Source organism: Actinoplanes sp. NPDC004185, from assembly GCF_053603475.1.
Window position 1 is genome coordinate 54,865 of record NZ_JBSGFR010000012.1, and the last position, 110,342, is coordinate 165,206.

The 110,342-nt window shown below is 70.5% G+C and carries 118 protein-coding genes and 4 tRNA genes (2 of these 122 only partly in view); 22 read left to right on the plus strand and 100 right to left on the minus strand.

Going from position 1 to position 110,342, the window contains the following annotated elements:
- From map to ACWEOZ_RS14740, 47 genes are all read right to left on the minus strand, one after another.
- Positions 1-376, minus strand: the 5' end (the start) of a protein-coding gene (gene map / locus ACWEOZ_RS14510) for a type I methionyl aminopeptidase (protein WP_451911173.1). 479 nt of this gene lie to the left of the window's left edge; only the first 376 of its 855 coding nucleotides appear in the window; the start codon lies at positions 374-376; its stop codon lies beyond the left edge, outside the window.
- 2 nt (positions 377-378) lie between these two features.
- A complete protein-coding gene (locus ACWEOZ_RS14515; protein WP_125804098.1) occupies positions 379-1,032 on the minus strand; it encodes an adenylate kinase in 654 nt (217 codons plus the stop codon).
- 74 nt (positions 1,033-1,106) lie between these two features.
- Positions 1,107-2,453: a preprotein translocase subunit SecY gene (gene secY / locus ACWEOZ_RS14520; RefSeq protein ID WP_451911174.1), complete on the minus strand. Its 1,347-nt coding sequence runs from the start codon at positions 2,451-2,453 to the stop codon at positions 1,107-1,109.
- A gap of 275 nt (positions 2,454-2,728) precedes the next feature.
- Positions 2,729-3,178, minus strand: coding sequence for a 50S ribosomal protein L15 (gene rplO, locus ACWEOZ_RS14525; protein WP_451911175.1), 450 nt, complete (start codon positions 3,176-3,178; stop codon positions 2,729-2,731).
- Positions 3,178-3,360 (minus strand): 50S ribosomal protein L30, encoded by a 183-nt coding sequence (gene rpmD, locus ACWEOZ_RS14530; RefSeq protein WP_203776584.1) that lies wholly within the window; start codon positions 3,358-3,360, stop codon positions 3,178-3,180. Before rpmD ends, rplO begins: the two co-directional genes overlap by 1 nt.
- Positions 3,360-3,983 (minus strand): 30S ribosomal protein S5, encoded by a 624-nt coding sequence (rpsE, locus tag ACWEOZ_RS14535; RefSeq protein WP_203776585.1) that lies wholly within the window; start codon positions 3,981-3,983, stop codon positions 3,360-3,362. Before rpsE ends, rpmD begins: the two co-directional genes overlap by 1 nt.
- A gap of 12 nt (positions 3,984-3,995) precedes the next feature.
- A complete protein-coding gene (gene rplR, locus ACWEOZ_RS14540; protein ID WP_451911176.1) occupies positions 3,996-4,391 on the minus strand; it encodes a 50S ribosomal protein L18 in 396 nt (131 codons plus the stop codon).
- Positions 4,388-4,930, minus strand: coding sequence for a 50S ribosomal protein L6 (gene rplF / locus ACWEOZ_RS14545; RefSeq protein ID WP_212987321.1), 543 nt, complete (start codon positions 4,928-4,930; stop codon positions 4,388-4,390). Before rplF ends, rplR begins: the two co-directional genes overlap by 4 nt.
- Before the next feature lie 13 nt (positions 4,931-4,943).
- The gene (rpsH, locus tag ACWEOZ_RS14550; RefSeq protein ID WP_203776587.1) at positions 4,944-5,351 is read right to left on the minus strand and encodes a 30S ribosomal protein S8; all 408 of its coding nucleotides are present in this window, start codon (positions 5,349-5,351) and stop codon (positions 4,944-4,946) included.
- A 73-nt stretch (positions 5,352-5,424) separates the two neighbouring features.
- Complete coding sequence (locus ACWEOZ_RS14555; protein ID WP_014440734.1) at positions 5,425-5,610, minus strand: type Z 30S ribosomal protein S14; 186 nt, start codon at positions 5,608-5,610, stop codon at positions 5,425-5,427.
- A 2-nt stretch (positions 5,611-5,612) separates the two neighbouring features.
- Positions 5,613-6,182 carry a 50S ribosomal protein L5 gene (gene rplE, locus ACWEOZ_RS14560; RefSeq protein ID WP_451911177.1) on the minus strand — a complete coding sequence of 190 codons (570 nt, stop codon included), beginning with the start codon at positions 6,180-6,182 and terminating at the stop codon, positions 5,613-5,615.
- Positions 6,182-6,502: a 50S ribosomal protein L24 gene (gene rplX, locus ACWEOZ_RS14565; protein ID WP_451911292.1), complete on the minus strand. Its 321-nt coding sequence runs from the start codon at positions 6,500-6,502 to the stop codon at positions 6,182-6,184. Before rplX ends, rplE begins: the two co-directional genes overlap by 1 nt.
- Positions 6,499-6,867, minus strand: coding sequence for a 50S ribosomal protein L14 (gene rplN / locus ACWEOZ_RS14570; protein WP_360551818.1), 369 nt, complete (start codon positions 6,865-6,867; stop codon positions 6,499-6,501). The genes rplX and rplN overlap by 4 nt, the downstream gene beginning before the upstream one ends.
- Before the next feature lie 100 nt (positions 6,868-6,967).
- Positions 6,968-7,243, minus strand: coding sequence for a 30S ribosomal protein S17 (rpsQ, locus tag ACWEOZ_RS14575; RefSeq protein WP_212987324.1), 276 nt, complete (start codon positions 7,241-7,243; stop codon positions 6,968-6,970).
- Positions 7,240-7,476: a 50S ribosomal protein L29 gene (gene rpmC, locus ACWEOZ_RS14580; protein WP_212987325.1), complete on the minus strand. Its 237-nt coding sequence runs from the start codon at positions 7,474-7,476 to the stop codon at positions 7,240-7,242. Before rpmC ends, rpsQ begins: the two co-directional genes overlap by 4 nt.
- On the minus strand, positions 7,476-7,901 hold the full coding sequence (gene rplP, locus ACWEOZ_RS14585; protein ID WP_360551813.1) for a 50S ribosomal protein L16: 426 nt from the start codon (positions 7,899-7,901) through the stop codon (positions 7,476-7,478). The genes rpmC and rplP overlap by 1 nt, the downstream gene beginning before the upstream one ends.
- A gap of 3 nt (positions 7,902-7,904) precedes the next feature.
- Entirely contained in the window at positions 7,905-8,759 is an 855-nt protein-coding gene (gene rpsC / locus ACWEOZ_RS14590) for a 30S ribosomal protein S3 (RefSeq protein WP_360813686.1), read from the minus strand.
- Complete coding sequence (gene rplV, locus ACWEOZ_RS14595) at positions 8,759-9,232, minus strand: 50S ribosomal protein L22 (RefSeq protein ID WP_451911178.1); 474 nt, start codon at positions 9,230-9,232, stop codon at positions 8,759-8,761. Before rplV ends, rpsC begins: the two co-directional genes overlap by 1 nt.
- Positions 9,233-9,263: 31 nt before the next feature.
- Positions 9,264-9,545: a 30S ribosomal protein S19 gene (rpsS, locus tag ACWEOZ_RS14600; RefSeq protein ID WP_020513590.1), complete on the minus strand. Its 282-nt coding sequence runs from the start codon at positions 9,543-9,545 to the stop codon at positions 9,264-9,266.
- Between the two features lie 13 nt (positions 9,546-9,558).
- Positions 9,559-10,398, minus strand: a complete 840-nt coding sequence (gene rplB, locus ACWEOZ_RS14605; RefSeq protein ID WP_212987329.1) for a 50S ribosomal protein L2 — start codon at positions 10,396-10,398, stop codon at positions 9,559-9,561.
- A 14-nt stretch (positions 10,399-10,412) separates the two neighbouring features.
- Positions 10,413-10,715 carry a 50S ribosomal protein L23 gene (gene rplW / locus ACWEOZ_RS14610; protein WP_203776595.1) on the minus strand — a complete coding sequence of 101 codons (303 nt, stop codon included), beginning with the start codon at positions 10,713-10,715 and terminating at the stop codon, positions 10,413-10,415.
- Positions 10,712-11,362 (minus strand): 50S ribosomal protein L4, encoded by a 651-nt coding sequence (rplD, locus tag ACWEOZ_RS14615; RefSeq protein WP_360813682.1) that lies wholly within the window; start codon positions 11,360-11,362, stop codon positions 10,712-10,714. Before rplD ends, rplW begins: the two co-directional genes overlap by 4 nt.
- Positions 11,359-12,012, minus strand: a complete 654-nt coding sequence (gene rplC, locus ACWEOZ_RS14620) for a 50S ribosomal protein L3 (RefSeq protein ID WP_360551803.1) — start codon at positions 12,010-12,012, stop codon at positions 11,359-11,361. The genes rplD and rplC overlap by 4 nt, the downstream gene beginning before the upstream one ends.
- An 11-nt stretch (positions 12,013-12,023) precedes the next feature.
- Positions 12,024-12,332, minus strand: a complete 309-nt coding sequence (gene rpsJ, locus ACWEOZ_RS14625; RefSeq protein WP_097322778.1) for a 30S ribosomal protein S10 — start codon at positions 12,330-12,332, stop codon at positions 12,024-12,026.
- A 385-nt stretch (positions 12,333-12,717) separates the two neighbouring features.
- Positions 12,718-13,911, minus strand: coding sequence for an elongation factor Tu (gene tuf, locus ACWEOZ_RS14630; protein ID WP_212987332.1), 1,194 nt, complete (start codon positions 13,909-13,911; stop codon positions 12,718-12,720).
- Between the two features lie 126 nt (positions 13,912-14,037).
- Positions 14,038-16,134: an elongation factor G gene (gene fusA / locus ACWEOZ_RS14635; protein WP_451911179.1), complete on the minus strand. Its 2,097-nt coding sequence runs from the start codon at positions 16,132-16,134 to the stop codon at positions 14,038-14,040.
- A 90-nt stretch (positions 16,135-16,224) separates the two neighbouring features.
- Entirely contained in the window at positions 16,225-16,695 is a 471-nt protein-coding gene (gene rpsG, locus ACWEOZ_RS14640; RefSeq protein WP_125812313.1) for a 30S ribosomal protein S7, read from the minus strand.
- 1 nt (position 16,696) lies between these two features.
- Positions 16,697-17,071 carry a 30S ribosomal protein S12 gene (gene rpsL, locus ACWEOZ_RS14645; RefSeq protein WP_014440718.1) on the minus strand — a complete coding sequence of 125 codons (375 nt, stop codon included), beginning with the start codon at positions 17,069-17,071 and terminating at the stop codon, positions 16,697-16,699.
- 403 nt (positions 17,072-17,474) lie between these two features.
- A complete protein-coding gene (locus ACWEOZ_RS14650) occupies positions 17,475-17,969 on the minus strand; it encodes a hypothetical protein (RefSeq protein ID WP_451911180.1) in 495 nt (164 codons plus the stop codon).
- Positions 17,970-18,058: 89 nt separating this feature from the next.
- Complete coding sequence (locus ACWEOZ_RS14655) at positions 18,059-18,373, minus strand: hypothetical protein (RefSeq protein WP_451911293.1); 315 nt, start codon at positions 18,371-18,373, stop codon at positions 18,059-18,061.
- Positions 18,374-18,486: 113 nt separating this feature from the next.
- Entirely contained in the window at positions 18,487-22,377 is a 3,891-nt protein-coding gene (locus tag ACWEOZ_RS14660; protein WP_451911181.1) for a DNA-directed RNA polymerase subunit beta', read from the minus strand.
- Between the two features lie 108 nt (positions 22,378-22,485).
- The gene (gene rpoB / locus ACWEOZ_RS14665) at positions 22,486-25,926 is read right to left on the minus strand and encodes a DNA-directed RNA polymerase subunit beta (protein WP_451911182.1); all 3,441 of its coding nucleotides are present in this window, start codon (positions 25,924-25,926) and stop codon (positions 22,486-22,488) included.
- Between the two features lie 612 nt (positions 25,927-26,538).
- Positions 26,539-26,922 (minus strand): 50S ribosomal protein L7/L12, encoded by a 384-nt coding sequence (gene rplL, locus ACWEOZ_RS14670; protein WP_203776602.1) that lies wholly within the window; start codon positions 26,920-26,922, stop codon positions 26,539-26,541.
- 57 nt (positions 26,923-26,979) lie between these two features.
- Complete coding sequence (gene rplJ / locus ACWEOZ_RS14675) at positions 26,980-27,525, minus strand: 50S ribosomal protein L10 (protein ID WP_360551791.1); 546 nt, start codon at positions 27,523-27,525, stop codon at positions 26,980-26,982.
- A 272-nt stretch (positions 27,526-27,797) separates the two neighbouring features.
- Positions 27,798-28,499 (minus strand): hypothetical protein, encoded by a 702-nt coding sequence (locus ACWEOZ_RS14680; RefSeq protein WP_451911183.1) that lies wholly within the window; start codon positions 28,497-28,499, stop codon positions 27,798-27,800.
- On the minus strand, positions 28,496-29,377 hold the full coding sequence (locus ACWEOZ_RS14685) for an ATP-binding cassette domain-containing protein (protein WP_451911184.1): 882 nt from the start codon (positions 29,375-29,377) through the stop codon (positions 28,496-28,498). The genes ACWEOZ_RS14680 and ACWEOZ_RS14685 overlap by 4 nt, the downstream gene beginning before the upstream one ends.
- Before the next feature lie 62 nt (positions 29,378-29,439).
- On the minus strand, positions 29,440-30,156 hold the full coding sequence (rplA, locus tag ACWEOZ_RS14690; RefSeq protein WP_451911185.1) for a 50S ribosomal protein L1: 717 nt from the start codon (positions 30,154-30,156) through the stop codon (positions 29,440-29,442).
- Positions 30,157-30,226: 70 nt separating this feature from the next.
- Positions 30,227-30,955: a transcription termination/antitermination protein NusG gene (gene nusG / locus ACWEOZ_RS14695; RefSeq protein WP_451911186.1), complete on the minus strand. Its 729-nt coding sequence runs from the start codon at positions 30,953-30,955 to the stop codon at positions 30,227-30,229.
- A gap of 27 nt (positions 30,956-30,982) precedes the next feature.
- Positions 30,983-31,345, minus strand: coding sequence for a preprotein translocase subunit SecE (gene secE, locus ACWEOZ_RS14700; RefSeq protein WP_451911187.1), 363 nt, complete (start codon positions 31,343-31,345; stop codon positions 30,983-30,985).
- Positions 31,346-31,471: 126 nt separating this feature from the next.
- Positions 31,472-31,544 (minus strand) — tRNA-Trp (locus ACWEOZ_RS14705).
- Between the two features lie 97 nt (positions 31,545-31,641).
- Positions 31,642-32,037 (minus strand): MaoC family dehydratase, encoded by a 396-nt coding sequence (locus ACWEOZ_RS14710; protein ID WP_451911188.1) that lies wholly within the window; start codon positions 32,035-32,037, stop codon positions 31,642-31,644.
- A 2-nt stretch (positions 32,038-32,039) separates the two neighbouring features.
- The gene (locus ACWEOZ_RS14715) at positions 32,040-32,486 is read right to left on the minus strand and encodes an FAS1-like dehydratase domain-containing protein (RefSeq protein ID WP_451911189.1); all 447 of its coding nucleotides are present in this window, start codon (positions 32,484-32,486) and stop codon (positions 32,040-32,042) included.
- 88 nt (positions 32,487-32,574) lie between these two features.
- On the minus strand, positions 32,575-32,742 hold the full coding sequence (gene rpmG / locus ACWEOZ_RS14720; protein ID WP_067495822.1) for a 50S ribosomal protein L33: 168 nt from the start codon (positions 32,740-32,742) through the stop codon (positions 32,575-32,577).
- 128 nt (positions 32,743-32,870) lie between these two features.
- Positions 32,871-32,943 (minus strand) — tRNA-Met (locus ACWEOZ_RS14725).
- A gap of 61 nt (positions 32,944-33,004) precedes the next feature.
- Positions 33,005-33,080: transfer RNA gene (locus ACWEOZ_RS14730), tRNA-Thr, on the minus strand.
- Between the two features lie 102 nt (positions 33,081-33,182).
- Positions 33,183-35,711, minus strand: a complete 2,529-nt coding sequence (locus tag ACWEOZ_RS14735) for an EAL domain-containing protein (protein WP_451911190.1) — start codon at positions 35,709-35,711, stop codon at positions 33,183-33,185.
- Positions 35,712-35,776: 65 nt separating this feature from the next.
- Positions 35,777-35,947 (minus strand): hypothetical protein, encoded by a 171-nt coding sequence (locus ACWEOZ_RS14740; RefSeq protein WP_451911191.1) that lies wholly within the window; start codon positions 35,945-35,947, stop codon positions 35,777-35,779.
- 259 nt (positions 35,948-36,206) lie between these two features.
- Here ACWEOZ_RS14740 and ACWEOZ_RS14745 point away from each other — a divergent pair, with 259 nt between their 5' ends.
- Entirely contained in the window at positions 36,207-36,602 is a 396-nt protein-coding gene (locus tag ACWEOZ_RS14745) for a hypothetical protein (protein ID WP_451911192.1), read from the plus strand.
- On the opposite strand, the gene ACWEOZ_RS14750 is transcribed toward ACWEOZ_RS14745, so the two are convergent.
- The 4 genes from ACWEOZ_RS14750 to ACWEOZ_RS14765 all read right to left on the minus strand — a co-directional run bounded on the left by ACWEOZ_RS14750 (position 36,599) and on the right by ACWEOZ_RS14765 (position 39,327).
- A complete protein-coding gene (locus tag ACWEOZ_RS14750; RefSeq protein WP_451911193.1) occupies positions 36,599-37,513 on the minus strand; it encodes an IS5 family transposase in 915 nt (304 codons plus the stop codon). The two genes, ACWEOZ_RS14745 and ACWEOZ_RS14750, sit on opposite strands and share 4 nt — an antisense overlap.
- A gap of 120 nt (positions 37,514-37,633) precedes the next feature.
- Entirely contained in the window at positions 37,634-38,449 is an 816-nt protein-coding gene (locus ACWEOZ_RS14755) for a sulfurtransferase (RefSeq protein ID WP_451911194.1), read from the minus strand.
- Positions 38,450-38,493: 44 nt separating this feature from the next.
- Positions 38,494-38,802 (minus strand): hypothetical protein, encoded by a 309-nt coding sequence (locus ACWEOZ_RS14760; RefSeq protein WP_451911195.1) that lies wholly within the window; start codon positions 38,800-38,802, stop codon positions 38,494-38,496.
- Between the two features lie 30 nt (positions 38,803-38,832).
- Positions 38,833-39,327 (minus strand): YajQ family cyclic di-GMP-binding protein, encoded by a 495-nt coding sequence (locus ACWEOZ_RS14765; protein WP_451911196.1) that lies wholly within the window; start codon positions 39,325-39,327, stop codon positions 38,833-38,835.
- 150 nt (positions 39,328-39,477) lie between these two features.
- On the opposite strand from ACWEOZ_RS14765, the gene ACWEOZ_RS14770 reads away from it, so the two are divergent.
- A tRNA-Tyr gene (locus ACWEOZ_RS14770) sits at positions 39,478-39,561 on the plus strand.
- Between the two features lie 569 nt (positions 39,562-40,130).
- Positions 40,131-41,282, plus strand: a complete 1,152-nt coding sequence (locus ACWEOZ_RS14775) for an outer membrane protein assembly factor BamB family protein (RefSeq protein WP_451911197.1) — start codon at positions 40,131-40,133, stop codon at positions 41,280-41,282.
- 106 nt (positions 41,283-41,388) lie between these two features.
- Here the strand turns inward: ACWEOZ_RS14775 and ACWEOZ_RS14780 are convergent, their stop codons facing one another.
- The gene (locus tag ACWEOZ_RS14780) at positions 41,389-42,969 is read right to left on the minus strand and encodes a hypothetical protein (RefSeq protein ID WP_451911198.1); all 1,581 of its coding nucleotides are present in this window, start codon (positions 42,967-42,969) and stop codon (positions 41,389-41,391) included.
- 235 nt (positions 42,970-43,204) lie between these two features.
- Here ACWEOZ_RS14780 and ACWEOZ_RS14785 point away from each other — a divergent pair, with 235 nt between their 5' ends.
- The 3 genes from ACWEOZ_RS14785 (at position 43,205) to ACWEOZ_RS14795 (ending at position 45,414) form a co-directional block, all read left to right on the plus strand.
- Positions 43,205-43,966, plus strand: coding sequence for a rhamnogalacturonan acetylesterase (locus ACWEOZ_RS14785; protein WP_451911199.1), 762 nt, complete (start codon positions 43,205-43,207; stop codon positions 43,964-43,966).
- Between the two features lie 96 nt (positions 43,967-44,062).
- Positions 44,063-44,857 carry an ATP-binding protein gene (locus ACWEOZ_RS14790; RefSeq protein WP_451911200.1) on the plus strand — a complete coding sequence of 265 codons (795 nt, stop codon included), beginning with the start codon at positions 44,063-44,065 and terminating at the stop codon, positions 44,855-44,857.
- A gap of 74 nt (positions 44,858-44,931) precedes the next feature.
- Positions 44,932-45,414, plus strand: a complete 483-nt coding sequence (locus ACWEOZ_RS14795) for an STAS domain-containing protein (RefSeq protein WP_451911201.1) — start codon at positions 44,932-44,934, stop codon at positions 45,412-45,414.
- A gap of 7 nt (positions 45,415-45,421) precedes the next feature.
- Here the strand turns inward: ACWEOZ_RS14795 and ACWEOZ_RS14800 are convergent, their stop codons facing one another.
- Entirely contained in the window at positions 45,422-45,757 is a 336-nt protein-coding gene (locus tag ACWEOZ_RS14800; RefSeq protein ID WP_451911202.1) for a cupin domain-containing protein, read from the minus strand.
- A gap of 79 nt (positions 45,758-45,836) precedes the next feature.
- Between ACWEOZ_RS14800 and ACWEOZ_RS14805 the strand changes: the two genes are divergently transcribed.
- On the plus strand, positions 45,837-46,187 hold the full coding sequence (locus tag ACWEOZ_RS14805; RefSeq protein WP_451911203.1) for a YciI family protein: 351 nt from the start codon (positions 45,837-45,839) through the stop codon (positions 46,185-46,187).
- On the opposite strand, the gene ACWEOZ_RS14810 is transcribed toward ACWEOZ_RS14805, so the two are convergent.
- The 18 genes from ACWEOZ_RS14810 to ACWEOZ_RS14895 all read right to left on the minus strand — a co-directional run bounded on the left by ACWEOZ_RS14810 (position 46,141) and on the right by ACWEOZ_RS14895 (position 64,769).
- Positions 46,141-47,334, minus strand: coding sequence for an RNA polymerase sigma factor (locus tag ACWEOZ_RS14810; protein WP_451911294.1), 1,194 nt, complete (start codon positions 47,332-47,334; stop codon positions 46,141-46,143). The genes ACWEOZ_RS14805 and ACWEOZ_RS14810 overlap by 47 nt on opposite strands.
- Before the next feature lie 139 nt (positions 47,335-47,473).
- Positions 47,474-48,136 carry an MOSC domain-containing protein gene (locus ACWEOZ_RS14815; RefSeq protein ID WP_451911204.1) on the minus strand — a complete coding sequence of 221 codons (663 nt, stop codon included), beginning with the start codon at positions 48,134-48,136 and terminating at the stop codon, positions 47,474-47,476.
- Complete coding sequence (locus ACWEOZ_RS14820; protein WP_451911205.1) at positions 48,133-48,957, minus strand: GNAT family N-acetyltransferase; 825 nt, start codon at positions 48,955-48,957, stop codon at positions 48,133-48,135. Before ACWEOZ_RS14820 ends, ACWEOZ_RS14815 begins: the two co-directional genes overlap by 4 nt.
- 37 nt (positions 48,958-48,994) lie before the next feature.
- Positions 48,995-50,011, minus strand: coding sequence for an LLM class flavin-dependent oxidoreductase (locus tag ACWEOZ_RS14825; protein WP_451911206.1), 1,017 nt, complete (start codon positions 50,009-50,011; stop codon positions 48,995-48,997).
- Positions 50,008-50,598: a TetR family transcriptional regulator gene (locus ACWEOZ_RS14830; protein WP_451911207.1), complete on the minus strand. Its 591-nt coding sequence runs from the start codon at positions 50,596-50,598 to the stop codon at positions 50,008-50,010. Before ACWEOZ_RS14830 ends, ACWEOZ_RS14825 begins: the two co-directional genes overlap by 4 nt.
- A 72-nt stretch (positions 50,599-50,670) precedes the next feature.
- Positions 50,671-51,135 carry a DUF1707 SHOCT-like domain-containing protein gene (locus ACWEOZ_RS14835; RefSeq protein WP_451911208.1) on the minus strand — a complete coding sequence of 155 codons (465 nt, stop codon included), beginning with the start codon at positions 51,133-51,135 and terminating at the stop codon, positions 50,671-50,673.
- Between the two features lie 60 nt (positions 51,136-51,195).
- Complete coding sequence (locus ACWEOZ_RS14840) at positions 51,196-52,515, minus strand: MFS transporter (protein ID WP_451911209.1); 1,320 nt, start codon at positions 52,513-52,515, stop codon at positions 51,196-51,198.
- A 78-nt stretch (positions 52,516-52,593) separates the two neighbouring features.
- Positions 52,594-53,859: an MFS transporter gene (locus ACWEOZ_RS14845; protein ID WP_451911210.1), complete on the minus strand. Its 1,266-nt coding sequence runs from the start codon at positions 53,857-53,859 to the stop codon at positions 52,594-52,596.
- Positions 53,860-54,005: 146 nt separating this feature from the next.
- On the minus strand, positions 54,006-54,944 hold the full coding sequence (gene htpX, locus ACWEOZ_RS14850; protein WP_451911211.1) for a zinc metalloprotease HtpX: 939 nt from the start codon (positions 54,942-54,944) through the stop codon (positions 54,006-54,008).
- A 68-nt stretch (positions 54,945-55,012) separates the two neighbouring features.
- Positions 55,013-56,521, minus strand: coding sequence for an NADH-quinone oxidoreductase subunit N (locus tag ACWEOZ_RS14855; RefSeq protein ID WP_451911212.1), 1,509 nt, complete (start codon positions 56,519-56,521; stop codon positions 55,013-55,015).
- Positions 56,518-58,065, minus strand: coding sequence for a complex I subunit 4 family protein (locus ACWEOZ_RS14860; RefSeq protein WP_451911213.1), 1,548 nt, complete (start codon positions 58,063-58,065; stop codon positions 56,518-56,520). The genes ACWEOZ_RS14855 and ACWEOZ_RS14860 overlap by 4 nt, the downstream gene beginning before the upstream one ends.
- Positions 58,062-59,978: an NADH-quinone oxidoreductase subunit 5 family protein gene (locus tag ACWEOZ_RS14865; protein ID WP_451911214.1), complete on the minus strand. Its 1,917-nt coding sequence runs from the start codon at positions 59,976-59,978 to the stop codon at positions 58,062-58,064. The genes ACWEOZ_RS14860 and ACWEOZ_RS14865 overlap by 4 nt, the downstream gene beginning before the upstream one ends.
- Entirely contained in the window at positions 59,975-60,346 is a 372-nt protein-coding gene (gene nuoK / locus ACWEOZ_RS14870) for an NADH-quinone oxidoreductase subunit NuoK (RefSeq protein WP_451911215.1), read from the minus strand. The genes ACWEOZ_RS14865 and nuoK overlap by 4 nt, the downstream gene beginning before the upstream one ends.
- Complete coding sequence (locus tag ACWEOZ_RS14875) at positions 60,346-60,861, minus strand: NADH-quinone oxidoreductase subunit J family protein (protein WP_451911216.1); 516 nt, start codon at positions 60,859-60,861, stop codon at positions 60,346-60,348. Before ACWEOZ_RS14875 ends, nuoK begins: the two co-directional genes overlap by 1 nt.
- Complete coding sequence (locus tag ACWEOZ_RS14880; protein WP_451911217.1) at positions 60,858-61,442, minus strand: NuoI/complex I 23 kDa subunit family protein; 585 nt, start codon at positions 61,440-61,442, stop codon at positions 60,858-60,860. The genes ACWEOZ_RS14875 and ACWEOZ_RS14880 overlap by 4 nt, the downstream gene beginning before the upstream one ends.
- A 108-nt stretch (positions 61,443-61,550) precedes the next feature.
- A complete protein-coding gene (locus ACWEOZ_RS14885; RefSeq protein WP_451911218.1) occupies positions 61,551-62,669 on the minus strand; it encodes a serine hydrolase domain-containing protein in 1,119 nt (372 codons plus the stop codon).
- Positions 62,670-62,778: 109 nt separating this feature from the next.
- A complete protein-coding gene (gene nuoH, locus ACWEOZ_RS14890) occupies positions 62,779-63,738 on the minus strand; it encodes an NADH-quinone oxidoreductase subunit NuoH (protein ID WP_451911219.1) in 960 nt (319 codons plus the stop codon).
- On the minus strand, positions 63,738-64,769 hold the full coding sequence (locus ACWEOZ_RS14895) for an NADH-quinone oxidoreductase subunit C (protein ID WP_451911220.1): 1,032 nt from the start codon (positions 64,767-64,769) through the stop codon (positions 63,738-63,740). The genes nuoH and ACWEOZ_RS14895 overlap by 1 nt, the downstream gene beginning before the upstream one ends.
- A 193-nt stretch (positions 64,770-64,962) precedes the next feature.
- Here ACWEOZ_RS14895 and ACWEOZ_RS14900 point away from each other — a divergent pair, with 193 nt between their 5' ends.
- Positions 64,963-65,505, plus strand: coding sequence for an RNA polymerase sigma factor (locus ACWEOZ_RS14900; RefSeq protein WP_451911295.1), 543 nt, complete (start codon positions 64,963-64,965; stop codon positions 65,503-65,505).
- Positions 65,498-66,490, plus strand: a complete 993-nt coding sequence (locus ACWEOZ_RS14905; RefSeq protein ID WP_451911221.1) for a hypothetical protein — start codon at positions 65,498-65,500, stop codon at positions 66,488-66,490. The genes ACWEOZ_RS14900 and ACWEOZ_RS14905 overlap by 8 nt, the downstream gene beginning before the upstream one ends.
- Before the next feature lies 1 nt (position 66,491).
- Here ACWEOZ_RS14905 and ACWEOZ_RS14910 read toward each other — a convergent pair whose 3' ends face one another.
- The 4 genes from ACWEOZ_RS14910 to ACWEOZ_RS14925 are packed head-to-tail and all read right to left on the minus strand — an operon-like array spanning position 66,492 to position 71,171.
- Complete coding sequence (locus ACWEOZ_RS14910) at positions 66,492-67,793, minus strand: DUF2252 domain-containing protein (protein WP_451911222.1); 1,302 nt, start codon at positions 67,791-67,793, stop codon at positions 66,492-66,494.
- Positions 67,794-67,820: 27 nt separating this feature from the next.
- On the minus strand, positions 67,821-68,384 hold the full coding sequence (locus ACWEOZ_RS14915) for an NADH-quinone oxidoreductase subunit B (RefSeq protein ID WP_451911223.1): 564 nt from the start codon (positions 68,382-68,384) through the stop codon (positions 67,821-67,823).
- A gap of 17 nt (positions 68,385-68,401) precedes the next feature.
- On the minus strand, positions 68,402-69,853 hold the full coding sequence (locus ACWEOZ_RS14920; RefSeq protein ID WP_451911224.1) for a pyridoxal phosphate-dependent decarboxylase family protein: 1,452 nt from the start codon (positions 69,851-69,853) through the stop codon (positions 68,402-68,404).
- Between the two features lie 10 nt (positions 69,854-69,863).
- On the minus strand, positions 69,864-71,171 hold the full coding sequence (locus ACWEOZ_RS14925; RefSeq protein WP_451911225.1) for an MFS transporter: 1,308 nt from the start codon (positions 71,169-71,171) through the stop codon (positions 69,864-69,866).
- 49 nt (positions 71,172-71,220) lie between these two features.
- Between ACWEOZ_RS14925 and ACWEOZ_RS14930 the strand changes: the two genes are divergently transcribed.
- Positions 71,221-72,639, plus strand: a complete 1,419-nt coding sequence (locus ACWEOZ_RS14930) for a gamma-glutamyltransferase (protein ID WP_451911226.1) — start codon at positions 71,221-71,223, stop codon at positions 72,637-72,639.
- A gap of 6 nt (positions 72,640-72,645) precedes the next feature.
- Here the strand turns inward: ACWEOZ_RS14930 and ACWEOZ_RS14935 are convergent, their stop codons facing one another.
- Positions 72,646-73,575, minus strand: a complete 930-nt coding sequence (locus ACWEOZ_RS14935; protein ID WP_451911227.1) for an NAD-dependent epimerase/dehydratase family protein — start codon at positions 73,573-73,575, stop codon at positions 72,646-72,648.
- 102 nt (positions 73,576-73,677) lie between these two features.
- On the opposite strand from ACWEOZ_RS14935, the gene ACWEOZ_RS14940 reads away from it, so the two are divergent.
- Entirely contained in the window at positions 73,678-74,355 is a 678-nt protein-coding gene (locus ACWEOZ_RS14940; protein ID WP_451911228.1) for a TetR/AcrR family transcriptional regulator, read from the plus strand.
- Here the strand turns inward: ACWEOZ_RS14940 and ACWEOZ_RS14945 are convergent.
- A complete protein-coding gene (locus ACWEOZ_RS14945) occupies positions 74,352-75,155 on the minus strand; it encodes a class I SAM-dependent methyltransferase (RefSeq protein WP_451911229.1) in 804 nt (267 codons plus the stop codon). The two genes, ACWEOZ_RS14940 and ACWEOZ_RS14945, sit on opposite strands and share 4 nt — an antisense overlap.
- Positions 75,155-75,457 carry an MGMT family protein gene (locus ACWEOZ_RS14950; protein WP_360829927.1) on the minus strand — a complete coding sequence of 101 codons (303 nt, stop codon included), beginning with the start codon at positions 75,455-75,457 and terminating at the stop codon, positions 75,155-75,157. The genes ACWEOZ_RS14945 and ACWEOZ_RS14950 overlap by 1 nt, the downstream gene beginning before the upstream one ends.
- Before the next feature lie 60 nt (positions 75,458-75,517).
- On the opposite strand from ACWEOZ_RS14950, the gene proB reads away from it, so the two are divergent.
- Together proB and ACWEOZ_RS14960 are read left to right on the plus strand one after the other, a co-directional pair.
- Entirely contained in the window at positions 75,518-76,630 is a 1,113-nt protein-coding gene (gene proB / locus ACWEOZ_RS14955; RefSeq protein ID WP_451911230.1) for a glutamate 5-kinase, read from the plus strand.
- 82 nt (positions 76,631-76,712) lie between these two features.
- Positions 76,713-77,951 (plus strand): glutamate-5-semialdehyde dehydrogenase, encoded by a 1,239-nt coding sequence (locus ACWEOZ_RS14960; RefSeq protein WP_451911231.1) that lies wholly within the window; start codon positions 76,713-76,715, stop codon positions 77,949-77,951.
- A gap of 6 nt (positions 77,952-77,957) precedes the next feature.
- On the opposite strand, the gene ACWEOZ_RS14965 is transcribed toward ACWEOZ_RS14960, so the two are convergent.
- From ACWEOZ_RS14965 to ACWEOZ_RS14990, 6 genes are all read right to left on the minus strand, one after another.
- Positions 77,958-78,785, minus strand: a complete 828-nt coding sequence (locus ACWEOZ_RS14965) for a prenyltransferase/squalene oxidase repeat-containing protein (RefSeq protein WP_451911232.1) — start codon at positions 78,783-78,785, stop codon at positions 77,958-77,960.
- Between the two features lie 215 nt (positions 78,786-79,000).
- Entirely contained in the window at positions 79,001-80,218 is a 1,218-nt protein-coding gene (gene moeZ / locus ACWEOZ_RS14970; protein ID WP_451911233.1) for an adenylyltransferase/sulfurtransferase MoeZ, read from the minus strand.
- A gap of 73 nt (positions 80,219-80,291) precedes the next feature.
- Entirely contained in the window at positions 80,292-81,122 is an 831-nt protein-coding gene (locus ACWEOZ_RS14975; RefSeq protein WP_451911234.1) for a DUF3152 domain-containing protein, read from the minus strand.
- 56 nt (positions 81,123-81,178) lie between these two features.
- Positions 81,179-82,021 carry a DUF3152 domain-containing protein gene (locus tag ACWEOZ_RS14980; protein WP_451911235.1) on the minus strand — a complete coding sequence of 281 codons (843 nt, stop codon included), beginning with the start codon at positions 82,019-82,021 and terminating at the stop codon, positions 81,179-81,181.
- 64 nt (positions 82,022-82,085) lie between these two features.
- Positions 82,086-83,078 (minus strand): alpha/beta fold hydrolase, encoded by a 993-nt coding sequence (locus tag ACWEOZ_RS14985; RefSeq protein WP_451911236.1) that lies wholly within the window; start codon positions 83,076-83,078, stop codon positions 82,086-82,088.
- Complete coding sequence (locus ACWEOZ_RS14990) at positions 83,078-85,573, minus strand: Daple (RefSeq protein ID WP_451911237.1); 2,496 nt, start codon at positions 85,571-85,573, stop codon at positions 83,078-83,080. The genes ACWEOZ_RS14985 and ACWEOZ_RS14990 overlap by 1 nt, the downstream gene beginning before the upstream one ends.
- Positions 85,574-85,725: 152 nt before the next feature.
- Between ACWEOZ_RS14990 and ACWEOZ_RS14995 the strand changes: the two genes are divergently transcribed.
- The 3 genes from ACWEOZ_RS14995 to ACWEOZ_RS15005 all read left to right on the plus strand — a co-directional run bounded on the left by ACWEOZ_RS14995 (position 85,726) and on the right by ACWEOZ_RS15005 (position 88,807).
- Positions 85,726-86,388: a TetR/AcrR family transcriptional regulator gene (locus ACWEOZ_RS14995; RefSeq protein WP_360551660.1), complete on the plus strand. Its 663-nt coding sequence runs from the start codon at positions 85,726-85,728 to the stop codon at positions 86,386-86,388.
- A 36-nt stretch (positions 86,389-86,424) separates the two neighbouring features.
- Positions 86,425-86,649 (plus strand): DUF3107 domain-containing protein, encoded by a 225-nt coding sequence (locus ACWEOZ_RS15000; protein WP_184997738.1) that lies wholly within the window; start codon positions 86,425-86,427, stop codon positions 86,647-86,649.
- Between the two features lie 262 nt (positions 86,650-86,911).
- Complete coding sequence (locus ACWEOZ_RS15005) at positions 86,912-88,807, plus strand: DEAD/DEAH box helicase (protein WP_451911238.1); 1,896 nt, start codon at positions 86,912-86,914, stop codon at positions 88,805-88,807.
- A gap of 297 nt (positions 88,808-89,104) precedes the next feature.
- Here ACWEOZ_RS15005 and ACWEOZ_RS15010 read toward each other — a convergent pair whose 3' ends face one another.
- Together ACWEOZ_RS15010 and ACWEOZ_RS15015 are read right to left on the minus strand one after the other, a co-directional pair.
- Entirely contained in the window at positions 89,105-89,398 is a 294-nt protein-coding gene (locus tag ACWEOZ_RS15010; RefSeq protein ID WP_451911239.1) for a DUF2470 domain-containing protein, read from the minus strand.
- Positions 89,395-90,039: a biliverdin-producing heme oxygenase gene (locus ACWEOZ_RS15015; RefSeq protein ID WP_451911240.1), complete on the minus strand. Its 645-nt coding sequence runs from the start codon at positions 90,037-90,039 to the stop codon at positions 89,395-89,397. The genes ACWEOZ_RS15010 and ACWEOZ_RS15015 overlap by 4 nt, the downstream gene beginning before the upstream one ends.
- Positions 90,040-90,124: 85 nt before the next feature.
- On the opposite strand from ACWEOZ_RS15015, the gene ACWEOZ_RS15020 reads away from it, so the two are divergent.
- Positions 90,125-91,261, plus strand: coding sequence for a class I SAM-dependent methyltransferase (locus ACWEOZ_RS15020; RefSeq protein WP_451911241.1), 1,137 nt, complete (start codon positions 90,125-90,127; stop codon positions 91,259-91,261).
- Here the strand turns inward: ACWEOZ_RS15020 and ACWEOZ_RS15025 are convergent.
- The 4 genes from ACWEOZ_RS15025 to ACWEOZ_RS15040 all read right to left on the minus strand — a co-directional run bounded on the left by ACWEOZ_RS15025 (position 91,254) and on the right by ACWEOZ_RS15040 (position 95,435).
- Positions 91,254-92,297: a hypothetical protein gene (locus ACWEOZ_RS15025; RefSeq protein WP_451911242.1), complete on the minus strand. Its 1,044-nt coding sequence runs from the start codon at positions 92,295-92,297 to the stop codon at positions 91,254-91,256. The two genes, ACWEOZ_RS15020 and ACWEOZ_RS15025, sit on opposite strands and share 8 nt — an antisense overlap.
- Positions 92,290-92,502: a heavy-metal-associated domain-containing protein gene (locus ACWEOZ_RS15030; protein ID WP_451911243.1), complete on the minus strand. Its 213-nt coding sequence runs from the start codon at positions 92,500-92,502 to the stop codon at positions 92,290-92,292. Before ACWEOZ_RS15030 ends, ACWEOZ_RS15025 begins: the two co-directional genes overlap by 8 nt.
- Positions 92,503-92,586: 84 nt before the next feature.
- Positions 92,587-92,892: a metal-sensitive transcriptional regulator gene (locus ACWEOZ_RS15035; protein ID WP_360551644.1), complete on the minus strand. Its 306-nt coding sequence runs from the start codon at positions 92,890-92,892 to the stop codon at positions 92,587-92,589.
- Between the two features lie 386 nt (positions 92,893-93,278).
- On the minus strand, positions 93,279-95,435 hold the full coding sequence (locus tag ACWEOZ_RS15040; RefSeq protein WP_451911296.1) for a RecQ family ATP-dependent DNA helicase: 2,157 nt from the start codon (positions 95,433-95,435) through the stop codon (positions 93,279-93,281).
- Between the two features lie 137 nt (positions 95,436-95,572).
- On the opposite strand from ACWEOZ_RS15040, the gene ACWEOZ_RS15045 reads away from it, so the two are divergent.
- From ACWEOZ_RS15045 to ACWEOZ_RS15055, 3 genes are read left to right on the plus strand one after another with little or no spacing between them, the layout of a single operon-like run.
- Positions 95,573-95,920 (plus strand): integrase, encoded by a 348-nt coding sequence (locus ACWEOZ_RS15045; RefSeq protein WP_451911244.1) that lies wholly within the window; start codon positions 95,573-95,575, stop codon positions 95,918-95,920.
- A gap of 46 nt (positions 95,921-95,966) precedes the next feature.
- Positions 95,967-96,368: a hypothetical protein gene (locus tag ACWEOZ_RS15050; RefSeq protein WP_451911245.1), complete on the plus strand. Its 402-nt coding sequence runs from the start codon at positions 95,967-95,969 to the stop codon at positions 96,366-96,368.
- 38 nt (positions 96,369-96,406) lie between these two features.
- A complete protein-coding gene (locus ACWEOZ_RS15055; RefSeq protein WP_451911246.1) occupies positions 96,407-96,742 on the plus strand; it encodes a nuclear transport factor 2 family protein in 336 nt (111 codons plus the stop codon).
- 2 nt (positions 96,743-96,744) lie between these two features.
- Here the strand turns inward: ACWEOZ_RS15055 and ACWEOZ_RS15060 are convergent, their stop codons facing one another.
- Entirely contained in the window at positions 96,745-97,470 is a 726-nt protein-coding gene (locus ACWEOZ_RS15060) for an SDR family NAD(P)-dependent oxidoreductase (RefSeq protein ID WP_451911247.1), read from the minus strand.
- 136 nt (positions 97,471-97,606) lie between these two features.
- Positions 97,607-98,836, minus strand: coding sequence for an MFS transporter (locus ACWEOZ_RS15065; RefSeq protein WP_451911248.1), 1,230 nt, complete (start codon positions 98,834-98,836; stop codon positions 97,607-97,609).
- Between the two features lie 262 nt (positions 98,837-99,098).
- Between ACWEOZ_RS15065 and ACWEOZ_RS15070 the strand changes: the two genes are divergently transcribed.
- Together ACWEOZ_RS15070 and ACWEOZ_RS15075 are read left to right on the plus strand one after the other, a co-directional pair.
- Positions 99,099-100,355 (plus strand): TrkH family potassium uptake protein, encoded by a 1,257-nt coding sequence (locus ACWEOZ_RS15070; protein ID WP_451911297.1) that lies wholly within the window; start codon positions 99,099-99,101, stop codon positions 100,353-100,355.
- Positions 100,348-101,022, plus strand: a complete 675-nt coding sequence (locus ACWEOZ_RS15075; RefSeq protein ID WP_451911249.1) for a potassium channel family protein — start codon at positions 100,348-100,350, stop codon at positions 101,020-101,022. Before ACWEOZ_RS15070 ends, ACWEOZ_RS15075 begins: the two co-directional genes overlap by 8 nt.
- Positions 101,023-101,059: 37 nt before the next feature.
- Here ACWEOZ_RS15075 and ACWEOZ_RS15080 read toward each other — a convergent pair whose 3' ends face one another.
- From ACWEOZ_RS15080 to ACWEOZ_RS15115, 8 genes are all read right to left on the minus strand, one after another.
- Positions 101,060-102,793 (minus strand): serine/threonine-protein kinase, encoded by a 1,734-nt coding sequence (locus ACWEOZ_RS15080; RefSeq protein ID WP_451911250.1) that lies wholly within the window; start codon positions 102,791-102,793, stop codon positions 101,060-101,062.
- A gap of 231 nt (positions 102,794-103,024) precedes the next feature.
- Positions 103,025-104,536, minus strand: a complete 1,512-nt coding sequence (locus ACWEOZ_RS15085) for a fused MFS/spermidine synthase (RefSeq protein WP_451911251.1) — start codon at positions 104,534-104,536, stop codon at positions 103,025-103,027.
- 27 nt (positions 104,537-104,563) lie between these two features.
- Positions 104,564-105,580, minus strand: a complete 1,017-nt coding sequence (locus ACWEOZ_RS15090; RefSeq protein ID WP_451911252.1) for a coiled-coil domain-containing protein — start codon at positions 105,578-105,580, stop codon at positions 104,564-104,566.
- Positions 105,581-105,644: 64 nt separating this feature from the next.
- Positions 105,645-106,418, minus strand: coding sequence for an SDR family NAD(P)-dependent oxidoreductase (locus tag ACWEOZ_RS15095; protein ID WP_451911253.1), 774 nt, complete (start codon positions 106,416-106,418; stop codon positions 105,645-105,647).
- Between the two features lie 29 nt (positions 106,419-106,447).
- Entirely contained in the window at positions 106,448-107,254 is an 807-nt protein-coding gene (locus ACWEOZ_RS15100; RefSeq protein WP_451911254.1) for an inositol monophosphatase family protein, read from the minus strand.
- Positions 107,247-107,702 (minus strand): response regulator, encoded by a 456-nt coding sequence (locus tag ACWEOZ_RS15105; protein ID WP_451911255.1) that lies wholly within the window; start codon positions 107,700-107,702, stop codon positions 107,247-107,249. Before ACWEOZ_RS15105 ends, ACWEOZ_RS15100 begins: the two co-directional genes overlap by 8 nt.
- A 28-nt stretch (positions 107,703-107,730) precedes the next feature.
- Positions 107,731-109,326 carry a sensor histidine kinase gene (locus ACWEOZ_RS15110; protein ID WP_451911256.1) on the minus strand — a complete coding sequence of 532 codons (1,596 nt, stop codon included), beginning with the start codon at positions 109,324-109,326 and terminating at the stop codon, positions 107,731-107,733.
- Positions 109,323-110,342 carry the 3' portion of a PP2C family protein-serine/threonine phosphatase gene (locus tag ACWEOZ_RS15115; RefSeq protein WP_451911257.1) on the minus strand. 177 nt of this gene lie beyond the right edge of the window, so only the last 1,020 of its 1,197 coding nucleotides appear in the window; the start codon falls outside the window, past its right edge; it ends in the stop codon at positions 109,323-109,325. Before ACWEOZ_RS15115 ends, ACWEOZ_RS15110 begins: the two co-directional genes overlap by 4 nt.

Consider the following 110,342-nt stretch of genomic DNA (forward strand, 5'->3'; position numbering starts at 1 on the left):
GGGCCGGGTCGGTCTCACCGACGCCGACGGTGATCGCCGAGTCGCCGTGCCAGCCGTGCAGGATGGCGCCACAGTCGAGGGAGAGCAGGTCGCCTTCCTTGAGCACCTGCTCGGCGGCCGGGATGCCGTGCACGACCTGCTCGTTGACCGAGGCGCAGATCGAGGCGGGGAAGCCGTGGTAGCCCTTGAACGACGGGACCGCGCCGGCGTCCCGGATGACCTTCTCGGCGATCGCGTCCAGATCGGCGGTGGAGACGCCCGGGGCGACCGCTTCGCGCATCGCCGCCAGGGCGGCGGCGACGACGAGGCCGGCACCGCGCATCAGCTCGATCTGCTCCGGGGTCTTCAGCTGAATGTCCAGCTGCGGACGGCGCATCGTTATCCCCCGTACGACCGCAGGGCGTCGATGGCGCGCACCGTGACGTCCTCGACCGGTCCGGTGGCGTCGATGCCCACCAGCTTGCCCTGGGCGCCGTAGAAATCGACCAGCGGCGCGGTCTTGTCCGCGTACTCGACGAGGCGGTTGGCGATCGTCTCCGCCTTGTCGTCGTCACGCTGGAACAGCTCGGAGCCACACCGGTCGCAGATGTTCTCCTTGCTGGTCGGGTCGAACTCGACGTGCCAGATCTTGCCGCAACCACGGCAGGTCCGGCGGCCCGAGAGCCGCCGGATCACCTCGTCGTCGTCGACGACCAGTTCCATCACCAGATCGAGCGCGATGCCGAGGTCGGCGAGCAGCTTGTCGAGCGCCGACGCCTGCGGGACGGTCCTCGGGAAACCGTCCAGCAGGAAGCCGTCGCCGGCGTCGGGCTCGGCGAGCCGGTCGCGGACCATGTTGATGGTCACCTCGTCGGGGACGAGATTGCCCGCGTCCATGTATCGCTTCGCCTCGACGCCGAGCGGTGTCCCCTGCGAGACGTTGGCCCGGAAGATGTCACCGGTCGAGATCTTCGGTACGGCGAGATGGGCAGCGATGAACTCAGCCTGGGTCCCCTTGCCGGCCCCCGGAGGGCCCACCAGTACCAGCCGCACCTACATCGCCTCGCTTCGGTGAGAACGAGCCTCGCAAACCACAGACGCAAGAGCCCCCCGGCTCCGCGCCCCCACTACCGGAGGAACCCTTCGTAGTTGCGCTGCATCAGCTGGCTCTCGATCTGCTTGACCGTCTCCAGGCCCACACCCACCATGATCAGCACCGCCGTACCACCGAACGGGAAGTTCTGGTACTGCGCGCTGTTCAGCCAGATGAAGAAGAAGTTCGGCAGGACCGAGATCAGGCCGAGGTAGAGCGCACCCGGCAGGGTGATCCGGCTGAGGATGAAGTCCAGGTAGTCGGCGGTCGGCTTACCGGGCCGGATGCCCGGGACGAAACCACCGTACTTCTTCATGTTCTCCGCGACCTCGGTCGGGTTGAACGTGATCGAGACGTAGAAGTACGTGAAGAAGATGATCAGCAGGAAGTACGTGGTGATGTAGATCCAGTGGCTCGGGTTGGCCAGGTTGTTCTGGATCCACTGCTGATAACCCTTGAGGTTGTTCTGGTCGAAGAACTGCAGGTACAGCTGCGGCAGGTAGAGCAGCGAGGACGCGAAGATCACCGGGACGACACCGGCCTGGTTGACCTTCAGCGGGATGTACGTCGAGGTGCCGCCGTACATGCGCCGGCCGATCATGCGCTTGGCGTACTGCACGGGGATGCGGCGCTGGGCCTGCTCGATGAAGACGACCGCACAGATGACGATCAGCACGAGCGCGATCACCAGGAGGAACTTGGCGACGCCGCTGCTCTCCTTGATCGTCCAGCCCTCGCCGGGAAGGCGGGCGGCGATCGAGGTGAAGATCAGGACGGACATGCCGTTGCCGACGCCGCGGTCGGTGATGAGCTCGCCGAGCCACATGACCACGCCCGTGCCGGCCGTCATCGTGACGACGAGCATGACGAGGGTCAGCCAGACCGGGATGCCGGTGTTCTCCGGCACGATCTGGAAGTTGGCCTGGTCCTGCGGGCACGCGTTGGCGAAGAGCTGGCCGGAGCGGGCCAGCGCGACGAACGCCGAGGACTGCAGGACCGCGAGGCCCAGGGTGAGGTAACGGGTGTACTGGGTGATCTTGGCCTGGCCGGACTGGCCTTCCTTGCGGAGCTGCTCGAGGCGGGGAATCACCACGGTCAGCAGCTGCAGGATGATCGATGCCGTGATGTACGGCATGATGCCCAGCGCGAAGACGGACAGCTGGAGCAGCGCGCCACCGGAGAAGAGGTTCAGCAGGTTCAACACCCCGCCGCCGGCGTTGGTGCTGTTCACCACGTCCAGACAGTTACGGACGTTGGTGTAGGACACGCCTGGGCTGGGCAGAGTGGCGCCGAGCCGATAGACCGCGATGATCGCTACTGTGAACAGCAACTTCTTGCGCAGGTCAGGCGTCCGGAACGCACTGGAAAAGGCGGAGAGCAACTTCTTCCTCCTGCGCGAGGTGACCGCCAAGTATCCGGCGGATGGGGGGAGGCATCGGTCCGGACGACCGATATCCCTAGCTGGGAACGGACTTTAACAGTCTGACGTGCCTGTTGTGAGGCACGGTCGCCCTATGTGCAACACCCTGGGACGAAGGGCAACCGGACGACCTGGGGAGCGGCGGCCCCCGGCCCGGCGAAAGGCCAGGTCAGACGCCACAACGGGGATGCCGCCCGAGCATCTCGCGATGCCCGGGCCAGCATCCCCGGAAAACCTCACAGCTCGGTGACGGAACCACCGGCGGCTGCGATCTTCTCTTTGGCGGACTCGCTGAAGGCGTGCGCCGAGACCTGCAGCGCCACGCTACCCAGCTCACCCGAGCCGAGAACCTTCACCGGCTGGCCACGACGGACCGCGCCGGCGTCGGCCAGCTCCAGCGGACCGATCTCGCCACCGTTCGGGAACAGCTCGGCGAGCCGGTCCAGGTTGACGACCTGGAAGACGACCTTGTTGCGCGGACGGTTACCCAGGCCCTTGATCTTCGGCAGACGCATGTGGAGGGGCATCTGCCCGCCCTCGAACGCCGCCGAGACCTGGTACCGGGCGCTGGTGCCCTTGGTACCGCGGCCCGCGGTCTTGCCCTTGGAGCCTTCACCACGACCCACGCGGGTCTTGGCCTTCTTGGCGCCGGGCGCCGGGCGAAGGTGGTGGACCTTGATCGCCATTATTCGACCTCCTCGACACTGACGAGGTGGCTCACGGCGAAGATCATGCCCCGAATCTCGGGGCGGTCCTCCTTGACCACCACATCGTTGATCCGCTTCAGCCCGAGCGACCGCAGGGAGTCCCGCTGGTTCTGCTTACGGCCGATGCCGGACCGGAGCTGGGTGACCTTCAAGCGTGCCATCAGTGCACCGCCGCTTCCGCACGCGCCGCCAGCATGGCCGCAGGCGCGACGTCCTCGACCGGGAGACCACGGCGGGCCGCGACGGCCTCCGGAGACTCCAGGCCCTTCAGGGCCGCCACCGTCGCGTGCACGATGTTGATCGGGTTCGACGAGCCGAGGCTCTTCGAGAGCACGTCGTGGATGCCGGCGCACTCCAGGACGGCACGCACCGGGCCACCGGCGATGACGCCGGTACCGGCGGAAGCCGGCTTGAGGAGCACGACACCGGCGGCGGCCTCACCCAGGATCGGGTGAGGGATCGTCGCGGCGATACGCGGCACCTTGAAGAAGTGCTTCTTGGCCTCTTCGACGCCCTTGGCGATGGCCGCGGGCACCTCCTTGGCCTTTCCGTAGCCGATACCGACGGTGCCGTCGCCGTCGCCCACGATCACCAGGGCGGTGAAGCTGAAGCGACGACCACCCTTGACGACCTTGGCGACACGGTTGATCGCGACGACCCGCTCGAGATGCGGGGTCTTCTCGACGGGCGCGTTGCGGCCGCCTTCACGACGGTTGTCGCGGCGTCCACCTTCGTTGTTACCGCCGGAGCCGGAGCCGCCGCCACGGCGCTGTTGACCAGGCATTGGTATTCCTTCCTAGAACTCGAGTCCGGCTTCGCGGGCAGCAGCGGCGAGCGCGGCGATCCGCCCCGCGTACCGGTTGCCACCGCGGTCGAAGACGACCTTGGATACGCCTGCGGCCTTGGCCCGCTCGGCGAGGAGAGTGCCGACCTTGGTGGCCAGGGCACTCTTGTCACCCTCGGTGCCACGCAGGGTGGCGTCGAGCGTGGAGGCCGAAGCGAGCGTGTGACCCTTGAGGTCGTCGACGATCTGCGCGGTGATGTTCCGCGTGGACCGGGTGACGACCAGACGGGGACGCTCGGCGGTGCCGCGGACGTTCTTGCGGACCCGGAAGTGCCGACGAGCCTTGCCGACGGCGCGCTTGTACGACGCACCGCCGCCATTGCGGCGCTTGAGCAGCGTGGCGGTCACTTCTTACCTGCCTTTCCAGCCTTGCGGCGGATGACCTCGCCCTGGTACTTGACGCCCTTGCCCTTGTACGGCTCCGGCGGGCGGATCTTCCGGATGTTCGCAGCGACCTCGCCGACGAGCTGCTTGTCGATACCGGCGACCGTGAACTGCGTCGGCCGCTCCACCGTGAAGGTGATGCCGGCCGGCGGGACCACGTTGACCGGGTGCGAGAAGCCCAGGGCGAACTCGAGGTCCTTGCCCTTGGCGGTCACGCGGTAACCGGTGCCGTTGATCTCCAGCGTCTTCTTGTAGCCCTCGGTGACGCCGACGATCATGTTGGCGACCAGGGTACGCGAGAGGCCGTGCAGCTCCTTGGCCCGACGTTCGTCGTTGGGCCGGTTGACCGCCAGCTCGCCGTTCTCCGCCTTCTCGACGGTGATCGGCTCGGCGACGGTGTGCGACAGCTCGCCCTTGGGGCCCTTGACCTTGACGGTCTGGCCCGTGATGGTGACGTCGACGCCGGCCGGGACCGGGATCGACTTACGTCCGATTCGCGACATGTCTAAGTCTCCGTTACCAAACGAAGGCGAGGATTTCCCCGCCAACGCTCCGCTTGCGGGCCTGCCGGTCGGTCAGCAGCCCCTGGGACGTCGAAACGATCGCGACGCCCAGGCCGCCGAGCACGCGCGGGAGCTCGTCGGACTTGGCGTACACCCGGAGGCCGGGCTTGGACACGCGCTTGATACCGGCGAGGCTGCGCTCGCGGTTCTGGCCGTACTTCAGCTCAACCACCAGGCGCTTGCCGACTTCGCCTTCCGCGGGCTCCTCGGCCGACCAGGAAGCGATGTAGCCCTCTGCCTTGAGGACCTCGGCGATACTCGCCTTGATCTTCGAGAAGGGCATGGTCACCTTGTCGTGGTACGCCTGGTTGGCGTTACGCAGACGCGTGAGCATGTCTGCGATCGGGTCCGTCATCGTCATGGGTATTCGTCAACCTTTCTCGCCGGGGTTCCCAGGGAAGTCCCAGGCCTACGGCGAAGCGGTATTACAAGGGTTACCAGGAAGCCTTCGACACGCCGGGCAGCTCACCGCGGTGGGCCATGTCCCGGACACACACCCGGCACAGACCGAACTTGCGGTAGACCGAGTGCGGACGTCCGCACTTCTGGCAGCGGGTGTACGCCCGTACGGCGAACTTGGGCTTCGCGGCCGCCTTGATGATCAGCGCCTTCTTAGCCATGCTCAGTTCTCCTTGAACGGGAAGCCCAGAAGCTTGAGCAGCTGCCGGCCCTCCTCGTCGGTCGTGGCGGTGGTGACCACCGTGATGTCCATGCCCCGGGTCCGATCGATCCGGTCCTGGTCGATCTCGTGGAACACCGACTGCTCGGTCAGACCGAACGTGTAGTTGCCGTGGCCGTCGAGCTTGCGCCCGTCCAGGCCGCGGAAGTCACGGATACGCGGCAGCGCGATCGACAGCAGCCGGTCCAGGAACTCCCACATCCGGTCGTTGCGGAGGGTGACCTTCGCGCCGATCGGCATGCCCTCACGCAGCTTGAACTGCGCGATGGACTTGGTCGCCCGCCGCACCAGCGGCTTCTGACCGGTGATGGTGGTCAGGTCACGCACGGCGCCGTCGATCAGCTTGGCGTCGCGAGCAGCCTCGCCGACACCCATGTTCACGACGACCTTCACCAGGCCGGGGATCTGCATGGGGTTGCCGTACTTGTACTGCTCCTGAAGCGCGGCAACAACCTCGCTGCGGTACTTCTGCTTCAGGCGGGGCAGCGTCTTGGTCTCGGTAGCGGCAGTCATCACAGGTCCTTACCGGTGCTACGCGCGATACGAACCTTCTGGCCGTTGTCGTCGATCCGGAAACCGACGCGGGTCGGCTTGCCCTGGTCATCCACGAGCTGCACGTTCGAGATGTGGATGGGGGCTTCCTGGGTGACGATGCCGCCGGTCTTGGAACCGCGCTGCGTCGTGCGGATCTTCTCGTGCTTCTTCATACGGTTGACGCCCTCGACCAGGACCTTGTCCTGCCGCGGGAAGGCGGCGATGACCTTACCCTTGGCGCCCTTGTCCTTGCCGGCGATGACGACGACCGTGTCGCCCTTCTTGATCTTCACGGTCAGAGCACCTCCGGCGCCAGGCTGATGATCTTCATGAACCGCTTGTCGCGCAGCTCGCGGCCGACCGGGCCGAAGATGCGGGTACCGCGGGGGTCGCCACCGTCCTTGATGATGACGGCGGCATTCTCGTCGAAGCGGATGTACGAGCCGTCGGGACGGCGCCGCTCCTTGGCGGTGCGGACGATGACGGCCTTGACGACGTCACCCTTCTTCACACCGGCACCCGGAATGGCGTCCTTGACCGTGCACACGATGACGTCACCGATGCTCGCGTAACGGCGACCGGAGCCGCCCAGAACGCGGATGCACAGCACTTCCTTGGCACCCGTGTTGTCGGCGACGCGCAGTCGCGACTCCTGCTGGATCACGTCTGTCTCCTATGTCTGCCAGTTCTCCGGCAACGCGCCGAAGCTTGGCGGAACGATGGTCTGCTGGGCCGGCCGGGTTGTCCCGGCCGGCCCAGCACACTCACTTGGCCTTTTCGAGGATCTCCACGACACGCCACCGCTTGGTACGCGACAGCGGACGGGTCTCCATCAGGGTGACCCGGTCACCGACGCCGCACGCGTTCTGCTCGTCGTGCGCCTGGAGCTTGCGGGTGCGCCGCAGGACCTTGCCGTAAAGGGCGTGCTTGACGCGGTCCTCGACCTCGACGATGACGGTCTTGTCCATCTTGTCGCTGACCACCAGGCCCTCACGCACCTTGCGCTGGGTCCGGGGCGCAGCTGCTGCGTTCTCGCTCATGCTGTAGTCACCTCAGTCGGCGCGGCCGAGAGCCCCAGCTCACGCTCACGCATGATCGTGTAGATCTTCGCGATGTCCTTGCGGACGACCTGCAGACGACGGTGGTTGTCGAGCTGACCGGTCGCACCCTGTACGCGGAGGTTGAACAGCTCCGCCTTGGACTCACGCAGCCGCGAGATCAGCTCCTCCTCGGAGAGCTCCCGCAGCTCGGAAGCCTTGACGCCGGCTGCCATCAGCCTTCACCACCTTCGCGCGTCACGATGCGGCACTTCATCGGAAGCTTGTGGATCGCGCGACGCATCGCTTCGCGCGCGATCGTCTCGTTCGGGAACGACATCTCGAAGAGAATGCGTCCCGGCTTGACGTTCGCCACCCACCACTCCGGCGAGCCCTTGCCGGAACCCATGCGGGTCTCGGCGGGCTTCTTGGTCAGTGCCTGGTCCGGGAAGATCGAGATCCACACCTTGCCGCCACGCTTGATGTGGCGGGTCATGGCGATACGAGCCGACTCGATCTGCCGGTTGGTCACGTACGCCGGCTCCAGGGCCTGGATACCGAACTCACCGAAGACCACCCGGTTGCCGCCCTTGGACGCGCCGTGGCGGTCCGGGTGGTGCGGCTTGCGGAAGCCCTTCGGGGGCTTACGCGGCATCAGCATGTGTCAGCCCTCCTGCTGCGTTTCGGCCGCAGCCGGAGCAACGGCGGTGTCGGTCGTGGGCGCAGCCTCCGCCGGAGCGGGGGTAGCAGCCGCGGCCTGAGCGGCGCGACCGGCCTCGGTGCCACCCGCGGTCGTACCGGACGAACCGGAACGGCCACGACGCGGACGGTCGGGACGCTCGGCGCGGTCACGGCGCGGACGCGCGGGCGCCTCGGGAGCGACCTCACGTCCGGGCACGAAGTCGCCCTTGTAGATCCAGACCTTCACGCCGATGCGGCCGAAGGTCGTACGGGCCTCGAAGAAGCCGTACTCGATGTTGGCGCGCAGCGTGTGCAGCGGGACGCGACCCTCACGGTAGAACTCCGTGCGGCTCATCTCCGCGCCACCGAGGCGGCCGGAGACCTGCACCCGGATGCCCTTGCAGATCGGGTTCTTCATCGCCGACTGCATCGCCTTGCGCATGGCCCGGCGGAAGCTGACCCGGCTGGACAGCTGCTCGGCGACGCCCTGCGCCACGAGCTGCGCGTCCGACTCGGGGCTCTTCACCTCGAGGATGTTCAGCTGGACCTGCTTGCCGGTGAGCTTCTCGAGCTCGCCGCGGATCCGGTCGGCCTCCGCACCCTTACGGCCGATGACGATGCCCGGCCGGGCGGTGTGGATGTCCACGCGGACCCGGTCCCGGGTGCGCTCGATGTCCACCTTGGAGATGCCGGCGCGCTCGAGGCCCTTGGACATCATGCGGCGGATCTTGACGTCCTCGCCGATGTAGTCCTTGTAGAGCTTGTCCGCGAACCAGCGGCTCTTCCAGTCGGTGGAGATGCCGAGGCGGAACCCGGTGGGGTGAACTTTCTGACCCATTACTCGGCACCTTCCGTGCTGCTCTGGGACTCGGCCGGCTGGGCCGCCGGAGCAGCCTTCTTGGCCGGCGCGGCCTTCTTGGCCGTGGCCTTGCGGGCCGGCGTGGTCACCTGAACCGCCTCGACCGCCACGGTGATGTGGCAGGTCCGCTTGCGGATCCGGTACGCCCGGCCCTGCGCCCGCGGCCGGAACCGCTTGAGCGTCGGGCCCTCGTCCACGAAAGCGGCGCTGACCAGGAGCGCGTCCGGGTCGAGCCGTTCGTTGTTCTCTGCGTTCGCAATCGCGCTCGCGAGCACCTTGTAAACCTGCTCACTCGCAGCCTGCGGCGCGAACTGCAGGACCGTGAGAGCCTCCTTCGCGGGCAGACCGCGGACGAGGTTGATCACACGGCGCGCCTTGTTCGGCGAGATGCGCACGTGACGCGCAACTGCCCGAGCGCCCGGAAGTACCGGAGCGTCGCTCTTGACTGGCATCGCTGTAACCCCTTTCTGATCCGTGGACTGATTAGCGGCGACGGCTCTTGCGGTCGTCCTTCTCGTGACCCTTGAACGTGCGGGTCAGAGCGAACTCGCCGAGCTTGTGACCGACCATGGCCTCGGTGATGAACACCGGGACGTGCTTGCGCCCGTCGTGCACGGCGATCGTGTGCCCGAGCATGTCGGGAATGATCGTCGACCGACGCGACCAGGTCTTGATGACGTTCTTCGAGTTCTTCTCGTTCTGGACTTCCACCTTCTTGAGCAGGTGGTCGTCGACGAACGGGCCCTTCTTCAGGCTGCGAGGCATCTTTTAACTCCCGTTACCCGCGCTTGCGGGTGGCGTAGCGGCGGCGAACGATCATGCGGTCGCTCTCCTGGCCCTTGCGGCGGGTACGGCCCTCCGGCTTACCGGCGGGGTTGACCGGGTGGCGACCACCTGAGGTCTTACCCTCACCACCACCGTGCGGGTGGTCCACCGGGTTCATGGCGACACCACGGACGGTCGGGCGCTTGCCCTTCCATCGCATGCGGCCGGCCTTGCCCCAGTTGATGTTCGACTGCTCGGCGTTGCCGATCTCGCCGACCGTCGCGCGGCAGCGGATGTCGACGCGACGGATCTCACCGGAGGGCATACGCAGCGTGGCGTACACACCCTCACGACCGAGCAGCTGGATGCCCACGCCGGCCGAACGGGCCAGCTTGGCGCCACCGCCGGGACGAAGCTCCACACCGTGGATCGTCGTACCGACCGGGATGTTGCGCAGGGGCAGGTTGTTGCCCGGCTTGATGTCCGCGCCCACGCCGGACTCGACGCGGTCGCCCTGCTTGAGGTCCTTCGGCGCGAGGATGTAGCGCTTCTCGCCGTCGGCGTAGTGCAGCAGTGCGATGCGGGACGTGCGGTTCGGGTCGTACTCGATGTGAGCGACCTTGGCCGGCACGCCGTCCTTGTCGTTGCGCCGGAAGTCGATCAGCCGGTACTGCCGCTTGTGGCCGCCGCCCTGGTGCCGCGTGGTGATGCGGCCGTGGACGTTGCGACCACCCTTCTTGGGCAGCGGAACCAGCAGAGACTTCTCCGGCGTCGACCGGGTGATCTCAGCGAAGTCGGCGACGCTGGAGCCGCGACGGCCCGGCGTGGTCGGCTTGTACTTACGGATAGCCATGATTTACAAACCCCTTAGCTGACCGGGCCGCCGAAGGCCTCGATACGGTCACCGTCAGCCAGCTTCACGAGGGCACGCTTGGTCGCCTTGCGCTGACCGAAGCCCGTCCTGGTGCGCTTGCGCTTGCCCTGGCGGTTGATGGTGTTCACCGTCAGCACACGGACATCGAAGATCTGCTGGATCGCGATCTTGATCTCGGTCTTGTTCGCGTCCGGGTGGACCAGGAACGTGTACCAGTTCTGGTCGAGAACGCTGTAGCTCTTCTCGGAGACCACGGGCGCGACGATGATGTCGCGCGGGTCGGCGATCGTGCTCACTTGTCCCCCTCCTCGGCAGCCTCGGCCGGCACACCCAGGAACTCGTCGAGAGCTTCCTTGGTGAAGACGACCTCGTCGGCGACCAGCACGTCGTAGGTGTTCAGCTGGCCGGCCTCGATGAGGTGCACGGTCGGCTCGTTGCGCAGCGAGATCCAGTTCAGCTCGTCGTAGCTGCTGAGCACGACCAGGACCTTGGTGGACTGGGTCGCCTTGCGCAGCGTCGCGATCGCGGCCTTGGTCGACGGCTTGTCGCCGACGATGAACGCCTCGATCACGTGGACGCGGCCGTCGCGGGCCCGGTCCGAGAGGGCGCCCCGCAGAGCGGCGGCCTTCATCTTCTTCGGGGTCCGCTGGCTGTAGTCGCGCGGCACGGGGCCGTGCACCACGCCACCACCGGTGAACTGCGGCGCGCGGATCGAGCCCTGACGGGCGCGACCGGTGCCCTTCTGCTTGTACGGCTTCTTGCCGCCACCGGCGACCTCACCGCGCGTCTTGGCCTTGGCCGTGCCCTGACGGGCGGCGGCGAGCTGGGCCACGACGACCTGGTGCATCAGCGGGATGTTCGCCTGCACGTCGAAGATGTCGTCGGGCAGCTCGACCGAGCCGGCCTTCGTGCCCTCGGCGTTGATCACGTCAACCGAGCTCACTTGGCACCACCCTTCTTCTTCGCCGCCGTGCGGACCAGGATCAGCGCGCCCTTGGGACCGGGCACAGCGCCCTTGACCAGCAGCAGGTTGTTCTCGAGGTCGACTGCCTGCACCGTCAGGTTCTGCACGGTGAAGCGCTTGTTACCCATGCGACCCGCCATCCGGGTGCCCCGGAAGACACGGCCGGGGGTCGCGCAGGCGCCGATCGAACCGGGCGAGCGGTGCTTGCGCTCGACACCGTGGCTGGCCTTGAGGCCGTGGAAGCCGTGCCGCTTCATGACGCCGGCGTAGCCCTTGCCCTTGGTCTTACCGGTGACGTCGATCGGCGTGCCGACCGGGAACGTCTCGACGGTGACCTCCTGGCCGAGCTCGTACTCGGTGGCGTCGGTGGTGCGCAGCTCCACGATGTGGCGCCGCGGCGACACACCCGCCTTCGCGTAGTGGCCGCCCTCCGGCTTGTTGACCTTGCGCGGGTCGATGGCACCGTACGCCAGCTGAACCGCGGTGTAGCCGTCAGTCTCGGAGGTGCGGACCTGGGTCACGACGCACGGGCCGGCCTGCACCACGGTTACCGGGACGACCTTGTTGTTGTCCCAGACCTGGGTCATGCCGAGCTTGGCGCCCAGGATGCCCTTCACTTGCCTGTCCATTGTCCGGATCCCTACAGCTTGATCTCGATGTCGACGCCAGCCGGCAGGTCGAGGCGCATCAGCGAGTCGACCGTCTTCGGAGTCGGGTCGATGATGTCGATCAGACGCTTGTGCGTGCGCATCTCGAAGTGCTCGCGCGAGTCCTTGTACTTGTGCGGCGAACGGATGACGCAGAAACGGTTGATCTCCGTGGGCAGCGGCACCGGGCCCGCGACCGAAGCTCCGGTGCGCGTGACCGTCTCGACGATCTTGCGTGCCGACGAGTCAACGACCTCGTGGTCATAGGCCTTGAGCCGGATGCGGATCTTCTGTCCCGCCATGGTGGCTTCTGTTTCCTTCTCTCGATGCCGCTACGTGCGAAAGCTGTGGCCCTCGCATGCCCGCAGGACCGTTGGTCCTGCGATGTCCGACCCCCGCGGTCGGGCGTGTCGCGCTCTGGAATCAAGCTCCGCCCCAGGTATCTGGAGCGATCTTGCCCGCAAGGATTCCCCCGGAGGGAAGCCCTTGATCCGTCGGGATCGGGGATGCCGGCGGCCAGTGAAAACACGCCGGACACCCGGCGAGGGTGACCGACCATCCTCCCTCAAGAGCAAGAGCAGCTCTGAGGCAGAACAGCCGGACACCCTGCGCGGACGCAACCTGACTAGTATGCCGTATCGATCGCGGCAATGCTAATCGGGGTCACCATTGAGGCGGAGGCCTCAATCAGACGTTGATCTTCGTGACCGTGCCGGCGCCGACGGTGCGGCCACCCTCACGGATCGCGAACTTCAGGCCCTGCTCCATGGCGATCGGCTGGATCAGCTTGACCGACATCGAGGTGGAGTCGCCCGGCATGACCATCTCGGTGCCCTCGGGCAGCGTGACGACGCCGGTGACGTCCGTGGTGCGGAAGTAGAACTGCGGGCGGTAGTTCTGGAAGAACGGCGTGTGGCGGCCGCCCTCCTCCTTCGAGAGGATGTAGACCTGGCCCTCGAACTCCGTGTGCGGAGTGCTGGAGCCCGGCTTCACCACGACCATGCCGCGCTCGACGTCCTCGCGCTTGATACCACGCAGCAGGAGGCCGACGTTCTCACCCGCGCGGGCCTCGTCGAGCAGCTTGCGGAACATCTCGATGCCGGTGCAAACGGTCTTGGTCGACTTCTCGCGGATACCCACGATCTCGACCTCCTCGTTCGGCTTGAGGATGCCGCGCTCGGCCCGGCCGGTGACGACCGTACCGCGACCGGTGATCGTGAAGACGTCCTCGATCGGCATGAGGAACGGCTTGTCGGTGTCGCGCTCGGGCTGCGGGATCGCGGTGTCGACCGCGTTCATCAGCTCGAGCAGCTTGCCGGTCCACTCCGCGTCGCCCTCGAGCGCCTTGAGCGCCGAGACGCGCACGACCGGAAGGTCGTCGCCCGGGAACTCGTAGGTGCTGAGCAGCTCGCGGACCTCGAGCTCGACGAGCTCCAGGAGCTCCTCGTCGTCCACCATGTCGCTCTTGTTCAGGGCGACGACGATGTACGGCACGCCGACCTGGCGGGCCAGGAGCACGTGCTCCTTGGTCTGCGGCATCGGGCCGTCGGTCGCGGCGACCACCAGGATCGCGCCGTCCATCTGGGCGGCACCGGTGATCATGTTCTTGATGTAGTCGGCGTGGCCGGGGCAGTCCACGTGCGCGTAGTGCCGCGACGCGGTCTGGTACTCGACGTGCGCGATCGAGATCGTGATGCCGCGGGCCTTCTCCTCCGGCGCCTTGTCAATCTCGTCGAACGGCGTGTAGGGGTTGAGGTCCGGGTACTCGTCGTGCAGGACCTTCGTGATGGCCGCAGTCAGCGTCGTCTTACCGTGGTCGATGTGACCAATGGTGCCGATGTTGACGTGCGGCTTAGTCCGCTCGAACTTCGCCTTCGCCACTGGTGTCCTCCTGGACTGTGTCTTTTCTTCTCGTCCGGCACGCCGATGAGGCGATCAGGACTCTGTCGAATGCTCGTGCACGTGCGGTCCTCGACGGACCGCACGTGCCTCATCAGGCTCGGAAGCTTACGCGCCCGTGGCCTTCGCGATGATCTCCTTCGCCACGCTCTGAGGAACCTCGGCGTAGGAGTCGAACTGCATGCTGTAGCTCGCCCGGCCCTGGGTCTTCGACCGGAGGTCGCCGACGTAGCCGAACATCTCCGAGAGCGGCACCAGAGCCTTGATGACGCGAGCGCCGGAGCGCTCCTCCATCGACTGGATGATGCCACGGCGGGAGTTGAGGTCACCGATGACGTCACCCATGTTGTCCTCAGGGGTGGTGACCTCAACGGACATCATCGGCTCGAGGAGCGCGGGGTCGGCCTTGCGGGCCGCCTCCTTCATCACGATCGAGCCGGCGATCTTGAATGCCATTTCCGACGAGTCGACCTCGTGGAACTGACCGTCCACCAGGGTCAGCTTGACGCCGACCATCGGGTAGCCGGCGAGGACGCCGTACTGCAGCGAGTCCTGCGCGCCCGCGTCCACCGAAGGGATGTACTCCTTGGGGATACGGCCACCGGACACCGCGTTGACGAACTCGTACGTCGGGCCGTCCGCCGCGAGCGGCAGGGGCTCGACGGTGACGACGACCTTCGCGTACTGGCCCGAGCCACCGGTCTGCTTCTTGTGCACGTACGTGAGCTTCTCCACGGTGCCGCGGATCGTCTCGCGGTACGCCACCTGCGGCTTACCGATGTTCGCCTCGACGTTGAACTCGCGGCGCATACGGTCCACGAGGATGTCGAGGTGCAGCTCGCCCATGCCGGCGATGACGGTCTGCCCGGTCTCCTCGTCGTTGAAGACGCGGAAGGTCGGGTCCTCCTCGGCCAGGCGCTGGATGGCGACACCCAGCTTCTCCTGGTCGGACTTGGTCTTGGGCTCGATGGCGACCTGGATGACCGGCTCCGGGAACGTCATCGACTCCAGGATGACCGGGTGCGCCGGGTCGCTGAGCGTGTCGCCCGTGGTGGTCTGCTTGAGACCCTGCACGGCGATGATGTCGCCGGCCCACGCCGTCGGACGCTCTTCACGCTTGTTGGCGTGCATCTGGTAGATCTTGCCGATCCGCTCCTTGCGGTCCTTGGTGGAGTTGACCACCTGGGAACCGGACTCGAGCGTGCCGGAGTAGACCCGGACGTAGGTCAGCTTGCCGAGGTGCTTGTCCGTCTGGATCTTGAACGCGAGACCGGAGAACGGCTCGTCGTTCGACGGGCGGCGCACGATCGGGGTCTCACCGTCGGTCGCGGTGCCGTCGATGGCCGGGACGTCCAGCGGCGACGGCAGGTAGTCCACGACGGCGTCGAGCATGGGCTGAACGCCCTTGTTCTTGAACGCCGAACCGCAGAGCACCGGGTTCGCCTTGCTGGCGATCGTGGCGCGCCGGATGGCGGCCTTGATCTCGTCCTGGGAGACCTCTTCGCCCTCGAGGTACTTCTCCATGACGGAGTCGTCCACGTCGGCCAGCGTCTCGATCAGCTTCTCGCGCCACTCGGTCGCGGAGTCCAGCAGGTCGGCCGGGATCTCCTCGATCGCGTAGTCCTCACCCTTCTGGGTCTCCCCGCGCCAGGTGAAGGCCTTCATGGTGATCAGGTCGACCACGCCGATGTGCTCGCTCTCGAGCCCGATCGGGATCTGCAGGACGAGCGGGGTGGCGTTGAGCCGGTCGATCATCATCTGCACGCAGCGGAAGAAGTCGGCGCCGGTCCGGTCGAGCTTGTTGACGAAGCACATCCGGGGGACGTGGTACTTGTCCGCCTGCCGCCAGACGTTCTCCGTCTGCGGCTCCACGCCGGCGACACCGTCGTAGACCGCGACGGCACCGTCGAGCACCCGCAGCGACCGCTCGACCTCGACCGTGAAGTCGACGTGGCCGGGCGTGTCGATGATCTGGATCGTGTAGCCCTTCCACTCGCACTTCGTGGCGGCGGAAGTGATGGTGATGCCGCGTTCCTGTTCCTGTTCCATCCAGTCCATGACGGCCGCGCCCTCGTGGACTTCACCGATCTTGTACGTGATACCGGTGTAGAACAGGATCCGCTCGGTCGTCGTGGTCTTACCAGCGTCGATGTGCGCCATGATGCCGATGTTGCGTACCTTGGCGAGCGCGTCTGCGGCAGCCACTTCAATCCCTACTTTTCTTCGTCGTCGTCTCTGCAGGACCGGTACGACTGAACTGCGACGGCCCGGCGGGAACCGGGCCGGCAGCGGGTCTTACCAGCGGTAGTGCGCGAAGGCCTTGTTGGACTCCGCCATCTTGTGGGTGTCCTCGCGCCGCTTCACCGCTGCGCCGAGGCCGTTGCTGGCGTCGAGCAGCTCGTTCTGCAGCCGCTCGATCATGGTCTTCTCACGGCGGGCCTTGGAGTACTGGACCAGCCAGCGCAGACCGAGGGTGGTCTGGCGCGGGGTGCGCACCTCGACCGGCACCTGGTAGGTCGCGCCACCGACACGGCGGCTGCGGACCTCGAGGGTCGGCTTGACGTTGTCCATGGCCCGCTTGAGCGTGACCACGGGGTCGGTGCCGCTCTTCTCACGGCAGCCCTCGAGGGCGCCGTAGACGATGCGCTCGGCGAGCTGACGCTTGCCGCCGACCAGGATCTTGTTCACCAGCTGGGTGACCAGCGGGGAGTTGTAGACCGGGTCCGCAACCAGCGGGTGTTTCGGCGCTGGGCCTTTACGGGGCATGTCAGCTCTTCTCCTTCTTCGCGCCGTAACGGCTGCGGGCCTGCTTGCGGTTGCGGACACCCTGGGTGTCCAGCGAGCCGCGGACGATCTTGTAGCGGACGCCCGGGAGGTCCTTCACACGACCGCCACGCACGAGCACGATCGAGTGCTCCTGCAGGTTGTGGCCGACGCCCGGGATGTACGCCGTCACCTCGATCTGGCTGCTGAGCTTCACACGAGCGACCTTGCGCAGCGCAGAGTTCGGCTTCTTGGGGGTAGTGGTGTACACGCGCGTGCACACGCCGCGCCGCTGAGGGCTTCCCTTCAGCGCCGGCGTCTTGGTCTTGCTCGTCTTCGCCTGGCGGCCCTTTCGGACCAGCTGCTGGATCGTGGGCACCGGGTTTCTCCGCTCCCTTCGGCCGCCCTTCAGCGGCCGCACCGTCTTCGTTCTGCCTTGTGCACCGAGAGATCCCGTTTGGACCTTCGGCACCCGCGGTCGGGCGTGTCGTCCGGCTCACGGTCCCGCCGCGCGCTTGACGCACGCCGCGGGTGTTCTGTCTTTGTCAGGGCTGTAACCCTGTCGTGCCACTGCCCCGTCGGTTACTACAGACTCGGGCGCACGCACGAGTTGCCCGGGCGAGCCCGGGCACGAGGGGAAAGAGTACCCACCGCAGGGACACAGGTCAAAACGAGACTGTTTTGATCGACCGAGTTTCCCCTGATGGACATCTCCAGCTAACAAGTGTACCGGGTGCCTCGACGTGCCGACGCCTCGGTGTCGTATCCGGCGTCACAAGGCTTCACGAGAACTGCAACATCACTACCAACAGCAGCGTCAGCGCCGCAATTCCCAGCCCGGCGACACCGCAGGAGATCCCCGCGGTGGCCACGCCCCGGCCGACGAAGCGGACCTTGCCGTCCTGCCCGGAGCGCTTGATCTGGCGCCGGGCGGCCAGCCCGACACCCACCGCACCCCCGCCGACCAGCACTCCCAGCAGCGCGAACGCGCCCGCCACGACGGCGCCCCAGCCCTCGGACTGGCCGAGCAGGCCGAAGCAGAGCACCAGGGTGGAGATCATGATCGCGCCGATGCCGGCGATCAGCGAACCGGTGGCCAGGCCGGACGTGATCGGCACCACCCGCAGCTGGACCAGGGCGAACTCGGTGCCGGCGACCGGGTCCACGCGTTCCGGGGTCCACGCCTCGCTCGGCTTGGGCAGCAGCACCGGCGCGGGCGGGCCGGCCATCGACACCGGCTGCCCGGCCGGTGGCCACGAACCTGGTTGCTGCGTCACCGGACCGTCCCTCTCGCCGCGTACCCCTGGATCTTCGAGCATGTCACCCGAACGTGGTCCGGCGCAGCCCTGGGGCCGCTACCGGGCGCTCAGTCGGTGTTGGAGTCGAAGTCCTGGCCGCCGGCCGGGCCGGCCAGGTGCAGCAGTCCGGCGATCGACGCGACGACCAGCGCGGTCAGCGCCAGCACGATCCCGACCCAGGCCAGGCGCTCCCCGCGGCGGACCCAGGCGGCCCCGAGGAGGTAGCCGCCGGCGGCGTAGGCCTGGCGCCGGACCTGCCGGGCCAGGATCAGGGCGACCGTGGCGGGAATCACGCCGCCGACCAGGGCCCCGGTCAGCAACGCCACGACCCCCAGCGCGAAGACCGCCCGGGCCTTGGTCGACGGCGCCGGTTCGGGATCCATCGGGTGCCGGGTGGGTGCGGTCATCGCGGGATACGTCACCCCTTCATCTTAGGAACGCCACAGGGCGGCCGCGCATCCAAGCGCGGCCGCCCTGTGGGTAGTGCGAGAAACCCTTAGCGGTACGACCCGAAGTCGAAGTCGTCCAGCGGCACAGCCTGCCCGCTGGCCGGCCCGAAGCCGTAGTCGGTCTCGGGGTACCCGGTCATCGAGTACACCTTCGCCTTGGCCTCCTCGGTCGGCTCGACCCGGATGTTGCGGTACTTGCTGATGCCCGTACCGGCCGGGATGAGCTTGCCGATGATGACGTTCTCCTTGAGGCCCACCAGCGAGTCGCTGCGCGAGTTGATCGCAGCGTCGGTGAGCACCCGGGTGGTCTCCTGGAAGGAGGCCGCCGAGAGCCAGGAGTCGGTCGCCAGCGAGGCCTTGGTGATACCCATCAGCACCGGACGACCGGCGGCGGGCTCGCCGCCCTCGCCCACGAGCCGGCGGTTCTCCGACTCGAAGAGCGCCCGGTCGACCAGCACGCCCGGCAGGAACTCGGTCGCGCCGGAATCGATGACCGTGACCCGCTTGAGCATCTGGCGGATGATGATCTCGATGTGCTTGTCGTGGATGAGCACACCCTGCGAGCGGTAGACCTCCTGGACCTCACTGGTCAGGTGGACCTGGACCGCGCGCGGGCCCATGATGCGCAGCAGCTCGTGCGGATCGATGGTGCCCTCGGTGAGCTTCTCGCCGACCGCCACGTGGTCGCCGTCGTGGGCCCGCAGCTTGACGCGCTTGGAGATCTTGTCGTACACGATCTCCTCGCTGCCGTCGTCCGGGATCACGATGATCTTCCGCGAGCGCTCGCCGTCCTCGATGCGGATGCGGCCGGGGGTGTCGGCGATGGGCGCCTTGCCCTTCGGCACGCGGGCCTCGAAGATCTCCTGCACACGCGGCAGACCCTGGGTGATGTCCTCACCCGCGACACCACCGGTGTGGAAGGTACGCATCGTCAGCTGCGTACCGGGCTCACCGATGGACTGGGCCGCGATGATGCCGACGGCCTCGCCGATGTCGACCGCCTTGCCGGTCGGCAGCGAACGGCCGTAGCAGGCCGCACACACACCCAGCTTCGACTCACAGGTCAGGACGCTGCGCACCCGGACCGTCTCCACGCCGGCCGCGACCAGCTTGTCGACCATGATCGAGTTGAGGTCGTCGCCGCGCGACACCACCCGGTTGCCCTGGGCGTCGTCGATGTCGTCGGCCAGCGTCCGGGCGTGCACGCCGGTCTCGGCGTGCGTGTGCACGACCAGGGTGCCGTCCGGCTCGCGGTCGCCCACCTGCATCGGGATCGCGCGGTCGGTGCCGCAGTCCTCCTCGCGGATGATGACGTCCTGCGAGACGTCCACCAGACGCCGGGTCAGGTAACCCGAGTCGGCGGTACGCAGCGCGGTGTCGGCCAGACCCTTACGGGCACCGTGCGTGGAGATGAAGTACTCCAGCACGGTCAGACCCTCGCGGTACGACGAGGTGATCGGGCGCGGGATGATCTCGCCCTTGGGGTTGGCCACCAGACCACGGATCGCGGCGATCTGCCGGAGCTGGAGGAGGTTACCGCGGGCGCCGGAGTTGATCATGACCCAGAGCGGGTTCTCCTGCGGCAGCGCCGTCTCCATCTCCTTCGAGATGTCCTTGGTCGCGTTGGTCCAGATGTCGATGAGCTCGCCGCGACGTTCCTCGGCGGTCATCAGACCACGCTGGTACTGCTTGTCGATGCGGTCGGCCTCACCCTGGTAGCGGGCGATGATCTCCGGCTTGCGCGGAGGACCGATGACGTCACCCATACCGATCGTCACACCGGACCAGGTAGCCCAATGGAAGCCGGCCTCCTTGAGCGCGTCCAGGGTCGCCGCCAGGGCGACCTTGGGGAAGCGCTCGGCGAGGTCGTTGACGATCGCGGAGAGCTGACCCTTGCGGATCTCGTAGTTGACGTAGCGGTAGCCCGGCGGCAGCGTCTCGTTGAAGAGCACCCGTCCCAGGGTGGTCTCCACGGTCAGCTTGTCGCCCGACTCCCAGCCCTCCGGACGCTCCCAGGCGGGGGCGCCGGCGCCGTTGTCGACCTCGAGCACCTCGGGCAGGCGGATCTTCACGAGCGCCTGCAGGTGCAGCTCGCCGTTGTCGAACGCCATCCGAGCCTCGGCGTCCGAGCTGAACGTCCGGCCCTCGCCCTTCGCACCCTTGGTGAGGTGGGTCAGGTAGTAGAGGCCGATGACCATGTCCTGGGTGGGCATGGTGACGGGCTTGCCGTCGGCGGGCTTGAGGATGTTGTTCGACGACAGCATCAGGATCCGGGCCTCGGCCTGCGCCTCGGCCGACAGCGGCACGTGCACCGCCATCTGGTCACCGTCGAAGTCGGCGTTGAACGCCGTACAGACGAGCGGGTGGATCTGGATCGCCTTGCCCTCGACCAGCTGCGGCTCGAAGGCCTGGATGCCCAGGCGGTGCAGCGTCGGTGCGCGGTTGAGCAGCACCGGGTGCTCGCTGATGACCTCTTCGAGGACGTCCCACACGACCGCGCGCTGACGCTCGACCATGCGCTTGGCCGACTTGATGTTCTGCGCGTGGTTCAGGTCCACCAGGCGCTTCATCACGAACGGCTTGAACAGCTCCAGCGCCATCTGCTTCGGCAGGCCGCACTGGTGCAGCTTGAGCCGGGGGCCGACGACGATGACGGAACGGCCGGAGTAGTCGACGCGCTTGCCGAGCAGGTTCTGACGGAACCGGCCCTGCTTGCCCTTGAGCATGTCGGACAGCGACTTCAGCGGACGGTTACCCGGGCCGGTGACCGGCCGGCCGCGGCGGCCGTTGTCGAACAGTGCGTCGACGGCCTCCTGCAGCATCCGCTTCTCGTTGTTGACGATGATCTCGGGGGCGCCGAGGTCGATCAGCCGCTTGAGCCGGTTGTTCCGGTTGATCACGCGGCGGTACAGGTCGTTCAGGTCGGACGTGGCGAAGCGGCCACCGTCGAGCTGCACCATCGGGCGCAGGTCCGGCGGGATGACCGGGACGCAGTCCAGCACCATGCCCAGCGGCGAGTTACGGGTGTTCAGGAACGCGGCGACGACCTTGAGCCGCTTGAGCGCACGGATCTTGCGCTGGCCCTTGCCGCTGCGGATGGTCTCGCGCAGCGACTCGGCCTCGGCGTCGAGGTCCATGTTCTCCAGCAGGGCCTTGATCGCCTCGGCACCCATGCCACCGGTGAAGTACTCACCGAAGCGGTCGCGCAGCTCGCGGTAGAGCAGCTCGTCGGTGACCAGCTGCTTGCTGTCGAGCTTGCGGAAGGTGTCGAGCACCTCGTCCAGGCGGTCGATCTCGCGCTGCGCCTTGTCACGGATCTGGCGCATCTCGCGTTCGCCGGCCTCCTTGACCTTGCGGCGCACGTCCGCCTTGGCCCCCTCGGCCTCCAGCTCGGCCAGGTCCTGCTCGAGCTTGGCGGCGCGCTTCTCGATCTCGGAGTCGCGGCTGTTCTCGGACTGCCGCTTCTCGGCGAAGATCTCGTTCTCGATCGTGGACATGTCACGGTGACGCGCTTCGGCGTCGACCGAGGTGACCACGTACGAGGCGAAGTAGATGATCTTCTCGAGATCCTTGGGCGCCAGGTCGAGCAGGTAGCCCAGCCGGCTCGGCACACCCTTGAAGTACCAGATGTGCGTGACCGACGCGGCCAGCTCGATGTGGCCCATGCGCTCACGACGGACCTTGGACCGGGTCACCTCGACGCCGCAGCGCTCACAGATGATGCCCTTGAACCGGACCCGCTTGTACTTGCCGCAGTAGCACTCCCAGTCCCGCTGAGGACCGAAGATCTTCTCGCAGAAGAGTCCGTCCTTCTCGGGCTTGAGCGTGCGGTAGTTGATCGTCTCGGGCTTCTTGACCTCGCCGTGCGACCACTGGCGGATGTCGTCAGCGGTAGCAAGGCCGATACGCAACTCGTCGAAGAAGTTGACGTCGAGCACTTGGACTATCCCTCGTGTTTCGTTGCTCGGATAAATTCCAGGCCGGCGGGGGCGTCCCCGGCGCTCGGCTCACCTCGCAGTGGGCCGGACCGCCGGGGACGCTCTCCGTCAGATCTCTTCGACGCTGCTGACGCCCTCGTTCGGGCGCCGGGACAGGTCGATGCCGAGTTCTTCCGCGGCCCGGAAGACCTCGTCGTCCGTCTCGCGCATCTCCAGGGCAACACCGTCGCTGGAGAGCACCTCGACGTTCAGGCACAGCGACTGGAGCTCCTTGAGAAGCACCTTGAAGGACTCGGGGATTCCCGGCTCCGGGATGTTCTCGCCCTTGACGATCGCCTCGTAGACCTTCACGCGGCCGAGTACGTCGTCGGACTTGATGGTGAGCAGTTCCTGCAGTGCGTAGGCCGCACCGTAGGCCTGCATCGCCCAGCACTCCATCTCACCGAAGCGCTGGCCACCGAACTGCGCCTTACCACCCAGCGGCTGCTGCGTGATCATCGAGTACGGGCCGGTGGACCGCGCGTGGATCTTGTCGTCGACCAGGTGGTTGAGCTTCAGGATGTAGACGTAGCCGACCGAGATCGGGTCCGGCAGTGGTTCACCGGAGCGACCGTCGAAGAGCTGCGCCTTGCCGTCGCCGTTGACCAGCCGCTTACCGTCGCGGTTGACCAGGGTCGACTCCAGCAGGCCCTTGATCTCGTCCTCCTGGGCACCGTCGAAGACCGGGGTCGCCACGTTGCTGTCCTTCGGCGACTCGTGGGCCTCGATGGCACGCAGCTGACGCTTCCAGTCGGCGTCCTCGCCCTCGACCTCCCAGCCCGTCTTGGCGATCCACCCGAGGTGGGTCTCCAGGACCTGGCCGATGTTCATGCGCGAGGGCACACCCAGCGGGTTGAGCACGATGTCGACCGGGGTGCCGTCCTCCAGGAACGGCATGTCCTCGATCGGCAGGATCTTGGAGATGACGCCCTTGTTGCCGTGCCGGCCCGCGAGCTTGTCACCGTCCTGGATCTTGCGCTTCTGGGCGACGTAGACCCGGACCAGCTCGTTCACGCCGGGGGGCAGCTCGTCGCCGTCCTCCCGCGAGAACGTGCGGACACCGATGACCGTGCCGGTCTCGCCGTGCGGCACCTTCAGCGAGGTGTCCCGGACCTCCCGGGCCTTCTCACCGAAGATCGCGCGCAGCAGCCGCTCCTCCGGGGTCAGCTCGGTCTCGCCCTTGGGCGTGACCTTGCCGACCAGGATGTCGCCGGGTACGACCTCGGCACCGATCCGGATGATGCCGCGCTCGTCCAGGTCGGCGAGCATTTCCTCGCTGACGTTGGGGATGTCGCGGGTGATCTCTTCCGGGCCGAGCTTGGTGTCGCGGGCGTCGACCTCGTGCTCCTCGATGTGGATCGAGGTGAGGACGTCCTGCTGCACGAGGCGCTGCGACAGGATGATCGCGTCCTCGTAGTTGTGGCCTTCCCAGCACATGAACGCGACGAGCAGGTTCCGGCCGAGGGCCATCTCCCCTTCGTCGGTGCACGGACCGTCGGCGATGACCTGGCCGGCCTCGACCCGGTCGCCTTCGAAGACGACGGGCTTCTGGTTGACACAGGAGCCGGCGTTGCTGCGACGGAACTTGTGCAGCAGGTAGGTCCGGCGGTGGCCGTCGTCCTGGTGCACCGTCACGTAGTCGGCGCACAGGTCCTCGACCAGACCGCCGACCTCGGCCACGACCACGTCGCCGGCGTCGACCGCGGCACGGTATTCCATGCCCGTGCCGACCAGCGGCGCCTCGGCCTTGACCAGCGGAACGGCCTGACGCTGCATGTTCGCACCCATGAGGGCACGGTTGGCGTCGTCGTGCTCGAGGAACGGGATCATCGCCGTCGCGACCGAGGTCATCTGCCGCGGCGAGACGTCCATGTAGTCGACCTCGGTGCCGGGCACGTAGTCGACCTCACCGCCCTTACGGCGGACCAGGACGCGATCCTGCGCGAAGGTGCCGTCGGACGCCAGCGTCGCGTTGGCCTGCGCCTTGACGAAGCGGTCCTCCTCGTCCGCGGTGAGGTAGTCGACCTGGTCGGTGACCCGGCCGTTCTCCACCTTGCGGTACGGGGTCTCGATGAATCCGAACGGGTTGACCCGCGCGAACGTCGAGAGGGCACCGATCAGGCCGATGTTCGGGCCTTCCGGCGTCTCGATCGGGCACATCCGGCCATAGTGGGACGGGTGCACGTCACGGACCTCGAAGCCCGCCCGCTCACGGGACAGACCACCGGGGCCGAGCGCGCTCAGCCGGCGCCGGTGGGTCAAGCCCGCCAGCGGGTTGGTCTGGTCCATGAACTGCGACAGCTGCGACGTGCCGAAGAACTCCTTGATCGCGGCCACCACGGGGCGGATGTTGATCAGGGTCTGCGGCGTGATCGCCTCGACGTCCTGGGTCGTCATGCGCTCGCGGACGACGCGCTCCATCCGGGACAGGCCCACGCGGACCTGGTTCTGGATGAGCTCGCCCACGGTGCGCAGGCGCCGGTTGCCGAAGTGGTCGATGTCGTCGGCCTCGTAGCCCTCCTCACCGGCGTGCAGCCGGCAGAGGTAGTCCACGGTCTTGACGATGTCTTCCTCGGTCAGCGTGCCCCGGACGATCGGGACGTCGATGTCGAGCTTCTTGTTGAACTTGTACCGGCCGACCTTGGCGACGTCGTACCTCTTCGGGTTGAAGAAGAGGTTGTCGAGCAGGGTCTGCGCGTTCTCACGCGTCGGGGGCTCGCCGGGACGGAGCTTGCGGTAGATGTCGAGCAGGGCCTCGTCCTGCCCGCCAATGTGGTCCTTCTCGAGCGTCGTCATGAGCAGCTCGGACCAGCCGAACCGCTCCCGGATCTGGTCCGCCGACCAACCGATCGCCTTCAGCAGGACGGTGACGGCCTGCCGGCGCTTGCGGTCGATGCGGACACCGACGGTGTCGCGCTTGTCGATGTCGAACTCGAGCCAGGCACCCCGGCTCGGAATGACCTTGACGCTGGAGAGGTCACGGTCGGAGGTCTTGTCCGGCTCCTTCGTGAAGTACACGCCCGGCGAGCGGACGAGCTGACTCACCACGACGCGCTCGGTGCCGTTGATGACGAACGTCCCCTTGGGGGTCATCATCGGGAAGTCACCCATGAACACCGTCTGGCTCTTGATCTCGCCAGTGGTGTTGTTGGTGAACTCCGCGGTCACGAACAGCGGTGCGCAGTAGGTCAGGTCCTTCTCCTTGCACTCCTCGATCGAGGCCTTGACCTCGTCGAAGCGCGGCGCTGAGAAGGACAGCGACATGGTGCCGGAGAAGTCCTCAATGGGACTGATCTCTTCGAGGATCTCTGCGAGGCCCGAGTGGGCATGTGGATCGTCCGTAGAGCGCGTCTGCCAAGCCTCGTTCCCGACCAACCAGTCGAAGGACTCCGTCTGGAGGGCGAGGAGGTTGGGGACTTCGAGTTGCTCGGTGATCCTGCCGAACGAGATACGGCGGGGAGCGTAAGCGCTCGACGTACGACTGGTCTTCGCAGGGCGGGAAGCTGCCAAGATGCGTCCTTCCGAGGACCGGTGCTGCTGATGCGGCTGAGCTGCTGATGCAACTGTCTGCGTCACTTGTGTGCGTGCACTCCAATGAACCCCCAGGAAATCATCCGGATCGATGTTCCTGCAGGGCTCATGACAGAAGGCAGCGCAAACTAGCAGTGTAGCCGCTCGGCTAACCGCTGTCCAGCCCACACCGGAGGGGGCCTGCGGAACGGTGTCCCCGCGGCCTCTGACCTGCGCCTTCATGGTCAGTGCCTCGTGCGGGGCCGCTCGGAACGCGGCGTCTCTCCCTCGGGTGCCGGTCTGTGAGAACCCGGTTGAAGCGGGTGTACCCACAGGACGGCTGTCGCAAGCGCGGAAACTTGCTGATGTCAGCGTGCCTGTCAGCGGACACACAGTCAAGGGTTCCGCCACGGGTCGGTCCTGCGCCGTCGTCCACCGGACGCGGCATAGCGACTTTAGCGTACGAAAAGCGGGGCCTGGCCACATTTGTCCGTCAGCCATCCGACGGCCGGCGAAACCGCCTCTGACCAGGGAATTCAATGTCCAGAAACGGGGCAGGCGAGGACCCTTGCGGGTCCTCGCCTGCGCCGAGGTGAAGCGGTGGAGCTCAGGTCACTTGAGGGTGACCTTGGCGCCCTCGCCCTCGAGCTTGGCCTTGGCGGCCTCGGCCTTCTCCTTGTTGACACCCTCGAGGATCGCCTTGGGGGCGGCCTCGACGGCGTCCTTGGCCTCCTTGAGGCCCAGGCCGGTCAGCTCACGCACGACCTTGATGACCTGGATCTTCTTGCCACCGTCACCCTCGAGGACGACGTCGAACGAGTCCTTCTCGGCCTCGGCCTCGGCCGGGGCAGCAGCGCCACCGGCGGCGGCGACGGCGACCGGCGCGGCCGCGGTGACCTCGAAGACCTCTTCGAACTGCTTCACGAACTCGGAGAGCTCGATCAGCGTCATTTCCTTGAACGCGTCAAGCAGCTCGTCGGTGCTGAGCTTCGCCATGTCTGGCAACCTTTCGTTGTTTCTGTGAATGGAAAGTCGAACTTCCGCGCGGCCTGATCAGGCCTCGGCGGAACCGTCCTGTGCGCGCTTGTCCTGCAGAGCCGCGGCCAGGCGGGCGACCTGGGCGAGCGGGGCCTGGAACGTGGCCGCCGCCTTGGTCAGGTTGCCCTTCATGGCGCCGGCGAGCTTCGCCAGCAGCACCTCACGGGACTCGAGGTCGGCGATCTTGCTGACCTCTTCGGCCGAGACGGCCTTGCCCTCGAAGACGCCGCCCTTGATGATCAGAACGGGGTGGGCCTTGGCGAAGGCACGAAGGCCCTTGGCCGCCTCGACCGGGTCCCCGCCCACGAAGGCGAGCGCGGTAGGACCGGTGAACAGCGTGTCGAGGCCCTCGATACCCGCGTCGGTCGCCGCCCGCTTGGCGAGCGTGTTCTTCGACACGGAGTACTTGGTGTCGTTGCCCAGCGAGCGCCGCAGCTCGGTGATCTCGGAAACCGTGAGGCCGCGGTACTCGGTCAGCAGGGTGGCCGCGGAGTTACGGAAGTTCTCCGTGAGCTCGGCGACGGCAGAGGCCTTGTCGGCCCGGACCGGCTTGTCCGCCATGTCCCTCCTCTCTCAGTGCTCAGCCGCTGGCCGGAACTTCTCAGCGGGCCCGAGCACGAGAAACGCCCCGGCGCAGGGCGCACGGGGCGGGACATGGACACGTTGCCGCGTCGACATGATCACGAACCGTTCTCCCCTGCGCGGGCCGCCCGAATGCTGCGGGACCTTCGACCGCCACTTCCGTCAAAGACAGAAGGGCGACGACCAGCGGTCTATGGGTGGAACTTCTCGGCAAACTGTACGCGAGCGCGAGCGCTACCTCCAAATCACCGTCATGAGCGGCTGCGGCGCAGGCGCCCGTAACCGCCGAGGGCAACCGCGCACCACAGCGTCGTCCAGCCGGCGAGCAGCCAGAACGTCCCCGCCGAGGGCAGGTGGTCGGCGCTCAGCGCCCGCGCCGTCGCCATCACCGGCGGCACCAGCCACGGTGCGACCGAGCCACTCAGACCGAGCACGACCACCAGCACGGAACCGGTCACCAGCACGATGAGACCGTTCCGAACGGTCCGGGTCACCGCTCGGCTCGCCAGGGCACCGAGCGCCACCGCGGCCGGCACCGCCAGCAGATGGGCCAGGACGCCGAGCGCGACGCCGGCCGCCAGGGACGGCTCGGCGGAGCCGGGCTCCGGGGAGCTGATGGCGTGGAACGGCCACCACGGCACGAGCAGGGCCACGACGCAGAACGCCAGAGCCAGGAGCGTGGCGGCCAGGAGCCCGGCGGCTGCCTCGCGGCGGGCGCCGACGGCGAGGCGGGCCAACCGCCGCTGGCCGTCCGGCTCGGCGTCCAGCACGAGCTTGGCCTGCCAGGCCAGCACCGGGAAGAGCATCACGGCGGAGTAGCCGTAGGCCGGGGCAGCCGGCGACTGGCCGCCGCCGTGGATGACGCCGAGCAATGCCAGGGCGGCGATCAGTGGAGCGAGGGCACGACCACCGCGGACGAAGGCGGCCAGGCGCATGCGGACGAGGGCGATCACCGGACCACCCCGTCACCCGCGGCGTCGGCGCCACTCGTGGGCTGCTCGGCGTCTCGAGGCTCCGCGCTGCTGGGCCACGGTCCGCCCGGTGCGCGTATCCCCAAGATGCGGTGACCGTCCGCACGCAGCCGGGCCACCGTGTCGTCGGCGTCCGCGCGGCGGACGGCGACCTCGACCACGACCTCGTCGCGGTCACCGAACCGGTCGGCCGCCGGGTCGACGTGGACGGTGCCGTCGGCCACGACTTCGTAGCGGTCATCGGCCGGGTCGGCCGCAGGGTCGACGTGGACGGCGCCGTCGGCCACCGTCCAGCGGATCGCGGCCGGCAGGCCGGCGATCTCGCCGCGGTGGTCGCTGACCAGGACCGCTCCCCCAGCCGCGGTGACCTCACCGACGATGTGCGGGATCAGCGTGCGGGCGACGGAGTCGAGGCCCTCCCAGGGCTCATCCAGCACCAGCAGGCCCGGCGGGACGAGCAGGGCCTGGGCCAGGCCGACCTTCTGCGCCGTGCCCTTGGACAGGTCGGCCAGCCGGGTGTGCCGGTGCGCGGCGAGACCGAGACGCTCGACCCAGTGCTCGACCCGGGCGGTGCCGCGCAGCCCGCGCAGGGCCGCCATTCGCGTCAGATACTGGTCGGCGGTGAAGGGCTGGTCGGCCGGGAAACGCTCGGGGACCCAGCCGACGACCGGCGGTCTGTCCCGCACCGCACCCCGGCCCGGGCGCAGCACACCGGCGGCGAGCTGGAGCAGCGTCGACTTGCCGGCGCCGTTGCGGCCGAGCACGACCACGGTGGAGCCGGGCGCGACAGTGGCGTCCACAGTCCGCAGGGTCCACCCGGCCCGGCGTGCGTACCGGAACCAGACCTGGTCGAATCGCACGCCGGACAGCTTGGCACAAAGAAAGCCCCCGGGATGATCCCCGGGGGCTTCCTGTGGACTCGTCAGGCGTCGGCGTTGTCGCCGCGCAGGTTCTTGACGACGTTCGGGTCGACCGGCACGCCGGGGCCCATGGTGGTGCTGACGGTGACCTTCTTGAGGTACTTGCCCTTGGCCGCGGACGGCTTGGCCCGCAGGACCTCGTCGAGGACCGCACCGTAGTTCTCCACCAGCTGCTCCTCGGAGAACGAGGCCTTGCCGATGATCAGGTGCAGGTTCGAGTGCTTGTCCACCCGGAACGTGATCTTGCCGCCCTTGATGTCGTTGACCGCCTTGGTCACGTCCATGGTGACCGTGCCGGTCTTCGGGTTCGGCATGAGACCACGGGGGCCGAGGATCCGGGCGATCCGGCCGATCTTGGCCATCTGGTCCGGCGTCGCGATCGCGGCGTCGAAGTCGAGCCAGCCACCCTGGATGCGGGCGACGAGCTCGTCCGTGCCGACCTCGTCGGCGCCGGCCGCGACGGCCTCCTCGGCCTTGGCGCCCTGCGCGAAGACGATCACGCGGGAGACCTTGCCGGTGCCGTGCGGCAGGTTGACCACGCCGCGGACCATCTGGTCGGCCTTGCGGGGGTCCACGCCGAGGCGCATCGCGACCTCGACCGTGGCGTCGAACTTGGTGGGGCTGGCACCCTTGGCGATCTTCACGGCCTCGGCCGGCGCGTAGAGCGCGTTGGGGTCGATCTGCTCAGCTGCCTTGCGGTACGCCTTGCTGCGCTGCATGTCTCTCTTGCTCCTGTGGTAGATGGCGGGACGCGCCGTTCGCGCCCCTCCCACGACTTCCGTCTGTGAACTAGATCTTGGCGACCTGGTTGAAGTTCAGCTCCACCGGCGTCTCGCGACCGAAGATGGAGACCAGTACCTTCAACTTCTGCTGGTCGGCATTAATTTCACTGATCGAGGCCGGCAGCGACGCGAAGGCGCCGTCCGTGACGGTGACCGAGTCGCCGACCTCGAAGTCCAGCACGCGGACCTCGGGCTTGGCCTTCTTCTCCTCGGCCTCGACGGCCGGGGCCAGCCACTTGAGCACCTCGTCGAGCGACAGCGGCGCCGGGCGGTCCACCCGGTCGGTGGCGCCCACGAAGCCGGTCACACCAGGCGTGTTGCGCACACACGAGTACGACTCGGGGGTGAGATCCATCCGGACCAGGATGTAGCCCGGGAAGACCTTGTTCTGCACCTGGAGGCGCTTGCCGTTCTTGACCTCGACCTCTTCGCGGGTCGGCACCTCGACCTGGAAGATGAACTCCTCCATGTCGAGGCTCGTGATCCGGGTCTCGAGGTTGGTCTTGACCTTGTTCTCGTAACCGGCGTACGAGTGCACCACGTACCAGTCGCCCGGGGCGTAGCGCAGCTTCTGCCGCAGCTCGGCGACTGGGTCGTAGTTCTCGTCCGCGTCCGGGGCTTCCACCTCGGCGGCTGGCTCTTCGCTGGCGGCCTCGACCGACTCGGCATCGTCCGCCGTCGCGACCGCGGACTGCTCGTCGGCGGCCAGGGCGGTCTCGTCGTCGTACTCAGGCACGCTTGCTCACTTCCGTAACTCTCAGCTTCAGTTGCCGAACGTCGCCAGGATGGCCTTGCCGAACCCGTAATCCAGGAGCGCCACGATCGTGGTCATCACGGTGACGAAGGCGATCACGACGCCCGTGTAGGTCAGCAGTTCCTTGCGGGTCGGCCAGATGACCTTACGCAGCTCGCTGACGACCTCGCGGAAGAAACCGCCGATGCGGTTGCCACCGCGCCGGCCCTCGCGCTTGGTCGACACGCTGCCGGACTCGGCCTTGTCGCCGCCACGGTTCTCCGGCTCGTCGGTCACCTCGACGGCGTCGTCCTGGACGTCGCTGTCGGTGTAGGCCTCGTCCTCGGGGCGGTCGCCTGCAGCGTCGTCACCGGGTCGCTTCCTCTCGGCCACTTCCGCCCTCTTCCGTCGTCGATGGGATGTCGCATCGGCGCCGTATGCGGCGGTCGGTCAAGCCGGCCGCCCGCCGCCGGGCGAACCGGCCATGGGGCCGGTCCGGTTACTGGGCCGATCGGTGCGCAGGGGTGACAGGACTTGAACCTGCAGCCTGCGGTTTTGGAGACCGCTGCTCTGCCAATTGAGCTACACCCCTTTGTGAGGCATCCTGCCCGTCGCAGCGCGAAAGGCAGGGTTCACTACCCCACGGCGGACCAGTGTACGGGTAGGTCCGCGTGATTCCCAACCCGGGCCTACCTCTTGCGGATGGTGGCCCTCGCGAGCGACAGCACCTTCTCGCCGCCGCAGGTCGCGGTCAGTTCCAGCTTGGTGAGTCCGTCGTCGGTGACCTCCTTGATCACCCCACTGATCACCACCTCGGTGCCCTCGTCGGTGTCCGGCACCGGCACCGGGCGGCTGAACCGCACGCCGAACTCGACGACCGCATCGGGCGCACCGGCCCAGGCCGTGACCGCGCGGCCGGCGAGAGCCATCGTGTACATCCCGTGGGCGATGACGCCGGGCAGGCCGACGCTCTGGGCGATCCGCTCGCTCCAGTGGATCGTGTTGAAGTCGCCGGAAGCGCCGCAGTAGCGGACCAGGTCGGCCCGGGTGACCGTGAACGTCTGGGTGGGCAGCGTGTCCGTCATGATCAGTTCTCCCCGCGCTGGACGAGCTTGGACCAGACCGTGACGACGGGCTCGCCGGCCTCGGTGGTGACCTCGGTGCGGGTGGTCAGGAAGTCGTGACCACCGCGCGAGGTGATCTCGTCCACCGTGTTCACACAGATGAGGGAGTCCCCGGCCACCACCGGGCGGGTGTAGGCGAACTTCTGGTCGCCGTGCACCACCCGGCTGTAGTCCAGGCCGAGAGCCGGGTCCGCGACGATCTGCCGGCTGGCCGCCATGGTGATCACGACCGGGAAGGTGGGCGGGGCCACCACGTCGGGATAGCCGGCCGCGCGAGCGGCCTCCGGGTCGTGATACTCGGCGTCGGTGGCGCCGATCGCGGCGGCGAACTCGCGGATCTTCTCGCGGCCCACGAGGTAGGGCGCGGTGGCCGGCCAGCTGCGGCCGACAAAGGACTGGTCGAGGGGCATGAGGCGAAACTACCTGCCCGTCACTGCCCGGGTAAACAGAAGTGGCGGCGACCCCATGAGGGTCACCGCCACGCCGTCGTACGAAAGATCAGCGGGTCTCGCGGTGCAGGGTGTGCTTGCCGTCCCGGGGGCAGAACTTCTTCAGCTCGATGCGGTCCGGGTCGTTGCGGCGGTTCTTACGGGTGATGTAGTTCCGCTCCTTGCACTCCGTACACGCCAAGGTGATCTTGGGACGGACGTCGGTCGCCTTGGCCACGGCGGGGTGCCTTCCTGCTAACGGGATTCACATACGACATACCAGCGTAGACGCTAGTCACGCGGACATGCAAAACCGGCGGACGGATGCCCGGGTTCGTACGGCATCCGGGACGGGTCCCGGATGAGTAGCGGTGGCCGGACTTGAACCGGCGACACAGCGATTATGAGCCGCTTGCTCTGCCATCTGAGCTACACCGCCGCGCCAGGCTCACGATCGAACGCCCTCACCGATCTTGGCGAGGGCGTAGGACGAACCCGGTTGGAGCCCCCTTACGGAATCGAACCGTAGACCTTCTCCTTACCATGGAGACGCTCTGCCGACTGAGCTAAGGGGGCGCGCGCGATCTCTCGCGTGATGCGCAGACAGAAGCTTACACGGCTGGCCAGCCCAGGTGAAATCGCCTCCCCCGCGTGGCGAAATCGCTGGTCAGCGGCTTGTCATCCGACGGCCCGCAACCGACGCACCTCGCCGGTCGGCGTCTCCTCGGGCTCGGTCTGGGCGCTGAGCCAGGTGTTCAGCCGCTCCACCGGCAGCGGCCGGCTGAAGAAGTAGCCCTGCCCGATCTCACAGCCCATCTCGGCCAGCAGATCGAAGGTGAGCTCACTCTCCACGCCCTCGGCGACCACGGTGAGCCCGAACTCGCGGGACAGCCCGACCACCGCCCGCACGATCGCCAGATCCCCGGAGTCCGTCGCCATCCCCTGCACGAAGCTGTCGTCGATCTTCACCTCGTGCACCGGCAGCTGGCGCAGATAGGACAGCGAGGAGGCGCCCGTGCCGAAGTCGTCGACCGAGAGCCGCACCCCGAGGTCGCGCAGCCTGTACAGGGTCGGCAGGGCCCGTTCGATCTCGCCGAGCATGCTGGGCTCGGAGATCTCGAAGGTGACCTGCTGCGGCGGCACTCGGTATTGCTTGAGCAGCTCGTGCACCTGGTCGGGGAAGCGCGGGTCCAGCAGGGTGCGCGCGGACAGGTTCACCGCGATGGAGAGCGGCCGGCCGGCGTCCGCCCACTCCCGGCAGTGCCGCAGGCCCGCGGTGAGCACCACCTCGGTCAGGCGGTGCAGCTGACCGGTGTGCTCGGCGACCGCGACGAAGTCCTCCGGGGAGACCTCCCCGTGCGCCGGGTGCTGCCAGCGGGCCAGGCACTCGACCCCGATCAGGTGCCGGTCCTGGATCGTGACCTTCGGCTGGAAGTGCACCTCGAGCTCGCCCGAGTCCAGGGCCCGGCGCAGATCGGCGGCCAGGCCCAGGCGGCGCACGGCCCGGGACTCCAGCGCGGGGTGGAAGAGCTGGACGCCGTACGGCAGCGCCTTGGCCGCGTTGGCAGCCAGCTCGGCGCGGCGCAGCAGGGCGTCGGGGTCGTCGCCGTGGTCCGGCTGCACGGCCACGCCCGCGGCGGTGTCCACGTCGAGGGTGAGCGTGCCGACGGCCATCGGGCCGCGCAGCTGCTCCCGCATCTCGGTGGCCAGCCGTACGGTCTCCTCGGTGCTCTCGGCCCGCAGCGTGACCACGAACTCGTCGCCGCCGATCCGCCCGACGAGCGCACCCGGGCCGGCGATCTTGCGCAGCCGCACGGCGACCTCGGTGAGCAGCTTGTCGCCGGCGTCGTGACCCATCGACTCGTTGACGTCACGCAGCCCGTCGACGTCGAAGAGGATGACCGCCACCACCTCACCGGGGGTCCGGATCTTGACGGACTCGGTGAGCGCGTCGGTGATCCGCCGGCGGTTGGGCAGCGACGTCAGCCGGTCGTGGTACGCGTCGTAGCGCAGCCGCTCGACGAGGCGCGAATTCTCCACCGCGGCGGCGGCGTGCGCGGCGATCGTCTCGACGACCTGCACGTCGCTGAGGGTGAAGTTCTTCAGGTCGCCGAGCCGGTTGATGACCTCGAGGGTGCCGATCACCGCCTGCCCCGACCGCAGCGGGACCACGATGCAGTCCTTCACCTTGGCCGCGCGCAGCACCGGCAGGAGATCACGGTCCGCGTCGATCTTCGGCCCGACGGCGACGCTGCGGCGCTCGGCGGTCGCCCGCTGGATCACCTCGAGCGGCGTGTTGCTGACGTCGAGCAGGCCCTGCGCCTCGATCTTGGAGGTGAGCATGACCTCCGGATGGCGGCCGCTCGCCGGCAGCCGTACCGTCGCGAACTCGGACTGCATCAGCGCCCGGGCCCGGACCAGGAGGGAATCGACCAGCGTGACGTCCTGGCCGGACTCGACCACGGCGTTGGCGAGCTCGTAGAGCTCGGCGAGCGTGTGGTGCTGTCGCAGGAAGTCCGAGTAGGAGGTGTACGCCAGGGTGAGCACGCCGGCGATCACGAACAGCAGGATCGCCGACCACCACGTGGTGTCCAGGGCGATGACGAAGACCAGGCCGATGACGATGCAGACCTCGGCGGCCAGCAGTCCGAGCCAGGAGACCCGCAGCATCTCCAGGCCCGCCTGCAGACTCTCCACGGTGACCATCACGGCGACCACGGCGAAGAGGCTGACCAGCGTGTTGATCGTGACCGCGGTGCCCAGCACGACCCACGTGACCGGGCCGGTGCCTTCGAAGGGCGGCAGGAGCGCCAGCGCGATCCCACCGCTGGCCGCGCCGGCGCTGGCGCGCGCGACGTTGAAGGCGAGCTTGTCCGGCGCGGCATTACGACGCAGCTCTTTGATGAGCATCGCGAGGGCACTCACGACCACCACGAGAACGGCGGGCGCGAAGTAGAAGCCGAGGACGAGCGGGATCTCGATCAGGTTGAGCACGAATCCGTGCCGCCGGATCAGGACGTACCGGTAGCCGATTCCCACGAGGACGAAGAACGGCAGCGCCATCAGGGCCGCCGGCCATTCCTTGTACCAACCGGAGTGCTGGTGGGCCAGGATCACGCTGAAGACGACGGTGATGATCGTCAACGTGCCGGTGATCAGCCAGACGTACTCAGGAGATCGTCGCGGTGGGGACTGCCGCCCTGCCATTCCACGCCCCTACCGCTCGGTGTACCCCATACGCGGTGCGCGGACCAGCGCAGTCCTCGGCCCGCTCAGCCCCACTCGAAGTCCATCTGCATCGCGGTCGCACCGATAGTCGCCGTGCCGGCGGCCACGGGCGCCGCGCCACTGCCGCCCGCGCTCGCGATGAGCGAGCCGCCGAACGCCAGACCGAGGGCCACGAACAAGCCGGCGGTGAAGCGGCCGAGCTTCTTTGCGGACATCTATGGCTCCTGTAATGAAGGTGTCAGTTCGGGGTGGGGTTCCATGATGGTGCCACACGCTGAGTACGTCAGACACCGCCGAACGGCGGGTCGGAACCGCACATCCCGAAATCTTGACTGAACGGCTGAGGTGTTCATGCAGTTAGGGCACACAAAATTGAGGCCTTTGGGCCCGATTTATCGCGAGAAGTGAGCGCAATTCGCTTCGGTTTGTCAGGCCAGCTTGACGTCAGGGAAACCTGACGGAAGACTGCGATTCATGACTACTCCCGACGAACTGGAGCAACAGCACACGCTCTCCACCGCCACAACGCGTTACGACGAGCTGAGGATGCGGGATGCCCTCGCGGCGATGACGGCGGACACCGACAACCCGCCGCTGACCCGCGAGGAAGCACTGGAGTTGCTGGCGCTCAGCGAGGTGGTCATCCGCAAGGCCGGCTATGGGCGGCAGGCGATGGTGCGGTCCGCCCGGAGCAGCGGGGCGTCGTGGAATCAGATCGGAGCGGCGCTCGGCACGAGCAAGCAGGCCGCGTGGGAGGCGCACAACCGGTGGATCGAGGAGCAGGCGCGTCAGCATGAGCTGACCGGGTTCGAGGGGCTGGATCCGGACGAGGCCTCCAACGCCCGTGGGCTGGCCGGACGCCCGGACTAGGCCGTGTTTCGTAGTGCCCGCAGCCATTGGTTGATGGCGGCGATGGTGAGGGTGGCTTCGTAGCGGACGGCGAGTTTGTCGTACCTGGTGGCCATGGCGCGGTGTTGTTTGAGCTGGTTGATGCCGCACTCCACGGCATGGCGCAGGCGGTACACCTCGGGGTCGAAGGCGGGCGGACGCCCGCCTTTCGACCCTTTGGCCTTGCGGTGCGCGTCCTGGTCGGTCTTGCTCGGGATGCACGCCCGGATGCCCCGTCGGCGCAGGTGGGCACGGTTGGCCTTGGACGTGTATGCCTTGTCCGCCAGCACCGTGTCGGGCCGGGTCCGGGGGCGGCCACCACCGGCACGGGCGACCCGCACTTTGGCCAGAACGGCGATGAGCTGCGGGCTGTCGCCGCGTTGTCCGGCCGTCACCACCATGGCCATGAGTTTGCGGCCCTGTTCGCAGGCCAGATGGGTCTTGGTGGTCCAGCCGCCGCGGGACCGGCCGAGTCCATGGTCGGCCGGCTCGGCGGTCAGGCCGCCGGGCGGTTCCTTCTGTCTCTGGCCGTCGCGGCGGGCTCCGGCCGCGTGCTGGTGGGCGCGGCTGATGGTCGAGTCCACGCTCACCGTCCAGCCGATCAACCCGGCGGCGTCCGCCCGGGCCTGCAACGTCGCCAGGATCTGCGTCCAGACGCCGTCACGCTGCCACCGCCGGAACCACCGATACAGCGTCTGCCACGGCGGATACACCGCTGGCACATCCCGCCACGGTGACCCGGTCCGGACCCGCCACCGGATCCCGTCGATGATCACTCTCATTGTCCATCTGCGCGGCCGATCACGACCCGTTCCCGCAGGCAGCAACGGTTTCAGCGCCGCCCACTGCCCGTCGGTCAGGTCATGTCGCCTCGCTGCCGCTACGCTCGGCACGAGGTCTCCGGTGTGAAGTTCTGGCTTGGTCGCTTGAACCAAATACCGGAGACCTCTTCAGTTATCGATCACCGCCACGCCGCACATCGACGCCTACGAAACACGCCCTAGAGGGCAGGGCTAGACGCGGTCGCCGGTCGCGGCCGGACGGTCGGTCGCGCTGTACTGCGACCACGAGCCCGGGTAGAGCCGGCCCACGCCGAGGCCGGCGTGCTCCAGGGCGAGCAGGTTGTGGCAGGCGGTCACCCCTGAGCCGCAGTAGGAGACGACGTCCGCGCCCTCCCCCACCCCGACGGTGGCGAACCGCTCGCGGAGCTCGGCGACGGGCAGAAAACGGCCATCGGCGCCGAGATTCTCCCGGCACGGCAGACTCCGCGCGCCGGGGATGTGGCCCGGCCGCGGATCGACCGGCTCGGTGTCACCCCGGAACCGCGCCGCGTCGCGCGCGTCGAGAACCACGGAAGAGCCGGCGGCCGCGTCATCGATGCCGGCCAGGCGGTCGGCGGGCCAGGGCCGTGGCGTGAAGACCGCCGGCGGCCGGTCCGGCTCAGCACGGACCAGTTCACCCTGGTACGCGGCCAGCCCGCCGTCGAGCAGCGCAGCCTCATGCCCGGTGGCGCGCAGCATCCAGACCAGTCGCGCCGCGATGACACCGCCGGCGTCGTCGTACCCGATCACCGTGTCGTCGTCGCCGATGCCCGCCGCGGCCATGCCCGCCGCGAAGACCTCGGGATCCGGCAGCGGATGCCGGCCGTCGGCCGGCGAGGCGGGCCGGGCCAGCCAGCGATCCAGATCGACGAAGACCGCACCCGGCAGATGCCCGGAGTCGTACGCGGCGCGCCCGGACCGGCCGTCCAGATACCAGCGGACATCGGCGAGGACCACCCGGCCGGCCTGCCCCTGCACCCACGCCTGGTCGACGACCGGATCGATCACGTTGACTCCTTACTTACTCACTCCTGCTGGGGCCGTCCGGGGACCTACTTGCTCGGGTCGTCCGCGGAGTTGCGCCGGCGGGGCCGGAAACGCACCAGGGCGACGGCGACCAGGGCGACGGCCAGCACGGTCGCGGTGAGTCTCGCGGTGCCGGTGAGCAGGGCCTGCCCCAGCACCATCAGGAGCAGGGCCAGGCCGAAGAGCAGGTGGTACAGGGCGGCGGCGCGCACGCCGGGGAAGTTTCGCGCCGTGCCGGCGGGGGCGTGGCCGGTGACCAGCATCCTGACCCCGAACAGGGCCAGGACGAGCCCGATCACGCCGCCGACCAGCAGCGTCGCCGTACCAAGGTTCATGGCCCTCAGTCTGCGCCGCCGCCGGCGCGCTTACCGGTAGTTCGTGAACTGCAGCGCGACGCCGAAGTCCTCGGCCTTGAGCAGGGCGATGACGGCCTGCAGATCGTCCCGCTTCTTGCCGGTGACCCGGAGCTGGTCGCCCTGGATCTGCGCCTGCACGCCCTTGGGACCCTCGTCCCGGATCTTCTTGCTGATCGCCTTGGCCTTGTCGGTCTCGATCCCCTCGATGACCTGGCAATCGATCTTGTACGTCTTGCCGGACTGCCGCGGCTCGCCGGCCTCGAGGGACTTCAAGGAGATGTTCCGCTTGACCAGCTTCTCCTTGTAGACGTCGAGCGCGGCGACGGCCCGCTCCTCGGTCTCGGAGGTGATGGTGACGCCGTTCTCCCCCGACTTGGCGATGACGGTGCCGGTCCCCCGGAAGTCGAACCGGGTCCCGAGCTCCTTCTCCGCCTGGTGGAAGGCGTTGTCGACCTCCTGGCCGTCGACCTTGCTGACGATGTCGAACGACGGGCTGGCTGCCATGATTCAGACTCCTGCTGGTGGGCCACGTATCGATGTCCGCGGAAGGCCGCGAGGGGCCCCCGACATGCCGACCGTACCCGGTTGTGAATCCCGCCGTGGGTATGGCTATCCTGTTCTTCGTCGCAGCGGGGGACCGCGGCGGCATGCCCAGGCGGGTTGCCCGAGCGGCCAATGGGAGCGGACTGTAAATCCGTCGCGAAAGCTACAGAGGTTCGAATCCTCTACCCGCCACCACAGGCACGAGAGGCCCTCGACCAGGCGTTATGCCGGTCGAGGGCTTTTTCGTGAGTCTCGCTCGGTGCCGCTTGTTCTCGCTATCTGGGCCCCATACGTCCCCCGAATGCCAGGCATTGATCAGGCGGCGAGGTCGTCCGCGTCGTCGGGAGGACCGCGAGACTGCCTCTGAGCTGCGAACAACGGCAGAAGCCGCTGTCGATCGTGCTGAGGCCAGGCAGCGTGGCGACAGCCCGCAGTTCATTGGCGTGATGGAAGACATCCGGGTTCCCCATCCGGTCGGCCGGCCACGCACCCAGCCGGACCGGGCCTCGGCCGACAAGGCGTACACCTCCCGCGCGAACGGGCTTACCTGCGCCGCCGCGCTCCCAGATCGTTTGGGTCGTCACGGCACCGGTGCGGCAACGGCGATGAAGGCAGCCCGTGGTGCCCATGCGGACCGAGCGCCCCAGCGGATCGGCTGAATCCGAGTGAGTGGTTATCGGCTCCGACTCTGCCGGCACCCACCGCTCGAAGCTCTCAAAAGCGTTCATCTAGTGACCAACCTAGAGGTAACGGGGACGACATCCATGAAGCGTGCGAGAAGTGTCCGGTGGGCAACCGGTCTGTTGCTGGCAGCAGTGTCGAGCACGACCGCAATCGCTGGCGTTTCTACGCCGGCGCAAGCAGCGACTCCGGGATGGACCCACGACGGCTTTGGTCCCGGTAACACCGGCTACAACTCCGCCGAGTCCGTCGTCAACGCCAGCACCGTCAAGAAGCTGAAGCTGAAGTGGCGCGCGGCGCCCCAGCCGGGTACCGATGGCTGCCAGGAACAGACCGCGCCAGTCGTGGCGGACGGCCGGGTGTTCATGATCGACGCCGGCGGCGTCGGGGCGTTCGACTTCAAGACCGGGCGACGGCTCTGGAGCAACGCCACGTTCATGGAGGACATGGTCCACCGAACCATGACAGTGGTGGGGGACATTGTGATCAGCACTGGCTACTACTGCTACGGCGTGAGTGATCCCAGCGGCCACATCGTTGCGCTCGACGCCAAGACGGGCAAGGTGCGGTGGACCCACCTCGAAGGTAACGCCACGGAACGCGTCGTTGCTCAAGGCGGCATGCTGATCAGTTACTCGATGTGCGAGGTCTGCTCGAGCTACTGGGTGAGCGGCTATCGGGTCAGCGATGGCAGTGAAGTGTGGGGACAGGAGGGCGTGTTGTCCAGCCCTGTCTCTGCTGGCGGGCGACTCTTGCTTACCGGCACTGGCATGGGTTCGTTCGGGGTCGCCGCCACAACTGGGAAGGTGCTCTGGCGGTCCGGCGTTCAGTGGTCCGTCCTTGCCGCGAACCCGGCCGGTGACCAGTTCTACGTTCGGGGACCCGACGACCAGCTCGCGGCTTTGAACGCCTCGACCGGCAAGGTGGTGTGGTCGGTGCCCGCCGCCGCGGGTCAGGTCGCCGCTGATGGCCGCCGCGTGTACGTCTCCCGACCGGGCAAGGTCACGGCCTACGACGCGGCCGACGGCCGCTCGCTGTGGCGCCGGGAGGGAGTGCCGGACAGCCGGCCCATTCGGGCCGGCGGTCTGCTATACGTGGCCGGCAGCATTCTGTCGCCCACGAACGGCTCGCTAGTGCTGAGCGCAACCTACAGTTCGCCATACCAGCACGCCGTAGTGGTGGGCGGTCAGGTCCTGCGGGTGAAGGGCTACGAGTTGCAGGCCTACGCTCCTTAGAAGAGCCATGAGGCTCGCGCGGCTGAGCCGGGTAGTCCAGCAGGAGATCCGTTCGAGGCTCGGTGAGGGCGTCACTGGGTCTCGAGAACGACCTCCCGCTGAACTACTAGGCGTCGATGCCGGTACGCCGGCGGCGGCCCAGCATGAGCACCCCGAAGCCGATCAGCACGATCAGCGCCCCAGACCCGGCGATCACAGCCGCGCCGGGTCCGGTGATCGGCAGGCCCGGCTCGCCCCCACCACCGCCCGCGCCGCCGGTAGGAACGACCGTTGGCGTGGCGGACGGGTTGCAGCTCGGTGCGGAAGGACTGCCACCGGTCGGGTTGATGATGATCTTCGCCGTGTTGTTGCAGGTGTTGACCTTGTCGGCGTACGCCTTGTCGAGCACGATCGTGCCGGTCGCGTTCGGAGTGGCCGTGTTGATGCGCAGGGGGAACGGGAAGGTGACTTCCTGCCCGGCCTCGAAGTAGAAGTTCACCTCGCAGCGCCAGACCTTGACCTGGTCGAACGGCAGGAATTCGGTGGCGAAGCAGTTGTCCGGGAGGTCCTCTTCAACCCCGAGGAACGAGGTGCCCGGCGGCAGGGTGACCGTGGCCTCGACCGCCGGCCCGATGTCGTTCCATCGTGACGCCGGACCGTTGTTGCGCATCCCGGGGGCCACGGTCACCACGGTGCCGACCGCGCCGGACGCCGTCGCGCCGAACACTGCGATGTCCGCCCGGTTGGTGCCGAGCACCTTGACTTCGAGCGTCTGCCTGGCCTCGCCGGCCTGGGCCCTGGCGGCGCGCGCGCCGGTCACCGGTGTGAGCGCGAGGGCGGGCCCGGTGCCCGGTTCACCGCCGCCGAAGCCGGAGTCGGCGGCGGCCTGCTCGTACGAGTCGACGGTCCACCAGTGGTACTGCGCCTCCTGCGTGCCAGGCGCCGGGGTGTCCTTGCGCAGCCGCAGGGGCAGCACCGCCCCGACGGTCTGGCCGGGCCCGATGTCGGCGGTGAAGCGGCAGCTCAGCATGCTGTTGCGGTAGATGCCGTCCTCGGTGTACCGGCAGTTGGAGTACCGCTCGAGGGATTCGAACGTCCAGTTGGGCTCGTCCACCGACAGCACCACGCCGTGCACGGTCGAGCTTGACCTGTTGGTCACCTGGACCTTGCTGTCGAAGGTGGCTCCCAGCTTGAGGCTGAGCTGCTGGCGAGCGCCGCCGGCGAGAGCGACGGCTTCCGCCACCTCGACCTCGGCCGTGCCGGTCACCGGGGAGATCTCGTCGGCGGTGAAAGTGGCCTGCAGGGTGCCCTTGGCCCCGGCCGAGGCTCCGGCCCCGGCTTTGAGCTCCACGGCGAAGCCGGCGTCGTACGGGGTGCCGGCCGTCACCCCGAGCCCCGGATCGACGCAGGTCACCTTCGTCGCCGACACGCTCGTGCAGGAGTCGTCGTCCTCGACCAGGGTGACCCCGGTGAGCCCGGTCAGCTCGACGGTGAACGTCGTGTTGGAATACCCCCCGTGGCTGCCGGCCGCCGGGTCGAGGATCAGCTTCATCGAGACCTCGGCCGGCGAGCCCGGGGCGACGATCCGGTTGGCGAGCTGCACCTGTGGGGCCGGCGGCGCGGCGTTCGCGGGGGCGGGCAGGCCGAGGGTGGCGGCGCAGACGGCGGCCAGGGCGACCAGCAGGCGATGGGCCGAACGGGTTGGCATGGCGATTCCTCTGCGGCGGAGACCGGGCGTCGGTGAAGTGCTCGCATCGTAGTACCGCTTCCGGGTTCCGCGTGGCCCCGTCGGGCGTAGTGGCTGGTCCCGGGTGGCGCAGGAGGTGTGCGCCGATCAGTGGAAGTACAGCGACGACGGCCCGCCGCCATCCGCTTTGTGATCGTATGACCGCATGGGTGTCGATCGGAGGACGCTGCTTTGCGGCGCTGCAGCCGCGGGGTGGTTGGGGACCCTCGCCGCGCCGGCCGAGGCCGGCCGGGCAGCGGACGATCGGCAGCAGCGGACGATCTATGTGGTCGGTGACTCCACGGCCATGTCGTACGCCGTCACGGAGGTTCCCCGAGCCGGGTGGGGGCAGGCTCTTCCGCTCTTCCTCAACCACCGGACCCTCGTCGTCAACGAGGCGGTCTCCGCTTCCAGTTCCAAGAGTTTCTCCGCCGCCGGGCGGCTCAACAGGATTCTCGCGGTCCTCCGGCCCCGCGACGTCCTGCTCATTTCCTTCGGGCACGGCGACGAGTCCGAGAACCCCTCCCGGCACACCGATCCGTGGACGACCTTTCTGGACTATCTGCGGCTCTACATCGACGGCGCCCGGGCCACCCGCGCGCTTCCCGTGCTGGTCACCCCGGTCGAACGGCGGTGCTTCACGAGTGACGGGGTCCCGTACCTGTCGCATGGGGAATATCCCGACGCCATGCGGGCCCTGGCCGCCGCCACCCGTACGCCGCTGATCGATCTCAGCGCGCTCTCCTTCGCCCTGTGGAGTTCGCTGGGGCCGGAGGTCACCAAGGACTATTTCCTCTGGGTGGGCGCCAAGGCGGACGACACCCATCTGCAGGCGCGTGGCGCGATCGAGGTTGCCCGGCTTGTGGTGTCGGCCGGGTCGATGCTTCCCGGCCGGGACCGGCGGGCTCTCCGGGAGCCGCACATCTCAGCGGACCTGCTGGTCCGGCCGGCGACCCGGCCCGGGCCCGACCCGCTCTGAGGTACGGCCGGACTCGTTCGGGGGATGGGCGACCCGCGGATACGGAAATAGGCTGGCCGGGTCACCAGCTCCGCGCGCCGGCTCAGAAGTCAGATCATGGACACGTCTTTTCTCGTACGCGACACCGCCCGGGTCAGCTGCCTCAACGACCGGGACGAGTGCGTGACCACCGTGGTCGTCCGGGGACGCTGGGACGGCGAGCTGCGGACCACGATGTCCCGGGTGCTGCGCGCTTGTGTGGCCGAGACGCCTCGGATGATCATCGTTGATCTGTCGGAGCTCTCCGACGACAAAGGTGAGTCCGCGACCACGTGGCAGACCCTGGCCCGGTTCGCCGCCCAGCGCCGGACTCCCATCGGGCTGGTCGTGTGCGCCTGCCCTCCCCGGGTGGCCGATCGCCTCCGGGCCAGTTCCACCGGAGGTGCCGTGACCACGGCCGACACGGTGGCCGCGGCGCGAGCTGCTGTCGCGGGCTGTCTGCAGTGGCCGCACCATCATCGGATCTCTCTGCCGCCCGACCCGGTCGTGGTTTTCCTGGGCGGCCGGACGGTGCACGATCTCTGCCGCAATTTCGGCCAGCCGGCGCTCGCTCCCGCCGCCCGGCTGATCGCCTCCGAGCTGATCAGCAATGCCGTCGACCATGCCCGCACCGACCTGGACGTGGTGCTCTCGGTCCGCGGCGACGTGCTGCATCTGGGCGTCTACGACCGGGATTCCGCACTGCCCACGGTCGCGGAGGCCGAGCCGTGGCATCCCGAGCGGCTGCGCGACCAGCGCGGCGCCGGGCTGTGGCTGGTCGATGCTGCGGCCACGGCCTGGGGTGCGCTGCCGTGGCGCGACGGCAAGGTCGTCTGGGCGACGCTGGCCATCCACAGCCGGGCCCCGCGGTGAGTGAGCGCGCCGGGCACGCGGCGAACGCCGATCATCTGCGGGCGCGGGTGAGCCACAGCGCCGACCGGGTCACCGTGGCGCTGTCCGGCGATCTTGACCGGTTGACCGGCCCTACCGTGCTCGAGCTCGTGGAACGGGTCAGCGGGAACCCGATCGGGCGCATCGACATCGACCTCGCTCACGTCGGGTTCCTCGACCTCGGCGGGGTCCGCACTCTGCTGCGTGTGCACCAGCGCGGCGCCCGGCACGGCATCGCGGTGGTGGTCCAGCGTCCGCAGCACCACATCCGCTGGCTCCTGGACATCACCGGCGCCGCCGCGGTGCTGATGGAGAGGCATGCCTGGACGATTGATGCCGTCGGTGACACTGCTTTCGTACGCCTCATGCAGGCGCGTGTCATGCGCGCCGATGATCGCGACCGGCTCGCCGACGAGCGCGAGAAAATGCTCGACGAACGGCAGCAGCGGGTCTCGGACCATCAGCGCTGGGAGGACATCCGCGAAGAGCTGGCCGATCAGCGCGAGATGGATCTGGAACGGCGCGAACGCGACGACTGAACGCCGGTCAGCCGGCGACGGCGCGCGACCCGTAGGCCGGGCCGAAGATCACCAGCAGGGCCAGGTCCTCGGTCACGTCCAGGAAGTGGTGCTCCTCGCCCGCCGGTACGAAGATCACCGCGCTTGGTCCGACCTCGGCCCGGCCGTCCGGGGTGACGATGGTGGCCCGCCCGGCGGTGACCACGTAGATCTCGTCCTCGGTGTGCGGGCTCTGGTCGTCGACTCCCCCGGCCGGGATGCAGTACGTCCCCACCGACAGATCGGGCACCCGCAGGTGTTCCACCCAGTCGTTGACGGCCCCCGCGGGCGACGTCCACACCCCTGCTCCCGTGATGATCTGCATGGCGGCAGCCTAGGGGGTGTCGAGATACGGGCCACGCCGTTCGTCATCCCGGTGTACGCCTACCGAGAGGAGCACTGTCATGCGCTACGTCATGATCATCGCCGGGGACGAGTCGAACTGGTTCGAGGCAGCCGTGCCCACCGGCCTCATGGACGAGGTGAACGCCTGGTGGGAGAAGTGGCACAAGGCGGGGAAGATCCTCAAGGGCGGCGCTGAGCTGCAGCCGTCCAGCACCGCCAAGACCGTGGGCCGCGGCCCCGACGGGCAGCCGACCGTCACCGACGGGCCGTTCCTGGAGCTGAAGGAGGTCGTCGGCGGGTTCATCCACCTGGACGCCGACGACATCGACGACGCGGTGGCCGTGGCCGCGACCTGGCCCGGGATCAGCGCGGTGGGTGACCGGGTGGAGGTTCGCCCGATCGTGGAGTAGCCACCAGGGCGTCGAGGCGGCGGGCCAGCAGCTCCCGTTCGGCCGGGTTCGTGGCCAGGGCCAGGGCTCGGCGCGTCGCCTCGATCGCCTCCGATTCGCGGCCCAGCCGGCTCAGCAGGTCGGCCCGGGTCGCGTGCCAGAGGCGGTAGCCCGCGAGCCGGTCGGCCAGGTCGTCCACCTCGGCCAGCGCGGCCGCCGGACCGTCGACAAAACTCGTGGCGACCGCCCGGCCCAGCAGGACCACCGGCGACGGGCGCATGATCCGCAGGTGGTCGTAGAGACCGCGCAGCGCGACCCAGTCGGTGCGCTCGTAGGACGGTGCGGCCGCATGCTGGGCGGCGATGGCCGCTTCCAGCTGGTACGGGCCCGGGCGATCGTGACGGGCCGCACGGGCCAGCCGCCGTACCGCGGTGTAAATCAAGGTTGGGTCCCAGCGGGACCGGTCCTGGTGCTCGAGGAGCACCAGCCGCCCCTCCGCGTCGAAGCGGGTGCCGGCGCGGGCCTCGTGGAGTTCGAGCAGGGCGAGGAGGCCGGCGGCTTCCGGCTCGGCGGGCATCAGCACGGTCAGCTGCCGGGCCAGGTCGATGCCTTCGCGAGCCAGATCCCGGCGTTCGTGGGCGTCACGGGACGAGGCCAGGTAGCCCTCGTTGTAGATCAGGTAGACGACGGCGAGCACGGCCGGCAGCCGGGCGGCGTACTCCTGGGGCGGGGGTGGTCCGAACCGGACGCCGCTGTCCCGCAGCCGGCGTTTCGCCCTGGTCAGGCGTTGTGCCATGGTCGTGGCCGGCAGCAGGAAGGCCGCCGCGATCGTCTCCGCGGGCAGGCCGGCCACCGCGTTCAGGGTGAGCACGAGCTGGGCCGGCTCGGCGAGCGCCGGGTGGCAGCAGGCGAAGATCAGCGCGAGCCGGTCGTCGCCGGTCGGTTCCGGTGGCGGAGCGCTCACCAGAGCGGTGAGTTTGTCGCGGCCGGTGGCCTCGCGGCGGAGCCGGTCGACGGCCTTGCGCCAGGCGGTGGTCACCAGCCAGCCGGCCGGACTATCCGGTACGCCGTCGGCGGGCCAGCGGTTCAGTGCCTCGGCAACCGCGTCCTGGAGGGCTTCCTCGGCCCGGTCGAGGTCGCCGAGCCGGCGGGCCAGCACGCCGAGCATGCCGGCCGAGTCGGTTCGCCAGAGCTCGTCCAGCACCGTCCGCGCGTCACCCACCCGGCCAGTCTGCCGATTCCGGGCCCGGTCCGCCGGGAAGGGAAGGCCGGTCCGGGCGTCAGGCCGACCACCTCGAGCGGCTCCGTCAGAGCTTGAGCTTGCGGCGGATGTCCGCCCGCAGTCCCTCGGGCAGGTCGTCGAGCTCCAGATACTCCCGGAGCCGGTCCGAGTCGTGCAGCCAGGCGTGATAGCTGTCGCCGATCGTCACGCCGTGCGCGGGACGGTCCAGGATCCGTACCTCGTCACCGGCCCGGACGTCGCCCGGCCGCACCACCCGCAGGTACGCGCCCGGCCGGCGTTCCGCCGCGAACCGCTTCACCCAGCGGGGCTCGCCCATCTTCCACTGGAACGTCGCGCACGGAATACGCCCGAACGTCGTCTGGAGCACCAACTCCTCGCCGATGACCCAGGTCTCGCCGAGCAGCGCGCCGTTGACGTCGAGGCCCGCGGTGGTCAGGTTCTCGCCGAAGATGCCGCCCGGCAGCTCGCGGCCGAGCTGCTGCTCCCACCAGTCGTAGTCCTCCCGGGCGTACGCGTAGACCGCCTGGTCGTCGCCGCCGTGGTGGTCGATGTCGAAGATCTGGTCGCCGACCAGGCCGCTGTGCAGGCCGGTCCGTTTCGGGCCCGGGGCCCGCACCGGGACCGGGTGGTCGACCGGCTGCTTGTTGATGCCGGTGATGCCGACGTTCTTGGCATCGCTCTTCTCCGGGACGGCCAGGTTGACCTGCAGGACGGTGGCTCTGCTCATGCGGGGAACTCCACGGTGCGGCGGTCCTCGATCGGGGTGTAGCCGAGGCGTTGGTAGAGGGCGTTGCTGGTCGGGTTGCCGAGATCCGTGAACAGCACCACGTCGGTCGCACCGGCGGCCAGCGCGGCCCGCGTGACTGCCACCGTAGCGGCACCCGCGTAGCCCCGGGCGCGGTGCTCGGGGGGCGTGTAGACCGCCTGCACCCGCACCATGCCTTCGGCCGGCCTGGTGATCCCGGCCATCGAGACCGGCCGGCCGTCGACCTCCCAGAGCAGCAGGCCCCCGTGGGACAGCTTGTCGTCGACGAACTCGGCCGAGGGGTCCGCGTCCTCGCCGAGGGCGTGCTGGAACGCGATCATCCAGTCGATCAGCAGGTCGCGGTCGCGGGCCTCGGCGACCCGGCCGGCGCCGGGAGCCGGCGGGTCGGGCGGGGTCAGCTCGGCGAGCCGGTACAACCGCTGGCGTCCGGTGACCCGCGGGGTGACGCCGGTGAGGCGCTGCCATTCGGAGGCGAACGCCTCCACCGCCTTCTCGGGTCCGGCGATGCCCGGCAGGTCCGTCCCGGCGAGGCTGACGGCCAGCTCAGCGGCGGCCGCCGGGGGCATCTCGGAGAGCAGAGCACCGCGCGGCGGCGTACGCAGGAAAGCCCCGTCGCCACACCAGCCGAACACCGCCGCGCCGTCGCCGAAGGCGCGCGGCCCGCGTTCCCGCAGCGTCCCGGTGATCGTCAGCAGCACGGTGTTCTCCACCGGGCGAGCGCGCAGGAACTCCCCCGCCCCGCTCAGGAACTCGTCCACGTTGTTGGTGATGTGCCAGGCCATGCCGTCATCCTCGGCCCCGCCGGAGCCCGGCGCATCCCTAATTCGGCAGGCCCCACGCCTTCGCGATGCGGGCCAGCGAGTCCCGCCGTGTGGCCGGGTCGTAGACCGTGCCGGCCAGGATGAGCTCCTTGGCGGCGGTCCGCTCGACCAGCTCGTCCAGCGCCTGCACCACTTCCTCGGCGGTGCCCGCGTACTGGGTGCCGGGGAGCTGGTCGAGCAGCTGACGGTCGAGATCGGACAGTTCGCGGGTGGCGGCCTGCTCGGGCGAGACGATCGGGCCGAGCCGGCCGGTGCGCAGGCTCAGCGCCATGATCCGGCTGGGGCCGGCCAGGAACTGGGCCTCCTCGTGCGTCTCGGCGGCGATCACCGAGGCGCTGACCATCAGGTGCGGCTCGGGGAAACGCGGCGACGGCTGGAACCCGTCGAGGTAGAGCCGGGCGGCGGTGTCCACGTCGGAGCTCATGGCGAAGTGGTACGCGTAACAGAACGGCAGCCCGAGCGCCGCCGCCACCTGGGCGCCGTACGTCGACGAGCCGAGCATCCAGACCTCGGGGTAGGTCGCCGGGACCGGCGTCGCCCGCAGCCGTTCGATCCGCTCGGGGGCGACCCGGTCGTCACCGAGCAGCGCGAGCACCATGCCGAGGTGGTCGGGGAACTGCTCGACGGTCAGGTGTGGCGACACCCCGCGCAGCGCGGCCGCGGTCGCCTGGTCGGTGCCGGGGGCACGGCCGATGCCGAGGTCGATGCGGTTCGGGTGCAGGGCCTCCAGCAGGGCGAACTGCTCGGCCACCACGAACGGCATGTGGTTGGGCAGCATGACGCCGCCGGAGCCGACCTTGATCCGCCGGGTGTTCGCGGCGAGGTGCGCGATCAGCACCGGCGGCGAGGTGGACGCGACGGCCGGCATGTTGTGGTGCTCGGCGACCCAGAACCGCGAGTAGCCGAGGTCGTCGGCGGCCTGGGCGATCTCGGTGGTCCCGCGCAGGGCGTCGGTGCTGTCGTGACCCTCGCGGACGGTGGCGAGATCGAGCACGGACAGGGGTACGCGACTCATGAGGTGATCCGTTCCGGAAGAGATGGGGTGACGAAGGCGAAACCGGCGCGGAGCAGCTCGTGCAGGCCGGTGATGCCGGTGTCGGCGTCCCAGTGCGGGCAGGAGGTGTTCAGCACCGTGCGGGCGGCGTTGATGGTCAGGTCGAGCCGCAGGTCGTCCAGGGCGGCGTGGCCCGCGGCCCACTCCCGGACCGCGACCCAGAACTGGTCGGCCAGCTCCCGGGAGCACCCGGCGAGCTCGGGAGAGGCGAGCCGGACCCGGCGCTGCAGCATCATCCGGTCGGCTGCGGCCGTGGTGTAACCGATCAGGACCTCGCGTAACGACGACCAGAGCGGCTCGCCGGCCGGGCGCCCGGCCAGCAGCGTGGCCCAGAGGGCGGGATCGTCGGGGTCGGGGTCGAAGACGACCGACTCCTTGCCCGCGAAGTAGTTGAAGAACGTGCGCCGGGAGATGCCGGCGGCGGCCACGATGTCGTCGACCGACACGGCGTCGAAGCCGCGCTCGGTCATCAGCCGCAGCGCGGCCGCGTGCACGAGACGCCAGGTCTCGCGCTTCTTACGCTCACGGACCGGGCTGGAGACGACCACAACCCCGACCGTACGCCGGTTGCACTCGGTGCAACTTGCACTCGGTGCATGAAGTGCGCCACACCGCCGGGGTCAGGGCCGGCGCTGCTGCCGCCGGATCGCCTGCACGCCGACAGTGGAGGCACCCAGGGCTGCTCCCGGCACCAGCAGCCAGATCGGCCACGGATAGACGTATCCGTCGACGGTGACCGCGACCAGGAACCAGACCATCAGGTTGACGGCGGCGACCGCGCCCCAGATCGTCCACAGCACGAGCAGCGCCAGCGGCAGCTTGCGTTCCGCGCGACGCACCGCGGCGGCCTTGCGAGCGCTCACCTCGGCCGCGCTCACCCCCGGCCGTGGCAGGTCGGCCACGAGGATCAGCAGCTCGGCGTAGGTGCGGGCGGCGTACGCCTGGCGCACCCGGTCGTCGTACTCACCCAGCGAGAGGCGGCCCTCGTCGAGAGCCGTCTTCAGCTGGTCAGCGATCTTGTGCCGGTCGGCGTCGGCCGCCCGCAACGTCTCGGCATCGCGGTGCGGCACAACATCCCTGGCCATGACAGCAGGCTAGTGGAGCCGCACGCGCCGCTCCAGACCCCGGCGCAGAGCGCTGACGGCTCAAGGCAGCCGTTCCAGGTGCGCGGTCGAGCCGTCCAGCGGGTCGGCCGCCCCGCGGCCCGGTGGCTGTTCCCGCATGGCGGGCAACAGGCGGGCGACGTCCCGCGCGGCGCGGGACCGTGCGGCGAACACCCCGTCGGCCCGCCCCAGCGCGCCGCCCGGCCGGCCCGCGACCACGGCTGCGACGAGGGCCAGACCAGCGGCCAGCGCGAACGCCCACCGCGCTTCGCCCGACCGGTCGACGACCGTCCCCGCCACGGCACTGCCGACCGCGCTCGCGGTGACGGCCATGGTGATCACCCAGGTGTAGGCCTCGTTCAGCACCTCGCCCGGGGCGATCCGGCTCACCAGGTGGTTCTCCACCGTCAGCGCGGGCGCCATCGCGACGCCGCCGACGATCAGCACCACCGCCAGCCACCAGGGGCCCGGCGCGGCGACCAGCGACAGGAAGCCGGCCCCGATCGCCGCCAGCAGGACGGCGTAGCGGCGGCTCAGGCCGGTGGCCGGGCGGCGGGTCCCGAAGTAGATGCCACCGCCGGTACTGCCCAGCGCCCAGACGCCGAGCAGCACCGCGCCGAGGCCGGCGCCCCCGCCGTGGGCAGCAGCGAAGGCCGGCACGCCGACGGTGACCGCGCCGAAGCCGGCCCCCAGCAGCCCGGTGCAGAGCAGCAGAGCGCCGAACCCGGGAGTGCGGCGCATCGGGCGACGGGTCATCCGCCGGGGGAACCGCAGGACCGGCACCCGGGCGACCGCCGAGCCGCCGAGCAGCGTGACCGCCGCCGCGGTCAGCAGCGCCGGGCCGTAGCCGAGCCGGAGGACGGTCAACGCGGCCACCAGCAGCGGGCCGATGACGTAGATCAGCTCGAACAGTGATGTCTCGGCCGCCAGCGAGGCCTGCCGCACCCGTGGCCCGGTGACGCCTCCGGTCATGATCGTCCAGGCGCCCCGGATCGCCCCGGTCAGCGGCGGATAGGTGGCCCCCGCGATCGCCGAGACGACCAGCAGCAGCGGTAACGCCGCCTCCGTCAACAGCGCCAGTGCGGACAGCACGAGGGCGTGGGCCAGGGCGCAGAGGCGCAGCACCGGCGCGGGGCCGATCCGGTCGGCGACGCGTGCGGTCAGCGGGTTGACCACCGCGCCGGCCAGCGCGTAACAACCCGCGGCGAGGCCACCGGCGGCGTACCGGCCGGTGGCCTCTGCGACGAGCAGCAGCAGGGCGAGCGGGGTCATGGCGATGCCGAGCCGCGCCACCATCCCGGCCACCAGGAGGGTGGGGGCGTACGGAATTCGCCATACCGTCCGATAACAACCTGTTGCCATCACCGGAACGTAACCGCGCAGAGCGGCAATCCCGCCTTCTATCAGGCTAAAGGGGTGATGACGACAATCTGACAGGGGTCAGTGCGCCGCCGCCATCGCCTGCTCCAAGCGCTCGGCCGCCCGCCGGTCCGCCCGGGCCATGGGGCCGCTCGGCACGGCGGCCACCGATGCGGCCCCCACCAGCACCGCGGCCGCGAAGACGAAGGCCCACGGCAGCCCGCCCGGCTGGTCCACGATGGCCCCCGCCACCGCGCCACCGGCCGCGCTGCCCGCCACCGACACGGTCACCACCCAGGTGTACGCCTCGTTCAGCATGCCCGCCGGGGCGATCCGGCCGACCAGGTTGTTCTCCACAGTCAGGGCCGGGGCGATCGTCGCGCCCCCGATGACCAGAGCGATGCCCAGCGACAGCGGATCCGGCATGACGGCCAGCACCAGGAAACTCAGGGCGACCGCGCCGAGCAGCCAGGCGAACTGCCGGGGCAGAGCCATCGCGGGCCGCCGGGTGCCGAACCAGATGCCGCCGATCGCGCTGCCTACGCCCCAGACCCCGAGCAGAACACCGCCGAGGCTGTCGCCGCCGCCGTGCTGGCCGGCGTACGCGGGCACGATCACGCCGGCGGCGCCGAAGGCCGTACCGAGCGCGGCGACACAGACCAGCAGGGCGCCGAAACCGCCCACCTTGAGCGGGCCGAGGCCCCGGGTCGTGTCGGCGTCCACGTGGCGCACCCAGTGCCGCATGATCGGCAGCGACGCGATCCAGAGGGTGCCGGCGAAGGTCGCCACGGCCGAGGTGGCCAGCGCGGTCGCCGGGTCGTGGGTGACCACGAGCAGGGCCGCGACCAGCATCGGGCCCAGCACGAAGACCAGCTCGAACAGGGACGTCTCGGCGGCCATCGCGGCCTCCCGCAGGCCGTGCCGCCCGCTGCCCACCGCGGTGGCGTCGGTCCAGGCCCGGCGGATCGCCGCGGTCAGCGGCGGGTACGTCGCCCCGGCCAGCGCCGACGCCACGAAGATGCCCGGCAGTGCCGCCTCGCCACCCCGGCTGACCAGCAGCAGGCCGACCAGGGCGAGCGGATGCAGCACGGCGGTCGTCCACAGCACCGGCGACGGGCCGATCCGGTCGGCCAGGCGCCCGGCGACCGGGCTGATCGCGGCGCCGGCCAGGGCGTACATGCCGCCGGCCAGGCCCGCGGCGGCGTACCGGCCGGTGGTCTCCTGGACGAGCAGCAGCAGGGCCAGCGGGGTCATGCCGATGCCCAGGCGGGCGAGAATGCCGACGATCAACAGGACCCGGCCGCCCGGCATCTGCCACACGCCAAGGTACTGACGCAGTGCGGTCATCAGGTCCTACCTCCTCGTGGTGTGCCCGATACGTAACTGGCCCCGAACGTAACTGTCGGCGGCCTCGTAACACACGTGAAATACAGCGGCTGTCACAGACGTCACCCCCGCCTCGGCACGCGAGACGGGGGTGACGGTGGGGCGGGTCAGCGCTGGAACTGCACCGGCCCGGTGCCGGTGATCGCGGCCAGCTGGTGCAGCCGCTTGATCCGCTCGGCCATCGGCGGGTGCGTCGAGAACAGCGACGCGATGCCGCCGCCGCGCAGCGGATTGGCGATCATCAGGTGCGCCGAGGTGGCGAGCTGACCGTCGGCCGGCAGCGGCAGCTTCTGCGCGCCGTACTGGATCTTCTCCAGCGCACTGGCCAGGGCCAGCGGGTCACGGGTCAGGGTCGCGCCGGACGCGTCGGCCTGGTACTCCCGGTTGCGGCTGATCGCGAGCTGGATCACCGACGCGGCCAGCGGGCCGAGGATCAGCATGAGCAGCAGCGACGCGGGGTTCGGGCCGTCCTCGTCGTCCGAGCCACCGAACGGCAGGAAGATGGCCAGCTGGGCGACCATGGTGATGATGCCGGCCAGGGCCGCGGCGACACTGGAGATCAGGATGTCCCGGTTGTAGACGTGGGAGAGCTCGTGGCCGATGACGCCGCGCAGCTCACGCCGGTCCAGCAGCTGGGTGATCCCGACGGTGACCGCCACGGCGGCGTGCCGCGGGTTGCGGCCGGTCGCGAACGCGTTCGGCTGCATCGCCGGGCTCACGTACAGGCGTGGCATCGGCTGCCCCGCCTCGGTCGCGAGCTCGCGCACGATCTGGTGCAGGGCGGGGAACTCGGCCTCGGAGACCGGGCGGGCCCGCATGGACCGCAGGGCGAGCTTGTCGGAGAAGAAGTAGCTGCCGGCGTTGAGCGCCAGCGACAGGACGACGGCGAAGACCAGCCCGCCGCTTCCCCCGAGCCAGTAGCCGGCGGCCAGGATCATGGCGGTGAGCAAGCCCAGCAGAGCGGCCGTCTTGAGGCCGTTGTGATGGCTGTGCACGATGGTGCTCCTTCGACGATGGGGCCGGTGGGCCCACGTCTCATGGAACATCGGCAGGGTGGGGATTCATCCAGCTGTAGCTGTGAGTTCGCTGTAGGTGATCATCGCTACATCCCTGGTCAGCCGAGCAGGACGTCGAAGATCCACTGTGGTGCGAAGCCCAGGATGACGGTGACCGTGGCCGCCACCGCGACCGCCGCGGCCACCGGGCGGGGCACCGGGATCCGGGGGTGGGTGGCCGCCTGGAGCAGCTCCGGGTCGGCGATCGCGGTCACGGTGGATCCGGTCGCCGCCGGTTCGGCGGCGGGGAGGTCGGCGAAGTGGATGCCCACCGGCGCCGGGCGGGTGTAGAGCAGGGCGGCCACCCGGACGTAGTACGCCAGCGCGATGAGGGCGTTCAGGGCCACCACCGCGGCCAGCCAGCCCCAGCCCGCGTTGATCAGGGCGGCGATCACGGTCACCTTGGCGAAGAGACCGGCCAGGCCCGGTGGCAGGCCGGCCAGACCCGCGAGGGCCAGCACGAGCGCCGCACCCAGCCAGGGCCGGCGACGGCCCTCGCCACGGAGATCCGCCAGCTCGCCACCGTCGGCGGACGGCCCGCGCAGAGCCACCACCACGGCGAACGCCACGAACTCGAGCACGACGAAGAAGACCGCGTACGCGATCGCCGCCGGCACGCCCGCCGAGCCCACCGCCAGCGCGGCCAGGATGTAGCCCGCCTGGGCCACCGACGACCAGGCCAGCAGCCGTACCGTCCGGGTCTGGCGCAGGGCGACCAGGTTGCCCACCGTCATGGTCAGCACGGCCAGGACCGCCACCAGCGGCCCGGTGTCCAGCCGCTGCACGACCGCGGCCAGGGCCACCACGCCGCCGAGCTTCGAGGCCGTCGACAGGTACGCCGCCACCGGCACCGGTGAGCCGTCGTAGGTGGCCGGCGCCCAGGCGTGCAACGGGACCGCCGCCACCTTGAACGCGAAGCCGATCACCAGCAGTGCGGCGCCGACCGCCCCCAGCGGCGCGAGCGGGCCCGATCCCGCGGTGAGCACGGCCAGGTGCAGCACGCCGGTGGACGCGAAGAGCAGGGCCGCGCCGAGCAGGGCGATCGCCGTGGAGATCACGCTGACCAGGAAGAAGGTGACCGCGGCCGAGGCGCCGGTGGTCGTCACCCGCTCACGGGGAGCGAAGCGGCGCAGGCCCACGAGCACGTACAGCGGCAGGGTCAGCGTCTCCAGCCCGACGATCAGGGTGATCAGGTCGCCCGCGTACGCGATGACCACTCCCCCGGCCATCGAACTGGTCAGCAGGAAGCAGAACTCGCCGGCCGGGGCGGCGCCCGCGCGCAGCGCCGGGGCCGACAGCGCGAGCACGCCGATCGTCAGCGCCGCGAACAGCACCGCCACGACGGCCGCCTGCGGGCCGCTCACCCAGGAGCAGTGCTCAGCGCCGCAGAAGGTCGAGGCCGGGCGCAGCCCGAGCGCCACCGCCCCGCCGATCGTGGCGAGCCCGCCGACGATGCCCGCCGGCAGCACGAACCGGCCGAAGGCCAGCTCCAGCACCAGGACGAGCAGCGCGGTGCCGCCCGCCGCGTAGAGCGGCAGCAGGGCGAAGTGGTTCACGGTCTGGGTCATGGCAGGGCTCCGGTCAGGGCAGCCACCGGGTCGGCGGTCGCGGCGAGCACCAGCGCCGGCACCAGCCCGATCGCCAGCGCCAGCAGCACCAGCGGCGACCACGCCAGCCACTCGGGGCGGGTGATGCCCGCGAAGCCGGCCACCGCCGGGCTCGCCGGGCCGTGGGTGACCCGGCGCAGCAGCCGCAGGAAGTACGCCGCGGTCAGGGCGCCGCCGATCGCCGCCAGCACGGCCAGGGTGATCCACAAGGGGCCACCGCGCTCGGTGGCGGCCACCACGGCGAACGCCTCGCCCCAGAAGCCGGCCAGGCCGGGCAGCCCGAGGGAGGCGATCGACGCGAAGGCCAGCAGGCCGGCCAGCCGCGGCGCGGTCTCGCGCAGCCCGCCGAGGTCGGCCAGGGCGCCGGTGTGGGCCCGGTCCTTGATCGCGCCGGCCAGGAAGAACAGCAGGCCGGTGATGACGCCGTGGGCCACGTTGCCGACCAGCGCGGCCTGCAGGCCGGTCGCGGTCAGCGTCGCGATGCCCAGCAGCACGAAGCCCATGTGCCCGACGCTGGAGTAGGCGATCAGCCGCTTCAGCTCGGTCTGCCGCAGGCACACCAGGGATCCGACGAGGATGGCGGCGACGGCGAGGACGCCGAGCACGGGGGCGGCCCAGGCCGCGCCGAGCGGTGCCACTCCGACCCCGACCCGGATCAGGCCGTACGTGCCCATCTTCAGCAGCACGCCGGCCAGGATCACGCTGCCTACTGTGGGCGCTTCGGTGTGCGCGTCCGGCAGCCAGGTGTGCAGCGGCCAGAGCGGCGCCTTCACCGCGAACGCGACGGCGAACAGGGCGAACGCTGTGTACTGCACTGTGCGGGACAGGCCGGTGCCGCCGGTCAGGACCGTCAGGTCGCCGGTGCCGGCCGCGACGACGACGGTGAAGACGCCCAGCAGGAGCAGCAGCGAGCCGAACAGGGTGTAGAGCACGAACTTGCGGGCCGCGCGGCGGCGGTCCGGGCCACCCCAGCCGGCGATGACCGCGTACATCGGCAGGAGGACGACCTCGAAGAAGATGAAGAACAGCACGAGGTCCAGGGCCAGGAACGTGCCGAGGATGCCGACCTCGAGCACCAGCAGCAGCGCCGCCAGCGTCCGGCCGCGGCCGCCGTCCGGCACCTTCCAGACCGTGTACGCGCAGCACAGCGCCGTCAGCAGCCCGGTCAGCACCACCAGCGGGTACGAGATCCCGTCCACGCCGAGGTGGAAGTCGACGCCGAGGGCAGGCACCCACGGCACCGACACGTTGATCCACGGCAGCAGCGCCGACGGCCGGTCACCGTAGGCGAACCAGCCGTGGTCGGCGCTCGGCATCGCCAACAGCGCGGTGAGCACGAACGTCACCGCGGCGAAGACCGCGGCGACGATGCGGGCGCCCCGATCGATCCGCGCCGGCAGCAGCGCTACCACCAGCGCGCCCAGTGCCGGCACCGCCAGGACGGCGATGAGCAGCACCTGCGCGAGTGAGCCGCCGCTGGTGACGTAGTCGCGGTAGGGGGTCATGAGGCTGCTCCGTAGATCGCCGCGACGACCCCGAGCACCAGCGCGCCGGCGAAGACCGCGACCGCCGCTCGCGGCAGGGCCGCGCGGTGGGCGTTGGCCAGCACGACGCCGAGCCGGGTGGTGGAGGAGCCGGTGCCCTCGACGGCCGCGTCGACCACCCGCTCGTCGAGCAGGCGCAGGGCGGTGGCGAGGGCGCGTACCGGGCGTACCACCAGGCGGTCCTGCACGTCGTCGAGGCGGAAGCCGGCGGCGAACAACGGCCGCAGCCGGCCCAGGGCCTGCGCCGGGTCCACGCCGGGCGCGTTGTGCCACAGCCACCACGAGCTGCCGGCGCCTAGCACGAGCAGGACCAGCGGCAGCACGATGCTGATCTCCAGGTGCGGGGCCTCGAGCTCCAGCGCGCTGCGGAAGCCGGGCAGGAACGCGAGCAGGCCGAGCAGCGCAGCCGGGATCGTGAGCAGCAGGACGGGCCACAGCATCAGGCCGGGCGGATCGTGTGCGGCGCCGGGGCCCCGTTCGTAGCGGGCGTCGTCGAAGCCGACATGCCACTCGTCGGTGCGGGACCGGGCGTGGCCGAAGAAGGTGCGCAGCAGCAGGCGGGTCGCGTACCAGGCGGTGATCGCGACGCCGAGCAGGCCGGCGACATAGATCAGCCACCCCACCCAGGCCGGCGCCGGGCCATGGCCCTCACCGGCGTGCGCGGCAGCGACCAGGACGTTCTCCTTGGACCAGAAACCGGACAGCGGCGGCAGCCCGGCCAGCGCACCGAGCCCGATCACGAACGCCCAGAAGGTGCGGGGCAGGTGCGTGCGCAGGCCGCCCATCCGCGACATCAGGTTGGTGCCGACCGCGTGGATCACCGCGCCGGCCGCGAGGAACAGCAGCGCCTTGAAAGCGGCGTGGGTGAGCAGGTGGAACAGGGCCGCGGCGGGCGAACCGACGGCCAGGGCGCCGGTCATGTAGCCGATCTGCGAGACGGTGGACCAGGCCAGCACCCGTTTGAGGTCGTCCTGGGCGGTCGCGGCGAGCGCACCCAGCAGCAGCGTGATCGCCGCCATGACACCGAGCACCGCCAGCGCGCCCGGTGAGCGGGCGAAGAGCGGGAAGAGCCGGAAGACCACGTACACGCCCGCGGCGACCATCGTGGCCGCGTGGATCAGGGCGGAGATCGGCGTCGGGCCGGCCATCGCGTCCGGCAGCCAGGTGTGCAGCGGGAACTGGGCGCTCTTGCCGGCCACCCCGGCCAGGATCAGCAGCAGCGCGACGGTCAGCTGCACGATGGTCAGCTCCGAGGGCGCGCTCGCCAGCACGGTGGAGATCTTGAAGCTGCCGGCCGAGACGCCCAGCAGAGCTATGCCGAGCAGGAAGCCGACGTCGCCGACCCGGGTGACCAGGAACGCCTTCACCGCCGCCCGGGGCGCCTCGGGCAACCGCCGGTCGTGGCCGATGAGCAGATACGAGCAGAGGCCCATCACCTCCCAGCCGACCAGCAGCATGATCAGGTCGTTGGCCGAGACGACCAGCAGCATCGCCCCGGTGAAGATGCTGACCTGGGCGGCGTAGGGCGCGTACCGGGGGTCGTCGTGCAGGTAGCCGACCGAGTAGATCTGCACGCAGAGCGCGACGACCGTGACGGCCAGCGCGACATAGAGCGCCGCCGGGCCGAGCGACACACCGAAGGTCACCGGCAGATCGCCGAAGCGGACGACCTCCACGCTGTAGTCGATCAGCTTGTCGGTCGCGACCAGCAGGAAGATCACGGCGGCGAGCGCGAGCGCCGCGCCGAGGATGCCGAGAGCCGCGGCCAGGCGGCGACCAGAGCGGCCCGCGTCGCCGGGCCGCAGCAGGAGACCGACCAGACCGAGCAGCACCGGTACGCCGGACAGCGCCGTCCCGAAGACCTCCGCGATCACCGGCTGACCTGCTCGTCCTCGTGGTGCAGGGCGACCTCGTCGACGTGCACCGCCCGGCGCATCCGGTAGTACTGCAGCACGATGGCCAGGCCCACGCCCACTTCGGCGGCGGCCAGCACGATCACGAACAGGGCGAACACCCCGCCGGAGTGCCCGGGCCGGCCGTCGGGGTACGCCCAGGACTCGATCTGCACGCCGACCAGGGTGGCCCGGACCGCGGCGTCGGCGGTCACGAAGATCAGGTTGACCGCGTTGAGCATCAGCTCGACCGCCATCAGCACCAGGATCGCGTTGCGCCGGCGCAGCACGCCGTAGACGCCGAGCCCGAACAGCAGCGCACCCGTCACGTACGGGATCACGGCATGCATCAGGCCTCATCCCCCTTGCGGGCGCCGATGTCGGGACGCGACAGCACGATCGCGCCCACCAGGGCGGCGAGCAGGAGGATCGACAGCACCTCGAACGGCAGCACCCACTGGCCGAAGATCTGCGTGCCCATCCGCTCGGCCGTGCCCGGGGCGGGCCGGTCGTAGAGCGTCCAGCGGAACGCGTCGGCCAGCAGCGCGGCCAGGCCCAGGCCGACCCCGCCCCCGACGATCAGCGCCGGCCAGGCCGGGCGGTCCAGGTCGCGGGAAGGGCCGATCGGCGCGCGGGTCAGCATGACCGCGAACAGCAGCAGCACGACGACCGCGCCGACGTAGACCAGGACCTGCACCCAGGCCACCAGCTCGGCCCCGAGGACCAGGTAGAGCCCGGCGACCGCGCCCAGGCTGATCACCAGGTAGAGCCCGGAGCGGACCAGGTGGGTGCTGGTGACGACCGCCGCACCGGAACCCACCGCCACGGCTCCGAGCGCCAGCAGCAGCACATCGGCGACCGTCACTTCTCCGGCTCCGGGCGTACGGCGGGGCGCGCGGTCTTGGCCGGGGTCGCCGCACCGGGGCCCGCGGCCTTGCGCGCGGCGGTGGCCTCCTCCTTCGACGGCTCACCGAGCACGTCGTGGGCCGGCGGCGGCGGGACGGTCCGCATCCAGTCGCCGAGGCGGTCCTTGTCGTGCAGCAGGTTCAGCACGTCGGTCTCCGCGTACTCGAACTCGGGGGTCCAGTGCAGCGCGTCGAACGGGCAGACCTCGATGCAGATGCCGCAGTACATGCACAGGGAGAAGTCGATGTCGAACTTGTCGAGGACATTGCGCTGCCGGGCCCGGGCGGCGCCGGGAACGACGACCTCTTCCTTGTGCGAATCGATGTAGATGCACCAGTCCGGGCACTCACGGGCGCACAGCATGCAGACCGTGCAGTTCTCCTCGAGCAGGGCGATGACCCCGCGGGAGCGCGGCGGCAGCTCCGGCTCGACGTCCGGATACTGCTGGGTGCTGCTGCGCTTGGTCATCGTCTTGAGCGTGACGGCCAGGCCGTTGATCAGGCCCTGGCCCGGCGTGTGCCGATCTCCCTGCTCGCTCATAAGGGCATATCCTGCCCGGTCCCACCGGCGTAGGCGAGCACACCCCCGCTTCTGTTGTCCGACGGGTTGCGGCCGGGCGTCCTGAGGACGCCCGGCCGCACTCCCGGCTCAGGCGCAGAGGGCGGTGTCCACGGCCTTCAGCACCTTGTCGGCCGACTCCTCGTCGACCGGCATCGAGGTCACAGCCACCGTCGCCGCGCGACCGTCCTCGGTGACGCCGCCGCGGGTCTCGTAGCCCGGGATGTCACCGCCGTGGCCCCAGGCCACCCCGCCGCAACTGAGCGGGTAGCTCAGCAGGCCGAGGCCGTACCGGGCGCCGGGCCACATGTCCACCGCGGGGACGGTCGTCCGCATCTCCTTGAGCTGCGCGGCGGGCAGCAGCCGGCCGGCCAGCAGCGCGGTGAAGAACTTGTTCAGGTCCTCGGGGGTGGCGATCATCTGCCCGGCGGCCCAGCCCCAGGACGGGTCCAGCGTGGTGACGTCCCGCGGCTTGCCCGCCGCGTCCGGGTGGTAGCCGTGCGGGTGGCGCTCCCGGATGCCCTGCTCCCCGACGGCCGGGAAGTACGTGTGCCGCAGCCCGGCCCGGCGGATCACCCGCTCGGTGAGGACCTCGGCCAGCGGGCGCCCGGTCACCTTCTGGATCAGCAGGCCGGCCACCACGTAGTTGGTGTTGCTGTACGCCCACTTGGCCCCGGGCGCGAAGTCGGCCGGATGGGCCAGCGCGAGGTCGAGCAGCTCGCGCGGCTCCATGTAGGTGTGCTGCAACGCGAACGAGCCGTCCACGTCGAGGTGGTCCGTGTAGTTGGGCAGCCCGCTGGTGTGCTGCAGCAGCTGCCGCACGGTGATGTGCCGTCCGTCGATCCTCTCGCCGCGCACCAGGCCCGGCAGGTAGGTGTCGATCGGTGAGTCGAGGGCGACCTTCTTCTCGGCCACCAGCTGCAGGACCGCCACGGCGACGAACGTCTTGGTGTTGCTGCCGATCCGGACCTGGCCGTCGGCCGGGACCCGGGCGCCGGTGCGCAGATCGCCCACCCCGGCGGTGAGATCACGGGTGTGGCCGTCCCGGCCCTGCACCGCCGCCAGCGCACCCGGGGCACCGCCGTCCCCGACGATCTGCTGCAACTGGTCACGGACCGGATCACGCGGGGCGGCACTGACCGGCTGGGCGACGCCGGCGACCAGGGCGCCGGTGGTCAGGACGGCTGCTACGACATGACGCAGGGACATCGGTGAGAGCTCCTCGGCAGGGGTTGCTGGGACCCCTCAAGCCTTTCGGAGACGGCCCGCCGGGACGAGCCTGCCAGCCACCCAACCGGGGGTGGGGCCAGCCCCACCCCTACAGTGCAAGTTTCACCACGGCGGTCAGCACGAGCTGGGCCAGGGCCACCGGGACCAGCACCAGCCAGCACAGCCGCTGCAGCTGGTCCTCACGCAGCCGCGGATAGCTGACCCGCAGCCAGATGACCACGAAGGACACCGCGAACACCTTCACCAGCGTCCACAGCCAGCCGAGGTGGGCCGGGTCCGGGCCGTGCCAGCCGCCCAGGAACAGCACGGTGGTCAGGGCCGCGATGACGACGATGCCGACGTACTCGGCGAGCAGGAAGAACGCGAAACGCAGCCCGGAATACTCGGTCATGTAGCCGAACACCAGCTCGGAGTCGGCGATCGGCATGTCGAACGGCGGCCGCCGGATCTCGGCCAGCCCGGAGATGAAGAACACCAGCGCGGCCGGCGCCTGCCAGAGCAACCACCACGGCGACCAGGCCTCGACGATGCCGGGCAGGCTCAGCGTGCCCGCGGCCATCGCGACACTCGCCGCCGACAGCACCAGCGGCAGCTCGTAACCGAGCAGCTGGGCCGCGCCGCGCAGGCCGCCCAGCAGGCTGTACTTGTTGGCCGACGCCCACGCCGACATCAGCACGGCGACCACACCGACGCCGAGGACGGCGAGCACGAAGAACAAACCGATGTCCATCGGCTGGGCGACCAGGCCGCCGGGCCCGAGCGGGATGGCCAGCAGGACGATGAGGTACGGGAAGAGCGCCACGATCGGGGCCAGCTGGAACACCCGGCGGTCGGCGTCCCGCGGGGTGATGTCCTCTTTCTGCACGAACTTGACGCCGTCGGCGACGAGTTGCGCCCAGCCGTGGAAGCCGCCCGCGTACATCGGGCCGAGCCGGCTCTGCATGTGGGCCATGACCTTGTGTTCCATCTGACCGACGACCAGCGGCACCACCAGGAACGCGGCGACCACGGCGACGACCCGGACTCCCAGATCGAGCCAGAGCGGCATCAAGCGTCCTTCCCGTCGCTGGTCTCCGGCGTGTTCCCGGTCTCCGGCGGCGTGCCGGTGGTCTCCGGCGCCGGCGTGGCATCCGCCGCTGCCTTGGCCGCGGCGGCCTGGTCGGCGGCCTCGGCTGCCTCGGCCTGACCGGCACCGATCGTCTCGGCTGCTGCCGGATCCACCGTGGGCGGTGCCGCGTGTCCGGGCGCTGCCTGCCCACCCGGTCCGGGCGGCGCCTGCTCCCCCGTCGCGGACTCGACTCCCTGCGGACCCGTTCCGGGCTCGGCCGCGGGAGCTGCCCGGCGTTCGGGGCGGGCCGGACGCTCGCCGGCCGGGCGGGCCGGACGCTCTCCGCCGGGGACGGCTCCGCCTGCGCGCACGGGCCGGTCGCCCGGGGCACGCCGGGCCGGGGTCTCCGGGGGCGGGACCTTGCCCTTCATCGGACCCCACTCGTTCGGATCCGGTACGCCCGGCGGCCGCATCGGGGCCCGTTTGGCCGTGCCCGCCTCCGACTCCCCCGGCTCCTTCGCGCCCGGCCAGGCCTTGGCCACCCGGGACGCCAGCACGAACTCCTTGCGCAGCGGGTTGCCCTCGAAGCCCGGCGGCAGCAGCAGCGGCCGCAGGTCCGGGTGGCGGGAGAAGCTGATCCCGAACATCTCGTGGGTCTCCCGCTCGTGCCACGCCGCGCCCGGGAACAGGTCGATCACCGACTCGACCACCGGGTTGTCCCGGGTCACCCGGGCGCGCAGCAGCAGCCCGTGCTTGCGGCGGGTGGACCACAGGTGCGCGACGACGGTGAAGCCCTCGTCCAGTTCGTCGACCGCTGACAGCCAGTCGAAGAAGTCGCAGCCCAGCGCGCCGGGGTCGCGGGCGGCGCCGACCGCCGTCCACCACAGGGCGGCCGGCACGTCGATCACGGCCCGCTCGTGGCCGGGGCCGCCGCCGGAGACTCCGGCGACGATCGTGCCCTCGGCGGGGGCGTCGTCCGCGTCTGCCGTCAGCAGGGCGATCATCCGCTCGCCGACCTCTTCGGGGGTCATGCCGCACATCCTATGATCCGGCCCGGTCCGGCCCGGGGTCGCCGCGACCCGACGCCCGTCCGGGGCGTGTCGGGGGCGCCGGCCAACGCCGGCCGGCAGGGGGACAACGACGCGCGCCGATCTGTGGCAGGGTGCGCCGCAACCCATCGCCGCGGTGGCACGTGTAGTGCCCGTGACAGCGCAGGCAACCACCCTGGGCGCCAGATCCCGACCGGAGACGCCAGCAGCCGTGCCCGACGACGACCCGCCGACCTTCGACGAGGTGTACGCCGTGCACTTCGGGGATCTGACTGTCCAGCTCTATGCCTATTTCGGGGACCGCCAGGAGGCGCAGGACGTCGTCCAGGAGGCTTTCTGCCGGGCCTACAGCCGGTGGAAGACGGTGAGCCGCTACGACGACCCGGTGGCCTGGATCCGGCGGGTGGCCTGGAATCTGGCCGTCAGCCGCTGGCGGCGTTCCCGTACGGCGCTGAACTTCCTGCGCAAGCAGCGGCGCGACGAGGCTCAGCTCGAGGGGCCCGGACCGGACCGGGTGGCACTGGTCGCCGCTCTGGCCACGTTGCCGGCCACTCATCGGCGGGCCGTGGTGCTGCGGCACCTGGCCGACCTGAGCGTCGCCGAGATCGCCGACCGGGAGGGCGTCGCCGAGGGCACGGTCAAGTCCTGGCTGCACCGGGGCCGGGCCGCGCTCGCCGTCCAGCTCGGCACGGACTCCGCGGAGGTGCACGGTGGTTGAGGAGTTCGAGGACCTCTTCGCGGAGTTCCGCGCCGACACTGTCTGGCAGGTACGACCGCCTGGCGCGGACCAGGTACGCCGTACCGTGCGCCGCCGCCGCACCGCCACCGCGGCCTTCGCCGGGGTGCTGCTCCTGGCCCTGAGCGGCACCGTGGCCCTGCTCGGTTTCCCGTCCCGGCCCACCACACCGGCCAACCGTGACTCGCTGACGCAGGCCGAGCTGGACCGCCTCACCGGCGTGGCGGACCGGGCGGTGAAGGCCGGCAATCCCGGGCCCACGGTGTTCTCCCGCCGCGGACCGGTCGCCGGCGTCATCTCCGCGACCGAGCAGACCTACCTGGGCGAGATCGATCTGCAGATCGCCTGCGCCGGCAACGGATCGGTGACGCTGCTGGTCCAGGGCACGCCCGGCAGCGAGAGCGGTTCGACCGCACGTGTGGAGGTGGCCCGGATCACCGCCCGGTGCTCGGCCGCGCCGGTGCCCGCGGGGACCACCTTCGTGCTGGGTCAGTTCATCGACATCACCGTCGAGCTGGTGGACGCGGAGAGCGCGCGCGGCCGGGCGGGCTTCGCCTACCGGGCGACCAGCGACACCGGCAGGCCCGCGGCCCGGAGCGAGACCAACAATCCGAACGGCGTCCTGCCCCAGGACCTGCCGCCGGGCTCGGGCTCCGGCGGTGGTGGCGAGGTGTCGGGGCGGCGTTTCCACACCGGCTGGGAACGGCTGAACGGCGACTTCCGCCTGGCCGTGGCCTGCGCCGGCACCGGCACGTTGCGGATCCAGCTCCGGCAGGCCCGCAGCGCCGCCGATCCGGAGGGCACGGTGCTCGCGACGAAGACCTGGACGGCGCGGTGCCAATATCCGCCGGAGCGGCAGGACCTCGTCGTCGGCGTCATCCGCAACCGGCAGGTCGATCTGTCGCTGACCTACGAGAGCACGTCACCGGCGCCCGGCGACGCCGCGTACCAGTTCCTGCCCCGGTGATCTACAGGCCGGGGAGGCGGCCGTTGCGGAACAGGTCGACGAAGTCCTGGTGGTCCTCGCGGGCCTGGTCGCCGTACTGGTGGGCGAAGTCGACCAGCAGCGCGAGGAAGCCCGCCTCGTCCTTGTCGACCGCGGCCACGATGGCCTCCTCGGTGGAGAAGTCGACCAGGTCGTGGCTGGACTCGTCGTCGGCCACCGAGTGCATCCGGGCCACCGCGCGGCCCAGGTCGGTGACGACGCCGCTGAGCTCCTCCGGCTCGTTCACGTCGGCCCAGTCCAGGTCGGCCGCGTACGGCGACACCTCGGCGACGAGCTGGCCGACGCCGTTGAGCTCGGTGTAGCCCAGCCAGGGGTCGGCGTGCGCCTGCAGGGCCCGCTGCGACTCGGCCGTACGGTGTCCCTGGTGCCGGAAGTAGGACCGCACCCGTTCGTCGTCGATCCACCGCGCGACGGCCGGCACCTGGGCCTGCTTCATGTAGATGATGACGTCGTTCTCCAGCGCCTGGGTGTGCCCCTCCAGCAGCAGGTTGTACGACGGCAGCCCGGCCGAGCCGATGCCGACGCCCTTGCGCAGCTTGATGTCCTTGATCCCGGTGGAGATGCCGTGACCGTGCGAGGGCAGCGTGTCCAGGTAGTCGGAGAAGGCGGCCCGGACGGTGGCGGCGGTCGGCTCGTCCACGTCGTAGACGCCGTCGCCGAGGGAGAAGCGCCGCTCATAGTCGTCGATCGTGGTCTGGCCGGCGAGCAGCTCGACCCGGGTGTTGAGCCGGGCCTCCTGGAGCACCCGGCGCAGCACCCCGTCGGCGTTGTCCAGGGTGATCGAGCCGATCGCGTCGTCACCACCGGCCGCGATCGCCCGCAGCTCGGTCAGGTAGGCCCGGGCGAAGGTGCCGACCAGCTCGCTGATCACCTGGTCGGAGAGGGCCTTGCTGTAGCCGATCAGGGCCACGCTGGCCGAGAAGCGTTTGAGGTCCCAGATGAACGGGCCGACGTACGCCTCGTCGAAGTCGTTGACGTTGAAGACGAGCTGGCCGGACGAGTTCATGTAGGTGCCGAAGTTCTCCGCGTGCAGGTCGCCGTGGATCCAGACCCGGCTGGTCCGCTCGTCGAGGAACGCGTCGTCGCGGAACGCACCCGTCTGGTCGGCGTAGAACAGCGAGGCGCTGCCCCGGTAGAACGCGAACGGCGACGCGGCCATCTTGCGGAACTTGCGCCGGAAGGCCGCCGGGTCCAGCGCCATCAGGTCGCCGAACTCCCTGGTCAATACGTCGATGATGAAGTCCGCCCGGGACTGCTCGCTCATGATGGGCAGACTAGCTGTATCGCACCATCAAACGGGGCGCTTGACCGCCGGCGCCGTCAGCGAATCGGCGTTCCGGGGTCGTGCCGGGGGTGGGCCGGGGACCAGCGGGTCCGGCCGTGACACTCCGCCGGGGCCGGACTGCTCGGCGGCGATCTGCTCCTGCAGGCGCAGGATGCCGTGCAGCAGCGCCTCCGGCCGCGGCGGGCAGCCGGGCACGTAGACGTCGACGGGGATGAGCTGGTCGACGCCCTTGGTCACCGAGTACGAGTCCCAGTACGGCCCGCCGCAGTTGGAGCAGGAGCCGAACGAGATCACGTACTTGGGCTCGGGCATCTGGTCGTACAGCCGGCGGATCGCGGGGGCCATCTTGTCGGTGACCGTGCCGGAGACCACCATCAGGTCGGCCTGGCGCGGGCCGTGCGCGAACGGGATCACGCCCAGCCGCATGAAGTCGTGCCGGCCCATGCTGGTCGCGATGAACTCGATCGCGCAGCAGGCCAGGCCGAAGTTGAAGACCCACAGCGAGTAGCGGCGACCCCAGTTCAGCACGAACTTGATGGGGTCCCCGAGGACTCCTGGCAAGGCGGACACAGTCGTCAACCTACCCCTCACCATGCGGGACGCTGGAGCTGGCTCAGGAAGCCGGCCAGCAGAGCCTCGCGCAGGGCGGGCGGGGCCACGTTCAGCAGGGAATTGACCGCCGCCATGCTCTTGCCGACGTCCTCGCCCAGCCCGAGGCCGGCCGCCAGCCCCTCGATCAGCTCCGGCGTCACCAGCTGCGGGGTCAGCGCGCCGGCGGCCTCGAGCAACGCGGGCGGCAGCTCGATCGGGCCGCGGGCGCGGGTCGCGGCCACCGCGGCGGCGAGGTCGGGCCCGAAGTCGGCGGCGGTCGCGGCGACCGCGGCGGTCACCGTGAGGTGGATGGTCGCGGGCAGCTCCGCGTACGCGAGCTGAGGCTGGGTGTGCCAGCCACGCGCGGCCAGCTCGTCGGCGAGCACGAACAGGTCGACGTCCGGCTCGGCGGCCAGGCACACGACGCTGGTCTCGGGCGGGGCGAACAGGCGTACGCCGCCGGTGGCCTCGACCGCGGCCGCGAGCACGGCGACCGCGTCCCGGGTGTGCCCGGCCAGCCGCAGGTAACCGTCGTCGCCCAGGTGCCGCAGCGTGGCCAGGGCCGCCGCGATCGGCCCGCCGGATCTGGTGGACGAGATCACCGGGTTGACCATCGTGTAGCCGGGCCAGTCCGCGTACGCGAAGAACTGCGGCAGCCGCAGCGCCGCGTCCCGGTGCAGCAGCACGGAGACGCCCTTCGGCGCGTACGCGTATTTGTGCAGGTCGACCGAGATGCTGGTGACGCCGGGCACGGTGAAGTCGAAGGCCGGCAGGTCGGCGCCGAGCCGCCGTAGGAAGGGCAGCACCCAGCCACCGAAGCACGCGTCGACGTGGAACCGCACGCCGCGCTCGGCGGCCAGGGCGGCGAGCTCGGTGATCGGGTCGACGACACCGTGCGCGTAGCTCGGGGCCGAGCCCGCCACCAGCACCGTCTCCGGACCGATCGCCGACGCCATGGCGGCGGGGTCAGCGCGCAGGTCCGGGCCGACGGGTACGACTTCGAGGGCAACCCGCAGGTAGTGCGCCGCCTTGGCGAACGCGGCGTGCGCGGTGGACGGGACCACCAGCCGCGGCCGCTCGATCTCCGGGTGCGCGTCCCGGGCCGCCTTCACCGCCAGGATCAGCGACTCGGTGCCGCCGCTGGTGACGCTGCCGACCACCTCCGGCACGTCCGTGCCGGGACCGCCGCCGAGCAGCCGGCCGGCCGCCGCGACCAGCGCGTTCTCCATCGCCAGCAGCGACGGGAAGGCGGTCGGGTCCAGGCCGTTGACGTGCGCGGAGATCGCGTACGCGGCCCGGGCCAGCTCGTCGAGTCCGGCGACGGCGGGGTCGTACACATAGGCGAACAGCCGCCCGCCGTGCGTGGGCAGGTCGGCCGCCCGCAGCTCACGCAACTCGGCGAGCACCTGCTCACCCGGAACGCCGGTGCCCGGCAACGCCTCGATCATGGCGTTCAAGTTAGTCCTGGTAGCGGCGCAGCAGGGCGACCGCCGCCCCGACCAGCAGGGCCGGGACCACGGTGAAGCCCAGCAGGACGCCGAGGCGGGCCGCCGGATCCTGGGCCGCTGCCTCGCCGGTCGACGACGATGCGTAGCCGAAGAGCTGCAGGATCAGCGCGTAGATGCCCGGGCCCAGGGCCAGGCCGAGCGTCTCCCCCGCGGTCCACAACCCGGTGAACACCCCGGCCTGGCGGCGCCCGGTGCGTACGGTGTCGCGCTCGATCAGGTCGGGGAGCATCGCCAGGGCGAAGACCTGCTGGCCGGCGTAACCGCAGCCGATCAGGGCCACGACCAGGTAGATCACCACCGCGGGCAGGGTGGGTGAGGCCAGCAGGGCCAGGGCACCGAGCGCGAAGAGCACGGAGGCGGCGATCAGGCCGCGGAGTTTGCCGTGGCGGGCCCCGACCCGGCTCCACAGCGGCATGACCAGCAGCGCCGGGCCTACGAAGGCGGCGAACAGGAAGGTCGCGCCGGACTTCTGGCCGATGACGTGGTCGGCGAAGTACTGCACGCCGGCGAGCATCGTGCCGATGCCGGCCGCCTGGATCACGTAACAGAGCAGCAGGGAGCGGAACGACGCGTTGGCCGCCGCGATCCGTAACTGGGCGCGCAGGCTGGGCTCCTGGTCGGCTGCGCTGCGGGACTCTGCTGTGCGCGTACCGAAGAAGGCACCCAGGGTGCCCACGACGATGAGCGCGCCGACGAACGCGCCGGACCATCGGTGGCCGGTCAGGCCGCCGCCGCCCAGGTCGACGACCAGCGGGGCGAGCGCGCCCGAGATCAGGATGGCCAGGGCCAGGACCGCGACCCGCCAGGTCATCAGGCGGGTGCGCTCGGCCCGGCCGGAGGTCAGCTCGGCCGGCATCGCGACGTAGGGCACCTGGAAGAACGCGAACGCGGTGGCCGCGGCCAGGAAGGCGACGGCGACGTAGGCGCCCGCCGCGGCGCCGGCGGCGAACGGCCCGGCGAAGATGGCGGCGAACAGCACGCCCAGCGCCAGGCCGGCGCCGAGCAGGAAGCCGCGCCGGTCGCCGCTGCGGTCGGAGATCCGGCCCGCGACCGGGTTCACCAGTACGTCCCAGGCCTTCGGCAGGAGCACGAGCAGTCCGGCGACGCCGGCCGCGACGCCGAGCGTGTCGGTCAGATAGGGCAGCAGGAGCAGACCGGGCACTGTCCCGAAAGGTCCGGTCACCAGCGAGCCCAGCGAATATCCGGCGACGACGCGGCGGGAGAGCCGTACGTCGTGCGAGGGACCGGCGACCGTCATGGACGCGGATGGTAACCATCGGTGGGCCGCTGCGCCTACGCTTCGCCGAATGGAGATTTCCGCACCGCCGTCCCGGGTCGCCGCCGGGGTCGCCGCGAGCCATCCCGCGACGGCCGAGGCCGGCCTGCGGGTGCTGCGAGCCGGAGGTACGGCCGCCGACGCCGCCGTCGCCGCTGTGCTCGCCACCTGCGTCGCCGAGACGGTCTACACCGGGCTGGGCGGGGGCGGTTTCGCCACCTACTTCGACGCCGCCAGCGGCTCGGTCACCTGCCTGGACTTCTTCGTCTCGGTGCCGGGCACGGACGGCGACCGGGTGGCCGGGCCGATGCTCGCGGTCGACGTGTTCTTCGGCGGGGTGCCGCAGGTGTATTCGATCGGCGGGGCCAGCGTGGCCGTGCCGGGCGTGCCGGTCGGGTGCGGCGAGGTGCACCGGCGCTGGGGCCGGCTGCCCTGGGCGGAGCTGGTCGCCCCGGCGTTGGAGCTGGCCCGCGCCGGGGTCCCGCTGCCAGCCGCGCACTCCCGGACTCTCGAGTCCTGCGCCCCGGCGCTGGCCCACGGCGAGGGCGCGGCCATCTACGCACCGCAGGGCAAGCTGCTGCAGGGCGGTGACCTGCTCTTCCACCCCGGGCTGGCGACGGCGATGGCGGCGCTCGCGGCCGAGGGGCCCGCGCTGTTCCACACCGGTTCCTACGCGCCGCTGCTGGTCGAGACGGTCCGTGCGGCCGGCGGGGCGCTCGGCCCGCGTGACCTGGCCGACTACCGGGTGCTGGAGACGCCGGTCGACCGGGCCACGCTCGCCGCCCACCAGGTCCGGGCCCGGCACGATCTCAACCGGACGGTCGACACCATCGCGGCTCTGCCCCGGGACCTGGCCGTACTGCCCCGGCCGGCCCGCGCGGTGGCGGTGGCCGCGGCCCTGCGCGACCGGGGCCGGCAGAAGATCGGCGACACCACCAACGTCTCGGTGGTCGACCGCGACGGCAACGCCTGCGTGATCACCACGACGATGGGGCTGGGCGCCGCGGTGTGGCTGCCCGGGCTGGGCGTCAACCTCAACTCCATGCTCGGCGAGGGCGAGCTGATCACCGAGGACCTCGGGCCCGGCGTACGGATGTCGTCCAACATGTGCCCGCTGGTGGTCATCGACGACGAGGGTGCGCTGGCGGTCGCGGCCGGCTCGGCGGGTGCCTCCCGGATCCGTACCGCGCTGGTCGACACGCTGCTCGGGGTGCTGGTCGACGGGGTGGACATGCCCACCGCGATCGCCCGGCCGCGCTTCCACGTCGTGGACGACACGGTCCACGCCGAGCCGGGCTACCCGCGGGACGAGCTGGCCGCCCTGGCCGCGGCGGGCTGGCAGATCAACGAGTGGCCGGAGCTGAACCACTACTTCGGCGGCGTCACGGCGGTGGGTGTCGGCGGTGCGGCCGGCGACCCCCGCCGCGACGGCGTCGGGTTGCTGCTCTGACCGGTGTCACATCGTGCGGGCCAGGGTCGCCTGCGCGTCGGCGGCGACCTCGGCCAGCGACACGTCCAGGTCGGTGGCGGTGAGGCCGAACGTGCGCTCGGTCAGCAGACTGTCCATGATGAACGGCGCGTAGAACTGGTAGTCCATCTCGGCCAGCTCGCGGGCCATCGGCACGGCCAGGCCCGCGGTGCGCATCACGAAGCGGGGCAGCTGCCGGATCGCGACGGGCTTGGTGCCGGTCAGCGTGAAGTAGCGGTCGGCCAGGGCGCGGACGCTGATCGCCGGGACGGACGGCACGTGCCACGCCCGGCCGAACGCCCGGTCGTCGGCGGCCAGCGCGACCAGGGCCCGGGCCATGTCGCCGGTGTAGGTGAAGGTGTGCGGCGCGTCGACGTCGCCCGGCATCCACGCCGTCCGGCCCTTGGCGATCGCCGGCAGCAGCACCTGGGAGAAGATCGACGCCGCGCCGGCCCCGATGTAGTCGGACCCGCGGACCTCGACCGTGCGGACCCCGCTGGCCAGGGCGTCCTGCCACATCTTGATCCGCACCCGGCCCTTGCGGCCGGTGGCGGCGAGCGGGCTGTTCTCGGTCATCCGGCCGCCGGGGACCGGGCCGTAGACGTACAGGTTGCCGGTGATGGCCAGGACCGCGCCGGTGCGCTGAGCGGCGGTCAGCATGGCTCCGGCCAGCGGCGGCCAGAGCGTCTCCCACTGGGTATACTTCGGGTTGGCGCAGTTGTAGAGGGCGACCGCGTCGCGGGTGAGGTCGGTGAGCCGGTGCGCGTCGGTGGCGTCGGCGGCGATCCGTTCGATCAGCGGGTGCGCAGGGCCGGTGCCGCTGCGGGTGATGACGCGTACGGACTCGCCGCGCTCGGCGAGCAGGCGGGCCACCGAGGAACCGACCGGGCCGGAACCGACGATCACGTGCTTCGACATTGCGATCTCCTTTGTGAGCACTGCTCTCCGTTGAGAACAACAATCTCACTCGCTCGGCGCCTTGGCAAGAGCAGTGCTCTCTTTTGTGGCAGACTTGTCGGCATGACCGCCGCATCGATCCGGGCTCGCGTACGCGCCGAGATGACCGACGAGATCAAAACCGTGGCCCGGCGCCACCTCGCCACCGACGGGGCGAACCTGTCGCTGCGCGCGGTCGCCCGGGACCTGGGCATGGCCTCGTCCGCCGTCTACCGCTACTTCGCGAGCCGGGACGAGCTGCTCACGGCCATGATCATCGACGCGTACGACGCTCTGGGCGGCACCGCCGAGGCAGCGGTGAGCGGCAGCGGCTTCACCGACCGGTTCCTGAGCGTCTGCCACTCGGTCCGCGACTGGGCGCTGGCCCATCCGCACGAGTGGGCGCTGATCTACGGCAGCCCGGTCCCGGGCTACCAGGCGCCCCGGGACACGGTCGGCCCGGCCATCCGGGTGATCCTGGTGATCGGCCGGATCGTCGGCGACGCGTCCGCCGCGGGCGAGGCGGCGGCCGGCGAGCCGGTCAGCGGCGCGCTCGGCGACGAGCTGGCGTACGTGGCCGAGCAGACCGCCCCGGGCACCCCGCCGCAGCTGGTCGCCCGGGCCATCGGGGCCTGGATCCACCTCTGCGGCGCGGTCAGCGCGGAACTCTTCGGGCAGCTCAACAACACGATCGAGGCCCGCCGCGAGTTCTTCGAGCTGCAGATGCGCGGCGCCGCCGCGCTGATCAGCCGGCCGGGCTAACGCCGCCGGGCGTGGATCACGTGGCCACCCGGGGTGTCCGCGGGCACGTCGGGACGGCCGAACCAGCGGGCGGCCAGCTGGGCCGGCCCCAGGTCCTCCCGCTCGTCGAAGCCACGCCCGCGCAGCTCGGCGGCCAGCTCGTCCGGCAGGAAGTACGTCCGCCAGGGCTCACCGATGCTCGCCACCCGGGCCGCGCGCGCCTCGAGGGCGGCCTGCCGCTCGGGTGACATCGACGAGGGCGGCATCGCGTAGTCGAAGACGACCTGCGCCCGCGGCGTGGCCGCGATCAGCGAAAGCGTCTCGTCGAAGCCCGCGCGGCTCAGATACGGCACCACGCCGAGCCACAGGAAGAACGCCGCCTCCTCCGGTGCGAGCCGGTCGGCGAGCGACTCCCGTTCGAAATCCACCGGCAGGTACGTCAGCGACTCCGGCACCGCGATGCCCGCCGCGGCCAGCCGTTCCCGCTTGAACGCCTGGGTGTCCGGGTGGTCGACCTCGACGACCCGCAGCTCCGGCCACGGGTTGCGGTACGCGAACGTGTCCAGCCCCGCGCCCAGCACCACCACCTGACGGGTGCCGTCGCGCACCGCCGCGGCCAGGGCGTCCTCGGCGAACCGGGTGCGGGCGGCGATGAACAGGCGCATGGCCCGGCGGCCCGGCGCCTCCTCGGCGTCCGGCGGCACCCCGAGGATGCGGACAGCCAGCGGGTCGGTGAAGATCTCACCGCCCTCGATGAGCTGGTGGGCCGCCCGGTAACGGGCCGCGCTGAACGCGGTGCGGCTGGGCTGTCCGGTCTCCATCAGGGCGTCCAGCTCGCTCGGGCCATGTCCACGTACTCCCCCTTCAGCGGCACGCCCTCGCTGAGCAGCCGTTGCCGTGCCTCCTGCTCGTGCCCGGGCGGCATCCGCCCGGCGCTGGTGACGACCCGGTGCCAGGGGACCCCGCCGCCGTGCCGGGCCATGATCGTGCCGACCTGCCGCGCCGAGTTGCGGCCCGAGATGTCGGCGAGCGCGTCCGCGACCGCCCCGTAGGACATGACGTGACCCTCCGGGATGCTCTCCACGAGCCGGAGGACCTCTTCGACGTACTCCTGCGGTGTCACCGACGCCACGATATGGGATCTCCGCTGGGTGCCGCAGGACCCGGCGCGCAGAATGGGCGGGTGCGGGAACAGGTGACGGGTGCGCGACGGATCGTGGTCAAGGTGGGCTCGTCCTCGCTGACCACGGCGGCCGGCGGGATAGACGAGCAGCGGGTGGACGCCCTCGTCGATGCCATCGGCGATCTCGCCACGCAGGGCCGGGAGATGGTGCTGGTCTCCAGCGGCGCCATCGCCGCCGGCCTGGCCCCGCTGAAACTGCGCCGGCGTCCGCGTGACCTGGCCACCCAGCAGGCCGCGGCGTCCGTGGGCCAAGGACTGCTGATCGGGCGGTACGCGGCCGGCTTCGCCCGGCACGGGCTGACCGTGGGGCAGATCCTGCTCACCGTCGACGACGTCACCCGGCGCGCGCACTACCGCAACGCGTACCGGACGCTGCGCAAGCTGCTCGACCTGGGCGCCCTGCCGATCGTCAACGAGAACGACACGGTGGCCACCGAGGAGATCCGCTTCGGTGACAACGACCGGCTCGCCGCCCTGGTGGCCGCCCTGGTCCAGGCCGATCTGCTGGTGCTGCTGTCCGACGTGGACGCGCTCTACACCGGTGACCCGGCGTCGCCGGCCGCCCGCCGCATCGACGTGGTCCGCGACGAGACCGATCTGGCCGACGTCTCGGTCGGCGCGGCCGGCCGGTCCGGCGTCGGCACGGGCGGGATGGTGACCAAGGTCGAGGCGGCCCGGATCGCCACCGGCTTCGGCATCCCGGTGGTCCTGACCGCCGCGCCGCTGGCCGCCGCCGCCCTGTCCGGCGACGAGGTGGGCACGCTGTTCCACGCGGTCGAGCACCGCCCGGCGGCGCGGCTGTTCTGGCTGGCCCACGCCACGTCGCCGCGCGGGCGCCTGCACCTGGACCCGGGCGCGGTGGCCGCGGTCGTGGCCCGGCGCAAGTCGCTGCTGCCGGCCGGGATCACCGCGGTGGACGGTTCCTTCGTCTCCGGCGACCCGGTCGACCTGGTGGACGCGGGCTCCGGCACGTCGGTCGCCCGCGGCCTGGTCAACTACGACGCGGTGGAGCTGCCGGCGCTGCTGGGTCGCTCCACGCCGGAGCTGGCCGCGGCGCTGGGCCCCGGTTACGAACGAGAGGTGGTCCACCGGGACGACCTGGTCCTGCTGTGACCACGGGGCATGACTTCACCGGCTCGCCGGTGCAGGATGGTGCAGTCGCCGTCCGTCACGGCGCAACGAACGAGGAGTCTTCATGACTGTGCTTCAGCAGGCCGCCGAGGCCCGGGTGGCCGGCATCGAGCTGGCCGCCGCCACCCGCGCCGAGAAGGACGCCGCGCTGCTGCTGATGGCGGAGCGGCTGGTCGAGCGCACCGAGGACATCGTCGCCGCCAACGCGGTGGACGTGCAGAACGCCCGTACCGGTGGGTTGTCCGAGGCCATGATCGACCGGCTGACGCTGACCGCCGAGCGGGTCGCCGCGATGGCCGACGGCCTGCGGCAGCTGGCCGCCCTGCCCGACCCGGTCGGCGACGTGGCGCGCGGCTCGACCCTGGCCAACGGCCTGGAGCTGCGTCAGGTCCGGGTGCCGTTCGGCGTGGTCGGCATCATCTACGAGGGCCGGCCCAACGTGACGGCGGACGCGGCGGGCATCTGCCTGAAGTCCGGCAACGCGGTGCTGCTGCGCGGTTCCGGCTCGGCGCAGAGCTCGAACGCGGCGATCGTCTCGGTGCTGCGCAAGGCCGTCGCCGACGCGCACCTGCCGGCCAACACCATCCAGCTGCTGGACGCCACGACCCGCGACTCGGTCAAGGAGCTGATGCGCGCACGCGGCCTGGTCGACGTGCTGATCCCGCGGGGCGGCGCCTCGCTGATCAAGACCGTGGTCGAGGAGTCGACGGTCCCGGTGATCGAGACTGGCGTCGGCAACTGCCACGTGTACGTCGACGAGGGCGCCGATCTGGAGAAGGCCCTCGGTGTGGTGCTCAACTCGAAGACCCAGCGGCTGTCCACCTGCAACACGGCGGAGTCGCTGCTGGTGCACTCGGCGCTGGCCGAGTCGTTCCTACCGCTGGTGATCGAGGAGCTGGTGGCGGCCGGCGTGACCGTGCACGGCGACCCCCGGGTGGCCGGCTTCGAGGGCGTGGTGCCGGCGACCGCGGAGGACTGGGGCAAGGAATACCTGTCGGCGGACATCGCCGTCGCGGTGGTCGACTCCCTGGACGACGCGCTGGACCACATCCGCCGCTACGGCACCGGCCACACCGAGGCGATCGTGACCGAGAGCCTGGTGGCGGCCCGGCGCTTCGCGGCCCGGGTGGACGCGGCCGCCGTGATGATCAACGCCTCGACCCGCTTCACCGACGGCGGCGAGTTCGGCTTCGGCGCGGAGATCGGCATCAGCACCCAGAAGCTGCACGCCCGCGGCCCGATGGGCCTGCCCGAGCTGACCTCGACCAAGTACATCGTCACGGGCAACGGCCACACCCGCTGAGGGGACTCAGCGCCGGGCGGTGGACCAGGTCCGGCACGCGCGGATGGCGGTCAGCGTGGTGTTCACGTCGAACAGCGGCCCCTCGTCGCTGTCCCAGCCGCCGTCCGTGCGCTGCGTCTCGCTCAGCCGCTTGCGGGCGCTCTGCAGCAGCCAGTCGTCACCGAGATTGACCCGGCGCAGGGCGGCCGCCATGTTCGCCGCGTCCGCCGGGGACATGTCGGGCAGCCGGTCGCCGAGCACCAGCTGCACCCGCGCCGACTCGTAGAAGAACTGCTGCTCGTGCAGCAGCCCGGCGGCGTGCCAGCCGGTCGCCAGGAAGGACGGCCAGGTGCCTTCCGGGCGCAGCTGGGCGACCACGAACCGGGCGGCGGCCTGCAGCGTCGCCGCATAGCGGGCCGGGGCCTCATGGTGCGGGTGGGCCTCGACCTCGGCCACGGTGAGCCAGAAGCCGGCCACCGCCGTCAGGTAAAGGGTCGCCTCCGGGTCACCGGGCATCGCCCAGGCCGGCGCCTCGGCGGCCAGCGACTCGTCCTCCTGCCAGGTGCCGTCCTGGCGCTGCACGGAGGCCAGCCAGGCCAGCGCGCGCTCGACCGCAGGACCGTGCAACCCGCCGAGGTCGTCGAGCTCGGCCAGGCGGAAACAGGTGGCGTCGACCGAGGGCACGGAACCGTCCCCGGCCGCGGGCCAGCCGCCCGCCGGGGTCTGCTCGATCTCGATCCGTTCCAGCGCCGAGGCCGGCGGCGGCGTGCCCGTCCGCAGGTAGGACAACCGGGCCCGTTCCACCGGGTCGCCGTGCGCCACGACGTATCCGATCGCCGCATCGATGTCGACCACGACGGTGACGCTACAGCTCGACCCCCCGTTCCGCTGCGGTGTCTTGGTAACTGTCTAATAGGTCCGCTCCGTCCGCCTTGGTCACATCCGATAAACGCAGAGTGACTGCCAGGAGGAGCTACCGCAGGGCCGATCCGGTTTCCGTGACAGGGCGTATATGCAGCGACGGCCGCCGACCCCGAAAGGGATCGACGGCCGTCACGCTGACGGATGACTCAGTACGACGGCAGGGACGGGTCCACGGTGTTGACCCAGGACACGATGCCGCCCTGGACGTGCACGGCGTCCTTGAACCCGGCCGCCTTCAGCGCGGCGAGCGCCTCGGCCGAGCGGACACCCGACTTGCAGTGCAGCACGATCTGCCGGTCCTGCGGGAAGCGCGCCAGCGCCTCACCGGACAGGATGTCGCCCTTGGGGATCAGGGTCGCCCCCGGGATGCTCACGATCTCGTACTCGGCCGGCTCGCGGACGTCGACCAGGAACATGTCCTTGCCGGAGTCCTGCCATTCCTTGAGCTCGCGGGCCGTGATCGTCGCGTTGAGGGTGGCCTCCTGCGCCTCCTCGGAGACCGCGCCGCAGAAGTCGTCGTAGTCCTCGAGCAGGTCGGTGACGGTCGGGTTCTCCCCGCAGAGCGCGCAGTTCGGGTCCTTGCGCACCTTGATCTTGCGGTATTCCATCTCCAGGGCGTCGTAGACCATCAGCTTGCCGACCAGCGGCTCACCGATGCCCGTGATCAGCTTGATCGCCTCGTTGACCTGGATGGAACCGATCGACGCGCAGAGCACGCCCAGCACGCCACCCTCGGCGCAGGACGGGACCATGCCGGGCGGGGGCGGCTCCGGGTAGAGGCAGCGGTAGCAGGGACCGTGCTCCTCCCAGAACACCGACGCCTGACCGTCGAAGCGGTAGATCGAGCCCCAGACGTACGGCTTGCCGAGCAGGACCGCCGCGTCGTTGACCATGTAACGGGTCGCGAAGTTGTCGGTGCCGTCGACGATCAGGTCGTACTGGCTGAAGATCTCCTTGACGTTGTCGCGGTCCAGCGCGGTGTTGTGAATGATCACGTTCACCAGCGGGTTGATCTCCCGGATGCTGTCCGCGGCGGACTCGGCCTTGGGCCGGCCCACGTCGGAGACGCCGTGGATGATCTGGCGCTGGAGATTGGACTCGTCGACGGTGTCGAAGTCGATGATGCCGAGCGTGCCCACCCCGGCGGCGGCCAGGTAGAGCAGGGCGGGAGAGCCGAGACCACCCGCGCCGACGGCCAGGACCTTGGCGTTCTTCAGCCGCTTCTGCCCGTCCATCCCGACGTCGGGGATGATCAGGTGACGCGAGTAGCGGCGGATCTCGTCGATGCTCAGCTCGGCGGCCGGCTCGACGAGCGGGGGCAGTGACACGGTGAACTCCCCGGGATCGACGATGTGAGACCCCATTGTTGCTCGTCCGTTGCCGGAATGGACATGACGTGGAACACCGGCCCGACATGCGGGACGGGGGAATGCGGGGTCAGCCGACGGGGTTACCGGCGTACCGCTCGCCCTCCACGTACGGCCAGGGATGGGGGACGCACCCCTTGAGCCCGTAGGTCTGCTGCATCATGACCGGCGCGAGCTTCCCCTCGCCCGGACAGACCTCATGACCGTGGCCCAGCTGGTGCCCGACCTCATGGTTGATCGCGTACGCCCGGTACGCGGCCAGCGGGGCACCGTAGCCGGGCACCGCGGCCTGCCAGCGATCGTTGTTGATGACCACCTGACCGGGCAGCCGGCACGACGTGAAGCCCTCGGTACGCAGGCCGCCCTCGGCGCACATCTTCTCGGAGGTGGCGGCCGAGGCCAGGTAGACGGTGAACTCGGCGGCGGCCGGGCCCGGCACCCGCTGGAACCGGAACTGCCGCCCGGCGATCCAGCTCCGCGGATCACCCAATATCCGATCGATCTCCTCGGCGAAGTTCCCGCCGTCGCCGGACGCGAGCCGCTTCTCCACCGCCACCCTGAACCGCCGCAGCGTTCCTGAGCTGCCGAGCACGGGCCCGTGGCCACCGGCGAAGACGAACCGGGCCGCGGCCGGCTTGCTCTGCGCCTTGTCGGCGGCGTCGGGCGGCACGGCGGCCCGCGCGGGAGTGGTCACCGCGGCAGCTGCCGGCTCCTGCCGGTCGGCGGCCGGCCGCGGCGGGGCGGGGGCCGGCACAGCGCCGGCGTCGGCGGTCTCGTCACGCATGGCCTGGCCTATCACGAGGACGATGACGGTGAGGAGCAGGAAGAACAGGACGACAGCACGGCGGCGGCGCGCCAGCATCCTGGCGGCCGGCGTGGAGTAGCGAGGCGCGATGGGCATGACAGGTGCCACGTTGCCAGAGGCTGTGGCCCATCACCGGCGTTTGGCGTGACTCCTCAGAGGGACGGGCCCACGAACCGGTGACCGTTGCGGCGGGGCCACGCGTACGGCACGCAGCCCCGTACGGTCAGGCTCTGCTGCACCATGACCGGCGCCGGCCCGCCGCGCTTCGGGCAGCCCTCGTGACTGTGGCCCAGCTCGTGGCCGGTCTCGTGGTTGATCACGTACTGCCGGTAGACGGTGATCGGCACCTTCGCGTCGCGGTACGGCTTGGCCGACAGCCGCCAGCGGTCCAGGTTGATGATCACGCGACCGGTGGACCGGCACGACGTGTACGGTCGCCCGTTCACCGTGATGTTGACCCCGCCGATCCGGCACATCCGCCCGGCCGTGTCGCGGGTGGCGAGGTAGACCGTGAAGGTCGCCTTCTCGCTGCCGGACACCCGCTGCAGCCGCAGCCGGCCGTCGCCGATCCAGCTGCGCCGGTCCCCCAGCGTCGCCTCCACCTGCGCCGCGAAGGCCGCCACGTCCTCGTTGCTGCCCCGCTCGACCGCGACCCGGAAACGCCGCAGCTCGCCCTTGGTGCCCAGCACCCGGCCCCGCCCGGTCGCGTACGTGAACTTGCCCGTGCCCCTGGTGGGCACCGCGCCGGCCAGCGCGAGCAGATCCTGCGGCGCTGCCGCCGAGGTCGCCGGAACGGAAGGCGTCGGTGCGACCGGCGACGAGACGGCAGTCGAGGGCGGAGGAGCCGACGGGACAGCGGTGGGACGCGGCGGATCAGACGGCCGCACCAGCCAGGCCACCCCGAGCAGAACCACGATCACCAGGCCCAGGAACCACCAGCGGCGCCGGCGTGCACCCCGTCCGGCAGCCGCCACGGGGAGGCGTGACTCGATCATCGGGAGCCAGCGTGCCACACCTCACCGGCGCTGTCCGCCCGGCCGTAGCTCCGGGCGACCTTGCTCACGCCGGGGGCGCCACCCGGCGCTCGCCGCCCCGGCCGACCGGCGAGCCGACATCCGCCAGCATGCCCACCACAGCCCGCGCGACCAGGCGCGGAACCTCCATCTGGGCGACGTGGCCGACGCCCGGCAGCACCAGCAGCCGGCTGTCCGGGATCGCCTTGGCCACCTGCGCCGGCACCCGCGGGTCGACCAGCTCGTCCTTGAGGCCGCCGATCACCAGGGTGGGCGCGGTGATCCGCGCGGCCAGCCGCCACTGCGAATTCACCCCCGGCAGGTACGCCCGCAGGAAGCTCGACACCAGCCCGCGCAACGTCCCCAGATAAGCCTTCGAGTAGTGCTCGACCGTGTAGCGGAGCTTGATCTCCTCGATGGCCTCCGCGCGGCGCTGCGGGCTCACCTTCGTGGTGTCACCGAAGCAGGCGAGCAGCACCTGCTGGGCCATCTGCTCCGGGGTCAGCCGGGCCATCCCCCAGGCGAGGAGGCGGTCGGCGCGCGGCAGCGCGAGCAGCGGCAGCACCGGGCCCTGCGCCGTGCGCCGGGGGTCGAGGAAGGGCATGGCCGGCGAGATCAGCGTCAAGGTCCGGATCAGGTCGGGGCGCAGGGCGGCCACCCGTACGCAGATCGAGCCGCCCAGCGAGTTGCCGACCAGGTGGACCGGGCCGCGTGCGGCGTACTCCAGATAGCCGATCAGCTTGTCGGCGAACGCCGCGATGGAGTAGCGCGGGCTGGGATCGCTGTAGCCGAAGCCGGGCAGGTCCACGGCTTGGCCGTCGAGCCGGTCCGCGAGCAGGCCGGCGAAATCGGTCCAGTTCTGCGAGGAGCCGCCCAGGCCGTGCACGTAGACGGCGGGCTCGGCCTCCGGCGTGGTGCCCGGGGTGTCCCGGACGTGCAGCATCGCCCCGTCGATCATGACCCGGCGGGCCGGCCACGGCGGCGGCACCGCACCGTCCGGAGGCAGGACGTCGTCGCCGGCGAGGATCGCACCCTTCATCAGGACAACAGTGCCTCAAGACGACGGTTGACCGCATTGAGTGTGGCGCGCACCATGGCGTGCCGGTCGTCACCGGTGATCACGGCGGAACCGGAGAGCTGCTCGACCCAGCCCCCGACCGACAGCAGCATGACCACCACGGCGACCTGCATCGACCCGAACGGCACGGCCGCGGCGTGCTCGACGAAACACTTCGCCGGGCCGTCCGCGTGATCGGAGGTGGTGAGCAGCTCGTCGACGGCCCGGGCGGTGGCCAACGCGCACAGCCGCAGCAGGTAGCCGTCGACCGCAGGCCCGGTGGCCTCACCGGCCGCGATCTGACCGTTGACGGTGAGCCGCACCTCGACGGTGGCCTCGGTGCCGAACGTGTTGACCCGGACGTTCTCGATCATCACCCGCGGGCCGGGACGCTCGCCGATGTCCAGCGGGCGGGGCGGGGCGGGCTCGACGCTGGTCGGGGCCTCGCTGAGGGTCGGGCGCTCGTTCGAGCTCTGCCGGTCGTCGGCGGCCTGCCGGGTCCCTGTGCCTTGGCGGCTGCCCGGGCCCTGGCGCTCGCCGAGGCCTTGGCGGTCGCTCACGCTCTGCCGGGCGACGGCGCCCGGGCGATCGCTCGGGCTCCGGTCACCCAGGCCACGTTCGCCCGGGCTTTGGCGGTCGCTCACGCCCGGTCGCTCGCTCCTGGACTGCCGCTCGTCGGCATCCTGCCGCTCGCTCGGGCGCGTCAGCTCATCATCGGCCCGCCGCTCACTAGGCCGCGTCAGTTCATCGGCCGGGCGACGCTCGCTGGGCCGTGACAGCTCATCATCGGCCCGCCGCTCGCCGGGACGGGTCAGCTCATCGGCCGCCCGCCGCTCGCCGGACCGTGACAGATCATCAGAGCTTCGCCGGTCGCCCGGGCGGGTCAGCTCATCAGAGCTTCGCCGCTCGCCCGGGCGGGTCAGCTCATCAGAGCTTCGCCGCTCGCCCGGGCGGGTCAGCTCGTCGGGCGCCTGCCGGGACGAGTAGCTGCCGGAACTGAGGCCGGGACCGGGGACCGGCCGGCCGGTCGGGTTGGGCTGGCTCGGCACGAACGGCGCGACCGGCGGAGCGGACGCCTGGGCCGCCGGAGGCGCGGAAGCCGGTGCCACCGGAGGCGACGACGCCGGCGCGGACCCCGAGTAGGCCGGCGGCCCTGAGCGCGGAGCCGGCGGCGCCGACCGCGGAGCCACCGGAGCCTCCGCGGGCCCGGAGAGCGGCGAGGCACCCTTCATCGCGGCGTCCAGACCCATCCGGTCCTGCAGCAGCCGCGCGACCTGCCGGCTCACCTCGGCCGGGTCGGCGCCCTCGGACAGGTCCAGCCGCAGACTGTGCGCACCCGCCGGGGTGGACCGCAGCGACGCGTCCCGCACCCCTTCGACCTCGCGGACCGCCGCCAGGATGGCGTTCACGTCGAAGCCCTCCTGCCGTTCCTGCGCCGACAGCACGTCACCGCGGCGCAGGTGCGTCGCGATGCGGGCCAGCGCGGGGGTCTCGGCGGGTGGCTCCACGGACGGCGGCTCCGGGACGGTGGGAACGTCCGGCTGGGCCGGGACGCGCTGCGGCAAAGCGGGGAAGGACTGCTCCCCCGTGCTGCCCGTGCCGGGGTCGCCGGTGGAACGGCCGGGGAACGCCGGGGGCTGGGCGGCGGTCTCGTACGGCAGGCGGCGGGGAAAGCTGGTGGGATCGTACGACGGCCGGAGCATGCTTTGATCACCGGAACGCGACTCGTCGGTAGCCTGCGGCTGGGCGACCCTGGGCAGGCCTTCCAGCGGTGTCGGCGGGTCCAGCGCGTGGCGGGCGGACTCGGTCGTCATCCAGTCGGGCCGCCGGCCTCCGGGAGTCGCCGGGCGTACCGCCGGGAAAGGCCGCTCGGCCGGCACGGCCGCACGCTGCTGGCCCGCCTGCGGACGCGGCGGCTCCTGGCGCGCGTCGTCGAGATCACCCTCGTACGGGTAAGGCGGCGCACTGGCCGGCAGGTTGCCGTTGACCGCACGCAGCTCGGTGGTGTCCTGCGCGTCCGGGCGCAGCAGCTCGGGCGCGAGCGGATTCGGGCGGGGCACCCCGGCCCGCGGCTCGTCGTCCCGCGGCTCGCCACCGTTGGGTGACAGGTGGGCGAGCAGGTCCTCGTAGCGGGAGCGGCTGTCCGACCAGCGCGGGGCGGCCGCGTTCTCGAGCGGGAACGGCCCCTGCGGCTCGGGCGCCGGGGAGAAGGAGGGCGGGGGCGGCGGCATCGTGAACGGGCGGATCTCCCCCGAAGGAGGGTCCGCCGGCGGGGGCCGCTCCTGGGTGAACGGGCGGATCTCGGTGGCGGGCCGGCGCCAGGCGGGCACCTCGGTCTCCGGGTCGAGCGCCGAGCCCGCGTTGGACCACGGGCTCTCCCGCGCGGCCCAGCCGTTCAGCAGGGTGCGGTCGCGCGATTCAGCCCCGGTGCCGCCGTCCGCTGCACCGGCGTCCCCGGAATGCCCTGTTTCGTCCACCGTGCGCTCCTCGCTTGCCCCCGCTGAGGCTACCGTGTGCTTGCAGTGGCGATAAGTTGCAGCGTCGCGACAATTGCCCGCCCGGCAAGCGACAGACGGCGAACCGGGCAATCCGCGCCCTACCGCGGGGGAAACACATCTCGGAGGTACACATGACCGCTGCGTCCGGCGGGGCACAGACGGCGGGGCGCCCCACGCGTCTGCCGCGCTCCGCGCGCCGTAAGCAGCTGCTTGCCGCCGCGCAGCAGATCTTCGTGGCACAGGGCTATCACGCCGCCGCCATGGACGAGATCGCCGAACAGGCCGGCGTTTCCAAGCCTGTGCTCTACCAGCACTTCCCCGGAAAGCTCGAGCTCTACCTGGCTCTGCTGGACACCCACTGCGACGCGATAATCGCCAAGGTGCGCGGCGCGATGCTGGCGACTCCGGACAACAAGGAGCGGGTCAAGGGCGCCGTCCGGGCGTACTTCGACTTCATGGACCACGAGAGCGAGGCCTTCCGCCTGGTCTTCGAGTCCGACCTGCGCAACGACCCCCAGGTCCGCGAGCGCGTCGAACGCGTCGAGCAGGGCTGCATCGCCGCGGTCACGGACACGGTCGTCTCCGACACCGGCCAGAACCAGGCGAACGCCGAACTGCTGGCCTCCGGACTGGTCGGCGCGGCCGGCCAGGCGGCCCAGTACTGGCTGGCGAGCGGCCGGCAGACCCCCAAGGCCGAGGCGGAAGCCCTGGTCGCTGCCCTTATCTGGCGGGGTATCGCCAGCTTCCCGCTGCAGGGTGAGTCAACGCCCGGTACGTCCGGGGAAATCGGCTAGCCTTCATGTCGGAAGACATCTGAGGAGGAGGACCCCGTGGAGGTCAAGATCGGCGTGCAGTACGCCCCGCGCGAGCTGGTGCTGGAGAGCGCGCAGACGCCGGCTGAGGTCGAGCAGGCCGTGACCGAGGCGATGGCCAAGGACAGCGTTCTCACCCTGACCGACGAGAAGGGCCGCAAGGTGATCGTCCCGATCGCCAAGGTGGCCTACGTGGAGATCGCCGAGAAGTCCGAGCGACCGTTCGGCTTCACCACGCGATAACCGGCACAGCACGGCACCGACCGCAGGGAGTCCCGGACGGGACTCCCTGCGGTTTCTATACAGCACCGTCACCTTTGCGCTGAGGTGCGGAATCTCTCTGTCGGGTAGACTTGCCGTTGTCGCCGTCGACGTCGGCTCGATATATCGAGTCGCCGCGGCGACGCGCGTGCGGCCCGCGAGCATCTCGCGTGTGGCCCGCGCCCTACCAGACCGCGCCCCAGGACTTCGACGGGCGCACCACGAGAGGCACCCGCAGAACTCCATGACCGACATCGAGAACACCGAAACCGAACCTGTCGCCGACCCGGCGGCGGCCCTCGCCGCAGAACCGGCCCTCGTCCCCGTCCTGAACCGCGCGCCCGTCCGCCCGGACAGCCCCACCTTCGCTGAGCTGGGCGTCCGCGCGGAGACCGTGGAGGCGCTGGCGGCAGCCGGCATCACGCGCGCGTTCGCCATCCAGGAATACGCGCTCCCCATCGCCCTGCGCGGCACCGACCTGATCGGTCAGGCGCCGACCGGCACCGGCAAGACCCTCGGCTTCGGCCTGCCCCTGCTGGAGCGGGTGCTGGCCCCGAGCGAGGGCGCCGACGGCAAGCCGCAGGCGCTGATCGTCGTCCCGACCCGCGAGCTGGGCCTGCAGGTGGCCCGCGACCTGGCCGCCGCGGGCAGCACCCGCGGCGTGCGCGTGCTGCCGATCTACGGCGGCGTGGCGTACGAGCCGCAGGTCGACACCCTCAAGAAGGGCGTCGAGATCCTGGTCGGCACCCCCGGCCGCCTGCTCGACCTGGCCAAGCAGAAGCAGCTCAACCTGGGCTCGATCAAGGCCCTGGTGCTCGACGAGGCCGACCGGATGCTCGACCTGGGCTTCCTGGAGGACGTCGAGAAGATCCTGGCCATGCTCCCGGAACAGCGCCAGACGATGCTGTTCTCGGCGACCATGCCGGACCCGATCGTCGCGCTGAGCCGCCGCTTCCTGCACCACCCGGTGACCATCCACGCGGGCCACACCTCGGAGAGCGGCCCGTCACCGCTGACCAAGCAGGTCGTCTACCGCACCCACCCGCTGAACAAGCTGGAGATGGTGGCCCGGATCCTGCAGGCCCGCGACCGCGGCCTGACCATGATCTTCACCCGCACCAAGCGCGCCGCCGACCGGGTGGCCGAGGACCTCGACTTCCGCGGCTTCGCGGTCGCCGCCGTCCACGGTGACCTGGGTCAGGGGGCCCGCGAGCGGGCCCTGCGCGCGTTCCGCACCGGCAAGATCGACGTGCTGGTGGCCACCGACGTCGCGGCCCGTGGCCTGGACGTCTCCGGCGTCACCCACGTGATCAACTACGACTGCCCCGAGGACCCGGACACCTACACGCACCGCATCGGCCGCACCGGCCGCGCGGGCGCCACGGGCGTCGCGGTGACGTTCGTGGACTGGGAGGACATGCCGCGCTGGGTCCTCATCGACAAGTCGATGGGGCTCAACATGCCGCAGCCCCCGGAGACGTACCACACGTCCCCGGCGTTGTTCTCCGACCTGGACATCCCGGAGGGCATCTCGGGCACGCTGCCGACCGCCGGGCGCACCCGGGTGGGCCTGTCGGCCGAGGTCGAGGAGGACCTGGGTGGCACCCGCCGCCGGGGCAGCCGCGACGGTGGCCGCGACTCGAGCCGCAGCGGCGGTGGCCGCGGCGGGCGTGATGGTCGCGGCAGCGACCGCCCGGCCCGCGGACCCCGCCGCGAGGACGCGGCCCCCACGGCCCCGGCCCCCGCGGCGGAGGACGCCGAGGACAGGCCGCGCCGTCAGCGTCGCCGCCGCCGGGCGGGCGACCCCCTGACCACAACCGACGAGGGTACGGCCACAGCAACGTCCCCGGCCCCCCTCTTCTCGGACGGCTCCGAGGCGACTCCCGAGCTGGCTCCGACAGCAGAGGGCGACTCCGACGGCCAGTCCGACGACGGCGACAACGACGCAACGGGCCGCCCCCGCCGGCGTCGCCGCCGCGGTGGCCGGGGCACCCGCAGCGCCAGCGGCGCGGAGACGACCTCGGAGGACGGCGACTCGGCACCGGCCGCCACTGATTCGGCTCCGGCCGCGTCGGAATCGGCTCCGGCCGAGATGACCGGCGGCTCGGACGCCGGGGTCGGCACCGGCGCGCAGGACTGACCCACCGCAACGACCCGGAATGGGTGCCCCGCCAACCGGCGGGGCACCCATTTTTGTCGTGCCGGACCTGTCTGAGCCGGACCACTTGCCACCCGCCGCGGTCCGCTGCGCGTGGCACGGCCCGGGCCCTCGACAGCCGGCGCCGGCCGAATCCGCACTGCTCAGCGGGTTCCCGCGACCTCCTGGACAACCGCCGATCGCCGCGACGGGCCGGACCGCCGCCTATCAGGGTGGGCGGTAGCGCCGAAGCCGTGTCCCCCGCCGGCCGGGCGTGGGCCGTAACCTGGGCCGCCGAGGTCAGTGGGTCGGGGTCACGCCCAGCGCCGCGCAGGCCTGCTGGTACATCCGGACCGCTTCGCCGCGGATCTGGCGGCGTTCGGTGAGGCGTTCGCTGAACGGGATCCGGACCGGCACCGCGATGCCGTTCACTGTGGCCTCGAAGTCCATCCCGTCGGCGTCCAGCCCGGACATCCGGGCCGCGCTGGCCGTGCCGATGCCGCCCAGGCCGCGCACGATCAGCACGTTGTCGTCGGCGTGGTCGTCGTTCATGTGGCGGGCGATCTGCGCCACCACTTCCGGGGTGAAGGTCATGCCCAGCGCTCCTTGAGTTGGCGCAGCACAGCGATGTTGAGCCGGTAGGCCTCCTGGACCTCGGCAAGGAAATTCTTCTCGTCCGCCGCGGAGAAGGCGAGCCCGTCGAGCAATTCCCGGTAACGGGTGCGAAAGGCCGGCGGCGAGACGCCCTCGAAGACGAAGAACCGGTGGCCCGCGCCGCTCAGGCCGTACGCCTGGGCGATGGCCGGGCCGAGATATTGGCCGCCGGACAGGTCGCCCAGGTAGCGGGTGTAGTGGTGGGCGATGAAGCCCCACGGCTGGTCGAAGGCCACCGCGCGCAGCCGGGCCCGGTATTCCTGGGTGGCCGGCAGGGCGCTGAGCTGGGGTGCCGGACCGAGCAGGGTGGCCAGGTCGTGGCTCAGCGCGGGCAGCCGGGTCAGCTCGGGAAAGACGAAGTCCCCGGCGACGGGATCGGTCGCCATCGCTTCGGCGGCCCGCTCCAGCGTCTCGTAGATGAACCAGTGCTGCGCCGCCAGGTCGGCGTAGGCCTGCCGCGGCAGCGTGCCCGCGGCCAGCGCGTCGAGGAACCCGCTGCCCTGGGCCGCGTCGTGATCCGAGCGGGTGCCGCTGCGGAGCCGGACGGACAGCCTTTCGGTGGGAGGGTCAGCCAGGGTCATCGCAGCACCTCCATGTTTGGTTAGGCGAGCCTAACAAACGCATAGGCTCCGAAGATCAGCAAAATCCGCGGGGCAGAATAGTGGGATGCCCCAACCACTGGACGCCGTCCTCGCCGAGGTGCGTGGCCTGCTGCTCGATCCGGCGCTCACCCGCGCGGTCGCGGCCGGCAAGCGCCGCGGTGCCACCCCTTCGGTCACCCGGGCCGAGTTCCGGCCGGTCGCCCTCAAGGGTGGACACCGATTGCAGATTGTGACCGATGACGGCTCCCGGCCGTACACCCGGAATGTCGAACCCGGCCCGGAGGCCGCGGCGGCGGTCGATGCCCTGCTGGCTGAGCCGTTCGGGAATTGGCATGTCGAGACGGCCGCGACCACCGTACAGGTCCGCGTGACGAAGAAGGGCGACGCCCAGGTGCACCGGGCCGCGGCGGTCGAGCAGGCCGTGACCCAGGGTCACGACCGGGCGAAGCAGTGGCTGCTCGATCCGGGCGATCCGCTGTTCACGGTGGTCGGTGGCACGGCGGCGAAGCGCCGCCAGGTGGACGCTTTCCTGCGGGCGCTGGCCGCGACCCTGCCGGACGAGCTGCCCGCGGAGCTGCGGGTGGTGGACCTGGGCTGCGGCAACGCGTATCTGACGTTCGCGGCCTACCGGTTCCTGGCCGACCGCGGCGTCAAGGTCCGGGTCGTGGGGGTCGACGTGCGTGAGGACCAGAGGGTACGCAACAGCGCCGTCGCCGAGCAGCTGGGCTGCGCCGATGCGGTGACCTTCGTGGCCGGCACGATCGAGGACGCTGTCGTGGCGGAGGCGCCGGATCTCGTGCTGGCGCTGCACGCGTGCGACACCGCGACGGACCAGGCGCTGGCCCGGGCGGTGCACTGGGACGCGAAGTGGGTGCTGGCGGCCCCGTGCTGCCACCACGACATCGCGGCCCAACTCAAGGGCAACCCCGCCCCGGCACCGTACGGGGAGCTGACCCGGCACGCGATCCTGCGGGAGCGGTTCGCGGACGTGCTGACGGATTCGTTGCGTTCCGCGCTGCTGCGGCTGCACGGTTACCGGGTGGAGGTCGTCGAGTTCGTGGACTCGGCGCACACGCCCCGGAACCTGCTGCTGCGGGCCAGGCTGACCGGCGCACCCCCGACCGACGATCAGCGCGCCGAGTACGACGCGCTGACCAGCCAGTGGGGCGTGACGCCGGCGTTGGAGAAGCTGCTCACCTGACGACAGTGGTGAACGCGGCGGTGTGCACCTGGCCCGCGACCTGGAAGTCGAAGAACATCCGATAGCGGCCGGGCCCGGGAGCGGTGAGCCAGAACTTGACCGCGCCGTCGACGGGTCGCGCCTCCGGGTGGACGTGCACATAGCCGACGTCACCCTCACGCAGCACGACCAGGTGACCGAACGCGCCCAGGTACGGCTCGAGCGTCGCGGGCTTGCCGTCCGGGCTGGTCACGGTCATCAGCAGTGGCTGGGTTGCGGTTGTCCGGGGCGTACCGGCGTACGAGATGACGAAGCCGTCAGTGGCCGCCCGGGTGACCGGCGCGGGTAGCGCGACCGGCCGGTAGTCGCCCGCGACCGTCAGGTCGACGCCCAGCCTGACGGGCGTCGGCCGGCCGCCGACGACTGCGGTGAAGTCGGTGATGGCGCGGTAGCTGCCGGGGGCGGTGAGGGCGAGGTCGACGCTCCACGTGCCGTCGGGGGCCATCGTGGGGTGCAGGTGCTGGAAGCCGGTGAGGTCACGGCGGACGAGCACGAAGTGCAGCGGCTTGTCGTGCACGACAGCGTAGGTGGTGATCGGCGCACCGCCGGGCCCGGTGATCCGGAACCTGTACGACTGGGCAGGGGCGGCCTTGAGCGAGGTGGCGTCGGGCACGAGGGTCAGCCCGGCGGAGGTGATCGCCAGGCCGCCGATAGCTTCGGCGGGGGCCGGTTGGGCGTTGGTACTGCCGCCGTTGTGGACGTGCGGCGCCGTGCCGGTGTCGTCGTGGGGGGCGGTTCCCGCTACGCCGGTGTCGAGGGCGGCGGAGGTGGCCTGCACCCGCTCGGCGGAGTTGCTGAGACGGCCGAGACCGTACCCCGCGAAGAGAACCACCACGATGACCGCGGCGAACGCCGCCCGTCGGAAGCCGGCCTGATCGGGCGTGGGCTGCCCGGCAGCTGCGTCGTCGGTGTGCCCCTGGGCTGCCGCCGCCGAGGCTCCCGCAGGGTGCTCGTCTTCCTGCGGCGCAGACTGTCCTGCAGTCTGCGCGTCAGGCATCAGCAAGCTCGTAGCCGGCCTCGTCAACAGCGGCACGAACCTCATCAGCGGCAAGCGGAGCGGCGCTCGTGACGGTGACAGCGCCGGATGCGAGGTCGACCTGGACCGCGTCGACGCCGGGCAGCTCGGAGATCTCGCTGGTGACGGCCTTGACGCAGTGCTCACAGGTCATCCCGGTCACGGTGTACGTGCTGGTGACAGCCATGGTCGTTCCCTTCTCGGGCCCTCGGCCCACGTATCTTCGCGGAAGCTCTTCCCGTGATCCGCTTCGTGCTCGGTCGGGCTCCGCTCAGGACCGGACCAGGCGCGCGATGGCATCCGAAGCTTCTTTGACCTTGGCACTCGGGTCGCCGGCGCGGGCGGCGTCGACAACGCAGTGGGCAAGGTGATCCTCGAGCAGGCCGACCGCAACGGCGTGCAGGGCGCTCTTCGCCGCGGAGATCTGCGTGAGGACATCGATGCAGTAGGTGTCCTCGTCGACCATCCGCTGCAGGCCGCGGATCTGGCCCTCGATGCGGCGTAGGCGCCCGAGCAGGGCAGCCTTGTCGCCGGAGTACCCGTGCGGTCCGGGATGTTCGTCGTGGTCGGTGGTCATGCCACCCACAATACCCCCCACCCGTATCCAACGCGGCATGCCGTTGGCGTGGCTTTTGTCTCTTTCGGTGTTGCATATCCGGCCACCGTCGTCCGCACGATCATTGTCCCGCTCGGGTCTGTGGCGCCTCCAACCGGGCTCCGACAGCCGCAACCGAGCGCAACGCCATCGGCCGGGATGGCCTTCCCGGGCTGCGCAGAGTGCAGCTGACCTGGCTCGGGAAGGTCAGCCCGCAGTGGCCGGGCGAAGTTGCCAGCCCGCCATGGCGCGGGCGAAAGCAGCCAGCCGCCACGGCTCAGGGAGCCGTCAGCCCGCCGCCGCCCTGCGAAAGCAGCCAGCCTTGGTCGGCCGGAAGCAGCCAGCCACCACCGCCCAGGCGGAAGCCGTCAGCCCGCCACGGCGAGGGCGAGAGGCAGGACCCCGGGCGCGCCGGCTTGCCGGAGCGCTCGGCCTGCCAGGACCATCGTCCAGCCGGAATCCGACATGTCGTCCACCAGCAGGACCGGGCCTTCGAGGTCTCGAAGAGCCTGCGCCATCTCCGGCGGAACAGCAAAGGCGTCATGCAGGGCGAGAACCCGCTGCGCACTGTTTCCCCTCGGCCCACTGTCACCCGTGTGCGTGGAGGTCAGCGTCCCCAGCAGCGGCAACCTGCCCACCGCCGCGATTCGCTCCGCGAGGCTGTCCACCAGCTTCGGTCGACGATGAGAACCGACCGAGACCACCGCCGCCGGACGCTGCGCCCAGGCGTCGTCGCCGTGCGCCCATCCCTTCAAGACCTCGACCACGGCAGCCACCATCTCGTCCGGAGTGGTGCTGTCTGCCGCCTCAGGACCCACCAGGGCTCGCAACCTGTCGCCCCACCCCAGGTCGGACAACCGTCCGACGGCACGGCCCGGCAGGATCTGCTCACTCGGGCCGATCTTGCCCTTCAGCGGAACACCGACGGTCGCCAGGCCGGTCGGCCAGAGCTTCTTCGGTGAGATCTCCACGCCCGCATGGCCGAGGAAGGTCTGCGCCGCAGCCAGCGCCTCGGCCGACACCTCGGCGTCGAACAGCGGGTCGGCACAGTTGTCGCAGCGGCCGCACGGCGTGGCTTCGGGATCGTCGAGGCAGCGGCGCAGGAACTCCATCCGGCAAGCCGTCGTGCCGGCGTACTCGATCATGGTTTTCTGCTCTGCGGTCCTGGCCTCGGCGACCCGGCGCAGGCGCGCGGTGTCGTAGGTCCACGGCTCGCCGGTCGCGAGCCAGCCGCCGCGAGTGCGCCGGACCGCGCCGTCCACGTCGAGGACCTTGAGCATGAGCTCCAGGCGGGTCCGGCGGAGGTCGACGATCGGCTCCAGCGCCGGCGTCGACAGTGGCCGGTCAGGCGACAAGGCGGCGAGCACCGTGCGCACCTGCTCCTCGGGCGGGAACGCAAGGGAGGCGAAGTACCGCCAGATCGCGATGTCCTCCGGGCCTGGCAGCAGGATGACCTCGGCATGCTCCACGGCTCGGCCCGCGCGACCGACCTGCTGGTAGTAGGCGATCGGCGACGGCGGCGCCCCGAGGTGCACGACGAAACCGAGGTCGGGCTTGTCGAAGCCCATCCCGAGCGCGGAGGTGGCCACCAAGGCCTTGATCTTGTTGTCCAGCAGGTCCTGCTCGGCTGCCCGGCGGGCGGAGTCCTCCACCTGTCCCGTGTACGACGCCACGGCGAAGCCCCGTGACCGCAGGAACTCGGCAGTCTCCGTGGCGGCAGCGACCGTCAACGTGTAGACGATGCCGGAGCCCGGCAGCCGGTCGAGGTGGTCCGCGAGCCAGGCCAGCCGGTGCGCCGGATTGGGCAGCTCCAGCGCTGCCAGTCGCAGCGAATCCCGCTCCAGCGATCCGCGCAGCACGAGCGCGTCACCGAGCTGCTCGGCGACGTCAGCGGTCACGCGTGAATTCGCGGTGGCCGTGGTCGCGAGCACGGGTGTGAGGCCCGGCAGACCGGCCAGGAAGGTGCGCAGCCGCCGGTAGTCAGGGCGGAAGTCGTGACCCCAGTCCGACACGCAGTGCGCCTCGTCGACCACCAGCAGGCCGGTGCTCGCGGCCAGGCCGGGCAGCACGTTGTCGCGGAAGTCCGGGTTGTTGAGCCGCTCGGGGCTGATCAGGAGGACGTCGACCTCGCCGGCACGGATCTCGGCGGTGATCTCACTCCACTCGTCGAGGTTGGCCGAGTTGATCGTGCGGGCCCGGATGCCGGCCCTCGCCGCTGCCTCGACCTGGTTGCGCATGAGGGCGAGCAGGGGCGAGACGATGACGGTCGGCCCAGCGGGTGGATCGCCGGGCTCGGCGGTGATGCCGTCGCGCAGGAGGGCGGTGGCCACGAAGTAGACCGCCGACTTGCCCCAGCCCGTGCGCTGCACACAGAGCACCCGCCGCCGATCGACCACGAGGGCCTCAATGGCTCGCCACTGATCCTCTCGCAGCACCGCGTGCTCACCGGCCAGCCGGCGCAGCACCTCCTCGGCGCACTCGCGCACCGCCACCCGTTCGGCTTCGCTCACCGCTGACCGCGTCATCTCCACCACGCCAGCATGTCTACCAGCCGGCACCGACAAGACCCGGGTTATCCACAGGCCAGCTCCGTCGGACTCGTTGTCCACAGGCCGGCGATTGCCGGCGCGGCCGGGCGTCGTGCGCTGCAACCATGGGTGGCATGCGAGAGAGGCTCCGAAAGCTGCACCTCGACGGCCGGGAGTTCGCCTGGAAGGCGGAGATCCGGGCCGCGCCGGGCGCCGACGGCAGACGGCACCGTTACATCCGGGTCCGCGTGTGGGGTGCGGGCAAGAACAGCTGTGTCCTGCAGGCCGACATGACGGAGCTGCCAGTTCCGGCCACGTCGGAGGAGACGACGTATGCCTACCCGAGCGCAGCCATCGTGCGCCGGCTCGTCTCGTGGGGGCTGGAGGCGGGCTGGGCGCCGGAGCAGGTCGGCGGCGTCTTTCGCGTGAGCTCGGCTGTGGGGCCGGCCCTGCCCGGGCTGGGCCTGGTCGATCTGCCGTGACACTCGTTCCTTGACAACTAAATTTGTCGGTGGCAGCGTGGGCGGCATGACGAAGACGATTGCCGAGAAGCTGCAGATCAAGCCGCACACCACGGTGTGGCTGTCGCACGCTGCGCATCTGCCCTTGCTCACACCGATGCCGGAGGGCGTGCGCGAGAGCGACGGGCTCGCGTCGGCGAGCACGGCAGTGCTGTTCGGGGATGATGCCGCGAGTGCTCGCAAGCTCCTCGAGGAGCACGCCGACGATCTCGCCAAACCCGCGGTGCTCTGGATCGCCTATCCGAAGGGCAACAAGGCGGACATCAACCGCGACACGCTCTGGCCGATCGTGGCGGACTTCGACATGCGTCCGAACGGTCAGGTGGCGATCGACGATCGCTGGTCGGCGCTGCGGTTCCGCCCGAACAAGCCAGGTGAGGGCCGCTTCACCGGCGGTTCCCCGAAGTAGCACCAAGGGATTGGCGGGCGGGCGATACGGTCGCGGCCATGTCGGACACTGCTGCTGTTCTTGACCGCTTCCTGGCTGCCTGGTCCCGGCAGGACCTCGCAGGCGTGCTCGACTGCCTGGCCGCGGACGTGGTCTACAGCAATTCCGACGGCAGCGTCGTGCATGGTCGCGAGGCTGTCGGCGCCGTTTTCGCCGAGCAGCTCGACGGCGATCCCGACCTCACGATCGAGCCCGTCGCGGTACGGGGTGAGCGCGGTTTCGGCTATTTCTCGTATCCCGCCGCGGCCGACGGGACCACCTTGCGAGGCATCGACGTCTACACCGTGCGGGACGGGTTGATCGTCGCCAAGGATGTCCTCAGCAAGATCGCCTGAGGTCAGCGGCCCAGCACGGTGCCGCCGTTGACGTTGATGATCTGGCCGGTCACGAAGCTGCCGCCGGGGCCGACCAGCCAGCGCACCGCCTCGGCGATGTCGTCCGGCACGCCCGCCCGCTTGACCAGCGTCGCGGCCACTCGCTGGGCGTGGCCCTCCTCGGTCATCCGGCCGGTGAAGAACTCGCTGTCGGTTACATAACCGGGGGCGATCACGTTCGCGGTGATGCCCTCGGGACCGAGCTGGGTGGCCAGGTCCAGCGCATAGCCGTGCAGGGCCGCCTTGGCCGCCGAGTAGGGGCCGCCGCCGCCACGCTGCGCGGCGATCGAGCTGGTCAGGATGATCCGTCCGCCGGGCCGGCGCAGCAACGGCAGCAGGGCGTCGGTCAGGAGCACCGCGGTCAGGACGTTGGAGTCGAGGTTGGCCCGCCAGCGCGCTGCCAGGCCTTCGGGGGTGGAGTCGTCGCCGGACACGTACGCGCCCGCGTTGTTGACGACCACGTCCACCGGGCGACCGGCGACCGCCTCGACCACCGCGGCGGTCTGGCCGGGAACTGACAAGTCGGCGGTCACCCCCGTCGCTTGGGGGCCGATCCACTTCACCGCGTCGGCCAGCACGTCGGGGCGCCGCCCGACGATGATGACGTCGTAGCCCTCCCCCGCCAGCATTCCCGCTGTCGCCCGGCCGATTCCCGTGCCGCCCCCGCTGACCACCGCAAGCCTCGCCATGCTCCGACTCTAGATGAGCGGCCGGAGGGGCCGGAGCAGCGACCTGATCCACGCTGCGCCGGGTACGTGGTGGTCGTACACGCCGGGGGGTGAGGAAGCGGCGGCGCCGGGGTGATGGGCCGGCGCCGCCGTTCAGTCAGGCGTTCTCCGGGGCAGCGGAGCGCAAGGTTCGACGTGCCGGTCCCAGTGCCCGCCAGGCCAGCAGCATGATCATCACCATCGCCACAGCTGCCGTCCAGAACGTCGCGGTGATCCCGTACGCCTGCGCCACCGCCCCGCCCAGCAACGAGCCCAACGCCGCCCCGCCCAGGTCGAGCAGGGAATACACGCCGCCCACCCGCCCGTAGAGCACCGCGGGGATCGAGCGCTGCCGCAGCGTCGTCACCACATTTCCCCAGACCGCGGCGTGGACGCTGAACACCACGATCATCGCCGCCGCGATCCACGGCGTACGGGTCAGGGCCAGCGTCGCGTGCAGCGCCACTTCCACGAGCAGGCCGGCTCGCAGCAGTGCCGTTGCGCCGACAGTGCGGAGCAGGGCCGGAGTTGTCACCGTTCCGGCCAGGCCGCCGACCGCGAACGCCGTCAGCAGTACGCCGTAGCCCAGTTGGCTCAGGCCGAGCCTCTCGAAGGCGTACAGCACGAAGATGGCGAAGGCGGCGCAGAAGACCACGTTGCCGAACGCCATCGTCATCGCGAGGGCGCGCAGCAGGCGGTGTCGCCACAGCCATCGGATTCCCTCCGCGATGTCCATCCGGAGCGGCCTGCGGGGCCGGGGTTCCGGGGCCGGGATGCCACCGATGCCGGCGACCAGCGCAGCCGATGCGGCGAACGACAACGCGTTCACCCCGAACGGCCCCGCCGCGGCCACCACGAACAGCCAGGCACCCAGCGGTTTCGCCGCGAACTGGTTGAGCACCGTGAACGTCGCACCGAGCCAGGCGTTCGCCGTCGGCAGCCTCTCGGCCGGCACCAGCGCCGGGACGAACGCCGACGCCGCCGTGTCCGCCAGCGTCTCCCCCGTGCCGAGCACGAAGAAGACCGCATAGATCAGCGGTACGGTCACCACGTGGCAGGCCACCGCCGCCACCAGCGTGGCCATCGCAGCCGCGCGGATCAGGTTGACCGTCACCACCAGGCGGCGGCGGTCGAGTCTGTCCGCCCAAGCCCCGCTGATCAGGGCGAAGAGCAACCACGGCAGTTGCTGGGCGAAGACGGCTCCGGCCACTGCCGCCGGTTCGGTGGTGATCGAGGCGACCAGCAGCGGACCGGCCGCCATCGTGACGCCGTCGCCGAGGTTGGAGACCGCGCTCGCGGTCCAGAGTTTGCTGAAGTCCGCGCCGAGGCGCGGTAGAAGGGCACGCAACATTGCTCCTCAAGACAGGGGTGACGGTCGACGACCGCCCCGTGCGAGGAGCTACGGGCCGCGGGAGACTAAGCGGCGCGTCCTCGCGTCGGGGCGAAGACCGTTGCCATGTCGAGTTGCATCACGCACCCTTTCTGTCGGCTGGTAAGGCACTCTAGATCGAAACGGGGAGGTATGGGTGCGGGGTCGTTCGCCGTGGCAGTACCCGGCCCGGATCGTGCCCATCGCGTTCCTCGGCGCCATCGCTGTGGGTACCGCGCTGATGATGCTGCCGGCCGCACGAGCCGAGCCCGGGCATGCGCCGTTCGTGACCGCGCTGTTCACCGCGACCTCCGCCGTCTGCGTCACCGGGCTGGCCGTGGTGGACACGCCGAGCTACTGGTCCGGCTTCGGCGAGGTGCTGCTCACCGTGCTGTCGCAGATCGGCGGCTTCGGGATCATGACCCTCGCCACGCTGCTCAGCCTGCTGGTGTCGCGGCGGCTCGGGTTGCGCAGCCGGCTCCTGGCCCAGGCCGAGAGCGCCGGGCTGTTCAGCGGCAACGTCGGCGGCGTGCTCGTCCGCGTCGCGATCGTCATGTTCGCCTCCGAGGCCGTCATCAGCGTCGTGCTCACGTTGCGGTTCTGGCTGGCGTACGACTATCCGTTCGGCCGGGCTGTGTGGGAGGCCGTCTTCCACGCCGTGCAGGCCTTCAACAACGCCGGCTTCGCGCTCTACCCGGACAGCCTGACGCGGTTCGTCGGCGACTGGTGGATCTGCGTCCCCGTGACGCTCGGCGTGCTGACCGGCTCGATCGGCTTTCCTGTGCTGTTCGAGCTGGCACGGGAGTGGCGTACCCCCGGCTTCTGGTCCACCCACACGCGGCTGACGGTGTGGGGCACCGTACTGCTCAGCGGCATCGGCTTCCTGGTCTTCCTGACGTTCGAGTGGACCAATCCGCAGACCCTCGGCCCGCTCGGCACGCCCACCAAGATCCTGGCCGCGTTCACCCAGGACGTGATGACGCGGTCGGGCGGCTTCAACAGCATCGACCTCGGCAAGATGAACACCGAGACCATCGCCGTCACCAACGGCATGATGTTCATCGGCGGCGGCAGCGCCAGCACCGCCGGCGGCATCAGAGTCACCACGTTCCTGCTGCTGGCGTTCGTGATCTGGGCGGAGATCCGGGGTGAGCCCGACGTGGTGATCCGCAAGCGGCGGATCGCCGAGGAGACCCAGCGGCAGGCCATCACCGTCGCGCTGCTCGGCGTCGCCCTGGTCGCCGGCGGCACGTTGGCGCTGATCGGGCTGACCGACCACGTGCCGTTCGACCGGGCACTGTTCGAAGTGACCTCGGCGTTCGCCACGGTCGGGCTCAGCACCGGCATCACACCCACGCTGCCGCCGTCCGCCCAGTTCCTGCTGACCGTCCTGATGTATGTCGGCCGCGTCGGCACGATCGCCGTGGGAACGGCCATCGCGCTGAACACCCGCCGCCGGCTCTACCGCTACCCGGAGGAGCGACCCCTAGTTGGCTGACAGAAGACTCACCGCGAGCCCCGACAACGTGGTTGTCGTCGGGCTGGGTCGCTTCGGCGGGCAGGTCGCCGCGTCGCTGGTCAACCTCGGTCACGAGGTGCTCGGCATCGACGCCGACCCGCACATCGTGCAGGACTGGTCCGACCGGCTCACCCAGGTCGTCGAGGCCGACTCCACCGACACCGAGGCGTTGCGCCAGCTCGGCGTGCAGGAGTTCGCCCGGGCCGTGGTCGGCATCGGCACGAACCTCGAGGCCAGCGTGCTGACCGTGCTGACGCTGGCGGAGATCGGCGTGCCGGAGATCTGGGCCAAGGCGATCAGCACCAAACACGGCAAGATCCTGTCCTCGGTCGGTGCCCGGCACGTCATCTACCCCGAGGCGGAGATGGGCGAGCGGGTCGCGCACCTGATCACCGGCCAGATGCTGGACTACATCGAGTTCGACGACGGCTTCGCCATCGCGAAGGTGCGGGCACCGAAGGAAGCGATCGGCCGCACGCTGGCCGACATCGGCCTGCGCAGCAAGTGGGGCGTGACGGTGGTCGGCACCAAACTGCCCGGCGAGGACTTCACGTACGCGCGACCCGAGACGGTCGTGCCGCCGGGCTGCATCCTGATCGTGGCCGGCGACACGACCAAGGTGGAACAGTTCGCCGCGGTGACCTGAGCCGAACCACAACTGCGGGGATCGGAGGCCGGGACCCTCAGACCGTGACTGAGAAGCCTGACTTCTTCTCCGGCGCCTTGGCCGGGGGCTTGCTGCTCTTCGCGGGCGCGGGAGCCGGCGCCTTCTTCTTACGCGGCGACGGCTTCTTCCGCACGTCCTCCGACGCCGGCATCCCCCCGGAAATCTCCGCCGAAGGAGCCGCTGCCCCCACCGCCCCGAGCACCTCAGCCTGGCAAGCCTTACCGTTCAGCATGAACGCCACCGGCAGCGGATTGTTGACCCGATAACTTCCGCTCAACGTCACACTCGCCGACCGCCCGGGGCGCAGCGTCGTCCCGTTCCTGGCCCGCAGCACCAGCTTCCGCCCGCGCTGGGTGAGCCGTTTCGGCGCGTCGGTGAGCCGCTGACCACCGGCGAAGCTGAACTCCAGCGACCACTCCGACAGCACGTGCTCCCCGGTGTTGACCACGGTCACCTGGGCGCCGAAGTCCGAGCCGGAGTCGCGCTGCACGCGGTAGCGGACCTTGCAGCCCGTACCGTGCGGGACCACCGCCCCCGGCCCGGCGCCGGCCGCCGCTGCTTGGGCGGTGCCGACGTCGACCGGCTCGCGGGTCGACGACCAGATCAGGCCGACCGTCGCCGTCAGAATGATCGTCGCGACGCCCGCCTGAATGCGGTGCCGCCCAGCCAGCACCGCCTCCGTCAGCCGTGCCCCCGGCACCAAATCGGGCAGCGCCCCACCGGCGCGCAGCAGACCATCGGCGCGGAACAGCCCACCGCCCAGCGGTTGCGGACCGCCGAGCCGCAACGCCCGGGCCACCCGCAGACCAGCACGGACCCGCAGCCCGGGCGCCCGGGCCGGCCGTGGCATCGGATGCGGTGACGGGCGCAGACCGGACGCGGGCGCATCAACCGCGATGATCGGCTGAAGCCCGACCAGCGCCGCCAGTTCAGCGGCGACCACGGCCGCGCCCGGCCGGTCCTCCGGCTGCTTGGCCAGGCAGCGCAGGCACAGATCAGCGACCTGCGCCGGCATTCCGGGCAGCGACGGTACGGGCTCCGGATCAGCGAACAGGTGCGCCCGCAACGCCTGCGTGGTGTTCCCCGCCGGCCACGGCAGCCGCCCGGTGAGTGTCCGGTACAGCAGCAGCCCCAGGGCGTACACGTCGGCGGCGGGCGAGACGTGGCCGCCGGCGAGCCGTTCCGGGGCCAGGTACGCCGGGGTGCCCAGCAGGCTGCCGTCCGGTGCGGCGTCCTGCTGCCCGATCAGCGCCGAGATGCCGAAGTCGACGACCTTCGCCCCCGCGCCGGTGAGCATCACGTTCGCCGGGGTCACGTCGCGGTGCACCACGCCCCGGGCGTGCGCTGTGGCCAGGGCCGATGCCACCTCGGCCGCGATCACCACCGCGTCGCGCCAGGGCAGCGGGCCTTGCCGGCTCAGCCGGGCGGTGACCGACTCGCCCTCGTTGAGTTCCATCACCACGTACGGGACCGTGCGGTGCTCGTCCAGCGAGGATTCCCCGAAGTCGAACACGCCGGTGATGTGCGGGTGGCACAGCCGGGCCGCGGCCAGCGCCTCCAGCCGCAGCCGGTCGCGGAACGTCGAGTCGCCGGCGAGCTGCGGCGACAGCACCTTGACGGCGACGGCCCGGCCCAGCACCTGGTCGTGGCCCCGCCACACGACGGACATGCCGCCGGTGCCGAGCCGTTCGATCAGGCGGTACCGGTCGCCGACGAGGCTGCCCTGTCCCCCGGTCGCCAGCCAACCCATGTGCCGATTGTGGCCCGAGGGACGCCCCGCTCACCGGGGGTCGGCGGAATCCGGAAAGCCGCCCGGCGTGCTCTGACCAGCACATCGCTCTTTGTCCGGAATAACCCCGACGCCACCCGGCCAGCAGCCGATCCACCACCGCGAAGCCGCCGGCCGGCACCCCGACCCCGCGCCACCCGGCCAGCAGCCGACCCACAGGCGCGAAGCCGCCCGCCGGCACCTCGGACCGCCTCACCCGGCCAGGAGCTGATCCACTGGTGCGAAGTCGTCGGTCAGCACGCGGGCGTCGTCGATGAAATCCGCCAGCGGCCGGCCCGACAGCAGCTGCACCGGCTCGTCCACCAGGTCGAGGTGGTTGCGCAGTTCGTCCAGGGCCAGCGGCGACTTCGACGCGACGATGACGAAGTTCGAGCCGGTCTCGCCGTCGAGGGCGGCCTGCGGGGCGACCAGGGCCACGTGCGGGAAGACGTCCGCCACCGTGGCCAGCTCGGCCCGGATGAAACGGTTCGGCGGGTAGTCGATGACGTTCTGCGCGTACACCCCGTCGGTGCGCAGGACGCGGGCGATGTCGGCGGCCATCTCCCGGGTCGCGAGGTGCCACGGGACCACCAGGTGGCCGAACGCGTCGCCGACCACTACGTCGTACCCCTGGCTCCGCTGCTCGGCCAGACCGACCCGCGCGTCGCCGACGCGGACCCGCAGGTTCGGCCCGGTGCGCAGGCCCAGCTCGCGCTTGTCCAGGTCGACCAGGCCGCCGTCGAGCTCCAGGACGAGCTGGTCGCTGCCGGGGCGCGTCCGCGACACGTACGCCGGAACGGTGAACCCGCCCCCACCCAGGTGCAGCGCATTGATCGGGGCACCGCCGGCCCGGACGACGTCGACCACCGCACCGATCCACTGCACGTACGCGAACTCGAGGTGAGTCGGGTCGTTCAGGTCGACGTACGAGTGCCGCGCCGAGTTCAAGATCAGCGTCCGCCCACCGGCCACGCCGGGATCGGCGTCCACCCGCGCGCAGTGATAGGCGGTCTCGATGTCGCAGGGCGTCGGCGCGGTGGCACCCAGCCCGGCCCCGAACAGCCCGATGGTGACCACGACGGCCCGGGTCCGCGGCTTGCCCGGCAGCTTCAGCTCCGGGTTGTTGCGGTGCAGCCACCAGCCCAGCCCGAAGCCGGCCACGGCCAGCACGCCGGCCAGGGTCAGCACGATCCAGCTGCTGGGCACCGCGGCGACGAGGACGAAGCCCGTGCCCAGCGTCGCGGTGATCGCGCCGAGCGTGCCGAAGCTGGACAGCCGGCCCACCACCTCGCCGGTCCGGCGCAGGTCGCCGAGCTGCAGCTTCACCGTCAGCGGGGTGATCGCGGCGAGCAGGAACGCGGGCAGGAAGACGGCCAGCACGGCCAGCAGCAGCACCGCCGGCGCCGACCCGCCGCGCAGCAGCTCACCACCCCAGCGGACCAGCGGCAGGGTGATCGCCGTGCCGATCGCGGCCAGCAACAGCGCGGGGGCGAGCAAGAGCCGGGGGTCGAACTTGTCGGCGAGCCGGCCGCCGAGCCACGTGCCGTACGCGATGGCGGCCAGCGAGATCCCGATCACCGAGCTGCTGACCTGCAGGGTCACCCCGACGTAGGGGCCGACGAGCCGCAGCGCCACGATCTCCAGGACCAGCACGGCGCCGCTGGCGAAGAACACCAGAGCGGTGGCCAGTCCGGACGGCAGGGCACGCGGGGCGGAGGTCTCCATCGCGCGGATGCTACCGGCGTGCGCCTGTCAGATGACTGATAGGTGCACGTGGTTGGTGTGGGTGGCCGACGGTCCTCCGGAGCCGCTGTAGGCGCGCCAGCCGGTGCCCGGATGCCAGATCTGGCGGTACCAGATCACGTACAGCACGCCGAGGCGCGAGGCGTTCTTCACGAAGTACGCCGCCAGGTTGTTGCCGTACGTGCGGTCGCCGCCCGAGGCGTTCACGTTCTCGAAGCCGCTGGAGGCCGCGGAGAAGTCACAGGCTCGGCCCTTGGGGTGCTCACCGGAGGAACGCTGACTGAAGCAACCCGTGTACCGCTTGAAGCCCGCGGCCCGGGCCTGCTGGTACGCGTTCAGCGTCCGCGGCGTGATGCACCCGCCGCCGCCCGGGGACGGGTCGCTGACCGAGCAGGACTCCTTGGGCCAGGAGCCGTCGGAGTTGCGCGCAGCCGGCTTGGCCAGCGGCGAATTGGCGTTGATGAAGCCGCTGCGCGACGCGCCGCCGCCGGCGATGGCCAGCGCCTGCTCGGCTTGCTGCTTCTTCTTGGCCATGACCGTGACCTGCTTCTGCTGCTCCTTGATCTCCAGGTCGATGGCCTGCTTGGCCCGCTGGGTGGTCTCCAGCGCCTCCCGGTAACCGGTCAGGGCCTTGCCGTCGACCTGGGCCATCTGGTCCAGGCGCAGCGCGCGTTCCATGAACGTGTCCGGCGACGAGGCGTTCAGCAGCAGAGTCATGGTGTTGAAGCGGCCCTGCCGGTATGCGCGGTTGGCGACCTCGCTGACCCGGCCCTGCAGCTCGGTGGTCCGCTGCTTGGCCTGGGCCAGCGTGACGGTGAGCTGCTTCTGCCGCTTCTTGGAATTCTCGAGCTTGTTCTTGGCTTCGATGTGTCCCTTGGCCGCGGACTCGAGCGCCGACCGCAGGGACTTGGTGCCGCCCTCCTCGTCCGGATCCGCGTGCGCGGCCGGGGCGGCGACGAGCAGCACCGCGAGGGCAGCGAAAATGGCCAGGACAGGCTGGAGCCGGCGCAGGAGAGTCGCCGCCACGGTCTACCTCCCAAGTCGTGAGCGCGGTGACTCTACCGCGCCGCACGTCGAAACGGCAGCGCGCTCACGTCGACGAATATCCACCGTCGACGAAGAGTGTCTGGCCGGTCACGGCAGCGCTAGCGGCACTCGCCAGATACACCGCGCATCCGGCGAAATCGGTCGGCAGCCCGTTCCGGCCGATCATCGTGCGCCGGGCGTGCGCGGCGACCTTCTCCGGGTCGGCGAAGACCGGCTCGGTCAGCGGCGTGTGCACCACGCCGGGGGCGACCGCGTTGCAGCAGACGCCCCGGGCCGACCACGCCTCGGCCTGCGAGCGGGTCAGGGCGACCAGGCCGGCCTTCGAGACGCCGTAGGCGCCGCTGTTGCCGTACGCGCGGAAGGCCTGCTGCGAGACCACGTTGATGATCCGGCCCCAGCCGCGCTCGGCCATCGCGGGCCCGAAGCGCTGCCCGAGCAGGAAAGGCGCGGTCAGGTTGGCGGCCATGGTGACGTCCCAGTCGTCGTCGGTCAGCGCGTCCATGGGCGGGCGCCGGTTCACCGCCGCCGCGTTGACGAGGATGTCCGGTTCCCCGTACCGGGTGATGATCGTGTCGATCGCGGCCGGCAGCGCCGCCCGGTCGGCGAGATCCGCCGGGACCGCGCCGGCCTCGACACCGTCGGCGGCCAGCTCGCGGATCGTCTCGGCCAGCGGCTCCGGACGCCGGGCGACCAGCACGACGCGGGCGCCGGCGCCGCCCAGCGCGCCGGCCATGGCCCGGCCGATCCCGGAACTGCCGCCGGTCACGACAGCGGTCCGGCCGGTCAGACCGAAAAGCTCAGACAGGTACGCAGACATGCGGGCACCCCAATGTCCGGAGGATGACGCTAGGCGAACAGCGCAGAGTGCGCCGTACGCCAGATGTCCTCGTTGGCCGCCACCAGCAGGCCGCGTTCGGAGTCGGTCGGCCGGTACGCCGAGCCGTCGAGGTGCAGCACCGTGCCACCGGCCTCGCGCACGATCAGCGAGCCCGGCACGTGGTCCCAGGGCAGGATCCGCCAGAAGGTGGCGAACTGCTGCTCGTCGGAGACGACCGCCGGATATTCGTAGCCCGCGCAGTGGTGGCCGCCGGTCACCGTGCCCAGCGTGGCGATCCGCCGTTCGATCCGCTCGCGCAGGTCGTCGGGGAAGTAGTTGCGCGACAACGAACCGGTCAGCCCGGCCGCACCCGGATCGTCGGTGCGGGTCTTGACCCGCAGCCCGTCGATGAACGTGCCGCTGCCCGCCTCCGCGACCGTCATCCGGTCGGCGACCACGTCGAGGATCCAGGACGCGGCCGGCTCCCCGTCGCGCAGCAACGCGACCATCACGGCGAACGGCGTCTTGCCGGCCGCGAAGTTGTTGGTGCCGTCGACCGGGTCGACGATCCAGACCGCGCCCGAGTCACCGACCCGGGCCAGCACGCCGGGGTCGGCCGCCACCGCTTCCTCGCCGACGACCTGCGAGCCGGGCAGCAGCGCGGTGAGGCCGGCGGTCAGTGCCCGTTCCGACTCCTGGTCGGCGATGGTGACCAGGTCACCGGGCGACTTCTGCTGGATCTCGGCGTCGCTCAGATGCCGCCACCGGGGCAGCACGATGGTCTGCGCCACCTCCCGGACCAGGGTGGTGACCTCGTCGATCAGGTCGTCACGCACGCGGCGGCAACTTCACGACGCTGACGAAGAACTCGTCGATCTGCCGGATCACCGAGATGAACCGGTCGAAGTCGACCGGCTTGGTGACGTAGGCGTTGGCGTGCAACTGGTAGCTGCGCAGGATGTCCTCGTCGGCGGCCGAGGTGGTCAGCACCACCACCGGGATGCGGCAGAGGTCGTCGTCCTTCTTGATCTCCTCGAGCACCTCCCGGCCGTCGCGGCGGGGCAGGTTGAGGTCGAGCAGGATCAGGTCGGGCCGCAGCGCACCCTCGTACGCGCCTTGGCGGCGCAGGTAGGACAGCGCCTCGGCGCCGTCGGACACCACGGTCAGCCGGTTGCGGACCTTGTGCTCCTCGAACGCCTCCTGCGTCATGAGCACGTCGCCCGGGTCGTCCTCGACGAGCAGCACCTCGATGGGTGTGCCGTCCTGCCGAACCGCACCCGTCATGAGAAGCCTCCTTCAGCACGTTCCGGCGTCATGCCGCGACCTCATCCTGTTTCCGGGGTTCCGCCACCGGCACCCCGGCGAGCAGCGGCAACGTGAAGTAGATCGACGTGCCCTCGGTCACCTCGAGGTCGAGCCAGATCCGTCCGCCATGGTATTCGACGATCTTCTTGACGATGGCCAGCCCGATGCCGGTGCCCTCGTACGCGTCCCGCGCGTGCAGCCGCTGGAAGATGACGAAGACCTTGTCGGCGAACTCGGGCTCGATGCCGATCCCGTTGTCCCGGACGTTGATCTGCCACTCCTCTTCCAGCCGCTCGGCCGTGACCCGGATCACCGGGGCGACGTCGGGGCGGCGGAACTTCAGCGAGTTGCCGATCAGGTTGACGAAGAGTGTGGTGAGCAGCGGCTCCTCGCCCTCCACGGTGGGCAGGTCGGTCCAGACGATCTCGGCGTCGTCCCCGGCCCGGGCCTCCAGCTGCGACTTCACCTCGGTCAGCACCCGGTCCAGGTCCACGTCGGTGAAGCCCGCGGTGAGCCGGCCGATCCGGGAGAACGCCAGCAGGTCGTTGATCAGGCGCTGCATCCGCTGCGCGCCGTCGACCGCGAAGGCGATGTACTGGTCCGCGCGCTCGTCCATCTGACCCGCGTACCGGCGCTGGAGCAGCTGGCAGAAGCTGGCCACCTTGCGCAGCGGCTCCTGCAGGTCGTGCGAGGCCACGTAGGCGAACTGCTCGAGGTCGCGGTTGGACCGGGTCAGCTCCTCGGCCTGCTGCTTGAGCTGGTCGTTGACCCATTCGATCTGCTCGCGGGCCTCGCGCACCTCGGTCAGCTCGCTGGCGATCTGCCGGCGCATCCCGTCCACGTCGGCGGCCAGGGTGCGCAGCTCGGGCGAGCCGCGGCTGGTGATCTGCTTGTCGTAGTCGCCGCGGGCCACCTCGCGGACCTGCTCGGCCAACTCGGTCACCGGCCGGCTGACCAGGCGGTCGAGCAGCAGGAACAGCACCGCACCGGCCAGGATGACGACCACCGCGGCGAAGATCTCCAGCGCCACCAGCACCGTGCCGGTGCGCTTGGCCGCCGTGGCCGACTGGTTGCGGACCACCAGGATGTCCTGCTGGAGGTCCTTGACCGCGCCCCGCAACGCGTCGAACTGCCTGGTGTCCGCCCGGTCGATCAGGACCTGTCCGGCCTCGGGGCCTTCGTCGCGCACAGCGTTGATCACCGGCTCCGCGACGGTCGACCGCCACTCGTCCGCGCGCTGCTGCACGCGCTGCAGCGAGGCGCGCACGGCCGGGTCACCGTCGGGGCCGTTCAGCCGGGCGATCTCGTCCAGCAGCTGCCGCTGGGCGGCGAGGCCGTCGTTGTACGGCTTGAGGTTGTTCTGCTCGCCGCTGATCGCGTACCCGCGGATGCCGGTCTCCTGATTGACCACCGCGGTGTTGAGGCTCTCGCCGGAGGCCCGCATCGGGCCGGTCTTGTTCAGGATGTTGTCGATGTGCTCGTTGCTGTCCGCGGCGGTGATCGCCGCGAAGACGCCGAGGATCGTCAGCAGCAGCGCGACGGTCACCGACAGGGCGACCACCCGGCGGCGCAGCGTCCAGGTGCGCAGGTCGAGCAGGCTCATCGGCCGCCGCCCCGGGAGATCAGCAGCATCGCCACGTCGTCGGCGAGCGGGCCGCCGTTGCCCTGCTCGGCCCGGCCCACCAGCCACGCCGGGAGCGCCGCCAGCGGCACCTGGGTGGCGGCGGGCTCGGCGAGCACGCCGCACAGCCCGTCCACGTCGAGACGTTCGTTGCCCACGCCGGTGTGCCCCTCGATCAGTCCGTCGGTGTACATCAGCAGAGACCAGTCGTCGCCGGAGAGCTCCACGTCGGTCGCGGGCGTGGGGGTCGGCTTGACGCCCAGCACGATGCCGCGGCGCGCGGCCACCGGCTCGGCCCGGCCGTTCTTGAGCAGCACCGGCGGCGGATGCCCGGCCAGCCGCACGGTGGCCCGGTTGGCGCTCAGGTCGAGGACCACCGACGCGACCGTGGCGAAAACCTCACGGGCGCGCCGCTCGCTCATCAGCACCTGCTCCAGAGCGCCCAGGATCTGATCCTCCGGCACCCCGCCGAGCACCAGCGCCCGCCACGCCACCCGCAGCTCGACGCCGAGGGCGGCCTCGTCCACGCTGTGCCCGCACACGTCACCGACGATGACGTGCAGGCGGTCGGGGCCGACCTGCACCACGTCGAAGAAGTCGCCGCCGAGCAGGCCCATCGCCCGCCCCGAGCGGTAGAACGTGTGCACCTCGACCTCGGTGGTCTGCATCAGCGGCTGGGGCAGCAGGCCGCGTTCGAGCCGGGCCGACTCGGCCTGGCGCAGCTCCACCTCACGCAGCCGCTGGGTGTTCTCGTCGGCGCGCTTGCGCTCGACCGCGTAGCGCAGGGCGCGGACCAGCAGCACCCCGTCGACCTGGCCCTTGACCAGGTAGTCCTGGGCGCCCTCGGCGACCGCCGCGACCCCCAGGTGCTCGTCGGAGCGGCCGGTCAGCACACAGACCGCGGCGCTGCCGGCCACCGCGAGCAGCTTGCGCAGCCCGTCGATGCCCTCGGCGTCGGGCAGCCCCAGGTCCAGCAGGACGCACTGCACGCCGCGCAT

What these genes read in the sequence shown, in the direction of transcription:
- rplO (WP_451911175.1), bottom strand. Translation starts at nt 3,178, where the DNA reads ATGGCGATCAAGGTCCACCACCTTCGCCCGGCGCCCGGCGCCAAGAAG.
- rpmD (WP_203776584.1), bottom strand. Translation starts at nt 3,360, where the DNA reads ATGGCACGCTTGAAGGTCACCCAGCTCCGGTCCGGCATCGGCCGTAAG.
- rpsE (WP_203776585.1), bottom strand. Translation starts at nt 3,983, where the DNA reads ATGCCTGGTCAACAGCGCCGTGGCGGCGGCTCCGGCTCCGGCGGTAAC.
- rplF (WP_212987321.1), bottom strand. Translation starts at nt 4,930, where the DNA reads ATGTCGCGAATCGGACGTAAGTCGATCCCGGTCCCGGCCGGCGTCGAC.
- rpsH (WP_203776587.1), bottom strand. Translation starts at nt 5,351, where the DNA reads ATGACGATGACGGACCCGATCGCAGACATGCTCACGCGTCTGCGTAAC.
- ACWEOZ_RS14555 (WP_014440734.1), bottom strand. Translation starts at nt 5,610, where the DNA reads ATGGCTAAGAAGGCGCTGATCATCAAGGCGGCCGCGAAGCCCAAGTTC.
- rplE (WP_451911177.1), bottom strand. Translation starts at nt 6,182, where the DNA reads ATGACTGCCGCTACCGAGACCAAGACGCTGCCCCGCCTGAAGCAGAAG.
- rpsQ (WP_212987324.1), bottom strand. Translation starts at nt 7,243, where the DNA reads ATGAGCGAGAACGCAGCAGCTGCGCCCCGGACCCAGCGCAAGGTGCGT.
- rpmC (WP_212987325.1), bottom strand. Translation starts at nt 7,476, where the DNA reads ATGGCAGCCGGCGTCAAGGCTTCCGAGCTGCGGGAGCTCTCCGAGGAG.
- rplP (WP_360551813.1), bottom strand. Translation starts at nt 7,901, where the DNA reads ATGCTGATGCCGCGTAAGCCCCCGAAGGGCTTCCGCAAGCCGCACCAC.
- rpsC (WP_360813686.1), bottom strand. Translation starts at nt 8,759, where the DNA reads ATGGGTCAGAAAGTTCACCCCACCGGGTTCCGCCTCGGCATCTCCACC.
- rplV (WP_451911178.1), bottom strand. Translation starts at nt 9,232, where the DNA reads ATGCCAGTCAAGAGCGACGCTCCGGTACTTCCGGGCGCTCGGGCAGTT.
- rpsS (WP_020513590.1), bottom strand. Translation starts at nt 9,545, where the DNA reads ATGCCTCGCAGCCTGAAGAAGGGCCCGTTCGTCGACGACCACCTGCTC.
- rplB (WP_212987329.1), bottom strand. Translation starts at nt 10,398, where the DNA reads ATGGCTATCCGTAAGTACAAGCCGACCACGCCGGGCCGTCGCGGCTCC.
- rplC (WP_360551803.1), bottom strand. Translation starts at nt 12,012, where the DNA reads ATGGACAGGCAAGTGAAGGGCATCCTGGGCGCCAAGCTCGGCATGACC.
- rpsJ (WP_097322778.1), bottom strand. Translation starts at nt 12,332, where the DNA reads ATGGCGGGACAGAAGATCCGCATCCGGCTCAAGGCCTATGACCACGAG.
- rpsG (WP_125812313.1), bottom strand. Translation starts at nt 16,695, where the DNA reads ATGCCCCGTAAAGGCCCAGCGCCGAAACACCCGCTGGTTGCGGACCCG.
- ACWEOZ_RS14655 (WP_451911293.1), bottom strand. Translation starts at nt 18,373, where the DNA reads ATGGATCCCGAACCGGCGCCGTCGACCAAGGCCCGGGCGGTCTTCGCG.
- rplL (WP_203776602.1), bottom strand. Translation starts at nt 26,922, where the DNA reads ATGGCGAAGCTCAGCACCGACGAGCTGCTTGACGCGTTCAAGGAAATG.
- rplJ (WP_360551791.1), bottom strand. Translation starts at nt 27,525, where the DNA reads ATGGCGGACAAGCCGGTCCGGGCCGACAAGGCCTCTGCCGTCGCCGAG.
- rplA (WP_451911185.1), bottom strand. Translation starts at nt 30,156, where the DNA reads ATGCAGCGCAGCAAGGCGTACCGCAAGGCAGCTGAGCAGATCGACCCC.
- ACWEOZ_RS14710 (WP_451911188.1), bottom strand. Translation starts at nt 32,037, where the DNA reads ATGACGGACACGCTGCCCACCCAGACGTTCACGGTCACCCGGGCCGAC.
- ACWEOZ_RS14715 (WP_451911189.1), bottom strand. Translation starts at nt 32,486, where the DNA reads ATGCCCCTCGACCAGTCCTTTGTCGGCCGCAGCTGGCCGGCCACCGCG.
- ACWEOZ_RS14735 (WP_451911190.1), bottom strand. Translation starts at nt 35,711, where the DNA reads ATGGCAGGGCGGCAGTCCCCACCGCGACGATCTCCTGAGTACGTCTGG.
- ACWEOZ_RS14740 (WP_451911191.1), bottom strand. Translation starts at nt 35,947, where the DNA reads ATGTCCGCAAAGAAGCTCGGCCGCTTCACCGCCGGCTTGTTCGTGGCC.
- ACWEOZ_RS14745 (WP_451911192.1), top strand. Translation starts at nt 36,207, where the DNA reads ATGACTACTCCCGACGAACTGGAGCAACAGCACACGCTCTCCACCGCC.
- ACWEOZ_RS14760 (WP_451911195.1), bottom strand. Translation starts at nt 38,802, where the DNA reads ATGAACCTTGGTACGGCGACGCTGCTGGTCGGCGGCGTGATCGGGCTC.
- ACWEOZ_RS14765 (WP_451911196.1), bottom strand. Translation starts at nt 39,327, where the DNA reads ATGGCAGCCAGCCCGTCGTTCGACATCGTCAGCAAGGTCGACGGCCAG.
- ACWEOZ_RS14775 (WP_451911197.1), top strand. Translation starts at nt 40,131, where the DNA reads ATGAAGCGTGCGAGAAGTGTCCGGTGGGCAACCGGTCTGTTGCTGGCA.
- ACWEOZ_RS14780 (WP_451911198.1), bottom strand. Translation starts at nt 42,969, where the DNA reads ATGCCAACCCGTTCGGCCCATCGCCTGCTGGTCGCCCTGGCCGCCGTC.
- ACWEOZ_RS14790 (WP_451911200.1), top strand. Translation starts at nt 44,063, where the DNA reads ATGGACACGTCTTTTCTCGTACGCGACACCGCCCGGGTCAGCTGCCTC.
- ACWEOZ_RS14800 (WP_451911202.1), bottom strand. Translation starts at nt 45,757, where the DNA reads ATGCAGATCATCACGGGAGCAGGGGTGTGGACGTCGCCCGCGGGGGCC.
- ACWEOZ_RS14805 (WP_451911203.1), top strand. Translation starts at nt 45,837, where the DNA reads ATGCGCTACGTCATGATCATCGCCGGGGACGAGTCGAACTGGTTCGAG.
- ACWEOZ_RS14810 (WP_451911294.1), bottom strand. Translation starts at nt 47,334, where the DNA reads ATGCTCGGCGTGCTGGCCCGCCGGCTCGGCGACCTCGACCGGGCCGAG.
- ACWEOZ_RS14815 (WP_451911204.1), bottom strand. Translation starts at nt 48,136, where the DNA reads ATGAGCAGAGCCACCGTCCTGCAGGTCAACCTGGCCGTCCCGGAGAAG.
- ACWEOZ_RS14820 (WP_451911205.1), bottom strand. Translation starts at nt 48,957, where the DNA reads ATGGCCTGGCACATCACCAACAACGTGGACGAGTTCCTGAGCGGGGCG.
- ACWEOZ_RS14825 (WP_451911206.1), bottom strand. Translation starts at nt 50,011, where the DNA reads ATGAGTCGCGTACCCCTGTCCGTGCTCGATCTCGCCACCGTCCGCGAG.
- ACWEOZ_RS14835 (WP_451911208.1), bottom strand. Translation starts at nt 51,135, where the DNA reads ATGGCCAGGGATGTTGTGCCGCACCGCGATGCCGAGACGTTGCGGGCG.
- ACWEOZ_RS14840 (WP_451911209.1), bottom strand. Translation starts at nt 52,515, where the DNA reads ATGGCAACAGGTTGTTATCGGACGGTATGGCGAATTCCGTACGCCCCC.
- ACWEOZ_RS14845 (WP_451911210.1), bottom strand. Translation starts at nt 53,859, where the DNA reads ATGACCGCACTGCGTCAGTACCTTGGCGTGTGGCAGATGCCGGGCGGC.
- htpX (WP_451911211.1), bottom strand. Translation starts at nt 54,944, where the DNA reads ATGTTCCATGAGACGTGGGCCCACCGGCCCCATCGTCGAAGGAGCACC.
- ACWEOZ_RS14855 (WP_451911212.1), bottom strand. Translation starts at nt 56,521, where the DNA reads ATGACCCAGACCGTGAACCACTTCGCCCTGCTGCCGCTCTACGCGGCG.
- ACWEOZ_RS14860 (WP_451911213.1), bottom strand. Translation starts at nt 58,065, where the DNA reads ATGACCCCCTACCGCGACTACGTCACCAGCGGCGGCTCACTCGCGCAG.
- nuoK (WP_451911215.1), bottom strand. Translation starts at nt 60,346, where the DNA reads ATGCATGCCGTGATCCCGTACGTGACGGGTGCGCTGCTGTTCGGGCTC.
- ACWEOZ_RS14880 (WP_451911217.1), bottom strand. Translation starts at nt 61,442, where the DNA reads ATGAGCGAGCAGGGAGATCGGCACACGCCGGGCCAGGGCCTGATCAAC.
- ACWEOZ_RS14885 (WP_451911218.1), bottom strand. Translation starts at nt 62,669, where the DNA reads ATGTCCCTGCGTCATGTCGTAGCAGCCGTCCTGACCACCGGCGCCCTG.
- nuoH (WP_451911219.1), bottom strand. Translation starts at nt 63,738, where the DNA reads ATGCCGCTCTGGCTCGATCTGGGAGTCCGGGTCGTCGCCGTGGTCGCC.
- ACWEOZ_RS14895 (WP_451911220.1), bottom strand. Translation starts at nt 64,769, where the DNA reads ATGACCCCCGAAGAGGTCGGCGAGCGGATGATCGCCCTGCTGACGGCA.
- ACWEOZ_RS14910 (WP_451911222.1), bottom strand. Translation starts at nt 67,793, where the DNA reads ATGAGCGAGCAGTCCCGGGCGGACTTCATCATCGACGTATTGACCAGG.
- ACWEOZ_RS14920 (WP_451911224.1), bottom strand. Translation starts at nt 69,853, where the DNA reads ATGATCGAGGCGTTGCCGGGCACCGGCGTTCCGGGTGAGCAGGTGCTC.
- ACWEOZ_RS14925 (WP_451911225.1), bottom strand. Translation starts at nt 71,171, where the DNA reads ATGACGGTCGCCGGTCCCTCGCACGACGTACGGCTCTCCCGCCGCGTC.
- ACWEOZ_RS14930 (WP_451911226.1), top strand. Translation starts at nt 71,221, where the DNA reads ATGGAGATTTCCGCACCGCCGTCCCGGGTCGCCGCCGGGGTCGCCGCG.
- ACWEOZ_RS14935 (WP_451911227.1), bottom strand. Translation starts at nt 73,575, where the DNA reads ATGTCGAAGCACGTGATCGTCGGTTCCGGCCCGGTCGGTTCCTCGGTG.
- ACWEOZ_RS14940 (WP_451911228.1), top strand. Translation starts at nt 73,678, where the DNA reads ATGACCGCCGCATCGATCCGGGCTCGCGTACGCGCCGAGATGACCGAC.
- ACWEOZ_RS14945 (WP_451911229.1), bottom strand. Translation starts at nt 75,155, where the DNA reads ATGGAGACCGGACAGCCCAGCCGCACCGCGTTCAGCGCGGCCCGTTAC.
- ACWEOZ_RS14960 (WP_451911231.1), top strand. Translation starts at nt 76,713, where the DNA reads ATGACTGTGCTTCAGCAGGCCGCCGAGGCCCGGGTGGCCGGCATCGAG.
- moeZ (WP_451911233.1), bottom strand. Translation starts at nt 80,218, where the DNA reads ATGGGGTCTCACATCGTCGATCCCGGGGAGTTCACCGTGTCACTGCCC.
- ACWEOZ_RS14975 (WP_451911234.1), bottom strand. Translation starts at nt 81,122, where the DNA reads ATGCCCATCGCGCCTCGCTACTCCACGCCGGCCGCCAGGATGCTGGCG.
- ACWEOZ_RS14980 (WP_451911235.1), bottom strand. Translation starts at nt 82,021, where the DNA reads ATGATCGAGTCACGCCTCCCCGTGGCGGCTGCCGGACGGGGTGCACGC.
- ACWEOZ_RS14985 (WP_451911236.1), bottom strand. Translation starts at nt 83,078, where the DNA reads ATGAAGGGTGCGATCCTCGCCGGCGACGACGTCCTGCCTCCGGACGGT.
- ACWEOZ_RS14995 (WP_360551660.1), top strand. Translation starts at nt 85,726, where the DNA reads ATGACCGCTGCGTCCGGCGGGGCACAGACGGCGGGGCGCCCCACGCGT.
- ACWEOZ_RS15005 (WP_451911238.1), top strand. Translation starts at nt 86,912, where the DNA reads ATGACCGACATCGAGAACACCGAAACCGAACCTGTCGCCGACCCGGCG.
- ACWEOZ_RS15010 (WP_451911239.1), bottom strand. Translation starts at nt 89,398, where the DNA reads ATGACCTTCACCCCGGAAGTGGTGGCGCAGATCGCCCGCCACATGAAC.
- ACWEOZ_RS15015 (WP_451911240.1), bottom strand. Translation starts at nt 90,039, where the DNA reads ATGACCCTGGCTGACCCTCCCACCGAAAGGCTGTCCGTCCGGCTCCGC.
- ACWEOZ_RS15020 (WP_451911241.1), top strand. Translation starts at nt 90,125, where the DNA reads ATGCCCCAACCACTGGACGCCGTCCTCGCCGAGGTGCGTGGCCTGCTG.
- ACWEOZ_RS15025 (WP_451911242.1), bottom strand. Translation starts at nt 92,297, where the DNA reads ATGCCTGACGCGCAGACTGCAGGACAGTCTGCGCCGCAGGAAGACGAG.
- ACWEOZ_RS15030 (WP_451911243.1), bottom strand. Translation starts at nt 92,502, where the DNA reads ATGGCTGTCACCAGCACGTACACCGTGACCGGGATGACCTGTGAGCAC.
- ACWEOZ_RS15035 (WP_360551644.1), bottom strand. Translation starts at nt 92,892, where the DNA reads ATGACCACCGACCACGACGAACATCCCGGACCGCACGGGTACTCCGGC.
- ACWEOZ_RS15040 (WP_451911296.1), bottom strand. Translation starts at nt 95,435, where the DNA reads ATGACGCGGTCAGCGGTGAGCGAAGCCGAACGGGTGGCGGTGCGCGAG.
- ACWEOZ_RS15045 (WP_451911244.1), top strand. Translation starts at nt 95,573, where the DNA reads ATGCGAGAGAGGCTCCGAAAGCTGCACCTCGACGGCCGGGAGTTCGCC.
- ACWEOZ_RS15050 (WP_451911245.1), top strand. Translation starts at nt 95,967, where the DNA reads ATGACGAAGACGATTGCCGAGAAGCTGCAGATCAAGCCGCACACCACG.
- ACWEOZ_RS15055 (WP_451911246.1), top strand. Translation starts at nt 96,407, where the DNA reads ATGTCGGACACTGCTGCTGTTCTTGACCGCTTCCTGGCTGCCTGGTCC.
- ACWEOZ_RS15060 (WP_451911247.1), bottom strand. Translation starts at nt 97,470, where the DNA reads ATGGCGAGGCTTGCGGTGGTCAGCGGGGGCGGCACGGGAATCGGCCGG.
- ACWEOZ_RS15070 (WP_451911297.1), top strand. Translation starts at nt 99,099, where the DNA reads ATGATGCTGCCGGCCGCACGAGCCGAGCCCGGGCATGCGCCGTTCGTG.
- ACWEOZ_RS15080 (WP_451911250.1), bottom strand. Translation starts at nt 102,793, where the DNA reads ATGGGTTGGCTGGCGACCGGGGGACAGGGCAGCCTCGTCGGCGACCGG.
- ACWEOZ_RS15085 (WP_451911251.1), bottom strand. Translation starts at nt 104,536, where the DNA reads ATGGAGACCTCCGCCCCGCGTGCCCTGCCGTCCGGACTGGCCACCGCT.
- ACWEOZ_RS15095 (WP_451911253.1), bottom strand. Translation starts at nt 106,418, where the DNA reads ATGTCTGCGTACCTGTCTGAGCTTTTCGGTCTGACCGGCCGGACCGCT.
- ACWEOZ_RS15105 (WP_451911255.1), bottom strand. Translation starts at nt 107,702, where the DNA reads ATGACGGGTGCGGTTCGGCAGGACGGCACACCCATCGAGGTGCTGCTC.
- ACWEOZ_RS15110 (WP_451911256.1), bottom strand. Translation starts at nt 109,326, where the DNA reads ATGAGCCTGCTCGACCTGCGCACCTGGACGCTGCGCCGCCGGGTGGTC.